The 112,947-nt window shown below is 67.0% G+C and carries 116 protein-coding genes, 3 tRNA genes, 2 pseudogenes and 1 riboswitch (2 of these 122 only partly in view); of the genes and pseudogenes, 63 read left to right on the forward strand and 58 right to left on the reverse strand.

Annotated features, from left to right (window positions below):
• The 5 genes from VMT65_RS12090 to VMT65_RS12110 form a co-directional block, all read left to right on the forward strand.
• A protein-coding gene (locus tag VMT65_RS12090; protein WP_326308202.1) for a fused (3R)-hydroxyacyl-ACP dehydratase subunits HadA/HadB crosses the window boundary here: on the forward strand, nt 1-616 show its 3' portion. The gene continues 401 nt to the left of window position 1, outside the view; only the last 616 of its 1,017 coding nucleotides appear in the window; its start codon lies off the left edge, out of view; the stop codon is at nt 614-616.
• Nucleotides 617-698: 82 nt separating this feature from the next.
• Complete coding sequence (locus VMT65_RS12095; protein WP_326308203.1) at nt 699-1,370, forward strand: CPBP family intramembrane glutamic endopeptidase; 672 nt, start codon at nt 699-701, stop codon at nt 1,368-1,370.
• A 64-nt stretch (nt 1,371-1,434) separates the two neighbouring features.
• The gene (locus tag VMT65_RS12100) at nt 1,435-2,307 is read left to right on the forward strand and encodes a DMT family transporter (RefSeq protein WP_326308204.1); all 873 of its coding nucleotides are present in this window, start codon (nt 1,435-1,437) and stop codon (nt 2,305-2,307) included.
• 113 nt (nt 2,308-2,420) lie between these two features.
• Nucleotides 2,421-2,493 (forward strand) — tRNA-Gly (locus tag VMT65_RS12105).
• Between the two features lie 17 nt (nt 2,494-2,510).
• A tRNA-Val gene (locus tag VMT65_RS12110) sits at nt 2,511-2,585 on the forward strand.
• A 53-nt stretch (nt 2,586-2,638) separates the two neighbouring features.
• Here the strand turns inward: VMT65_RS12110 and VMT65_RS12115 are convergent.
• Nucleotides 2,639-3,325, reverse strand: coding sequence for a hypothetical protein (locus tag VMT65_RS12115; protein ID WP_326308205.1), 687 nt, complete (start codon nt 3,323-3,325; stop codon nt 2,639-2,641).
• A gap of 1,613 nt (nt 3,326-4,938) precedes the next feature.
• Between VMT65_RS12115 and VMT65_RS12120 the strand changes: the two genes are divergently transcribed.
• Nucleotides 4,939-5,619: a hypothetical protein gene (locus VMT65_RS12120; protein WP_326308206.1), complete on the forward strand. Its 681-nt coding sequence runs from the start codon at nt 4,939-4,941 to the stop codon at nt 5,617-5,619.
• Between the two features lie 30 nt (nt 5,620-5,649).
• On the opposite strand, the gene VMT65_RS12125 is transcribed toward VMT65_RS12120, so the two are convergent.
• Entirely contained in the window at nt 5,650-6,525 is an 876-nt protein-coding gene (locus VMT65_RS12125) for a hypothetical protein (protein ID WP_326308207.1), read from the reverse strand.
• A 570-nt stretch (nt 6,526-7,095) separates the two neighbouring features.
• Between VMT65_RS12125 and VMT65_RS12130 the strand changes: the two genes are divergently transcribed.
• Complete coding sequence (locus tag VMT65_RS12130) at nt 7,096-7,263, forward strand: hypothetical protein (protein WP_326308208.1); 168 nt, start codon at nt 7,096-7,098, stop codon at nt 7,261-7,263.
• Between the two features lie 188 nt (nt 7,264-7,451).
• Here VMT65_RS12130 and VMT65_RS12135 read toward each other — a convergent pair whose 3' ends face one another.
• Genes VMT65_RS12135 through VMT65_RS12150 form a run of 4 tightly spaced genes read right to left on the reverse strand, consistent with a single transcriptional unit; the run spans nt 7,452 to nt 9,821 of the window.
• Entirely contained in the window at nt 7,452-7,931 is a 480-nt protein-coding gene (locus VMT65_RS12135; protein WP_326308209.1) for a hypothetical protein, read from the reverse strand.
• Nucleotides 7,928-8,770 (reverse strand): hypothetical protein, encoded by an 843-nt coding sequence (locus VMT65_RS12140; protein WP_326308210.1) that lies wholly within the window; start codon nt 8,768-8,770, stop codon nt 7,928-7,930. The genes VMT65_RS12135 and VMT65_RS12140 overlap by 4 nt, the downstream gene beginning before the upstream one ends.
• Before the next feature lie 9 nt (nt 8,771-8,779).
• Nucleotides 8,780-9,094, reverse strand: a complete 315-nt coding sequence (locus VMT65_RS12145; protein WP_326308211.1) for a hypothetical protein — start codon at nt 9,092-9,094, stop codon at nt 8,780-8,782.
• Between the two features lies 1 nt (nt 9,095).
• Nucleotides 9,096-9,821, reverse strand: coding sequence for a hypothetical protein (locus VMT65_RS12150; protein WP_326308212.1), 726 nt, complete (start codon nt 9,819-9,821; stop codon nt 9,096-9,098).
• Between the two features lie 386 nt (nt 9,822-10,207).
• Between VMT65_RS12150 and VMT65_RS12155 the strand changes: the two genes are divergently transcribed.
• Nucleotides 10,208-10,774, forward strand: a complete 567-nt coding sequence (locus tag VMT65_RS12155) for a hypothetical protein (RefSeq protein WP_326308214.1) — start codon at nt 10,208-10,210, stop codon at nt 10,772-10,774.
• A 204-nt stretch (nt 10,775-10,978) separates the two neighbouring features.
• Complete coding sequence (locus tag VMT65_RS12160; protein ID WP_326308215.1) at nt 10,979-11,242, forward strand: hypothetical protein; 264 nt, start codon at nt 10,979-10,981, stop codon at nt 11,240-11,242.
• A gap of 116 nt (nt 11,243-11,358) precedes the next feature.
• On the opposite strand, the gene VMT65_RS12165 is transcribed toward VMT65_RS12160, so the two are convergent.
• Nucleotides 11,359-15,009: a tetratricopeptide repeat protein gene (locus tag VMT65_RS12165; RefSeq protein WP_326308216.1), complete on the reverse strand. Its 3,651-nt coding sequence runs from the start codon at nt 15,007-15,009 to the stop codon at nt 11,359-11,361.
• A gap of 36 nt (nt 15,010-15,045) precedes the next feature.
• Here VMT65_RS12165 and VMT65_RS12170 point away from each other — a divergent pair, with 36 nt between their 5' ends.
• Nucleotides 15,046-15,987, forward strand: coding sequence for a hypothetical protein (locus VMT65_RS12170; RefSeq protein WP_326308217.1), 942 nt, complete (start codon nt 15,046-15,048; stop codon nt 15,985-15,987).
• Between the two features lie 450 nt (nt 15,988-16,437).
• On the opposite strand, the gene VMT65_RS12175 is transcribed toward VMT65_RS12170, so the two are convergent.
• The 19 genes from VMT65_RS12175 to VMT65_RS12265 all read right to left on the reverse strand — a co-directional run bounded on the left by VMT65_RS12175 (nt 16,438) and on the right by VMT65_RS12265 (nt 27,130).
• Entirely contained in the window at nt 16,438-17,118 is a 681-nt protein-coding gene (locus tag VMT65_RS12175) for a hypothetical protein (RefSeq protein ID WP_326308218.1), read from the reverse strand.
• On the reverse strand, nt 17,091-17,297 hold the full coding sequence (locus VMT65_RS12180; RefSeq protein ID WP_326308219.1) for a hypothetical protein: 207 nt from the start codon (nt 17,295-17,297) through the stop codon (nt 17,091-17,093). Before VMT65_RS12180 ends, VMT65_RS12175 begins: the two co-directional genes overlap by 28 nt.
• A complete protein-coding gene (locus tag VMT65_RS12185) occupies nt 17,297-17,692 on the reverse strand; it encodes a hypothetical protein (RefSeq protein WP_326308220.1) in 396 nt (131 codons plus the stop codon). The genes VMT65_RS12180 and VMT65_RS12185 overlap by 1 nt, the downstream gene beginning before the upstream one ends.
• Nucleotides 17,689-17,961: a hypothetical protein gene (locus tag VMT65_RS12190; protein ID WP_326308221.1), complete on the reverse strand. Its 273-nt coding sequence runs from the start codon at nt 17,959-17,961 to the stop codon at nt 17,689-17,691. The genes VMT65_RS12185 and VMT65_RS12190 overlap by 4 nt, the downstream gene beginning before the upstream one ends.
• Nucleotides 17,958-18,560, reverse strand: coding sequence for a hypothetical protein (locus tag VMT65_RS12195; RefSeq protein ID WP_326308222.1), 603 nt, complete (start codon nt 18,558-18,560; stop codon nt 17,958-17,960). Before VMT65_RS12195 ends, VMT65_RS12190 begins: the two co-directional genes overlap by 4 nt.
• Nucleotides 18,561-18,562: 2 nt before the next feature.
• On the reverse strand, nt 18,563-18,817 hold the full coding sequence (locus VMT65_RS12200; RefSeq protein ID WP_326308223.1) for a hypothetical protein: 255 nt from the start codon (nt 18,815-18,817) through the stop codon (nt 18,563-18,565).
• Between the two features lie 2 nt (nt 18,818-18,819).
• Nucleotides 18,820-19,287, reverse strand: a complete 468-nt coding sequence (locus tag VMT65_RS12205; RefSeq protein ID WP_326308224.1) for a single-stranded DNA-binding protein — start codon at nt 19,285-19,287, stop codon at nt 18,820-18,822.
• A gap of 193 nt (nt 19,288-19,480) precedes the next feature.
• The gene (locus VMT65_RS12210; RefSeq protein ID WP_326308225.1) at nt 19,481-20,377 is read right to left on the reverse strand and encodes a hypothetical protein; all 897 of its coding nucleotides are present in this window, start codon (nt 20,375-20,377) and stop codon (nt 19,481-19,483) included.
• 31 nt (nt 20,378-20,408) lie between these two features.
• A complete protein-coding gene (locus VMT65_RS12215; protein WP_326308226.1) occupies nt 20,409-20,843 on the reverse strand; it encodes a hypothetical protein in 435 nt (144 codons plus the stop codon).
• On the reverse strand, nt 20,840-21,778 hold the full coding sequence (locus VMT65_RS12220; protein ID WP_326308227.1) for a helix-turn-helix domain-containing protein: 939 nt from the start codon (nt 21,776-21,778) through the stop codon (nt 20,840-20,842). Before VMT65_RS12220 ends, VMT65_RS12215 begins: the two co-directional genes overlap by 4 nt.
• On the reverse strand, nt 21,775-21,951 hold the full coding sequence (locus VMT65_RS12225) for a hypothetical protein (RefSeq protein ID WP_326308228.1): 177 nt from the start codon (nt 21,949-21,951) through the stop codon (nt 21,775-21,777). Before VMT65_RS12225 ends, VMT65_RS12220 begins: the two co-directional genes overlap by 4 nt.
• Nucleotides 21,948-23,909 (reverse strand): hypothetical protein, encoded by a 1,962-nt coding sequence (locus VMT65_RS12230; RefSeq protein ID WP_326308229.1) that lies wholly within the window; start codon nt 23,907-23,909, stop codon nt 21,948-21,950. Before VMT65_RS12230 ends, VMT65_RS12225 begins: the two co-directional genes overlap by 4 nt.
• A 115-nt stretch (nt 23,910-24,024) precedes the next feature.
• A complete protein-coding gene (locus tag VMT65_RS12235; RefSeq protein WP_326308230.1) occupies nt 24,025-24,291 on the reverse strand; it encodes a hypothetical protein in 267 nt (88 codons plus the stop codon).
• A complete protein-coding gene (locus tag VMT65_RS12240) occupies nt 24,288-25,043 on the reverse strand; it encodes a hypothetical protein (protein WP_326308231.1) in 756 nt (251 codons plus the stop codon). Before VMT65_RS12240 ends, VMT65_RS12235 begins: the two co-directional genes overlap by 4 nt.
• Entirely contained in the window at nt 25,040-25,276 is a 237-nt protein-coding gene (locus tag VMT65_RS12245; RefSeq protein ID WP_326308232.1) for a hypothetical protein, read from the reverse strand. Before VMT65_RS12245 ends, VMT65_RS12240 begins: the two co-directional genes overlap by 4 nt.
• On the reverse strand, nt 25,273-25,431 hold the full coding sequence (locus VMT65_RS12250) for a hypothetical protein (protein ID WP_326308233.1): 159 nt from the start codon (nt 25,429-25,431) through the stop codon (nt 25,273-25,275). The genes VMT65_RS12245 and VMT65_RS12250 overlap by 4 nt, the downstream gene beginning before the upstream one ends.
• A 5-nt stretch (nt 25,432-25,436) precedes the next feature.
• Nucleotides 25,437-26,285 (reverse strand): hypothetical protein, encoded by an 849-nt coding sequence (locus VMT65_RS12255; RefSeq protein ID WP_326308234.1) that lies wholly within the window; start codon nt 26,283-26,285, stop codon nt 25,437-25,439.
• Nucleotides 26,286-26,297: 12 nt separating this feature from the next.
• Entirely contained in the window at nt 26,298-26,960 is a 663-nt protein-coding gene (locus tag VMT65_RS12260; RefSeq protein WP_326308235.1) for a hypothetical protein, read from the reverse strand.
• Nucleotides 26,957-27,130, reverse strand: coding sequence for a helix-turn-helix domain-containing protein (locus tag VMT65_RS12265; RefSeq protein ID WP_326308236.1), 174 nt, complete (start codon nt 27,128-27,130; stop codon nt 26,957-26,959). The genes VMT65_RS12260 and VMT65_RS12265 overlap by 4 nt, the downstream gene beginning before the upstream one ends.
• A gap of 244 nt (nt 27,131-27,374) precedes the next feature.
• Here VMT65_RS12265 and VMT65_RS12270 point away from each other — a divergent pair, with 244 nt between their 5' ends.
• Nucleotides 27,375-28,085, forward strand: coding sequence for a creatininase family protein (locus VMT65_RS12270; protein WP_326308237.1), 711 nt, complete (start codon nt 27,375-27,377; stop codon nt 28,083-28,085).
• On the opposite strand, the gene VMT65_RS12275 is transcribed toward VMT65_RS12270, so the two are convergent.
• Both VMT65_RS12275 and VMT65_RS12280 read right to left on the reverse strand, forming a co-directional pair.
• The gene (locus VMT65_RS12275; RefSeq protein WP_326308238.1) at nt 28,067-29,338 is read right to left on the reverse strand and encodes a hypothetical protein; all 1,272 of its coding nucleotides are present in this window, start codon (nt 29,336-29,338) and stop codon (nt 28,067-28,069) included. The two genes, VMT65_RS12270 and VMT65_RS12275, sit on opposite strands and share 19 nt — an antisense overlap.
• A gap of 74 nt (nt 29,339-29,412) precedes the next feature.
• The gene (locus VMT65_RS12280) at nt 29,413-30,708 is read right to left on the reverse strand and encodes a tyrosine-type recombinase/integrase (protein WP_326308239.1); all 1,296 of its coding nucleotides are present in this window, start codon (nt 30,706-30,708) and stop codon (nt 29,413-29,415) included.
• A 334-nt stretch (nt 30,709-31,042) separates the two neighbouring features.
• Here VMT65_RS12280 and VMT65_RS12285 point away from each other — a divergent pair, with 334 nt between their 5' ends.
• On the forward strand, nt 31,043-31,588 hold the full coding sequence (locus tag VMT65_RS12285) for a DUF3558 family protein (protein WP_326308240.1): 546 nt from the start codon (nt 31,043-31,045) through the stop codon (nt 31,586-31,588).
• A gap of 102 nt (nt 31,589-31,690) precedes the next feature.
• Here VMT65_RS12285 and VMT65_RS12290 read toward each other — a convergent pair whose 3' ends face one another.
• Nucleotides 31,691-32,125, reverse strand: coding sequence for a VOC family protein (locus VMT65_RS12290; RefSeq protein ID WP_326308241.1), 435 nt, complete (start codon nt 32,123-32,125; stop codon nt 31,691-31,693).
• A gap of 124 nt (nt 32,126-32,249) precedes the next feature.
• On the opposite strand from VMT65_RS12290, the gene VMT65_RS12295 reads away from it, so the two are divergent.
• The 3 genes from VMT65_RS12295 (at nt 32,250) to VMT65_RS12305 (ending at nt 35,119) form a co-directional block, all read left to right on the forward strand.
• Nucleotides 32,250-32,561 carry a hypothetical protein gene (locus tag VMT65_RS12295; protein WP_326308242.1) on the forward strand — a complete coding sequence of 104 codons (312 nt, stop codon included), beginning with the start codon at nt 32,250-32,252 and terminating at the stop codon, nt 32,559-32,561.
• A 166-nt stretch (nt 32,562-32,727) separates the two neighbouring features.
• Complete coding sequence (locus tag VMT65_RS12300) at nt 32,728-33,171, forward strand: effector-associated constant component EACC1 (protein WP_326308243.1); 444 nt, start codon at nt 32,728-32,730, stop codon at nt 33,169-33,171.
• Nucleotides 33,152-35,119 (forward strand): caspase, EACC1-associated type, encoded by a 1,968-nt coding sequence (locus tag VMT65_RS12305; RefSeq protein WP_326308244.1) that lies wholly within the window; start codon nt 33,152-33,154, stop codon nt 35,117-35,119. Before VMT65_RS12300 ends, VMT65_RS12305 begins: the two co-directional genes overlap by 20 nt.
• 8 nt (nt 35,120-35,127) lie before the next feature.
• Here the strand turns inward: VMT65_RS12305 and VMT65_RS12310 are convergent, their stop codons facing one another.
• A complete protein-coding gene (locus tag VMT65_RS12310; protein ID WP_326308245.1) occupies nt 35,128-35,688 on the reverse strand; it encodes a hypothetical protein in 561 nt (186 codons plus the stop codon).
• A gap of 55 nt (nt 35,689-35,743) precedes the next feature.
• On the opposite strand from VMT65_RS12310, the gene VMT65_RS12315 reads away from it, so the two are divergent.
• The 5 genes from VMT65_RS12315 to VMT65_RS12335 all read left to right on the forward strand — a co-directional run bounded on the left by VMT65_RS12315 (nt 35,744) and on the right by VMT65_RS12335 (nt 39,772).
• Nucleotides 35,744-35,932, forward strand: a complete 189-nt coding sequence (locus VMT65_RS12315; protein WP_326308246.1) for a hypothetical protein — start codon at nt 35,744-35,746, stop codon at nt 35,930-35,932.
• Between the two features lie 86 nt (nt 35,933-36,018).
• The gene (locus VMT65_RS12320) at nt 36,019-36,345 is read left to right on the forward strand and encodes a type VII secretion target (RefSeq protein WP_326308247.1); all 327 of its coding nucleotides are present in this window, start codon (nt 36,019-36,021) and stop codon (nt 36,343-36,345) included.
• Nucleotides 36,346-36,347: 2 nt separating this feature from the next.
• Nucleotides 36,348-38,693 (forward strand): TPR repeat region-containing protein, encoded by a 2,346-nt coding sequence (locus VMT65_RS12325; RefSeq protein ID WP_326308248.1) that lies wholly within the window; start codon nt 36,348-36,350, stop codon nt 38,691-38,693.
• Nucleotides 38,690-39,538 carry a hypothetical protein gene (locus VMT65_RS12330; RefSeq protein ID WP_326308249.1) on the forward strand — a complete coding sequence of 283 codons (849 nt, stop codon included), beginning with the start codon at nt 38,690-38,692 and terminating at the stop codon, nt 39,536-39,538. The genes VMT65_RS12325 and VMT65_RS12330 overlap by 4 nt, the downstream gene beginning before the upstream one ends.
• A 33-nt stretch (nt 39,539-39,571) precedes the next feature.
• Entirely contained in the window at nt 39,572-39,772 is a 201-nt protein-coding gene (locus VMT65_RS12335; RefSeq protein WP_326308250.1) for a hypothetical protein, read from the forward strand.
• Nucleotides 39,773-40,252: 480 nt separating this feature from the next.
• Here VMT65_RS12335 and VMT65_RS12340 read toward each other — a convergent pair whose 3' ends face one another.
• A complete protein-coding gene (locus tag VMT65_RS12340) occupies nt 40,253-40,606 on the reverse strand; it encodes a VOC family protein (RefSeq protein ID WP_326308251.1) in 354 nt (117 codons plus the stop codon).
• Nucleotides 40,607-40,707: 101 nt separating this feature from the next.
• Between VMT65_RS12340 and VMT65_RS38415 the strand changes: the two are divergent.
• Together VMT65_RS38415 and VMT65_RS12345 are read left to right on the forward strand one after the other, a co-directional pair.
• Nucleotides 40,708-40,905: pseudogene (locus VMT65_RS38415) on the forward strand (DUF1835 domain-containing protein); the annotation flags it as partial.
• 38 nt (nt 40,906-40,943) lie between these two features.
• Nucleotides 40,944-41,453: a DUF3658 domain-containing protein gene (locus VMT65_RS12345; RefSeq protein ID WP_326308252.1), complete on the forward strand. Its 510-nt coding sequence runs from the start codon at nt 40,944-40,946 to the stop codon at nt 41,451-41,453.
• Nucleotides 41,454-41,559: 106 nt separating this feature from the next.
• Here VMT65_RS12345 and VMT65_RS12350 read toward each other — a convergent pair whose 3' ends face one another.
• The gene (locus VMT65_RS12350) at nt 41,560-41,787 is read right to left on the reverse strand and encodes a hypothetical protein (RefSeq protein ID WP_326308254.1); all 228 of its coding nucleotides are present in this window, start codon (nt 41,785-41,787) and stop codon (nt 41,560-41,562) included.
• A gap of 707 nt (nt 41,788-42,494) precedes the next feature.
• On the opposite strand from VMT65_RS12350, the gene VMT65_RS12355 reads away from it, so the two are divergent.
• The 3 genes from VMT65_RS12355 to VMT65_RS12365 all read left to right on the forward strand — a co-directional run bounded on the left by VMT65_RS12355 (nt 42,495) and on the right by VMT65_RS12365 (nt 44,064).
• Entirely contained in the window at nt 42,495-43,400 is a 906-nt protein-coding gene (locus tag VMT65_RS12355) for a helix-turn-helix domain-containing protein (protein WP_326308255.1), read from the forward strand.
• Nucleotides 43,397-43,594, forward strand: a complete 198-nt coding sequence (locus tag VMT65_RS12360; protein WP_326308256.1) for a DUF397 domain-containing protein — start codon at nt 43,397-43,399, stop codon at nt 43,592-43,594. Before VMT65_RS12355 ends, VMT65_RS12360 begins: the two co-directional genes overlap by 4 nt.
• Before the next feature lie 83 nt (nt 43,595-43,677).
• Nucleotides 43,678-43,740, forward strand: a riboswitch (guanidine-III (ykkC-III) riboswitch).
• Between the two features lie 9 nt (nt 43,741-43,749).
• Nucleotides 43,750-44,064: a DMT family transporter gene (locus VMT65_RS12365; protein ID WP_326308258.1), complete on the forward strand. Its 315-nt coding sequence runs from the start codon at nt 43,750-43,752 to the stop codon at nt 44,062-44,064.
• A gap of 3 nt (nt 44,065-44,067) precedes the next feature.
• Here the strand turns inward: VMT65_RS12365 and VMT65_RS12370 are convergent, their stop codons facing one another.
• Nucleotides 44,068-44,724: a hypothetical protein gene (locus VMT65_RS12370; protein ID WP_326308259.1), complete on the reverse strand. Its 657-nt coding sequence runs from the start codon at nt 44,722-44,724 to the stop codon at nt 44,068-44,070.
• Between the two features lie 466 nt (nt 44,725-45,190).
• Between VMT65_RS12370 and VMT65_RS12375 the strand changes: the two genes are divergently transcribed.
• The 9 genes from VMT65_RS12375 to VMT65_RS12415 all read left to right on the forward strand — a co-directional run bounded on the left by VMT65_RS12375 (nt 45,191) and on the right by VMT65_RS12415 (nt 56,286).
• Nucleotides 45,191-46,471: a hypothetical protein gene (locus VMT65_RS12375; protein WP_326308260.1), complete on the forward strand. Its 1,281-nt coding sequence runs from the start codon at nt 45,191-45,193 to the stop codon at nt 46,469-46,471.
• A gap of 1,597 nt (nt 46,472-48,068) precedes the next feature.
• Nucleotides 48,069-48,824: a hypothetical protein gene (locus tag VMT65_RS12380; RefSeq protein WP_326308261.1), complete on the forward strand. Its 756-nt coding sequence runs from the start codon at nt 48,069-48,071 to the stop codon at nt 48,822-48,824.
• A gap of 4 nt (nt 48,825-48,828) precedes the next feature.
• Nucleotides 48,829-50,223 (forward strand): hypothetical protein, encoded by a 1,395-nt coding sequence (locus VMT65_RS12385; protein ID WP_326308262.1) that lies wholly within the window; start codon nt 48,829-48,831, stop codon nt 50,221-50,223.
• Nucleotides 50,224-50,501: 278 nt separating this feature from the next.
• A complete protein-coding gene (locus VMT65_RS12390) occupies nt 50,502-51,056 on the forward strand; it encodes a hypothetical protein (RefSeq protein WP_326308263.1) in 555 nt (184 codons plus the stop codon).
• 17 nt (nt 51,057-51,073) lie between these two features.
• Nucleotides 51,074-52,729 carry a cutinase family protein gene (locus VMT65_RS12395; protein ID WP_326308264.1) on the forward strand — a complete coding sequence of 552 codons (1,656 nt, stop codon included), beginning with the start codon at nt 51,074-51,076 and terminating at the stop codon, nt 52,727-52,729.
• Complete coding sequence (locus VMT65_RS12400) at nt 52,726-54,108, forward strand: hypothetical protein (RefSeq protein ID WP_326308265.1); 1,383 nt, start codon at nt 52,726-52,728, stop codon at nt 54,106-54,108. Before VMT65_RS12395 ends, VMT65_RS12400 begins: the two co-directional genes overlap by 4 nt.
• A 304-nt stretch (nt 54,109-54,412) precedes the next feature.
• Nucleotides 54,413-54,485, forward strand: a tRNA-Gly gene (locus VMT65_RS12405).
• A 130-nt stretch (nt 54,486-54,615) separates the two neighbouring features.
• Nucleotides 54,616-54,924: a hypothetical protein gene (locus VMT65_RS12410; RefSeq protein ID WP_326308266.1), complete on the forward strand. Its 309-nt coding sequence runs from the start codon at nt 54,616-54,618 to the stop codon at nt 54,922-54,924.
• Between the two features lie 237 nt (nt 54,925-55,161).
• The gene (locus tag VMT65_RS12415; protein WP_326308267.1) at nt 55,162-56,286 is read left to right on the forward strand and encodes a hypothetical protein; all 1,125 of its coding nucleotides are present in this window, start codon (nt 55,162-55,164) and stop codon (nt 56,284-56,286) included.
• 653 nt (nt 56,287-56,939) lie between these two features.
• On the opposite strand, the gene rox is transcribed toward VMT65_RS12415, so the two are convergent.
• Entirely contained in the window at nt 56,940-58,367 is a 1,428-nt protein-coding gene (rox, locus tag VMT65_RS12420; RefSeq protein ID WP_326309154.1) for a rifampin monooxygenase, read from the reverse strand.
• 166 nt (nt 58,368-58,533) lie between these two features.
• Entirely contained in the window at nt 58,534-59,529 is a 996-nt protein-coding gene (locus tag VMT65_RS12425; RefSeq protein WP_326308269.1) for a hypothetical protein, read from the reverse strand.
• Nucleotides 59,530-59,750: 221 nt separating this feature from the next.
• Here VMT65_RS12425 and VMT65_RS12430 point away from each other — a divergent pair, with 221 nt between their 5' ends.
• The gene (locus VMT65_RS12430; RefSeq protein ID WP_326308270.1) at nt 59,751-60,983 is read left to right on the forward strand and encodes an MFS transporter; all 1,233 of its coding nucleotides are present in this window, start codon (nt 59,751-59,753) and stop codon (nt 60,981-60,983) included.
• Nucleotides 60,984-60,991: 8 nt separating this feature from the next.
• Nucleotides 60,992-61,528 (forward strand): GNAT family N-acetyltransferase, encoded by a 537-nt coding sequence (locus VMT65_RS12435; protein ID WP_326308271.1) that lies wholly within the window; start codon nt 60,992-60,994, stop codon nt 61,526-61,528.
• A 15-nt stretch (nt 61,529-61,543) separates the two neighbouring features.
• On the opposite strand, the pseudogene VMT65_RS38420 reads toward VMT65_RS12435, so the two are convergent.
• A pseudogene (locus VMT65_RS38420) lies at nt 61,544-63,326 on the reverse strand (ABC-F family ATP-binding cassette domain-containing protein).
• Between the two features lie 142 nt (nt 63,327-63,468).
• The gene (locus VMT65_RS12455) at nt 63,469-66,510 is read right to left on the reverse strand and encodes an AfsR/SARP family transcriptional regulator (RefSeq protein WP_326308274.1); all 3,042 of its coding nucleotides are present in this window, start codon (nt 66,508-66,510) and stop codon (nt 63,469-63,471) included.
• Between the two features lie 117 nt (nt 66,511-66,627).
• On the opposite strand from VMT65_RS12455, the gene VMT65_RS12460 reads away from it, so the two are divergent.
• Nucleotides 66,628-66,915, forward strand: coding sequence for a hypothetical protein (locus VMT65_RS12460; RefSeq protein ID WP_326308275.1), 288 nt, complete (start codon nt 66,628-66,630; stop codon nt 66,913-66,915).
• Between the two features lie 115 nt (nt 66,916-67,030).
• Here VMT65_RS12460 and VMT65_RS12465 read toward each other — a convergent pair whose 3' ends face one another.
• Together VMT65_RS12465 and zapE are read right to left on the reverse strand one after the other, a co-directional pair.
• On the reverse strand, nt 67,031-67,837 hold the full coding sequence (locus tag VMT65_RS12465; protein WP_326308276.1) for a tyrosine-protein phosphatase: 807 nt from the start codon (nt 67,835-67,837) through the stop codon (nt 67,031-67,033).
• 100 nt (nt 67,838-67,937) lie between these two features.
• The gene (gene zapE / locus VMT65_RS12470; RefSeq protein ID WP_326308278.1) at nt 67,938-68,960 is read right to left on the reverse strand and encodes a cell division protein ZapE; all 1,023 of its coding nucleotides are present in this window, start codon (nt 68,958-68,960) and stop codon (nt 67,938-67,940) included.
• 35 nt (nt 68,961-68,995) lie between these two features.
• On the opposite strand from zapE, the gene VMT65_RS12475 reads away from it, so the two are divergent.
• From VMT65_RS12475 to msrB, 4 genes are all read left to right on the forward strand, one after another.
• Complete coding sequence (locus tag VMT65_RS12475) at nt 68,996-69,769, forward strand: pyrimidine reductase family protein (protein WP_326308279.1); 774 nt, start codon at nt 68,996-68,998, stop codon at nt 69,767-69,769.
• Between the two features lie 32 nt (nt 69,770-69,801).
• Nucleotides 69,802-71,364 (forward strand): alpha/beta hydrolase, encoded by a 1,563-nt coding sequence (locus VMT65_RS12480; protein WP_326308280.1) that lies wholly within the window; start codon nt 69,802-69,804, stop codon nt 71,362-71,364.
• A 142-nt stretch (nt 71,365-71,506) separates the two neighbouring features.
• A complete protein-coding gene (locus VMT65_RS12485; RefSeq protein ID WP_326308281.1) occupies nt 71,507-72,802 on the forward strand; it encodes a glycosyltransferase family 87 protein in 1,296 nt (431 codons plus the stop codon).
• 10 nt (nt 72,803-72,812) lie between these two features.
• Nucleotides 72,813-73,256 carry a peptide-methionine (R)-S-oxide reductase MsrB gene (gene msrB / locus VMT65_RS12490; RefSeq protein WP_326308282.1) on the forward strand — a complete coding sequence of 148 codons (444 nt, stop codon included), beginning with the start codon at nt 72,813-72,815 and terminating at the stop codon, nt 73,254-73,256.
• 135 nt (nt 73,257-73,391) lie between these two features.
• Here msrB and hemQ read toward each other — a convergent pair whose 3' ends face one another.
• Nucleotides 73,392-74,087, reverse strand: coding sequence for a hydrogen peroxide-dependent heme synthase (hemQ, locus tag VMT65_RS12495; RefSeq protein WP_326308283.1), 696 nt, complete (start codon nt 74,085-74,087; stop codon nt 73,392-73,394).
• A gap of 151 nt (nt 74,088-74,238) precedes the next feature.
• Here hemQ and VMT65_RS12500 point away from each other — a divergent pair, with 151 nt between their 5' ends.
• Nucleotides 74,239-75,189, forward strand: coding sequence for a serine/threonine dehydratase (locus tag VMT65_RS12500; RefSeq protein ID WP_326308285.1), 951 nt, complete (start codon nt 74,239-74,241; stop codon nt 75,187-75,189).
• 29 nt (nt 75,190-75,218) lie between these two features.
• Here the strand turns inward: VMT65_RS12500 and VMT65_RS12505 are convergent, their stop codons facing one another.
• Together VMT65_RS12505 and hemE are read right to left on the reverse strand one after the other, a co-directional pair.
• Nucleotides 75,219-76,565 carry a protoporphyrinogen oxidase gene (locus tag VMT65_RS12505; RefSeq protein WP_326308287.1) on the reverse strand — a complete coding sequence of 449 codons (1,347 nt, stop codon included), beginning with the start codon at nt 76,563-76,565 and terminating at the stop codon, nt 75,219-75,221.
• A 302-nt stretch (nt 76,566-76,867) separates the two neighbouring features.
• Nucleotides 76,868-77,935: a uroporphyrinogen decarboxylase gene (hemE, locus tag VMT65_RS12510; RefSeq protein WP_326308288.1), complete on the reverse strand. Its 1,068-nt coding sequence runs from the start codon at nt 77,933-77,935 to the stop codon at nt 76,868-76,870.
• Between the two features lie 74 nt (nt 77,936-78,009).
• Between hemE and VMT65_RS12515 the strand changes: the two genes are divergently transcribed.
• From VMT65_RS12515 to VMT65_RS12525, 3 genes are all read left to right on the forward strand, one after another.
• Nucleotides 78,010-78,636 carry a DUF3000 domain-containing protein gene (locus VMT65_RS12515; protein WP_326308289.1) on the forward strand — a complete coding sequence of 209 codons (627 nt, stop codon included), beginning with the start codon at nt 78,010-78,012 and terminating at the stop codon, nt 78,634-78,636.
• 203 nt (nt 78,637-78,839) lie between these two features.
• On the forward strand, nt 78,840-80,084 hold the full coding sequence (locus VMT65_RS12520) for a ribonuclease D (RefSeq protein WP_326309155.1): 1,245 nt from the start codon (nt 78,840-78,842) through the stop codon (nt 80,082-80,084).
• A 121-nt stretch (nt 80,085-80,205) separates the two neighbouring features.
• Entirely contained in the window at nt 80,206-80,685 is a 480-nt protein-coding gene (locus tag VMT65_RS12525) for a hypothetical protein (protein WP_326308290.1), read from the forward strand.
• Between the two features lie 38 nt (nt 80,686-80,723).
• On the opposite strand, the gene VMT65_RS12530 is transcribed toward VMT65_RS12525, so the two are convergent.
• A complete protein-coding gene (locus VMT65_RS12530; RefSeq protein ID WP_326308292.1) occupies nt 80,724-81,527 on the reverse strand; it encodes an enoyl-CoA hydratase in 804 nt (267 codons plus the stop codon).
• 115 nt (nt 81,528-81,642) lie between these two features.
• On the reverse strand, nt 81,643-83,586 hold the full coding sequence (gene dxs, locus VMT65_RS12535; protein ID WP_326308294.1) for a 1-deoxy-D-xylulose-5-phosphate synthase: 1,944 nt from the start codon (nt 83,584-83,586) through the stop codon (nt 81,643-81,645).
• 144 nt (nt 83,587-83,730) lie between these two features.
• Here dxs and glsA point away from each other — a divergent pair, with 144 nt between their 5' ends.
• Entirely contained in the window at nt 83,731-85,566 is a 1,836-nt protein-coding gene (glsA, locus tag VMT65_RS12540; protein ID WP_326308295.1) for a glutaminase A, read from the forward strand.
• An 8-nt stretch (nt 85,567-85,574) separates the two neighbouring features.
• Here glsA and VMT65_RS12545 read toward each other — a convergent pair whose 3' ends face one another.
• Nucleotides 85,575-87,074 carry a UbiD family decarboxylase gene (locus VMT65_RS12545; RefSeq protein WP_326308296.1) on the reverse strand — a complete coding sequence of 500 codons (1,500 nt, stop codon included), beginning with the start codon at nt 87,072-87,074 and terminating at the stop codon, nt 85,575-85,577.
• Between the two features lie 15 nt (nt 87,075-87,089).
• Nucleotides 87,090-87,656, reverse strand: a complete 567-nt coding sequence (locus VMT65_RS12550; RefSeq protein ID WP_326308297.1) for a UbiX family flavin prenyltransferase — start codon at nt 87,654-87,656, stop codon at nt 87,090-87,092.
• 64 nt (nt 87,657-87,720) lie between these two features.
• Here VMT65_RS12550 and VMT65_RS12555 point away from each other — a divergent pair, with 64 nt between their 5' ends.
• From VMT65_RS12555 to VMT65_RS12575, 5 genes are all read left to right on the forward strand, one after another.
• Entirely contained in the window at nt 87,721-88,647 is a 927-nt protein-coding gene (locus VMT65_RS12555; protein WP_326308298.1) for a LysR family transcriptional regulator, read from the forward strand.
• A 92-nt stretch (nt 88,648-88,739) separates the two neighbouring features.
• On the forward strand, nt 88,740-89,165 hold the full coding sequence (locus tag VMT65_RS12560) for a DUF1707 SHOCT-like domain-containing protein (RefSeq protein WP_326308299.1): 426 nt from the start codon (nt 88,740-88,742) through the stop codon (nt 89,163-89,165).
• A gap of 9 nt (nt 89,166-89,174) precedes the next feature.
• Complete coding sequence (locus tag VMT65_RS12565; protein WP_326308301.1) at nt 89,175-89,357, forward strand: hypothetical protein; 183 nt, start codon at nt 89,175-89,177, stop codon at nt 89,355-89,357.
• A 71-nt stretch (nt 89,358-89,428) separates the two neighbouring features.
• Complete coding sequence (locus VMT65_RS12570; RefSeq protein ID WP_326308302.1) at nt 89,429-90,484, forward strand: hypothetical protein; 1,056 nt, start codon at nt 89,429-89,431, stop codon at nt 90,482-90,484.
• Nucleotides 90,485-90,526: 42 nt separating this feature from the next.
• On the forward strand, nt 90,527-90,874 hold the full coding sequence (locus VMT65_RS12575; RefSeq protein WP_326308303.1) for a hypothetical protein: 348 nt from the start codon (nt 90,527-90,529) through the stop codon (nt 90,872-90,874).
• A gap of 1 nt (nt 90,875) precedes the next feature.
• Here the strand turns inward: VMT65_RS12575 and VMT65_RS12580 are convergent, their stop codons facing one another.
• Complete coding sequence (locus VMT65_RS12580; RefSeq protein ID WP_326308304.1) at nt 90,876-91,487, reverse strand: DedA family protein; 612 nt, start codon at nt 91,485-91,487, stop codon at nt 90,876-90,878.
• A 109-nt stretch (nt 91,488-91,596) separates the two neighbouring features.
• Here VMT65_RS12580 and VMT65_RS12585 point away from each other — a divergent pair, with 109 nt between their 5' ends.
• Genes VMT65_RS12585 through VMT65_RS12595 form a run of 3 tightly spaced genes read left to right on the forward strand, consistent with a single transcriptional unit; the run spans nt 91,597 to nt 94,125 of the window.
• Nucleotides 91,597-92,172: a TetR family transcriptional regulator gene (locus VMT65_RS12585; RefSeq protein ID WP_326308306.1), complete on the forward strand. Its 576-nt coding sequence runs from the start codon at nt 91,597-91,599 to the stop codon at nt 92,170-92,172.
• Nucleotides 92,169-93,383 (forward strand): NADH:flavin oxidoreductase, encoded by a 1,215-nt coding sequence (locus VMT65_RS12590; protein ID WP_326308307.1) that lies wholly within the window; start codon nt 92,169-92,171, stop codon nt 93,381-93,383. The genes VMT65_RS12585 and VMT65_RS12590 overlap by 4 nt, the downstream gene beginning before the upstream one ends.
• Nucleotides 93,384-93,390: 7 nt before the next feature.
• Nucleotides 93,391-94,125: an SDR family oxidoreductase gene (locus VMT65_RS12595; RefSeq protein WP_326308308.1), complete on the forward strand. Its 735-nt coding sequence runs from the start codon at nt 93,391-93,393 to the stop codon at nt 94,123-94,125.
• 11 nt (nt 94,126-94,136) lie between these two features.
• On the opposite strand, the gene VMT65_RS12600 is transcribed toward VMT65_RS12595, so the two are convergent.
• A complete protein-coding gene (locus tag VMT65_RS12600; RefSeq protein ID WP_326308310.1) occupies nt 94,137-95,348 on the reverse strand; it encodes a pyridoxal phosphate-dependent aminotransferase in 1,212 nt (403 codons plus the stop codon).
• A 93-nt stretch (nt 95,349-95,441) separates the two neighbouring features.
• On the opposite strand from VMT65_RS12600, the gene VMT65_RS12605 reads away from it, so the two are divergent.
• Together VMT65_RS12605 and VMT65_RS12610 are read left to right on the forward strand one after the other, a co-directional pair.
• Nucleotides 95,442-96,011: a winged helix-turn-helix transcriptional regulator gene (locus tag VMT65_RS12605; protein ID WP_326308311.1), complete on the forward strand. Its 570-nt coding sequence runs from the start codon at nt 95,442-95,444 to the stop codon at nt 96,009-96,011.
• Between the two features lie 78 nt (nt 96,012-96,089).
• Complete coding sequence (locus VMT65_RS12610; RefSeq protein ID WP_326308312.1) at nt 96,090-96,773, forward strand: SIMPL domain-containing protein; 684 nt, start codon at nt 96,090-96,092, stop codon at nt 96,771-96,773.
• Nucleotides 96,774-96,889: 116 nt separating this feature from the next.
• Here VMT65_RS12610 and VMT65_RS12615 read toward each other — a convergent pair whose 3' ends face one another.
• The 3 genes from VMT65_RS12615 to VMT65_RS12625 form a co-directional block, all read right to left on the reverse strand.
• Complete coding sequence (locus VMT65_RS12615; RefSeq protein ID WP_326308313.1) at nt 96,890-97,699, reverse strand: hypothetical protein; 810 nt, start codon at nt 97,697-97,699, stop codon at nt 96,890-96,892.
• Nucleotides 97,700-97,828: 129 nt separating this feature from the next.
• The gene (locus tag VMT65_RS12620) at nt 97,829-99,349 is read right to left on the reverse strand and encodes a class I SAM-dependent RNA methyltransferase (protein ID WP_442790244.1); all 1,521 of its coding nucleotides are present in this window, start codon (nt 99,347-99,349) and stop codon (nt 97,829-97,831) included.
• Nucleotides 99,343-101,334 (reverse strand): APC family permease, encoded by a 1,992-nt coding sequence (locus VMT65_RS12625; RefSeq protein WP_326308315.1) that lies wholly within the window; start codon nt 101,332-101,334, stop codon nt 99,343-99,345. The genes VMT65_RS12620 and VMT65_RS12625 overlap by 7 nt, the downstream gene beginning before the upstream one ends.
• 220 nt (nt 101,335-101,554) lie before the next feature.
• On the opposite strand from VMT65_RS12625, the gene VMT65_RS12630 reads away from it, so the two are divergent.
• A complete protein-coding gene (locus VMT65_RS12630; RefSeq protein WP_326308316.1) occupies nt 101,555-102,220 on the forward strand; it encodes a potassium channel family protein in 666 nt (221 codons plus the stop codon).
• 2 nt (nt 102,221-102,222) lie between these two features.
• Entirely contained in the window at nt 102,223-102,903 is a 681-nt protein-coding gene (locus VMT65_RS12635; protein ID WP_326308318.1) for a potassium channel family protein, read from the forward strand.
• 89 nt (nt 102,904-102,992) lie between these two features.
• Here VMT65_RS12635 and VMT65_RS12640 read toward each other — a convergent pair whose 3' ends face one another.
• The 3 genes from VMT65_RS12640 to VMT65_RS12650 form a co-directional block, all read right to left on the reverse strand.
• Nucleotides 102,993-103,574, reverse strand: a complete 582-nt coding sequence (locus VMT65_RS12640; protein ID WP_326309156.1) for a sigma-70 family RNA polymerase sigma factor — start codon at nt 103,572-103,574, stop codon at nt 102,993-102,995.
• A gap of 308 nt (nt 103,575-103,882) precedes the next feature.
• Nucleotides 103,883-104,479 carry a DUF3159 domain-containing protein gene (locus tag VMT65_RS12645; protein WP_326309157.1) on the reverse strand — a complete coding sequence of 199 codons (597 nt, stop codon included), beginning with the start codon at nt 104,477-104,479 and terminating at the stop codon, nt 103,883-103,885.
• 239 nt (nt 104,480-104,718) lie between these two features.
• Complete coding sequence (locus tag VMT65_RS12650; protein ID WP_326308319.1) at nt 104,719-105,111, reverse strand: OB-fold nucleic acid binding domain-containing protein; 393 nt, start codon at nt 105,109-105,111, stop codon at nt 104,719-104,721.
• A 314-nt stretch (nt 105,112-105,425) separates the two neighbouring features.
• Between VMT65_RS12650 and VMT65_RS12655 the strand changes: the two genes are divergently transcribed.
• Complete coding sequence (locus VMT65_RS12655; RefSeq protein WP_326308321.1) at nt 105,426-106,163, forward strand: alpha/beta fold hydrolase; 738 nt, start codon at nt 105,426-105,428, stop codon at nt 106,161-106,163.
• Nucleotides 106,164-106,284: 121 nt separating this feature from the next.
• Here the strand turns inward: VMT65_RS12655 and VMT65_RS12660 are convergent, their stop codons facing one another.
• Together VMT65_RS12660 and dut are read right to left on the reverse strand one after the other, a co-directional pair.
• Complete coding sequence (locus VMT65_RS12660; RefSeq protein WP_326309158.1) at nt 106,285-107,151, reverse strand: DUF3710 domain-containing protein; 867 nt, start codon at nt 107,149-107,151, stop codon at nt 106,285-106,287.
• A 5-nt stretch (nt 107,152-107,156) separates the two neighbouring features.
• Nucleotides 107,157-107,657 carry a dUTP diphosphatase gene (dut, locus tag VMT65_RS12665; protein ID WP_326308322.1) on the reverse strand — a complete coding sequence of 167 codons (501 nt, stop codon included), beginning with the start codon at nt 107,655-107,657 and terminating at the stop codon, nt 107,157-107,159.
• 79 nt (nt 107,658-107,736) lie between these two features.
• Between dut and VMT65_RS12670 the strand changes: the two genes are divergently transcribed.
• On the forward strand, nt 107,737-108,231 hold the full coding sequence (locus tag VMT65_RS12670) for a DUF3093 domain-containing protein (protein WP_326309159.1): 495 nt from the start codon (nt 107,737-107,739) through the stop codon (nt 108,229-108,231).
• Nucleotides 108,232-108,353: 122 nt separating this feature from the next.
• Here VMT65_RS12670 and VMT65_RS12675 read toward each other — a convergent pair whose 3' ends face one another.
• Complete coding sequence (locus VMT65_RS12675; RefSeq protein WP_120739486.1) at nt 108,354-108,656, reverse strand: DUF4193 domain-containing protein; 303 nt, start codon at nt 108,654-108,656, stop codon at nt 108,354-108,356.
• A gap of 474 nt (nt 108,657-109,130) precedes the next feature.
• On the opposite strand from VMT65_RS12675, the gene cei reads away from it, so the two are divergent.
• On the forward strand, nt 109,131-109,808 hold the full coding sequence (gene cei / locus VMT65_RS12680; protein ID WP_326308326.1) for an envelope integrity protein Cei: 678 nt from the start codon (nt 109,131-109,133) through the stop codon (nt 109,806-109,808).
• A 175-nt stretch (nt 109,809-109,983) separates the two neighbouring features.
• On the opposite strand, the gene VMT65_RS12685 is transcribed toward cei, so the two are convergent.
• Nucleotides 109,984-110,946, reverse strand: coding sequence for an inositol monophosphatase family protein (locus tag VMT65_RS12685; RefSeq protein WP_326308328.1), 963 nt, complete (start codon nt 110,944-110,946; stop codon nt 109,984-109,986).
• A gap of 109 nt (nt 110,947-111,055) precedes the next feature.
• Here VMT65_RS12685 and ppgK point away from each other — a divergent pair, with 109 nt between their 5' ends.
• Nucleotides 111,056-111,814: a polyphosphate--glucose phosphotransferase gene (gene ppgK, locus VMT65_RS12690; protein WP_326308330.1), complete on the forward strand. Its 759-nt coding sequence runs from the start codon at nt 111,056-111,058 to the stop codon at nt 111,812-111,814.
• A gap of 153 nt (nt 111,815-111,967) precedes the next feature.
• A protein-coding gene (locus VMT65_RS12695; protein WP_442790217.1) for an RNA polymerase sigma factor crosses the window boundary here: on the forward strand, nt 111,968-112,947 show its 5' portion. 463 nt of this gene lie beyond the right edge of the window; 980 of the gene's 1,443 nt are visible here — the first part of the coding sequence; the start codon lies at nt 111,968-111,970; the stop codon falls past the right edge of the window.

Genomic DNA, 112,947 nt, shown 5'->3' on the forward strand with positions numbered 1-112,947 from the left:
GCACGGGGAGGCGGTGCTGACGGGGACGACCAGTGTGATCGCGCGGTCCGAGCAGTCCGACGAGCACGCCGACGCGCACGGGCTGATCGGGGATCTGATGCATCGCGGCATGGACACCTTCATTCGGCGCGCCCCGCGGCGCACCGAGCTCATCGATTGGGCTCCGACAGTCGCCGCGTATCGCAGCAGCCACTCACGCGCGGCGGGCACGCTGGCCGCGGGCGATGAATTGCCCTGCCGCACCGTACTTCTCACGGTCGGCGATCTGGTCCGCTACGCCGGTGTCGCGGGCGACGCGAACCCGATCCACTGGCATGCCGGAGCGGCGCGCGCGGTCGGCCTGGAGCGCGGTGTGGTCGCGCACGGCATGTTGACCATGGCCTACGGCGCGGGCTTCGTCACCTCCTGGCTGGGCGACCCGGGTGCGCTCGAGCAGTACAGCGTCCGCATGAGCAACCCGGTCTACGTCACCGAAACCGGCCCTACCGCAATCGAATTCTCCGGCAAGGTGAAATCGGTCGACGAACGGGACGGCACCGCGACGGTCGCGATCAGCGCAACCCACGAGGGCCGCAAGATCTTCGGCCGCGCCACCGCGATCGTCCAACTGGCCTGATCCGAATTCGGCCGGAATCCCTTTCGGAAAAGCGGATTCCGGCCGAAGCCCGCACGAAGGTGTGAACGCTAGGGTGTAGCGCATGAGGATTCGGCCGAGTCGGCGGGCCTATTTGGCGGCGGAGTACGTGGCGTTGTTCTTCGGGGGGACGACGCTGTACAACGCGGTGATGCGGGGGAAGCCGCCGATTCCGGCGTTGCTGGTGCTCGCGTCGGGGGTGACGGTATATCTGCGGCGGGCGCGGGGATTCGATCGCGAGTCGTTGTGGCGGGCCGAGGCGTTTCCCGAGCAGGCGCGGTCGATGGCGGTGACGGCCGGGGTCAATGCGGTGGCGTTGACCGCGGCGACGGCGGTGGTGCACCGCAATGACCTGTTCGACCTGCCGCGCCGGAATCCGCTGATCTGGCTGGCGGTCATGGTGCTGTACCCCGTCTTGAGCGTCTACCCCCAGGAGTTGATCTTCCGGTCCTTCCTGTTCCACAGGTACAAGCCGGTTTTCGGTGAGGGCCCGGGCATGGTGGCGGCCAGCGCCGCGGCCTTCGGCTACGTGCACATCCTGTTCGGCAGCTGGTTCTCGGTGGCGGCCAGCGGTGTCGGCGGCTGGCTCTTCGCCGCGCGCTATCTGCGCACCCGCTCCCTGTTCACCGCCTCGGTCGAGCACGCCGCCTACGGAATGCTCATCTTCACCATTGGATTGGGCCGCTACTTCTACCACGGCGCGACCCCCGCCCGTCTCCCCCTCGACCCCGTCTAGGCCCGAACCGCCGATGCCCCACCTGCCGACCGACCGGACCGGGTGGGTCCGGCAGACTGGCCGGGTGGGAAATCTACCTATCGCAGCGGTGGTCTGCGCATTCGTCGGGGCCGTGCTGTTCGCCGTGTCGGCGGTGGCGCAGCAGCGGGCGGCGGCGGATGTGCCCGAGGGGGATGCGCTGCTGGCCAGGCTGATTCGGAATCCGCGGTGGCTGGCCGGGTTGATCGGCGACGCGGGCGGGTTCGGGTTTCAGGTGGCGGCGCTGGCGCTGGGGTCGGTGCTGGTGGTGCAGCCGATTCTGGTGACCGCCTTGGTGTTCGCGCTGCCGCTGGCGGCGCACTACAGCGGGCGGCGGGTCACCGGGACCATGTGGGCGCAGGCGGGGGCGCTGTCCATCGCGCTGGCGTGTTTCCTCGTGGTCGGCGCGCCGACCGAAGGGGTAACGGACGCGCCGTGGCATCACTGGATGTTGCCGCTCGGCCTGCTGATCGGCCTGATCGTGGCGGGCATCGCGGTCGCCACCACGGTGCGGGTGCCCACCCTGCAAGCCCTGCTGCTCGGCTCGGCGGCCGGACTCCTGTTCGGCATCTCCGCCGCGCTCACCGAGAGCGTGACCCAGCAGTTCGGCCGAAGCATCGCCAGCGCCTTCACCGGCTGGGAGCTCTACGTACTGGTCGCCTGCGGCATGCTCGGACTCTATGTGCAGCAGCGCGGCTACCAGGTCGGCCCGCTCTCGGCCTCGCTGCCCGCGTTCACCGTCGCCGAACCCCTCGGCGCGGCCTTCCTCGGCATGACGGTCCTCGAGGAGCGGCTGCGCAGCGGCCCGGTCGGCACCGCCTTCGTGGCGCTGTCGGTCATCGTCATGTGCGTTGCCGCCGTCCGTCTTTCCCGCGCCCAGGCCGCACCCGCGCTCGAGCCGCAACCGGTCACCGACTGATCTCGCCGCCACGCCCGAATCACCCGGTTTTCCAGGCGATTTGCATTTACCACCCACCCATAGGCTAATGTTCTCTCCCGCAAGCCAATCGGCCTTCCGGGCCGGGTGAGCGTGCGGATGTAGCGCAGCTGGTAGCGCATCACCTTGCCAAGGTGAGGGTCGCGGGTTCGAATCCCGTCATCCGCTCTCAGGGGGATTTACCTGCGCGATTAGCTCAGCGGGAGAGCGCTTCCCTGACACGGAAGAGGTCACTGGTTCAATCCCAGTATCGCGCACCAACGTTTGACCAGTTCAGGCCCGGTTTCCACCGGGCCTTTCTGCTGTCGTGAACTCAACGTGAACTGACCGGCGTGAACTCAATCTGAACTGAGTCCCCTCCCCCAGGTTCGCTCTCAGCGCTGAACTCCGCGCCGCAACCGCCGCAGTAGATCGGCGCTGTCTCGAACACGGTCTTGGAGACGCGGATCTTGCGACCGCAGTTGCATTCGACGGATAGACCGTTGTTGTTGGACTTGCGTCCACCGCGTCGGCCCGGTTCACTGCGACGGTAGGCCACCAACGCAAAGGTGAGCTCTTCTAGTTCGTCTCGGTACAGTTCGCGGGTCTGGTCCGGCACAGTGGTGAGTGACCATCCGATCTTGTCGTGATGCTCGAGGGTGAGCCCGAGTTCTTCGCCGAGGGCGCGGAATCGCTCGTTGTGCCAGCGGCCCTGGCGGCTGGTGTCCTTGATCCCGCGCGTTACTGCGACACCGTGGGCGGCTTCGTGGAGCAAGGTACCGAGCACCCCGACAGCGCCCCGTTGCAGTCCTTCGCCGCCGAGGAACAGTTCATGGAGCTCATACTCACCGCGCACCCACCGGTTCGGCGCGAAGTGCCCCAAGGTGAGGTCACTGCCGATCGAGCCGGAGCCCACGGTCAGCACCACCTCGGGCACGTCCGGGTGACGGGATCGGATGGCGGCCCAAGTAGATTCCACTGCGGAAACAAGCAGGCCGGTGATGGTGTCGGAGTCGGTCATGATCTCCAGGTCCTTCCGGGAGCTTTGACACGTACGTGTCAACCAGCGGCCCAATGGTTTTGACACGTACGTGTCAACGGGATGGGAGCCCTCGGAGAGCGTGGATTCCCTGGGCGCGCGCCGCGCTCTGCGAGGGGCAGGCCCCTGCGGCCTGCCCTCATCGCCTGCCCGTCGCGCCGCAGAGGCTCCCGGACAAGGACGAATTTCCGGTCACTGCACCGCAAGTGGAGCACGGACCGACGGCCGGAAAATCGTCCTTGTCTCGCGGAGGGGCGGCGCGGCTACCATGCGGCGCGCGCCCAGGGAATCCACAAACCTGCTCGGGCACACCAGACCAGGCCCATCACCGGACCCAAGACCGCCACCGGTCACACTCGGCCGGACCACACGTGCCGCCGCGTTCGCACCGGACGCCACCACACCGCCGTGCGCTACCACTCACCCAGCCGCCGGTTACCCGCCTCGTCACCCATCGCCACCTTGCACCGGACCTCACCGATTCTCACCCAACGTTACCTATCTCTCTCTTCTACTGAATTTTCTTGTTACTCACAGTTTCTCGCCTTCCCACCCTCTGACTCTTCTTCTGCTTCATGCTCAGAGGACAGCAAATACGCACTGATGGGTGTATTTGCTGTCCTCTGAGCATGAAGCACATCACCGCTGGTCTGAGGGTGGGAAGGCATGCGACTCGCGTGCACAACGCCGACCCTGAGCTACCGTCGTTCTCGCACCGTTTTCGACGAAGATCCGTGTTTTCCGTACGGTCGGACGCTGAGGGTACCGCTGTATGCCGGTGAATGACTTGTGTTGCGCCGCTGGCATATTGCGGTTCTGCTCGGCGTGTCGAAACTCGGGCGACGGCGCGACTTCTGCGCTAAGTTGGCTGTTCGGGCGCGCCTGATGTTCGGCGAGTGGGGTGGGGGCGCGATTTTAACGGTGCCGCCCCTCCGCGCCCAAGGACGAATTTCCCTGTGGCGGACGGTGATCAGCAGTCGGCCCGGTAATGGGAAATTCCTCCTTGGCCGGGAGCCTCTGCGGCACCGAGACGGGCGATGGTGCCGGGCAGGCGGGGCCTGCCCGTCTCGTTCACGCCCCCACCCCACCGTGCTCAGTTAGTCTGTGGCGCGGTTGGCATGCCAGCGGTGGGACCGTCCGTGCCAGGTTCGCGAGCCGGGTTGTCGCACACGGGGTTCTGAGTAGGCTCCCGAACAGCGTGATCACCGCAAGCGGTCGTTTCCGCTCCGAAGGATCGATCCGGCGGTGTACCGGTCGGATCGAGGTGTGAATACATGACCACGACACGCACACTCACGGCGCTGGTCGCTCTGCCGATCCTCACCGTCTCGGGGCAGGGTCTAGCGAGCGCCTCGGGACAGCCCGGACTCGCGGTGCCCGGAGACGGGCAACCAGGGCTCAGTACCGCGCCAGCCCCTCCCGCAGCCCCACCGAGCCTGGCGGACTACTTACCTGATCCGCCTGCCCCACCAGCACGTCCACGCCCACAACAGCAACACGCCCCACAGTCCGACACCCTGATTCAACAGCCGCCAGTTACAGAACCAGATGCCCCTGAAGGACCGCAACCGGTCGGGACATCACCCGAAACACCTGTGGACCCGCATACCCTGCGGGCCGGTGACACCACCGTTTCGGTTCCGGACTGGTTGGACACCAAGACTCGGGACAAGGTCCAGGCGTATCTGGATTACACGGAATGGCAGATTGCCGCCGGATACGACACCCTCGGGTTCAGCCGCGACGAATCCGATCGCCGCGCCGCCTCGACCCTGACCGGCGGCCTCGTGGCTGGAGTTGCGGGAGCAGAAATCGCCTCGGTGCCCGCCGCATTCGTCGGCTGCGGAATCGGGGCGATCGTCGGCGGACTCGCGGGCGGGGCTATCGGAGCGACTGCCTTCGGTGTCGGGATGCCCTTCGGCGCCGCGGCTGGTGCCGGGCTGGGATGCCTGGCCGGATCAGCGGTCGCCGCTGTCCCCATGATCGCGGTAGGCGCTACCGCTGGGGCCGTCTTGGGTGGCGCAACCGCCGGCGCTCTGGGCGGCGGCGTCGACGTTCCCAAACCTGCCGATCCTCCGCCGGTGATTGAGACCGCAGCCCCCGCTGCTCCGCAGCCATCGCCTGCCGATTCGATGCCCGTCGGTCAGCAGGTCGCCAGCGGCGTGGACGCTTTCGCTGCGGCTGTCCCCACGGTCGAGCCGATTATCACGTCCTTACGGGAGGCCATCGCGGCACTGCCCCCGCTGATTCCTATGCCGCCCAACGACTCCCACTGATTTTCTTCCTCGGAATTCAAAACCGATGCATCAAGCGGTGGGCTCTTGCTCGTCCGGAGTGGAATGCTGCGTAAGAAGGCCTTGATTGCTGCCGCCCCCAATGTTGCCCGCTCTGATTTCCGAGTTGTAGATCATGACGTCCGCCCTGGTCCTGGGCTTTTCGTCAGGCCGTGCCAGGAACGCTGCCAGTACACGCCCGACCGGGTACAAATGGGGGATCGTCAAGATCAGCAGAAGAAGCTGTACGACGCTGGTGACAACTCTGCTGAACTCGAACGGCGCTGCCGGTATGAGGACGCTGAGTAGGGCGTACGTCATCAAGGGTCGGACGTGGGATACGTCGTCGCGATCGACGTTCCGCCCCGCTGGGTTCAACTCAACGTCGCCAGCCTCGTTGTGACCGAAGAGTTTCGGTGCCGTCGACACCGGCCCGGCTACAAGGAAGCCAAAGCTGGCTGTCTGTCGGCGTTCAAGGTGCGCGACCACCCACCGTTTGTCGATCGGTGCCTGGTTCGGAAGGGGCGCATCTTCGATGCCATACTCCGGAGGCGGATCGCCAAGGATGTACGCATCCAGGATCTGGGAACGCTCAGGGAAGCTGAAGCGCAGGTATTCATTCTTCACGACCAGATGCCCGGCATTTTCAATGCTGCATGTGACCTCGTAGAGTTGGCCTTCCACTGGGCGGCCCTCGAACTCAACGGACACCTTCTGCACCAGGGTCTCTGGGACATCCGCCAACGTCGAACCGACACTCATACTGTAGGTCAAGCGCTTGACTTTCTTGCGATCGCGAATCTGATCGGCAACCTCCTTCAGAACAAAGCCGATGATCACCGCCACCACTGCGATGATCGTCCGAGACTGAGTGTCCGTCAGAACCCAACCATCCTGGGCAAGAAGCATGATTACCCTCCCCGTTTGCCCCGCAGCCTCCCCGAGCACTGCACCATGCCCGGGCCAGATCATCTGTACCCGATCTTCAGGCATCGCGCATGGATATGGGCCCCAGAGCGGCAGCGTCACATCGAATCTGACGATATCAATGGAGACATGCGGGCAAGCCTAGGAATCGGAGTGGTCCCCGAATCAGGTGCAGCAGTGGGTACGGTCAGGCCGGTTCTGCTCGGTGATCGGCTCGAAGCAGTCCAGGCACCTCACTGAGCCCTTGACTTCTCGGGTCGCCTAGACCAGGAACACGTGATTCATCCGTAACGGCGTGTCGCACACGGCGTTTCGGTACCATGCGGTCTTAAATGCGTGACATGCAACACATTAGTCGAAATTTTCGAAATGGGTTGAGCTGCCTTATTTCACTAGGTCAGAGTGAATTTTCGGGTAGGAAAACGCCAGTTCAACGAGCGAAATCCGGGCAGCGCTGGTGGGGACGTTACCCACGCTGTGTGGGTATTGTGGGTTACATATGTAGCCCAAATTTCTGGGTTCATTTGTGATGCGTGCAACTAGCTTGGCAGCATGAGCTTCGATGCTGTGGTGCGGACCGCTGAGCTTGCCGCGGCCTCCAGTCCCTTCGCTGTTGCCTCAGTCCTCAAGCTCAAGATCGCCCTGAAAGACACCGAGCCGAAAGACCGTGCCAAGATCATTCAGGCGTTGTTCGGTCGAGGAAAGGGCCGAGATGATTGAGAACCCCTCTCCCGCAACGGGGAGGGGTCTTTTCGTGTCTCTAGGCCATGTCGCCTGTGCCTGCTAACCGCTTCTCCAACTTGGCCACCCCATCAGAGTGGCCCATCCCCTGTAGAGGGCTTGCTCCGTCAGTTGGGCGAATATCTTGCCCTACAGCCCGGTTCTCGCGCGACTAGTTGATCGTCAGCTCAGCCCTTGACTTCTCGGGTCGCCTTGACCAGGAACTCGATGGCCTTGCGTGTCTGGTCGTTGTTCAGGTCAGTGTTGAACAACTCCATGGTGCCGACCCATCGGCCGTCCTGGACGCGGAACTTGCTGCCCGGGGCCATCCAGACCTTTTCATCGAAGCCGTTCTGCGGTTGGTATGCGGGATCGCTGGGTTCGTCAGTGCCGTCTTCAAGGGAACGCACCATGTCCAGGTGGCCGGCCATCCCGCCGTTCACATGGCTGGGGAAGCAACCGTTCGCACGGCTCACAGGCTTGTCGAAGTCCTTCTGATTCGGGTACTCGACGTCGATGGAAAGAACAGTTTTGTAGAAGTCGGCGAACTCGCCGCAGAGTTTCCCGCGATTGTACTGCGACGGGCCGGTGATGTCCTTTTCGGAGGACCCACAGCCCGCCAAAAAGACCAGCAGCGGGATCATCAGTACGGCGGCTCTGCGGCTCATTGGACCATTTTCCATTGGTAGGTGTCGTTGTTGTCGTCCTGGAATGAGAAATCTGTAAAAGTGAAGTTCCCGGCCGAATCCTTCGGCGGGCTCGGCCACTTATTTTCCGACCCAAACCCGATTTGCGCCTGAGTCGCCTTGACTATATTAATCTGGGATATCGTGGTGCCCGTCAAAGCGTTCATGATCGCACCCAGAACATCAACAATCGTACCGGCGGCCTCGACAGTGGCATCGACCCACGACTTGATCGGGTTCGCGTTAAGCTGCGCGGCCGAAAAATCCTTGACGATCTTTACTAGCTTGACAACAGCCTTTTGCAGGGCGTCGTAGAAATTAACGACGAGCTTGGTAATGGTCTGAAGCTCGTTCGCAATACCGTTAGCAAAGGCTACCATCGAGGTGAATGCTGGCGTTTGCTGACTGAGCCGCATGTTCTGGTAGTTGTCAGCCCCCCGCCCGGTCCAACTGCTTCTCAGATCCGCTTCATTCATGGCACCCTGACCGAGGGTTACATCGTTTGCGATATCCTTCCATTTCCCCATTATGTCGATCAATGTAACCGGAAGATTCATACCGGCAATGAACTGCTGTAGTCCCGGATCGTTGTTTTCCGGGTTTCCGTATATCGCCTTGTGGAGTGCATTGTAAATTTCGTCATGCTTGCTATTTAGCCATTCCACGTTGGGAATGGCTGCACCATTCGTGATACCGGACGCAACAGCAAGGACTTGTAACGCCCTGAAATCTCGGTCCACATCGGCGATGAGACCGTATACGTCTGTTTCCTTGTCTTGGATTATCCGAATGTAGTTGACGAGAGTCTGCCTGGTGTCCATGCGGGCGTCCTAGTAGAGGTTCTTGAATGCGTGGACGTTGTCCTGTTCTTCTTGTTCGTAGACGTTCTTTCCGGCCTTCAGGATCGCGGAAACAGTATCGCAGGCCACTATGCCTTCGCTCAGCCTGTCTACAGCATACTGCGGGACATCTTTATAGTTGTTGTAGAACTCGGTGAACAGGCCCATCTCATTTTCGAACAGATTCACGTCGTTCTGCGCGATAAGCCGGGCATTGAATAGATATGAGCCAGCCGCCGTCCATTTGACCTGCGCATTGCCCAAGTCGCCGAGAACGACCTCGACCCGGTCGTGCTTATCTGTCATGTCAGTACCCCCTACCTAGAAGTTCCAAAAGCTCGCGGCGATGCTGCCGTTTCATTTCAACCAGGTCTTCGTCAGAGTGGCGCGACCAGTCTCGCCGTGCCTGAAACTTCGGCTGCATCGCACGGATCTTATCGGCGCATGCGAGGATTTCAGCCTCCAAGGCATACGAATCTGCGCATCCCCACCACTGAGACCACACTCGGATCGAACGAATCATCTCTCGGTCACCGGATATCGTCATGACCGGCTCATCGTTCATCGTGGCCGGGCCTTGCACCCGGTAGTTCCCGAACCCGAACAGTTCGTCGCTCAGCTCGATGTAGCGGTCCCAAGTGTCCGTCTCGAGAAGCATGATCGTTCGCTGTCGGTCGGAGAGAAAGTGAGCGTGGGGGTAGATCAGCGGAAGCACCCCGCCGGCTGCTTCGCTCAGCCGGGCCTTCTGCCGAGCAACCCCGCCTTGATAAGCCTTGAGCAGTTCTCGCCCGACCTCATGCGCTGAGACCTGGTACTGCCAGTTGCTGGCGAACTGGAGTCGCGTCGGCAGCAGACCGTGATCGACCTCGATCGACACAAACGACGATGACGGCCCGGCGGACTTCTGCGCAGGGGTGGCGGGAGCGGCAATCCTCGGTGACGGTGGAGGCGTTCGCCGCGGTGGTGGCGTATACGCTGGATCGTCATCCCAGTCGTCGCCACCTCCCCCAAAGTTCGTGTAGCGGATCACCATTGCTGTGAACACCCCCTGAAAACCCAGACACCAACTCGCGATAACGTATCAGCAGGCCGCTGGGACCAGCAATTTTTCGGGCCGCCTCGTCGCGCTGGGGCTTCCGATCTTGGTGACATACCTCCGACGGAACCCCAACCGCAGGAGACGGCTAGGGGTTCTCTGTCAGCCATGCCCCGTCGACGAACCGTTGCGATGACCGCGTGAAGCCGCACCGCTGACCGCGTTGTTTGAACCGGTCCAACGCACGAACGCCTGACCGTGATCCATGAAGGCGACGAGCAGCACTGAGCGCAACGACCGAATCGTCCGCGCGGAGCGCTGTATCCTTGTGCCGCAACAAAAGTGAGCCTAACGCCTTATGGCGGATGCGGCATAGGGGGAACATGGTCAGTCAAATCATCACCATCGCAGGCGTCCTCGTGGGCGCGATCTCGTCCTATGTCGCCACCTATGTGCTGACCCGGCAACGGAATCGGTACGAACTCTCCACCCGCTGGGATAGCCGCAAGCTTGATGCCTATGAGGGCTACGTCGACAAGGTGCGCACGAATATCTCGGCAGCCTGGACCCTCTATCACGCGTACCGCGACGGGGCACACCCTGATTCTCGCCCGGAATCGGAACTGCGCGCGCTGCTCTCGGAAGCAGGCAGAGATCAGAGCCGTGCGTTTGAGCGAATCATGATGTTGGGAGGCGACGACGTCGTCGAGGCCGCCCATCAGCTCAATGCCGTAGTGGCAGAACTGGTCTGGCGAGCTCGCGGCGAAGTCGATGCACCGACCGATGAGTGGCGGCAGCACTATCGGGGCTCATTTCGTGCGATAAACGTCTTTCATGAAGCTGTTCGAGCGGACCTCGGAACCCGCGGTTCGGTTACCGGTGTGACTCACCCGGAGCGAGACATCCTGATGCCCCCGGCCGTCCGCGAAGACCCTAGCGACGAGTGCTGATCGAGGCACCGGCAGACGGGGGCAGCTAGTCGAGGTCAGCAGGTTCGGGTACGGGTTCGTCCGATTCTGCTCGGTGATGTACTCGAAGCAGTCCGGGCACATCATGCCGCCCGAACCTACGGGTCGTTCGCCGCAGATCTGGCACAGTTTCTGGTCATCGGACATACCGGTGATGATAAGCGACCGCTCGGCTATGTTTCGAACATGGGTTCGACAGGCGGCAAGTCGATGCCGAAGACTGAAGGCACGGAACCGGAGTTGGAGTATCCGAGTGCGACCGGCCATTATTACCGCACCGCGACCAGCCCGCCGAAGCCGGTCTGGGTGCGCCTGGATGCGATCCTGGTGCGCGATCCCGGCAGGCCCAAGCATGTCAACGGGGCTGGGGTGCACATGACTGGCGAGCGCCCCGGCGTCCTGTCTCATTGGGTCCCGACAGTCGACGGCGACTGGCTCGGTTGTAGATAGCGTTTGCATCTGACCGGTCGACCGTTGCTTTTTGGCTGACCTAATCCGAATGGGGTTCGAAGCTATCGTCGATAGAGTGCAGCCGACCTAGTCCAAAATCTTCGTGGATATCGTCGCTATTCCGGTGGATCAGGGCGTGATTCAAGCAGGACATCGAGGTAGCTACGGGTGGCGACGGTGTCGGGGTGGTCAGAGCCCAGGGCCCGCAGACGGTCGGTGAGTAGCTGTTCGTATTCGGTGATCGCTCCGGCGACATCCCCGCTTTCACCATGCCAGGCGGCGAGGTTGCTGCGGGTGGTGAGGGTGTCGGGGTGGTCGGGCCCCAGCACACGCAAGTGGTCGGTAAGCAGCTGTTGGAACTCGGTGATCGCTCCGGCGACATCCCCGCTTTCACCATGCCAGGAGGCGAGGTTGCTGCGGGTGACGAGGGTGTCGGGGTGGTCGGGCCCCAGCACACGCAGACGGTCGGTGAGCAACTGTTCGTATTCGGTGATCGCTCCGGCGACATCCCCGCTTCGGCCGCGCCAGGCGGCGAGGTTGCCGCGGATGACGAGGGTGTCGGGGTGGTCGGGCCCCAACACACGCAAGTGGTCGGTGAGCAACTGTTGGAACTCGGTGATCGCTCCGGCGACATCCCCGCTTCGACCACGCCAGGAAGCGAGGCTACCGCGGGTGGTGAGGGTGTCGGGGTGGTCGGGCCCCAGCACACGCAGACGGTCGGTGAGCAGCTGTTCGTATTCGGTGATCGCTCCGGCGACATCCCCGCTTCGGCCGCGCCAGGCGGCGAGGTTGCTGCGGGTGACGAGGGTGTCGGGGTGGTCGGGCCCCAGCACACGCAAGTGGTCGGTGAGCAGCTGTTGGAACTCGGTGATCGCTCCGGCGACATCCCCGCTTTCACCATGCCAGGAGGCGAGGTTGCTGCGGGTGGCGAGGGTGTCGGGGTGGTCGGGCCCCAGCACACGCAGACGGTCGGTGAGCAACTGTTCGAACTCGGTGATCGCTCCGGCGACATCCCCGCTTTCACCATGCCAGGAGGCGAGGTTGCTGCGGGAGGTGAGGGTGTCGGGGTGGTCGGGCCCCAGCACACGCAGACGGTCGGTGAGCAACTGTTCGAACTCCGCGATTGCCCCAGTGACGTCGCCGCTTTCACCGCGCCAGGAACCGAGGTTGTTGCGGGTGGCGAGGGTGTCGGGGTGGTCGGGCCCCAGCACACGCAGACGGTCGGTGAGCAACTGTTGGTATTCGGTGATCGCTCCGGCGACATCCCCGCTTCGGCCGCGCCAGGAGGCGAGGTTGTTGCGGGTGGCGAGAGTGTCGGGGTGGTCGGGCCCCAGCACACGCAGGTGGTCGGTGAGTAGCTGTTCGAATTCCGCGATTGCCCCAGTGACGTCGCCGCTTTCACCGCGCCAGGCGGCGAGGTTGTTGCGGGTGGCGAGAGTGTCGGGGTGGTCGGGCCCCAGCACACGCAGACGGTCGGTGAGCAACTGTTCGTATTCGGTGATTGCCCCAGTGACGTCGCCGTTCTCACCGCGCCAGGAGGCGAGGTTGTTGCGGGTCGCGAGGATGTAGGGGTGCTCGGGCCCCAGCACACGCAGACGGTCGGCGAGCAACTGTTCGAACTCGGTGATCGCTCCGGCGAGATCGCCGCTTTCACCACGCCAGGAAGCGAGGTTGCTGCGGGTGATGAAGGTGTCGGGGTGGTCGGGACCTAAAGTGCCGATGAACAACGGAAGCCAGGTTTCCCATCGATCACGGTTGTCGGCTGCATTGGCCGTATTCAGGGAGTTCAGGTGGAGAATTGCGCCTTCGGGGTCGCCGACGGCGAGATAGTGTCGCACCGCTGAGTCGCGTGCGTACTTCGTGACGGCATCGGTCTGGGTGCAGTTGATGGCGGCAAGGATGGCGTAGTGGGCATCGCGCGGGGCGATTCCATGCTCGCTGAGATGCCACTGGATTGACTGTTGGAAGTCAGTGTGCGCGAGTCCGAGTGACTCATTCGAGGTGCCGGGGTTGCCGCGGCTGATCAGTGCGCCGAGGTTGGCGATCAGATCGCGGATCCGTGATGCCGGTGTAGTGATGCCCAGGGCCGGTAATGCCACGTGGAGCAGACTCAGGGGAAACACCGGCCCTGATCCCGCCGCAGCAACAACCGCGAGAACAGCAGCGATAGCGTCGGCGGCGTCAGGGCCAGAGTCGTCGACCGCTTGGTGGATACGACGTTGGATCAACGTATCGAGCGCTATTTGGCCGATATCATCGTCGTCGAGTGTGCGAAGTTCGATCATCAGGCGAGCCAGCAGCCATCCACCGGCAGTGGTCTGGGTTCGGATGGAGCTCAGCCACTGCTGCCATTCCGGCCCGCCGTCTCGTGAACGGGCGATCGAATGTGCTTCGCGGACTGTGGCAATGATGTCGTGGTCGGTGGGAGCATCGATCCAATACACCTCCTGGTGCACGAGATCGGGGATGGTCTCAGCCTCAGTGCTGTGGCGGATTCCCACAATGGCTCGAACATGAGCGAGGTTGGCGCGGCGGGTCAGCTCACCGATCGCAGCGCAAATCTGGGCTTTCGCACCCTCCTCAGGCTGATCGAGTCCATCGATGATCAGGGTGATTTGCCCGAACAGTGGACGAACCAATGCCAACGGCAGCAGCACTACCAGCTCAATCTGGTCCGGCAGAATGTCCGGGTCGATGTAGCGGCTCGCGACCGTCTCGACCGCTTCGGCGTAACCATCCAAGCGTTTGTTGAATTGGGTTGCGAGTTCGTCGATAAAGGTTTCGATCGTGCTTGTCACGTCCAAAAACACTGCGGCGGTTACGAAGTCAGAGGTGAAGGGTGCTCTATCGAGCATGCTAGGGCGGATCAGCAACGACATCAGCGTCGATTTCCCGCAACCCGCCGGACCAACGACCGTCCGCAAGCGGTGAGTAGTGTCCGCGTAGATCTCCGCCGCACGCCTGTGCAGCGTCCGGCTGATCGCCGGGCCACCGGTGAGCTGATCGACGAACCCGGCCGAAGGGCGGCCATGCACGGCGTCCCTGACACGAGAAACGTTGGGAACCAACCATAAACCGGGATCACCTCCCGTCGCGGAGCTGCGCGCGATGGGCAACTGTCGCCGACAGGCATTGGCAATATGCGGGCGCAGATCACTCGGCCGCAGAAAGGTGCCTTGTTGCGGTAGTCCATGGGCGAAGGCATCAAGCATGGTCCGGGTGAAACAACCGCTGTAGGCCGCCCCGGCGCGCTCGGAGGCCACCAACAGCTCGATACGTCCGGATCGTGGATCGAGCGCATCCACCCAGTCCTCAGCGTTCCCGACACCAGCACCGGACTCGCACGCATCGATCAAAACGATCAACCCGTCCAACCGAGCAGGGATGAGCTGCTCGGTGATCCCGGTCCCGAGGTTGTAGGCAGTATCGGAATCCAGCCGCTGCTCTGGATCAGAGTCCTTGGCTAGCAAGTAGAACAACTTCGATTGCGTGCTCTTGCCATGCCCGATGAAGCTGATCAACAGTGTGGCCTGCTGTTGCGACGCCGTCGAGAACGCCTCGATAACTGCAGCTTTCAACTCACACACCGTCGGATCGAGCACCGGCCCGTCTACCGCGATCGCCGATTGCCATCCACCGAGCCGACAGAGATCACCATAAAGACGGGTGGCCAGTTCGTTCGTGAACCCCAGAGAGTTCTGTGCATCGCACTCAGATCCGACGACCAGCGCCAGTTTCCCGCCCATGATGAGAAAATACTCGCGCACGCAAGCCTTCTCAGCTGATCACAGGGGGACACACTCATGGCGGCCATCGTGTTGGTACACGGCATCAAACAATCGCAGTACTCTGCCGACCAACTCGAGCAGAAATGGCTCCCTGCCCTCGCCGGTGGAGTCCGCATCGCCGGTCACCCAAACCTTGCCGATCGACTCTGGCGCGGCAGCCGCCCTGGCGATCTTGAGACCCGAATGGCCTTCTACGGCAACCTGTACCTGGACCCGAACGCCCAAGGCACCACCCCTGGCAGCGACCTCGACGAGCAACAACAACAGCTGACTGATCAACTAGCGCTCGCCTGGCTGACCGCTGCCAGCGAACGAGCCGCCGATACCGGTGACCGCCGAGAAGCCACCAGGCAGATACTGGAACTAACCGAATCGATCGACGGCGCTCAAGGAGACCGCAAACTCCTGCGTTCCGCGGCCCAGGGCCTGGCCCGCTTGAAATGGTTCGCTCCCAAAGGTTTCAGTGTGGCCGAACGGTTCATCAACACCAGCCTCACGGAAGTGACCCGTTACCTCACCGACGAAACCATCCGCGAACAAGCCCAGCAGCAGATCCTCGCACTCATCGGTCCCGAAACCCGCATAGTGATCGCCCACTCGCTCGGCTCGGTCGTCGCCTACGAAGCTCTGCATCGCAGCACCCAAGCTCTGACCCTGGTCACACTCGGCTCACCGCTGGCGCTGCAAAACATCATCTACCCAAAACTGCGGCCCCAACCAACCACGGTGCCAGCCACACTCACCCACTGGTACAACATCGCCGCCCGCGACGACCTCGTCGCAACCTTCCAAGACTTCGACCGCTACTTCCTCCCAGCCGCCGGACAAACCCTCACACCAAACACGCGCATCATCGATAACGGCTCACAACCACACGACGCCACCCACTATCTGAGTAAAAGGAGCCTCGGAACCATCACCGCACAGTCGCTCGCCACCAGTCTCGCGACCGATTGAAACTACTCACTATCAAACAGGAACGTTCGGTCACTGACCGGGCGTGCACAAGCTTGGGCGCGTCACCTACAGCCTGCAATACGCCGACGGCCGCCCCGACCTGCACATGCGTGATCAACTGGTCCCGGCCTACGCGCTCCGTCCTCGGGGAACGGATGCCTCGAGGTGAGGGGCCTGGTAGAAAAGGGGCGGAGCCCGTGCCTGGCTGTAACAGGCACGGGCTCCGCTTGATCAGTATTCAGTTGTGTTCGAAGGGTTCAGCTGAACAGGGTCAGCTGGTTCCGGTGAGCTTTCCGATCGCAGTCCTCCCGATGGATCCTCGCCAGCCGCATCACCTTTGACCTTGGCATGCCGTAGTCGATGGCGATCGCGTCCCAGCTGCGACCGTGGTCGTACTGTTCCTGGAACTGTCGTCCGTACCGGAGTTCGGTCCGGCGGCTCATCGGTTTCTTAGCCTTGGCCATCGTCGATGTCCCAGTGGGGGTCGACGGGGCCGCGGATTCCGCAATCGAGGCATTCCTCGTTGAATGCATCGATCAACCGGCAGGTTTCGTGCGCACACTCCGTTGTGTGGCCGGTGTCCCGCTGGGATCCGCTGTGGTGGCGGGTGGCCCACCAGGTGTCATATGCCCCGCATTCGGTGCACATGACGATCCGGAACTTCGACGGATCCCATTGCGACGGAGGAACATCGACCATGGCCGCACCGCACAGGCAGTTCGGCACAGTCGCGTCCGGATCCATCGGATGGGGTTCGTAGGGTTCCCAGTGGCCGCATTCGGAGCAGTGCCACACCAGGATGATGTGATCCTGCCCGGTGAGGAGCAGCATGCCGACCAAGATGACCGCCATCGGCTCGCCGCAGCACATCATCGGAGTGACCCGATCGATGCGCGTCTGGGAATTCCAGTACCCCGGTAGCTCGCCGCCGCGGGCCATCCACTTGTCGAGATCCTCGAAGTTTCCGACGAACCGGTGCAGCAGCAGTGCCTGCTTGTTGATCAGCAATTCTGCGTCCCTGCGGCCGGAGATCTGCCAATGGCGTAGTTCGTCGAACTCAGTGATCAGCTCGCGGATCACTTGCAAGGTCAGGTTCGGGTCGATCACGGCGTCACCGCCGTGCGTGCCCATTCCCATTCCTTGGGCAGGAAGCCGCCTTGCGACAGCTCTCGATCCAGCTTCTCGACGTAGTCGGTGAGCTCGATCAGGATGCTGACCAGCCATCGCAGGTCGTGCACATCCCATACCGCGACCTCGTAGTACCGCTTGATGCACTGCCGGATCTCGGCCAGCGCCACGTTCGGGTCCATCACGCCCTCCCGGTGGCCGGCGGTTGCGAGCACAGGTCGTGCTGGGCTTGGAGCGCACCGAAATCCCATTGCAGGCACTGCACCTGATCGAGCAGTTCCTTGCAGTAGTCCTTCAGCTCGTCGCGCTCCTTGATCAGCTCGGCCACCCACACCCCGAATGCCTTCTCGTCCGCGACGGCCGGTTCGCCCTCGTCGACGGGAACACCGTTGCGGAGTGCTTCGGTGATGGCCTGCAACAGATCCGCGGTGCTGGGGCGGGCTAGCTCGGCCGTCACCGACCGGTACAGTCCGCCCAGGCTGTAGAGGAAGGTGAACCGGAACTTCGCGCCCGGTGCCATGGTGATCAGCAGCCGCCCGAGGCGGTCGGTCCGCTGGATCATCTGTGTGGTGTTCACCGCGCCACCTCCGCGTCTTCTGCGGTGGTGGTCAGGACTGTCCACGCTGACGGTCCTTCGCGTGTGGCACCGTTCTGCTCGGCGTTGAGCAGAGCCTGCCCGATCACTGCCAGCACAGTGTTGGCCTGATCGCCGGGGAGATCAGCGATCATGTAGTGGCTCGGGTCGCCGTGGATGTAGGCGATCCGCATGCTGCCGTCGTCGCGCATCGTGGCCGCGATCGCGCGGATCTCGGTCACACTGTGCGCCTTGTATTCCGCGTTCATCACGCCGCCTCCCCACTGGTCCGCGGGACGGTGACGTGGCCGGGTAGCGCATCGTGTTCGTCCCAGGGGTCGAAGTAGTGCACCCACCAGCGGTCGTTCTCAGTGGTCACCAGCGAGATACGCCCGCCGCAGACTCGGCAGTACACCGGCCCGAACTGGAGGGGTTCGTGGTCGTTGATGGAATGCGGTTCATGTGTCCACCAGAAGTCAGTTCCGTTGGACAACAGACTGATTCGGCCGCCGCAGTCGCGGCAGAACACGGGTTCGTCGTCCAACGCCCGCACGGTGCCGTCGGCGTTGACGATGACCGTATTGTCGACCTCGTTGTCGGTGACGCTGGGTTCGGGTCCCTCGACCTCGGTGATGATCGCGGTCAGCCGGTCCCGGAGGACATGCGCCTCGGCCATGGTGAGACAGGCCAGGACGCGATCGTAAGAATCGACGCTCCAGCGGATTTCGATCTTCCCGCGGGAATCGCCGACCGGCAGTGATTCGACGGTCGCATCAGGCATGTTGTGCCAGTGCGTATAGATCTCGCCACTGCCGCCTCGGCCGTACTCGCCGTTGGATGCGGCGGCGGCTCGGGTGCTGAGGTACGCCATGATCAGAACTCCATTTCGTCTTGGTTGTCAGGGATTTCGATGGCGTCGCCGATGGCGAGCGCGAACAGGTCCGCGACGTCCATGGCTTGCTGGACGGTCAGGTTCATCCCGAATTCGTGATCGATCTCTCCGAAGAGGTGGATCGTGAACTCGATCAGGCCGGTATCGGCCCGATAGCTGGTGCTGAACCCGAACCCCATTCCGTACTCAGCAGTGCCGTCATCGTGGCCGTAGTCGCCGTGGTCGGTGTTGCGCATGATCACGCCTCCTCCGCCTCGGGCTGGAATTCCGCGAACGGGTCATCACTGCCCCGCGGTGCGTTGTTCTTGGCTGTGGCCTGGCCGCCGCTGCGGGCACCGGTGAGGGTGCTGCGCTTGATCGGCTTGGCGACGGCGTATTTCAAAGACACCCCGATCTCATCGACGGCGAGCTCCAGCACAGTGCGCTTTTCGCCTTGGCGGTTCTCATAGCTGCGCTGGGAGAGCTTGCCGGTCACGATCACCCGCGATCCCCGCGAGAGGGATTGGGCGACGTTGTCAGCGGCATCGCGCCACAGTGCGCACCGAAGAAACAGTGCGGCACCGTCTTTCCACTGGTTCGCCTGGCGGTCGAACACACGCGGGGTCGATGCGACCGTGAAATTCGCGACCAACTGACCGTTGACTTCCCGAAGTTCGGGCGCGTCGGTCAAGTTGCCGATGATGGTCAAGGTGGTTTCACCGGACATTGTTCTCACTACTCCATAACTAGAATTGGTTGTGTCCGTTGATAATTGGCTGCCGAAGCGAGGCAACGGCATGTGTCGATGTTGTGAATCCGATTGGGTAACAGCCGGAATGGCTGTGCGGTGTCGGGTGTGGTGGGTTCCTCCTTCCTGGTGTTGTTGTTGAAAAACTCAGGGGTTCCGCTCAATTCGGTGCTCACGCCTCGGCCTCCATTTCAGCGATGAACTCCGCGGCGGCTTCCGCGTTGGCCTTCGGCTGGTGGCCCGGATTCGGCGTCTCGGCCTGCGCTTCGGCTGGGCCCGCGGTCGCAGTGCTGCCGTTCGCGGGCTGGGCTTGGGTCGGCTGTTGGGCCTGCTCGTTGAGCTGGCTGGCGTTCTGGATGGCGCGGGGCTTCGCGTGTCCGTTCGTTGTTGCGGCGGTGGCGGTTTCGCGAGGGATCAGAACTGCCAGACGCTCTTCGAGTTGTTCGATTCGTTTGGATAGTTCGTCGAACCGCTTGTCGGACTCGCGCTGCATCTCGCTGGTGTCCGCCGTCGCGGGTTTCGAGGCTTCCTCGGCTGCGGCGGCGCGTTGCTCGCGATGTTCGGCCACCCGGTTCTCGCTCTCGGCGGCGGCGAGGCGGGCCTGTACCGCCGCTTTACCAGTGATTGGCCGGAATATGTTGCGGGGCACCGGCGTTTCCCGATCCGCGTCGATTGCATCAAGGGTTTGGACGACTTGCCCGCGCTGTTCGGCGGTCAGGACGGTGTCGTGAATGGTGTGTTCGATCCCTGCCCGCAGCCCGCGCAGGTAGGCGGCAACGCCTGCCTGTTCCTCGGCGCTGGCACCGGCGTTCGCGCGGGCCTTGGCTGCTCGCGATTCACGCTGATAGTCCTCGACGCGCGCCTGATACCAGGCCCGGGTGGTCTCGATCTGGTGGGTGAGCAACTTTTGTGCGTCGCGGAACTCGCTCACGAACTGCTTGTATTCGGTGCGGGACAGCCGCACGGAGCCGTCGGCGCTGGCGCGCTGGATCCGCTGCCACATCTGTAAGAGCAAGGCCATGACCTGCGGCCAGTTTCGCGTGACTTCATCAACTTCGTTGCCGGGCATGAGAATTCACGTTCCTTTCGAGGTTTTGGGGTTAGGCCGTGGCTGGGGCGGAGCGCGCGCTGCGCCAGGCCCGCCAGAGGACTCGGGCAGGACGAGATTGCTCGAATACCTGCCGCGATGCGGCGCGGTAGGTGGCGGCCCCGAGGTCGCCGAGGTGGTGAGCCAGAGTGGCGGTGTCGGGGCGGGCGGCACTGACCCAGATCCCGTAGCCGATCCAGCCCGCCAACCACACAGTGAGCGGCACCGTGGCGGCGGCCGGGGCTCCGGAGGCATCGACCAGCCACATCGTCGGAACGGTCACGGCGACTGCGCCGATCGCGGCGCGGGCTCTGACGATCCAGCGGCCGACGCGGCGGATGCGGCTGGGTTGGGTAAGTGCGGACAGATCGATGCCGGAGGACTCCATGAGCGCGGTCAGCTCACCGTCCCAATCGATTCCCGGGCTTTTGCCGTCGTTGTTGGTCATGACAGGGCTCCTTCGTGCTCGTCGTGGTGGTTGGTGTTCAAGGTGCTCAACCAGTCGAAGTCCGACTCAGCGAGCTCCGAGGTGGCGGTGGTGTCCGCCGGATTGGCGATGACCGTGTCCGCGGTGCCGGTGGTGTCCAGGAGGTTGGACAAGTAGCGGCGGACAGTGCGTTTGCTGACCCTGAGTTCGGCGGCGATACGTCCATGGGTCCAGCCCCGACTGTGGAGTGCTCGGGCCCGTTCGCGGCGAACGTCAGGTTCGGTGTCCGCTCGTCTGGGCTCGGTGGCCAGCACCTCGGCGGGGCTGTCCACCTCTGCGGCTCCCCTATCCGCTTGCGGGACAGCGTGGTCGGCGTGTCCGGAGACCGTGGCCACCGCCGCGACAACCGGATCAGTCGGGATAGGTAGGGCCTCGATCTGCGTCGTGAGGGCAATCTCGCGGGTGGGCGTCGGATTCGGGTCGCGGATCAGTACTCGCGGCTGGTCGGCAACCTCGGTCGTGGCCTGCTCGGTCACTTGGACGGGGGTCAGCGACAGCAGCGCGAACCCGCACACCACCATCAACCCGTCAAGGGTCAGCGGCCCGACCTCGGCGGCGGGATGCCCATATCCCCAGGCCAGCAATACATCTCGCACGTGCGAGTAGGAGATGACCGCCGACCCGAACGCCACGGTTCCGGCTCCGCCAAAGCGGGCGATGGTCCAGCCGAGCCCGCGCCTCCAGCTCACTCGGGCGAGGACTTCGATGCTCAGCAGCAATCCGATCGGCCAGATCGCGGACCCGAATCGGGCGGCGATCACCAGCGCGAGCCCGCTGGGCATGTGCACGGTCGGCAAGTAAGTGTGGAGGACGTTGGTGGCCACCGAGGTCAGCGAGCCGAACCAGAATCCGGTCTGGGCGACCCTGTGCCCCAGTGGGCTGGTCGAGGTGTTCATCGTGTCCGCCCCCTGTCGGTGCGGTTGCCCGCGTGGTCGGCAGTGGTGTCCCCCTGGGTGTCCGGGATGTCCGCTGTCATGTCCGGGGCGGACAACCGGGTGCGGCCGAGGTCGCCGTGGTGGCCGCCGAGGGTGGCCACATAGGCGGTCATGGGGCGCAGGTAGTCGGTCATGCCGCTTCACCGCCCTCGGTGAAACCGAGATCGGCGCGGCGCGCCCGCCCGGAATCGAAGTCACGGACCTTCTGCAACGGCACCCGGGGCAGGGTGTTGACCGCCCACCGTTCCGGGCGCGGATCCGCAGGGAGCGGCACGATCTCGTCCAGGTCCACCGGGACCACATGGCCCCATTGGGCTTTCAGAGCATGCACCCAGACCACGTCACCGCGTTCGAATTCCGCGAGCCGGTTCGGGTCGATGAAGAAGGTTTCCCGGTTGCCCAAGGTGCCGTCCTCGCCGACATGTCCGTTCTTGGAATGGCGGGTGTTCTCGGTGACCGGGGTCGACCCGAACACCTCGCTGACCTTGCCCGCGCCTTCCTCGGCCATGAGCAGGGCACCGGAGGGACAGGCTTCGAGCAGGCGGCGGCGTTCGTCGGGAGTTTGTCCGAGCCCGAACTGGTTCTGGGCGGCGAAGAACGCGACCACGTCCATGCCCAAAAGGCGTTCGGCGATATCGATCTGGGAGATGCCGCCGGTCTTGTCGGCTACTGCCGACATCTCGTCAATGATCAAGATGATCTGCCGGTCGTGCTCACCGCACGCGAACTGCGAGATGAGCGTGTTCAAGGCGGCGACCTGAGCGCGGGCGTACTCGCCGCGAACTGTGCCGGGGACGGTGGCATAGATGACGTCGAAGGAGTCCAGGGGCCGACCGCCGTCGAAGCCCTCGCCGATCGCGGAGAAGATGTTGCGGAACTTGCCCGACACATCCCCGACCGCGGGCGGCTTGTTCTTCTCCAGGGCCTCGATCTCGGCCAGGATCGAATCGTCCTGCGCCCACCCGACTTTAGTCAGCCAGTCCACGCTCAGCCGGTCGAGGAATTCCTTCTTCGACCGCGGCGGCCCGCACGGAGCCTCGACCGCGAGCTTGGTGACTCGGATCCGGTTCTGCTTGAAGTGCTCGGCTCCGGCATCGGTGGATGCCACCGGGTTGATCATCGCTTCGAGCGTGGCGGACATGTCCTCGACGTCCATCGCCCACAGATCGAGACGATTGGTGATGGGCCACAACGCAATCCGCTTCGGATCCACTTTCAGCTTGGCGGCGATCTTCACCACCTGGCGGCCGGTCGCCAGCCCGGGTTTGCCGCCCTTGCAGTCGATAAAGATCAGCAGCGGTCGCTTTTCCCCGGTGCGGACGTAGCGGTGCCAGTACGCGGAATACAGGCCGGTCCCGAGTCGCACGAGCATGGTGGTCTTGCCCGCCTTCTGCGATTTGCCCAGCACCACCATGTGCCCGAGCCCATCGATCGGAAGCTCCAACCGCGAGGTACGCGTATCCGACAGTCGAGTGATGGTGCTCGGCTGGGTCGCGTCGGTGCGTTCGGATAGCGTCCCGAGCACGACGCGGGTTTTGAACCAGCCGGTGACCAGCGGTGCCCCGTAGCGGGCGGCGCGGCGTGCGGCGCGGGCCTTGCCCTGCTGCTGGCGGCGCTTCAAGCGGCGGGTCTTCCACGGCGACTCCACGCCCTCGGTATCTAGCCGTGCCAGGAACCGCGCCCGATACACCGCCGTCAGCGCCCACGCCACCGGCAGACACCCGGCGGTCATCGCCACCAGCGCGCCCGACCACGGCCCCGATGCCACGAGCACCCGAGTGCCCTGCCACCACAAACTCAGTGGCGCGAACCAGGAATTCGCGATCCACATCCCGCCGATCGGCAGGATCACCGCACCGGCCGCGTAGTTGCGGACCTGCCGGGCCTCCCACTTCAGCTTCGCTGCCAGCCGATTCATGGCGACCGCGAGCACCAGGAGAAATCCGAGCCCGAGCAAGAAGGTGCCCAATGTCGCGAAAACCTCACCGACGCTGCCGATATGGAGATGCCAGTCCGGTGCTCGCCACCCGTTGGGCAGGGCCGGGTTCTCGAACTGGCTGGGCGCGGTCGACGGCGCAGGAGCCGTGTTCACCAGAACCTGTGGCGGCACAGCGGGATCCGAGGTGAGTACCGGTACCGAGCTTGGGGCGGGTGGCAGGAGTTGGGCAGTGGTGCCGCAGTCTTGCGGTGTGATCAGTGGAGTGCAATCAGCCATGGTCGGTCGCTCCGTCCGGTGGCTCGGGCTCACTGATCAGGGCCTTCAACACGGCGGTCAGCCGGTCGGCCCGGAGCGACCACAGATCTGGTCGCGGTGCGGTTGGCCACAGTTCGATCCGTTCGGCGGCGATTCCCAATCGGGATGCCAACGCTCGGCGGTGGTGTTCGACCGCTTCGGCGTCGCTAGTGCCGCCGCGTCCGTCGACGATGATCAGCAGTGGATGGGGGTTGGTCGGTTCGGTTCCGTGCATGATCACGGCACCTCCTTTCGCGCCAAAGTGGCGTCCAGGTCATGGATTTCGAGATTCGGCACCCGTTCGATGCCTCGTTTGTGCGCGATCCGCTCGGCGGCAGCCTCGACTGCGCGGCGCAGGGTCTGGCCGCGTACGAAGTACAGGACTCCGGCCAGGTCGTGGCGGTCGGCGGCGTCGAGGGCGGCGATCATTGCGTGTTGGAGCCGTCCCGCGCCGCGTTTGCGGGTGAGCTCGACCTCGACCGCCCAGATCTTGTCCGGGTCGGTGAAGTCCTGGAACCAGGCGTCGTGCACGTGACCGATGGGTTGGCCGTTCTCCGAACGCAATCGGTGATAGAGCAGCCGCTCACTGGTCCACAGCTCCGGATCGGTCTCCATGCCCATCAATGCCAGCCGCAGCGAAGTCACCGCGGTCATGTGCGCCGCCAGCGAAGGCCGCGGCTCCCACGGCCCCGGATCGAAATCGGTGTACCCCCACGATGTTTCGCGCTCGGGAAACACCCACAGCGGGCCGCGTGCGGGCATGTCGGGTTCATCGAAGTACGGGGAAGACCGCCACGGGCCCGGCTCGCCGGTGTCCATGCGGGTCACCTGGAGTTGGCCGGACTGCTTGAGCCGGTGCACCATCGTGCGCGCGGCCCGCAGGCTGCGGCCGATCGCGGTCGGGACCAACGCCATCGTCATCGCGCGTTCCTGCGACACGAACTCGAGAAACCGGGTCTCGTGCGGCTGCTGGCGAAACTCCTTGCTGCTCACCGGGTCACCACCGCCTCACGTGGGCAGTCCGACGGCCACACCGCGACCTGGGTCCCCGGTGCGGGGCAGGCCACCACGGTCACCGGCAGAGCGGAGTGCCGCCCGAACAGCAGCACGCCCAGATACAGGCCCGCTGCGAAAACGAAGGCCAGCAGGATCAGTGCCGCCAGCGCTCCAGGCGGCATCGACACCGCACGCCGGTCCGACGATTCCATGAGGATGTAGTCGTTCATCGCCGACCACCCCACCGACGATTGCGCGAAGACGAATGGACCACGCCCGCCGCGCCCAGGATCATCAGCGCGACCAGCAACAGCATCGCCAGTTGCGGGGCAACCAGACCGACGACCAGCAGGATCACCGCAATGATCAAGGAAGTTCCGATCATGGGAATCACCGCGGCTCCGGGAAGTTCTCAACGCTGAAACCGCCCTTGGGCCGCTGCAACTTCGACACCGTCTTGCCACGCCGCCACAGATTCCAGGCCGCCACGATCAACCCGATCTGGTCGCGATCGCTAGTGCGGATCTTGTGGGTGTGCAGAAAGTCCAGCCGCTGCCGCAAGGCCAGAATCGGCGACCCGGCCGGAAGACCCACCAGGCTGTCCCACAACCGCAGAAACTCCGCCGCCGCGTCTTCGTCGATCTCGGTAAGCCGGATCAATGCCGCACATGCCACCGCGGGGCGACACTTCAGCCTCGACGCCACCGACGTGAACCGCTCCGCCAATGCCACCGTCTCCGGGTACACCGTCGCGAACTCGACGATCCGTGTGGTCGACACCGCGGTGGTGCTGCGATCGCCGAACAGGTTGCCCTCCAGCCACGGGATGTAGACCCGTAGTGCGGCGGCTACGAGGGTGGTGTTGTGGCCGGTGATCCCGGTGAGGGTGAGCTGATCAGCAGGGGTGCGCTTCGCCCCCTGATCCATCGTCAACTGAGCTGCGCGAGATATGCCGCGCACCACCAGCATCGGAAACTTCTGCCCCGCGGTATGCGAGATAGACGTCAACCGGTGGGCACCGTCGAGGACCTCCCCGTCGGGACCGAGGATGATCGGTTCACCATTGAAAACCCAACGGCCCGAGATCATGTCGTCGTAGTACTGCTGCACGCGAGCCTGCCGGATCGGCCGGTTATGCGTGTTGCGCTCCAGCATTCGACGCGCCATCGCCGCATCGATCTCGATAATCTCGCTGATCACACGGTCTCCGGGCTGGCTACCGGCATCGTCGGGGTTCACAAGGTACATGGGTCATCCCTCCTGGGAATCGGTTGTGGGAGTGGGCAGGCGGTCGATGACGGCCTGGATGGCGTCGCGCGCCTGGATGAGGTCGAACCGGTAGCGCTGCGCCAGCTGCTCGGCATTGCGATCGAAGCGGTCGTCGGCCGCCAACCGAGCGAGTGACTCAGCTCGCTTGAGCAGGTCGTAGCGCACCGCTTCGAATGCCTCGGCAATCGGACGACGGCGACGGGGCGACGGGGATCCGTTGCCCTGATCGGATCCGAAATCAGGCTGTTGGGGCGACGGCTTCTGCGATGGGATCTGTTCGGTGTCGGCTTCTTTCGCCGGATAGGTCTTGCCGTCTCCGCCGAAGACAGGACCACGTGTTGCATTTGCAACACCTGCTAGATCTCGCGACACTGTCGCGAAGTTCACGCCGGTCGCTGCCGCGATGGCCCGCGTGCTCAGGCCGATCTCGCGCATCGACGCGACGATCTCCCGCCGTTCCTCCCGCGGAAGCCGTACGCGGCATTCACCGAACTCCTGGGCGCAATACTCGTCCCAAGAGCTGTACCCGAGTGCCTCCCACACCCGATCTAGGTAAGCCTGCGCGATCAATTGCCAGAGAACCTCGGCACCAGCTTTGATCTGGTCAGTCAGCTCTCGCGCGGTACTTAACTCCATGACCATCACGCCGCACTCCCCGCGGTCGGGATCGGACGCGGCAGGCCCTCGACCTCATCGCGAAGGACACGAAGAGTGTTCGGACCGACCATGTAACCGGTCAGGCGGCCCTCCGAGATCCAGCGGCGCACGGTGTCCTTGTGGACCCGGAAGTACTCGGCCGCCTCTTCGAGTCGCATGTATTCGCCTTTGGCCCTTTGCTTTTGGCCTTCACGGCGCTTACCTGTACCTACCAACGCAATCGTTCCTTTCTCTGTTCGGCGGGGCTGAAACCCGTTGAGATACAGAGAAACTCACGAGATGCTGGGCGTAGCAGTGGTACAGCAGGCAGCAGGGGCGTACAGGGGGCGGCACCGTACGACCTCCGTACGACCCCGTCGGATTCATCCGATGTTCTGAGTGCAGCGCGGTATGTTGGTTCGCGTGGACCACCTGCTAACGGGCGCTACCTCAGCGGATGTACGAGCACAGAACCCCGCCGTGGCCGTCTTGCCAATCGGAAGTTTCGAGCAGCATGGCGATTACCACCCTCTTATTACCGATACCGCGATTGCCTGCGCAATCGCACAGAAGATCGCTGATGACCACAATGTGATGCTGCTGCCACCCGTCAGCTTCTCGTGCTCACACGAGCACGCAGGGTTCAGCGGTTCCGTCAGTATTCGAGCAACAACCCTGGCAGCCATCATCGGTGATATCAAGGAGTCTTTGAGCACGTCAGGGATCAAGAAACTAGTTCTTGTCAACGGCCACGGCGGCAACTACGTACTTCAGAACATCGTGCAGGAGGCGAACGTCACGGATCGGCAGATGACCCTCTTCCCTGGCCCCTTGGACTGGCATTCTGCGCGAACTTATTCCGGGATGAAGACCAACGCTCACGAGGATATGCACGCAGGTGAGCTCGAGACTTCCATCTTGCTTCACGTCGCTCCGGAACTGCTCCGATCGGGTTACGAGACGGCCGATTGGCGCGCCGATGATAGACAGTTCTTGCTTGTTAAGGGCATGACCGCGTACACGAAGAGCGGCGTTATCGGATTCCCTTCGTTGGGAACCAAGGAAAAAGGCAGGCTTGCCCTCGAATCACTTTCCCAGCGTTTCAAGAACCATCTTCAGGCACTAGCTGAATAGGGTCTCGGGAACTGCCGGATATTCGATAGCATGCCCCTTAGATCGCCAACGGCTTTCTCGCGACTTGTTGAAAGCTGCCGCGACAGGTCTCGTAGGACTCCCATGGAGCGTGCAGACGGCGCTAGCTGAGTTAGCTCGATCGCCTTCGCGCCCGCGAGGGTTGCTTGCTCGAAGTCGCCCACCCTCACACATACAGCGGCCAGGCGCGCCGCACACAACCCTTGGTCTCGGCGCTGAGACCCTGGCCAGTCGGCAAGCCCCGAGTTGTAGGTGTCGACTGCACGCTCCGGATTTCCGAGCAGTACCCAGCTTTGCGCAGCCTCCATCTCGACATACGAGGGGGTGCAGTACTTTGCGAGACGGCTCGGGTCGTCGGGGTCCGCGTCCAAGACCTGCGCCATCGCGGTGTCGAGAGCCCGTCGGCATTCATCCGCCTCGCCGAAGAGCGCGTGCGCATTCGCAAGTTGCCTTAGTGCCACGGCCCGAAGCTCTGGTGTGATGTCTTCCCACCGCCGCAAGGCTGCGTTCGCGAGACCCAGCCCCTGAGCCGCCCTTCCGGCCTCGGTCAAGATGTTGCTCTTGCGCATGAGGATGTAGGACATGAGATGGTTGTCGCCTAGTTCTTCGGCGTAGTCCATCGCCTGGTTAGTCCAGTACAGCGATGCCTGATGATCGCCGGAATCCTGGTACAGCCAGCCCGCGAACTCACAGAACCGTGCACTGACCTCCAACAGCGATACGCGCATTGCGCCGCGGGCTTTTCCGCACAGGTCCTCCACGAGGGTCAGCTGACTGCGCAGAGTGTCGAGAATGTAGCGCGGGCCTGCCAAGGCGTCCATTCGAACATGTTCGGTAAGCATTAGTTGGAGGTGCTCGACAAAGGCGGGATCAATCGGTTCCTGTGCGAGCGTGACGATTCCAGGTCGGACAACTGAAAGTTCCGGGATGAAAAGCTCGGACGCCCTCGCTTCGAGCGTCGCGTAGCCGAGTTCCTCTGCTGAAACGTCTCGATTTGCAAGCTTGCTCAGCACCGCGACCAGAACCTCGCAGCTGCGCTCGCTCGGCCGATGTACGCCCTTCTTGTAGCGAGCAATCGTGCTGCCATCAGCCGAGACTGGCGGGCCACCGTCGTTCTGGCTGTACTCGACCATTTTCCGCGCGATCAGCTTATTGGGCGTACCCTTCAGCTCGGTGCCCAGCAACTGATCTAGCGGTGTGTCGAACGAGTTCGGGAGTTGTCCGGCTGTACTCATCGATGCCTCCCCATGCCGGACAAGTACAACACGATCAGCCGACATGTTCTGGAGATTCCTTGCATCACTCCCCCTTAGATCTTCGGCCGTCTGCGCGGCGACGAACCGTTCGACCGTGAGCGACGGGGAGGCCGCGACTTCGCTCGATCATTGCTCATGCCCTCGATATCCCGCTCTGGCTCAACGAATTTCGAAAGAGCCACTGCGATCGCAGTGTCGCGGTCGTTAGCTGCATGCTGATACCGCATTGCGGCACCGGGTGTCGAATGGCCCAAGCGCTCCATCAGCTCTTTCAAGGTCGCACCGGTGAGAGCCGCCAGTACTGCGCCGGTATGGCGAAGGTCGTGCAAAGTAAGGTCGGCATGATCCGTGCTGTCTGGATCGTCGTCAGCCGCTTCTACCCATCGCCCAGCAGCGCGGCAAGCGTTGTACCAGTGGCGCGAAAAAGTCGATGGCGCAAGGTGTTCATTCTCGTCAGTCATCGACGGGAAGATGAGCGCATTCCGCCCGGGACCGACGTGATCACGGAGGTGATCCTCGACGGCGGGGATCAAGTGAGGTGGGATAGAAACGTCGCGACTGCCTGCATCGGACTTGGGTTCCTTGACCTTTCGGACCGCAACCCCACGCTCCTTGCTCTTGAGACGGACGACTCCCCGCCGAATGTAGATCCGCCGCCGCACCAGATCGATATCCCTGCGTCGCAACTCGGTTAGTTCGCCAAACCTCAGAGCGCACCAGGTAGCAAACAGAGCCATCAGCTTGAACCGCGGCGGCAAGGTCGTCACGATCACTTCAAGTTCAGCGAGGGTCGCGGGCCTAATCACCTTCGCCCTCGTCACGCTGCCAGCACCCTTGATCTTGCAGGGGTTTTGGTGAACGGGGACCTTCTTGTCCGCGAGCGCGGTGTTGAAGATCGTGGAGCACAGTCCGTACACCCGAGCACGAAGCGTCGGCGTCTCGGCATTCAGCTTGCCGTACCACACTCGGATGTCGTTCTCTTCGATTGATCCGATCGGGTAATCGCCAAGGACAGGCAGGATGTGAGCATCAAGCCAGTCCTGGTAGTCCTCCCGGGTGCGATCGGCCAAATCGCGCGTCTTGATCCACTGTTCGGCGTACTCCCTGAACGTCAGCTTGATGTTCTCCGCGACCACCATGTCGGGCGGCTGCCACGCCTTACGGATGATCTCCGAGTGAACGACCGAGAGCCACGAGCGTGCATCCTGCTGCGCGAGAAAGAGTGTCGGCGCTTTGTAGCGACGCCCGTCCGGCCCGTAGTACTGCGCACGGAAGAGCCCGCTGGGGAGCTTGTCGACGGAGCCGAACGTCCCTGGCGTCCTGTTCTTCCGCCCCTTCCCGCGGACCATGGCACCACCGCCTCTACTCGCGCGGTCCTCGAATCTCAGTTCAGATTGAGTTCATGACTGAGTTCACGATGGGTTCATGTGAACTCAGCCAGTACCCCTCTGTGATGAACTCACCATGAACTGAGAAAAGTGTATCGGTGCCTACCCATGCGCACTAGTGCAACGAGCTGAGTTCATGAAAGATACTGATAGAGACCCATTTTCGCTGCATAGCGGCCATGAGGCGAGATTACGCGATACTGGTTCAATCCCAGTATCGCGCACCAGATTTGGTGAAGGGCCCGGTTACCCACCGGGCCCTTCGCCTATCGGTGGAGTAGTTCAGGAGGGTGCCGTGCGGAAGCGCTTGGTCCGCATGATCGTCGCGGTGGCGGCGGTGGGTCTGGCCGCGGGTTGTTCGAGCGGTTCGGATTCGTCCTCCGGGACGTTGGATCCCTGCCGACAGATCGGGGACGACGCCGTTCGCGCGGCGGGCTTCGAGCCGTCGACCAAGCTGGTCAAGGATGATGTGCCCGGTTCCCCCGCGCACGAGTGCACCTTCACCGCCGCGGCCACCGGCATGCTGCGCATCGACCTGTACACCACGGGCAACACGTACGACCACCTGCTCACCGACGCGCAATCGCGCGCGGCGACCAATGGCCGCACCCCGCCCGAACTCTCGAAGATCAACGGCCGCGACACCTTCACCCACCCCGAGGAAATCATCGGCGAGGACAAGAGCATCCCCCTGGGCTGCTCGACCACCCTGCGCACCGCCACGGGCGCACTGAAGTTCACCGTCCTCCCCCACGCCGAGGACCTCTACCGCACCGACGACGCCTGCAAGGCCGTCACCAAGGCCGCCCAAGCCCTCGAACCCACCATCGGCACCCGCTGACGCACGTCGGCGTTTATCCCGATTCGCGAGACTCCCTCCGACATCGAGACTTTCAGAATCGGGAGCCGCGCACGAACGACCGTGGGTACGGGCTGGGCGGAATCAGTCCAGGCAGAACTCGTTGCCCTCGATGTCCTGCATGACCAGGCAGGACTCGTTGAAGCCGTCCGCGCGGAGCAGTTCCACCTTCTTCGCGCCGAGCTTCTCCAGTCGTGCGCATTCGGCCTCGAGGGCGGCCACGCGTTCGTCGCCGACAAGTCCGGTGCCCACTCGAACGTCGAGATGCACGCGGTTCTTCACCACTTTGCCCTCGGGCACGCGCTGGAAGAACAGTCGCGGCCCCACCCCGGTCGGGTCTATGCACGCGAAGGCGGATCCCTGCCGCTCGGGCGGCAGCGACCGATCGAATTCGTCCCAGCTCGCGAATCCCTTCGGGGGCGGCGGCACGACGTATCCCAGGACCTCGCACCAGAACCGCGCCACCCGCTCCGGCTCCGCACAGTCGAAGGTCACCTGCACCGTTCGCACCACACCCATGCCGACACCCTAATGCCCCTAATGCCCCGTATCTATTCGTTTTCGGCGGGGGTGTGATCGATTTCGGCTGGGGATCGGGCAAACTCGTTGGCGATAACCGAACACGAGCTTTGGGAGTGAACGTATGCGCAAGATGCTGACGTCCGGTGTGCTGGCCGCGAGCGCCGTGGGCGCTCTGCTGGTGCTGCCCGCCGGAAACGCCTTCGCCCTGTCCCCCGCCTGCCAGGCCGCCGGGGACATCCTCAACAGCTACGGCTCGCTGGGCCCGAGCGCGCAGCAGAAGCAGGACGCGGCGGACCGGCTGCACGCGATCGACGCCGACGGCCAGGAGAAGTGGGCCATCGACAACTACGCGAACGCGCTGGCCAACGGCGATGTGGCGGCGGTCGGTTCCGCGGCCCCGATCCTCAACGGCATCTGCCAGCAGGGCGGCTAGAACTTCCTGCTCCGCAGCACACTTCGGGCCGGGTCGGTGGTGACCCGGCCCGAAGTGTGTCAGCGCCGGGACGCTGAGAACGGGCCGGACGGCCAGCGGTGATCGATCACCTCGGCCGGGTTTGGGGCCTAGAATTTCGGCACAACCGTTGCTGGGGAGGGGTCGCGTGAGCGCCACGATCTTTATTTCGATCTCCGATGCCGAGGACGACGTCGCGGAGCTCGGGTCGCTGTTCAACGCCATCGTGGATGACGATGATTTGCGGAGTGTTCGCAAGCAGCTGGTCGGCGGGGAGGCGGTCGCGGGCACGCTGGGGGCCGAGGAGATCATCAAGTTGGTGGTGGAGTCCGCGCCATTGATGGCGGCGGTCACCGCGTGTGTGAATGCCTGGTTGTCCAGTCGCAGAACGAAATTCACATTGAAGATCGGGCAGAACGAGATCTCGGTGAACGGGAAGGTGTCCGAGGATCTGGTGCGGCAGGCGCTGGAGCAAGTGAAACCGGACCCACAGCCCGCGCCGCAATCACAGACCACGCCTGAAGCGCAGCCCGCGCCCGAAGCGCAGCTCGAGCCGAACGGGAACTCGGCGGATGCGGCTCCCCGACAGTGAGCGCTCCCGTGCGGTGCTGATCGGAACCTCCACCTACGCGGCGGATTCCGGTTTCCCCACGGTGCCTCAGGTGGCGGAGAATCTCGCGCGGCTGGCGCGGCTGCTGCGGGAGCGGACCGGGCTCACGCATATCGACGTGTTGAGCGATCCGCGCTCGTCGGAGGATTTCGCGCGCGTCCTCGAACCGGCGGTCGAGGCCGCGGAGGATCTGCTGCTGTTCTACTACGCGGGCCACGGGGTGACGGTCGGCCACGACAACACCGAGCTGGCGCTGACCCACAGTGCGTCTTCCCAACGGCGGCCGGGCTATTCGACGCTGCCCTACGCGGTCATTCGCGATGACATGCGCACCTCCCGCGCCGCGGTCAAGATCGTGATCCTCGACTGCTGCCACAGCGGCAAGGCCTTCGGCGGCCCCGTCCTCGCGGGCGAGGACGACAACGAGGCCCTACGCGAACTCGCCGAAATCGAGGGCGCGTACGTCCTCACCGCCGCCTCGAAATTCGCCGCCGTCCAAGGCCCCGACGGCTGCACTGCCTTCACCGGCACCCTGCTCCGCCTCCTCCACACCGGCGACCCCGACACCGGCGAATACCTCACCTTCGCCCGCTTGTTCCCCCTACTGGATTCGGCGTTGCGCCGCAACGGCTTTCCCCGCCCCCGCGCCACGGGCCGCAACACCGCGGCGGAACTGGCCCTCACCCGCAACGCGGCATGGCACCCGGCCCCCACCCCACCGCAACCCGCTCCACCGGAAATCACCGCGCCGCAACCCGTTCAGCCGGAACCCGCGAAATCGCAACCCAGCCAACCGCAAACCACGGCATCGCAATCCGCCCGACCACAATCTGTTCAGCCGTTCACCGCACGGTCCGTGGGCGTACCGGCCCCGCTACGGAAACTTCCCGTGCGGCCGACCACGCCGCAGCGTGCGGCGTCCGCCGACCCCGCGATCACTCTGCGACCGCGCTTGCTACACGACTTCCAGATGCCGGATCCGGTTCTCGCGCTGGCCTTCTCGCCCGACAGCGGACGACTGGCCGTCTCCTGCCGCGGAACCGCGGCGTACCTGGTCGATGTGCGGTCGGCGCCGCACCAGCGGTTGAGCGTCGAGCACGGCCATCGACTGGCCTATCACACCAATCTCATTCTCGACCGATACACCGATGCCGACAGCCAATTCACCGGCTGGGACATCGATTTCGCGCCCGATGGCGCCGCGTTCGCGACCGCCATCGGCCACGGCCCGGCCGTGGTGTGGGATGCCGAGACCGGTGCCGAGATCACGCGGCCATTCAATCGGGGCGCGGTCCGGGGAGTCCGGTTCAGTCCGGATGGTCGGCGACTGGCCACCCTCGATCGTGCCGCGGTGCTGGTGCACGAGGGTGAGCCGAGGGAACTCGTCTCCGGCGATACCGTGTCGCGAATGGCGTTCAGCCCGGATGGAACCGCGCTGGCCACCACCCACCGCGACGAGTCCGAGATACGGATCTGGAATGTGGCCGACGGCAGCCGGACCGCCACGATTTTGGCGCAAACCCCGTATTGGGTCGCATGGCATCCCCGTGCGGAACGGCTCGCCACCATCGCCATGGGCGGCCGCGTCGAGCTGTGGGATGTCCGTCATCCGTCGCTCACCGCCATACGCGTCTTCTTCCATACGGATCCCTTGGTCGACATGAACTCCATGACGAGGACCGGCCGCGCACGAGCGAATATGGAAACCGTGACGTTCAACCCCGACGGTCGCCTACTCGCCACCACCGCCCGCGACAAGACCGCCCGGATCTGGGACGCCGACACCGGCCGCTGCCTGTATATGATCCCCCACTTCGACATCGTCACCTGCGCCGCCTTCAGCCCCGACGGCCGCATGATCGCCACCGGCGGCCGCGACAAATCCGTCAAACTCTGCGAGCTCGACGCGAACGCACCCAGGAACGAATAGCGCGAATCTCAGGGCCCCATGGTCCAGAGGACCATGTCGTTCTGGAAGTTGTCGAGCATGGTGGTGAAGCCGATGCTGGCCTGCATGGGTTGGGTGTGCTGGAGCGGCATGAGGTAGAGAGGGGTGTTGTAGCTGAGGAGAAAACAGCTCGTGGCCCCGCAGCCGCCGGGCACCAGCGCATTCCCCGCGCCGCCGCTGGGTTGCCACACGGTCTGCGGTCGGCCGCTCACCACGGCTTCGGCGACCATGGGCGCCTTTCCGAAGGCGATGCCGGGGAATTCGAGGCTGTGCCCGAGACCGCTCACCAGTTGAATGAAGCCGCCGCTCTGGGGCGTGTAAACGTGGTCCCACCGCTGGTCGGCCGCAATGTACCCGTCCGCGTTGAGTTTGCACGGCAGCAGCTCCACCTCGACGTTCTCGCCGAGATCGGTGAGACAGCCGTCGTAGTACACGTTGTGCAGATATTGCCCAGCGGGACTCGGCCTGGCCTCGGTCGGCGCGGCCCCGAAGACCAATGCCGCGCAAAGCGTGGAGAGCAGCCCCACCATCACCGTCGATCTGTGTGTCACCGCGACAGCCTGCGCCGACGAAATTTCAATCGCCTTACATTCGTGGATCACCGGTGTGGTTCTGCCGCTCAACCGCTTCCGAGACGTCCCCCGATTCCTGCTGTGGACCAGACGGATTCGCACGCAGTTGAAGACCGCCGAGGGCTGCGCCGGTTACACCCTGGACGCCCAGCCGTTCGTGAAGACCTTCTGGACCTTGTCCGCCTGGTCCCACGCCCACGCCCGCATCAAGCGAATCTCCTGACCCGCTCTGGTATCGTTCGGTCCCGACTGATCTTGCTGTTGCGCGAAATGCGTTGCAGGTGAGGCGAATCTGAGCAGGGGGCCTGCATGGAGGTGTCGCCGCAGGAGCTGCGGGACGCGGCGAGCACGATCGACGGAATCGCCGACGCGGTAGGGAAACTCGCGACCTTCGCCGGGCCGTTCACGGCCTCGGGACTCTTGGGTTCCCTGGGTTCGGGCATGGCGGGCTCCGCCACCGCCGCTCAGCTCGATCGAATCGAGGCGGTGCGGTCCCAGGCGATGGGTGTGGTCGAGGGGCGGTATCGGGAGATCGCCGGGCTGCTGCACACCTCCGCCGACACCTACCACGGCACCGACGCGGACGCGGCCGCGCGGTTCGCGGCCTTGGGTGATCTCAATACCGGGGAGCGGTGAGCATGGCCGTTCCGAGCAAGACCACGGTGTTGAACTGGATCGTCGATCTCGGCTATCTCGCGCCGACGATCGAGTCGATCGCCAAGGGCATCAGGGACAACGCGTCGACGATGTACAAGACCATCGACGGCCTGAACTGGTCCGGGCGGGGCCGGATCGGCGCGGACGGGCGCGCCGAGCGGGAACGCCAGCAGATGGGTGTGCTCGCCGACGCCTTCGACGATCTCGCGACGGCGTGTCGGAATGGTCAGGCGCGGTTGGAGCCGATGGTCACCTCGGCGCGGCAGACAGTCGCCGTGCTGACCGGTGACGGCTACGCGGTGGCCGAGAACTGGTATGTCAGTGATAAATACAACTATCCGGCCGCGCTGGTGTTGGCGCGCGGGAATCAAGAGCAGACGGATCAGATCAACCAGCTGCAAACCGACCGGTCGAACGAGGCGGCGAATCAGACCGTCGCTCTGCAACGATTGGCGGCCGATATCGGGGTCGCCGATGACGAGGTCGCAACCACGATCAGCACGGCGCTGGCCACCATCGAACAGCTCTCCCCCGCTGCGGCGGGACTGAATCCCATACTCGCGCAACATGATCTGGCTTCCTGGAAGAGCGGCAAGACGACCCCCGATCAGCTCGAGCGCCTGCGCGTGGCGACCCGGCTCACCCCGGACCAGCTCCAGGATCTCCTCGACGGCAAGCCCGTCGACCTGCCGCAGGAGCGCTACGACTACCTGCGCGGCCTCATGCGCGGCCTGGACGGCATGAGCGTCTCCGACCTGGCGCGGCTCGGCGACAAGCTGCCGCCCGACCAGCAGGGCACGCTGCGGACCGGCGTGGTCGACGCCATGCAATTGATGTCCAACCCGCAGATCGAAACCGTCGGCGACGGCACGGTCGAGGATCGCGGCGGCATGATCCAACTGCCCACCCAGGTGCGAAACCTGTTGCGGGAGAACCCGGTCCGCCGCAGCGAGAAGTACGGTTCGAGCGAGTTCATCGGCAACTTCATCGACATCCCCCGCGAGGCCGACTTCGGCGTCTTCGTCGACCTCCTCGGCAAGGGCACCCCCGCCCTGGCCCAGGGCAGCGACCTCGACCGCGGCCTCCTCAAACAGGGCGCGGAAATCGCCGGTGCCAGCGCCGTCAACCTGGTCCCGGACCCCAAGCCGCACAGCGTCACCGACCTCGCCGACCGCATGCTCGACCGCGCGGGCGGCGACCGCCTGGCCGTCCACGACCTGCTGTACGGCAGCAATATGCAGTGCACGGTCACCGAGGGCGGGCACTACGACGCCGCTTCCCACGTCGGCGACATCATCGGCCGCGACTGGCACGGGCACGAGGACGGCGTCACCACGGTCATCCAGACCGCGGGCCAGTACAGCATGTCGACCGACCCGACGCTGAATCGGCAAGCGGGAGAGTCCGCGTGGGCACTGGCGAGCTATGCCAGCACCCACAGCCAGGAGCTGCTCCACCTCGATGGCGGAAGCCAGTCGATCGGAATGGTGAACGCGAATATGACCAAGGCGCTCGGGCAGACCTTGGCCACCTACATTCCGAGCATGGTCGGCGTCCCCGACGACATGTTCGGCACCCACGGCTTCGGGCCGATCGACCAGGCGAACGTCAAGAACATCTTCGCCGTCATCGACTCCAACAAGGACGCCGCCATCGACTTCAACCGCGCTGCGTACGTGACGGTCGCCCAGATGAACCAGACCTTCGGAGCCCAGGGCGGCACCAATTTCGCACTCGGTGAATGGGCCGGAAGAATCGACGCCGCCGCCCAGTCGGGGATGCAACTCGAACTCGACGGCAGGAAACTGGATCTGGCCGAACAACTCAAATACGAGCAGAGCCTGTTCGACTCGTTGAAGGATGTCGCCGCCTTCGGCGGCAAACACATCCCGCGACTGATCGGGAGCGCAACCGGCGAATCCCTTGCGATGCCACTGGGATTCAGCCTCAGCGACTTCACCGAGCTGGGTGTCAAGGTCGCCGCACCCGAGGTGAAGAACTGGCTGTTCGGCGCGGTGCCGGAGCTGGGGCCGAAGGCTGACCTGGACGGATACGGGAGTCAGGCAAAGCAGTTCTACAACATCCTCCAGGGCATGACATTGACGCCCGACCACCCCGACTATTCGAAGGATCCGAACATCGGCCGCTACTTCGACGGCAACGGAAACCTGATGTCATTCGAGCAGATCAAGCATCTCGACGGAAAGGACGGAGCGACCAGCCTCCCCGTATTCAAGGGGCAGATGAAGAACTTCATGCCGGGTCTCGTCGCCTACGATGACGGCTGGCGAGCTGCACACGATCCGGCAGAATGGCATCCACGATGATCAAGTCGACGAGCCGATGGCGAGCGCCCGCGGCTATTGCCTTGGGCCTCACGATGACTCTGACCGCTTGCAAGTCCGACGCACCCACATATCGAATCCCGGATTGGTTCGGGTTCAACTTCAGCTGGTCCGCCGAGCCCGGGGTTGGACTGACGACGGACGCTGCGGTCATCGCCCGCGCCTATCTGGAATCGGCCTTCATCTCCTACCGCACCGACCCGATCGGCAATCCGTGGCCGACGCCGAACAAGTTCTCCTACCCCGGATATGAGCGGGCATATCAGCCTTACGGCTCGGCCGAAATGCGCCTCGACGGCATGTCGATGCCTCAGGAGGAACCTGCCAACACTCGGGTGGTCGGAACCTTCTACGCACGCCTGCTCGAGCTCAAAACCGATGACGCCGCCCAAGGATCGCAGACGCCCTGGCATGCCGTGATGTGCGTCTGGGTCGACGGACTCGATCTGCAATCACCGCCCGACAAGGACCCTTTCGGTGGCCGTTACCACCCATTCGTCAATGTCGGCACTGGGGGAAGTCTCAACGGCACAGGTCGAACGGTGCGGCTGGCCATGCAGCAGCCGCCCAGCGGCCAACCGACACGTCTCTCCAAGGGCGAAGGCACGCAACGCTATCCGAGCACGGATGTGTTCGGCGATTGGAAAATCACCGACGCGAAGATGACGGATTCGGGCACGGATTCTCCCGGTGATCCGAATGTTTGCGCCGACCGCGCGGATAACCCCGTGCCCACCGCGCTACGCGCCCGAAATCCTCTGACACCGTCGGATACCCCCGCCCCCACGCTCGACCCCTACCCCGGCTGGCCCGCGAGCAAAACGTAAGCCTCCCAGCAAGTCACCGATTCGGAGCGCGCTATGAGCTGGTTGAACCTGCCCAAGGAAATCAGAGCCGCGCTGTCGAAACCCCTTGGCGCACCTGCCGACCCACCCGACCTCGGCGACCTGAGCGACCCCGATGATCCGCCCTTCACCCCGGTCCCGGGCTACACCAATGCGATCAGCTTCGAAGACTGGAAGCGTGAGCGCGAGTGGACGATTCTCGCTCCCCCGTGGTGATCCGCGGCGGCCTGGAGTTGATCATGGGCCTATTCCTGCACTATCCCACCGGAATTGACAGGAAACTGCCCTCCGGGAGCGATTTGTGCACGAATCGGCCCATTTAAAACGAATCCTCCCCTGTAACAACCGATTCCCGCCTAACGACAGTCCCTTGAAGGCTCCGGCGCGGTAGGGAGCGGAACATGCCTGACACCTCCGGATCATTGGCACGATCGGCGCGCCAGCGATGGTTACCGCTCCTACGACCCCTCGCCGGTGTCTTGACAGGGGTTGCGTTCCTCCTCGTCGGCATCGAGTGCGTCTCGGGCCAGTACCATCCCGACTCCGACGTCCGCATTCGTCCGATGTACCCGGTGGTGATCAAGCCCTTGCCGCAGGCATCCCCGCCGACTCCGGCTCCGGCCAGCGGCCCCGCCGCTCCGCCGAAAATGAGTCCGGCCGAAGTCCCGGCCGGGGCGGCCGATCGGCACACGACACTCATGTTCCCGCGATCTCGATGACGAAGATCGAGTTCCCGTCCGGATCGACGAACGGGGCCTTTCGGCCAGCCGCACCGTCCGGACCAACCAGCACGAACGGGCCGGGATGCAGTCCCCGCGAACCGATTTCGGCCACCGCGGTCTCCAGGTCCGGCACGGCGATGTTCACCAGCGCGTGTCCGGCTCGTTCGGGATCGACCACGATGTAGACGAATGCGGTGTCGGCGAGCTGCCACATCGCCTCGGTCCCCGGAGTGACCACGATATCGGCGGCCCGCCCGAACAGGCGGGAGTACCAGTCGTCGGCGGCCGCGAAATCGGTCACGGCCAGGCCGAAGAACAAGGAGTTCATGGCCATGACTTTAGGGATTGTCTCGGCGGGAATCGGGGGTGATCAGGAATTGGGGGTAAACCCGGAGGCGGGGTTCGGCTAACCGTGGGCACACTGGCTGAATGACCACATTGCACCTGGTTGGCGGCCCGTCTGCGGGTGAGGTGGTGCGCGCGGTGCTCGATGACAGCGACCGTGCCGCCGAATCCATCGAGTGGTTTCCCGACAATCTGAATTGCGGACCATTGGAGCCCGACGATTACGCCGCCCGCGTCCAATGGTGGAGTTGGTACGACGACATGGTCCGGACGGAATTCCCCGAGGTCGATCCCACCATGGTGGGTACGCTGCCGACCTCATGGCAGCCTTCTGGGGACGCGCCGAGCAGGCCGATCATCTGGTGGTCTGGTACGGCCGGGACAATGCCCAGGAGTCGGCGATGTTCCACGAGATCTGCCACAGGCTGCCCGACCGTCCTCTCGAGGTGGTCGAGGTTCCCAGCGCGGTCCCGTTCTATTCACCCGACGAGCTGGCCCACTACCTGACTCTCGCCCGCCCGATCACCGACGGCGAACGAACCCGGGTCCGCGACATCTGGCAACGACTCCGACAGGAGAACCAGACCTTCCGAGTCGTCGAGGATGGTAACCTGGTCTCCGCTCCCGCCGACCATTACGACAAGGCACTGCTCTACCACGTACCTCCCGACTGGACCCTCCTCGCCCGCGCCACAGCTCCGGTTATGGCCGAAATGAAAGTCGATGACGTAACCCTGAAATGGCGAATGAAGACCCTCATCGAGTGCGGAGCAGTCCTCGCCGACGGCAACCCCTGGCTATCCCGCCGAACGAAAGTCAAACGCCCATAACTCTTTCGTCGAGTGGCACATCCTGGAGGGAAATTCGGGCAAATCCCCTCCATGACGTACCACTCGGAAGGCTATTGGGCTCGAAGAGGACATCGCGCAGGGAATGTCAGAAGGCGAAGCGACGGGACTTGGTCGCCAGAGCGGCGCGGCCGCGAGGGGTGATGCGGTAGCGGCCGCGGGGCCGAGAGGGCGTGATGAGGCCGCGGGATTCCAGGTGGGAGAGGGCATTTCGAGTGCGCCAGGTGGTGAGTGGGGCGGCGCGGGCGATTTCGGGTGCGGTAAGGGTGCGGTCAGGGTGGAGGGTGGCCAGTACCGCGATTTCGGCCGGGGTCATGGGAATCACCTCGCTGGGGTGGCTGGGATGGCTGCGATCATGAGGATCGCGTCGGAACGGTGACTGGGGCCATGAGGATCACCTCGAGACGGCAGCCGAGGACATGGCGATCACCTGGAGGCGGTGACCGGGAGATGAGGATCAACTGGGGCGGCGGCTGTGGACATGGATGCCTCGGGGCGGCGGCCGAGTTCATGAAGATCACCTCGAGACGGCGGCCGAGGCCATGCGGTCCGCCTCGAGACGTCGGGCGAGGACATGAGGATCCACCTCGGGGCGGTGAGTGGGACGTGGGGATCGCCTCGGGGGCGGTGGGTGGGGTCATGGGGATGGCCTGGGTGGGGTGGCGCGGTGGCGGCCGGTGGGATGGGGTGGAGGGCAGGGGATTTCGAGGTGGCCGCCGGTGAATAGGGGGAGGCGGAGGGACTCTCGGGGCGGCTCGTGGCCGATACGGTAGGAGTCCCAGCAGGTTCGGGCGATGACGGCGGTGCAGAGCACGATGATGGACAGCAGCGCCCATGCGTCCCAGGGCATTTCAACCTCCCGCTTACGAATGCTGGATGCGAACTCGGGATGAGCTCCTGAGCATCAGTAGACGGCTGAGAACTCCAAAACGGGAACAGCAAGCTAAGGAAACGCCGATAATTAGCGCGATATCCAGTTTTGCCCTTCCACCACGGCGCTACCCAGATAGCGAGGCTAACGAAATGGCCGGATCATCGCTTCCCCGCAGGGCACTTGGCAGAACTCTTCGCAATTACCGAATCCGCGCCGGGAAGAAGCAATCCGACGCAGGACAGTGCATCGAAACATCTCCCCAAAGCGTCAGCAGAATGGAGGACGGACAGCCGATCAAGATCTCCACGCCCCAGATCAAACACTTGCTCGACTTCTATGGGATGCCCGAACCCAACGCAGAGCGCGACGAGGTACTGAGCCTCTGGGAGGAGGTGAGACGACATGACCAGATCGCGAAAGCGCAGGGTACGCCCAAAGGTTGGTGGCGGTCCTACAGCGATCAACTCGACGGACACTTCGACCACTATCTCAGCCTGGAAGCAGCGGCCAATCGACTGACGTCCCACCAACTCTCGTTGATACCCGGCCTCCTGCAAACGACCGAATACCGAAGAGCCTTGATCCGTGCCTCGGAGTTGGATCTGTCACCCGTCAACATCGAGCGCCGACTCGAATTCGCCGCCCGGCGACGAACGCGGCTGGACGAGGACGATTTTTGGTTGGATGCACTGTTGTCCGAAGCAGTGCTCAGGCATCGCCCCGGTGGCCCGGCAGTGATGGCAGAGCAACTGCGGTCGCTGGCTGAAACCAGTGAACGCCAGAGTGTTTCAGTTCGAGTGGTGCCATTCACCGTCGACACCAACAGCGGGTTACTGTTCCACTCCTTCACTCTGCTCGAATTTCCTCCCCTGGCAAGCAGATTGGTCGAGCCGCCGGTGGTCTACATCGAAGGCTACGAAGGAGCGCTATATCTCGAACAGGCGGAGTCGATTGCCCGCTTCCGCAGAGCGATCGCCAGTCTCGAGCGGGTAGCGTTGAGTGAAGATGCCAGCCGCGATCTGGTGTGGCGCATCGCGAAGGAGTACACAGCGTGAGCTTCGATCTTTCCAATGCCAAGTGGTTCAAGTCCTCCAAGTCCCCGAGTGCTTCGGAGTGCGTCGAGGTCGCTTTCGTAGGCGACAAGGCACGCATTGTCGGAGTGCGTGATTCCAAGGATCCGGGTGGTCCGGTGCTCGTGTTCTCGGGCGAGCAGTGGGATCGATTCCTTGGGAGTGGCGTTTGGGGGTGAGCCAGCCGGTGATCTCGGTGGGTGGAGGCCGAGATCACCATCGGGGAATTTGCCCTGGTCGCTGGGTGTTTGCCATCGTGTAGGTAGTCCCCGAGCGGGGGCCCGGACGAGGGAGCCGTACCCGGTGTGCGACAAGACGGCCTTCGGAGGTTGTCATGTCTTGGCTGGTACTGGTTGTGTCCGGGGTTTTCGAAGCGGTGTGGGCTACGGCGCTCGGGAAGTCCGAGGGGTTCACGCGGGTGGGGCCGACCGTGGTGTTCGGGGTGGCGCTCGTCGCGAGTATGGGCGGGTTGGCCTATGCCATGCGGGGGTTGCCGGTCGGGACCGCGTACGCGGTGTGGGTGGGGATCGGTGCGGTGTTGACCGTCGTCTACTCCATGGCCACGGGCGGGGCGGCCGTGAGCGCGGTCAAGCTGCTGCTGCTCGGCGGGATCGTGGCCTGCGTGATCGGGTTGAAGCTGGTCGGGTAGCGGCTATTTGGGGGCCTCGAGTTCGACGGTGTCGGCGGGGATGGACGGCACCGATTGAACGGTCTGGATTTTGGCGGCGGGGTCGGGGAGGAGGAGTCGCCAATCCTCGGAGACCCACAGGACGGTTTCGGCGGTCGCGGTGATGCTGGCGTCGGAGTAGGTCGAGTAGACGGTGAGGTCGGCGCGGTCGGGGGTGTAGTTGGTGATCTTGTAGGCGGTGATGTGGGGGGCGACCGTCGGGTTGGCGGGGGCGGTCAGGGAGATCTGGGCGCGGGCCAGCACCCACGAGTCCTTGGCCGGGCCGGGGATCAGGGAGATCGCCGCGATCTGCGGCCAGACGCCGTCGGGGGCCAGCGACAGTCGGGTGCTGTGGTTGATCGCCGCCAGGGCCGCGCCCTGCGGGGTGTGGGAGTAGCCCGCGGCGGTGGTGCCGAGTTTGCTGGGGCCGTCGTGCTCGCCGATCGGGAGTTGGACGCCCTGATAGTTCTCCCAGTGCACGTCCGAGGGGGCTCGCGCCGGGTCTACCTGCGTGGTCTTGGTCGCCGAGGCGCTGTGATCGCTGCCGCCGCAGGCCGCGAGAGTCAGGGCGCAGGCCGAGACGACCAGGGTCATTGCCACGGCGGCGAATGTTTGCACATGGTGTGCTGGCTTGGCGCGCATGGGGATTCCTTCGGGGGCACCGGGGTGCGGTCGAGAAGTGTTGCGGTGGCGCGGGATCGAGAATCGCGGTCGGGCGGGAACGAGTATTGCGCGGCGCGGGATCGAATGTCGCGCCGAGACCCGAGTATTGCGCCGAGGCGATATCGCGTATTGCGGTAGTGACGGGTATTGCGGGGCGCGGGGTCGAGTATTGCCCGGGTGGAGCCGATTGACCCTACGAGTCATAGTCGGTTGGGTTTAACAGTTGATAACTCCTGTCGCGGATCCGGTTGTGGGGACTGGCGATCCGGGTAAGATCTGGTCCGAAACATGATCATCGCAGGTGGTGGGGTTTCATGATGGATCATCGGAGCGCGGTTCCGGTGGGCCGCCTGTGTTGTGAGCCGGTGGTGTGGAATGCCATGGCAGCCGGGGGATTCGGGCTTCGCGCCCGGTGTTGTCCGTTCGGGGAATGGGAATTGGGGACATGAAGACTTCACGAACGTCGCTCCTGTTGTCGATGCTGCCCATCGCGCTGGTCGCGGGCCAAGGGGTGGCCGCCGCCGCCCCGGGTCAACCCGGATTGGCGGTACCCGGTGACGGGCAACCCGGCCTGAGCACCCCCAACCAGCCGCCCGCGAATTCCGCACCCAGCCCGGCGGATTGGATTCCCGACCCGCCCGTCGCTCCCCCGAACCGGCCGCGGCCCAAGCAGCAAACCACGCCGCAGCAGGACACCATCATTCAGCCGCAGTCGCCGAAGGTGACGCCGACGGAACCGGAGGCGACGCAGGATCAGCCTGCGGCGAATGCGCCCGAGGTGATGCCAGCTGACCCGCATCAATTGCGGCTGGGCAGCAATACTGTCGGGCTTCCTGATTGGGTCGACCTAAAGACACGCGATAAGGCCCAGGCCTACGTCGACATGGCCGAATGGCAATTGGCGGCCGCATACGACGGACTCGGCTTGCCCCGAGACGAATCCGACCGCAGAGCTGCTTCGACACTGGCTGGTGGTGTCCTCGGCGGCGTCACAGCCGCACCGGCGTTAGCCGCAATCGGGGTAGCTGGTGGATGCGCCACGGGCGCGGCGATGGGAGCGCTCGCAGGTGCTCTCATCGGCGGCGTCCCGACCGGCGGCGTAGGCGCCCCCGTCGGCGCAGTCGTGGGCGGCGTTGCTGGATGTGCTCTTGGCGCTGCGGCTCTCGGCGTGCCAGGCGTGCTGGTCGGCGCGACGGCAGGCACCATCTTCGGTGGCGCGTGGGGTGGCTTCGCGTCTCCTCAGAACAACCCTCAACCCCCAGCCTCGGTGCCGCCGCTGATCGATACCGCTGCGCAGGTGCCGCTTTCGAGTTCGGGAGTGCCCGGGGTGACGCCCGCGGTGCAGCCGGTGTCGGACTTCCTGAATCTGCCGGGGGTGCCCGCGCCGGTCGCGCAGGTGGCCGCGCCGGTGGTGCAGCAGGTTGCCACGGTGGTCGATCAGCAGGCGCAGGCCGTGGCTCCGGCGGTCGAGCAGGTGGCCGCCACGGTGGGGCAGCAGGTCGCGCCGGTGGTGGAGACGGCCGCGCCGGTGGTCGAGCAGGCCGTCACGACCGTGGGTCAGCAGGTGAGCGCCGCGGTCGGCCCGCAAGCCGCCCCGGTCGTCGACCAGGTGACGGAAGCCGTGAACACCCAGGTGGATTCGTTCCGCGCCGCAGTGGCCCAAATGCCCGCCCTCACCCCCGACGCCTTCATCGCCGCCCTCCAACCCGCCGCCCCGGGCGCCTGACCGGAACACCCCAGGTGCCGCCGTGACCACAAACGACAACACCTCCCCACCCCCATCCCCCGACTTCACCCGCCTCACCCCCACCCCACCCCGGGCCGAACCCGTCGGGACCAACACCGAACCCACCCCAGCCACAACCAAACCCATCAAGGCCAGCACGCGATCAATCCCGACTGCGGCCGAACCCGCCGAGGCCAACGCCACGTCGAGCCGGGACTCGGTCGAGTCCACCGGCGCTGTCGCCAGGTCCGAGGCGGGTTCGACCGCGGCCGAATCCGCAAGCGGTGGTCGATCAGGGTCGGCCGCCAGTGGATCCGCGGCCGTTGGGGGCGCATCGAATTCGGCTCGACTCACCGGCGACAGCGCCCGCGCCGGGTCCGGCAGCGCCCGGCTAACGGGTGACAACCCCCGACTCGGATTGGGCTCAGCCCGCCTCACCGGCGACATCAACTCACCCAAACCCGCCACGGTCCGCCTCACCGGCGACAACCCTCGCCCCGGATCAACCACCCGCCGCCTCACCGGCGAATCCGGCCTCCCCAAGCCCGGCGCAAGCCACCGCAGTGGCAACACCGCCCGGCCCGCAGGCACCACCCCACCGGCCGAACCCGCCCCGCCGCGCACCGAATCCGCCCGATCGCATTCCGAATCAGCCTCGGAGCAGGCCCAATCCACCACCCCTCGTCCCAAGCCAGCCTCGCCCCACGCCGAACCAGCCCCACCCCAGCCCGATTCAGCCGGGCCGCGCGCCGATTCAGCTTCGCCGCCCCCCGCGTCGACCCCGACGCCTTCCGGAACCGCTCTGACCAACACCGAAGGTTCCCCGACTGATTCCAAGTCGGCCTCGACTCACGCCGAAACGTCCTCGGCTCGTCCCGGGTCCACTTCCGCCCCTGCCGAATCGACCCCAACCCATTCCGAGCCGACCTCGACTCCTGCCGAAACTGCCTCAGCTCGTACCGAATCGACCTCGGCCAAGCGCAAGTCGGTCTCGGCTTCCGCCGAAGCGGCCCCGAACGCTCCAAAGTCGGCTTCTGGCCATGCCGACTCGACCCCGGCTCGTCCCGGGTCGGCTTCTGTCCATGCCGCGTCGGTCCCAAGTCATTTCGGGTCCAGTACGGTCCGCGCCGAATCAGGTCAGGGCGTTGCCGAAACCTCACCGGACCTTGCCTGGTCCCCGGCGGGCGGCGTCGAATCGTCTCAGGGCCGCGCTGGATCGTCCCCGGACCGCAGGGGGTCATCGGCGGACCGCGCCGCCACATCCCCCGACCACGCGGCATCCCCGGCGGACCGTGCCGGAACGTCCCCGGAGCGCACGGGGTTGTCGGCGGACCATTCCGGATCGGGCTCGGGCGGTACCGGAGCGGGCTCGGGGCAGTCCGTATTCGCTCGTGAGCGCTTTGGGGATGCGGCGGATCGGTTCGATGGTGGGAGGGGCGAGTCCGCGGCGGACAGGTTCGAAAACGGTGGGGCTGCGTGGGAATCGGGGGCGCGGCGGTTCGGGGCGGAAGGGGCGGGTTCGCGGGGTTGGCGGGAGGATCTCGATGTCGCCGGGGCGCGGCCGGGGGTCGGGCGTGGCGGGGGTGGGCGGCCGCCGATGCCTGCGCTCGCGCCGTCGGGGGTGGTGCCCGCGGCGGAGGTGGACAGCGGTGAGCCCGGGTGGGCTTCGTGGCTGAGTGAAGGGGGTGCGCCGGAGCCGAGTGGGTCGCGGCGGGAGGCCGGGGTCAGTCCTTATGACCTGATGGCCGAGGATCCGATGGCCGCGCTGGTGGTGGAGGCGCGGCGGCGGGCGGTGCAGACGCAGCGGCGGATACGGATTCGCCAGCGCGCCCTCGCGATTGCTGGAGTGTCGCTGACACTGGTGATCGTGGCGGTCGTGGCCTGGCTGGCGCTCTCGCCCGGGGATTCCGGCGCACCCCAGGCCATTCCGACCACCACCGCGAGCGCGTCCACCCCGGCGGCGAACCAGCCCGGACTCGTGGCCTGGTGCCAGGAGCGCAACACCCCCGAACGAGTCAGCGGAGCCAGCGCGGGCGACCTCGGCAGCGGCCCCGGCATCATCATGCGCCTCGAATACGCCTGGTACGTCCAGCGCGACGCCAACGCCGTGCGGGCCCTGCTCGCCCCCGACGCCCGCGTCGCCCCGGAACAGGCCACCCGCGACGCCATCGCCGCCACCCCGACCGGCACCCAGCACTGCGTGACCATCACCGGCGCGGACGCCGACCACTGGAACGTCACCGTCGACGAGAAACACCCCGACGGCTCCCAAACCTCCTGGCAACAGGTCATCACCACCGCCGTCCGCGACGGCCAACTCCGCATCACCGCCATCGTCGCCGGAAGCCGGTGACCCCATGGTCGACATCGACGACCGGCTCCGCCCCGCGCACCCCGGCCCACCCCACCCCGATTCGCCCCATGCGAACGCGGCCACACCCGGCGGCTCCCCAACACCCCACCGCGACTTCTGGTTCCGCCCGGACGAGTCCGCACAACACCCCAACCCGACATCCCCCCAACCGAACTCCCCCGCGCAGCAGCCTGGGTTCCCCTCGCACACCCAGGCCACGCCTCATCCGCCCGCGACACCCGAGCAGTCCGAGGCCACCCGCCGGGCCGCCACCGCGGCGTGGCAGGCCGCATTGGCGGCGCAGCGCCTCGCCCCTACCCCCACACCGATCACCCCCGCTGCCGCACAGGCCGATCCAGCGTCCCAATCCGATGCGGCGGCACGACAGGTCGACCCTGCGCCAGAGCAGACCTGTCCCGACGCGCGAACTGACACTTCCGCGGTGGAGCAGGCGGAGACGGCGGCGGGGCAGGTCGAGTCCGTTACGGGAGTGGAAGGTGGAGCGGGGCGGCGGGGTGAGGTGGTGGAGCGGTTGTTGGAGGCGGTGCGGGTGAGTGAGGGTGGGGGCGAAGGGGATTCGCGGGGTAGTGAGTTGTGGCAGCCTGCGCCCGCGGGGTCGCCTACGGATGCGGTGCCGTTGCGGGGTGGGCAGGGGCGGCTGGTGCGGGCGGCGGTGCCGTCGGTGCTGGTGCTCGGGGGGTCGGGGTCGTCGGGGGCCACGACCACGGCGTTGGGGTTGGCCGCGGCGGCGGCCGTGGACAGTGACGGGGAGATTTGGCCGGTTGTCGTCGACGCCACGCTCGGGGGCGGGGATGTGGCATTGCGGGGGTGCGATGCGGCCGCGCCGGTGAGCACGCTCCAGAAGTGGCTGGGGACGGCGTATCCGGGGCTCGCGTCGAGTGTGGGGGCCTGCTCGGGGCAGACTTCGACCGGGGTTCGGGTGCTGGCGCGGACACCGGATCCTTTGCCGCGCAGGGAATCTCTGGTCTCGGTCGCTCGACACCTCGAAACCGCCGGACTGCTGGGTGTTTTCGACGCCGGAGCACCCGTGACGAGCCGGTTGGCCGCACCCCTGCTGTCCGATCCCCGGGTCGGGCTGGTGATCACCGTGGCCGCGCGGCCCGACGCCATCAATCGGCTGCAGCCCGCGCTGGGGTGGCTGGACGAGAACTTCAGCGAATTCGTGGTCGGCGACGCGGTGATCGTGCTCACCGAGCAGGTGCCCGGGTCGGCGGCGGCCGTCGTGGATCACGTTCGGACACACCTGGGTTCATGGGTGCGGGCCGTGGTGCAGATTCCCTTCGACATACACCTCGCCAGCGGCGGTCCCATTTCGTGGCACCGACTCGCCGCCGAGACCCGGGACGCCTACCTCGCCCTGTTGGGGGCGTTGCGATGACGATCGAGCTATCGCGGCCGTACGGGGTGGATCCCGGCCAAGAGCATGCCGGGATGACGGGGAATGGACTCGTCGGCATCGCTGGGAGGGAACCTGGCGCGCGCGAGTTCGCGCCACACAGGCAGCCCGCACCCGGCATCTCGACAGGGCAACCCGCACCCGGCGTCTTGGCAGGGCAGCCCGCGCCTGGCATCTCGACGGGGCAGCCCGCGCCCGCCATGCAACCCGTGCCGATGTGGCATCGGGCCGTGCCGAATCGGCCCGCCAGACCGCCGCTCGTGTGGCTCGTCGGAGTGCACGGGGGCGCGGGGGTCAGCAGTCTGGCCGCCAGTTTGAGTTGGGCGGGCGATGCGGGGCAGCGGTGGCCCGCGCGGATCGGGCTCGGCGCGGATATGGATTCGCCGCTGGTCGTCCTGGTCGGACGCAGTCATCTGCGCGGGGTGAACGCCCTGCACCGGGCGCTGCTGGCGCATCAGGCGCAGGCCACGCCGGTGGGCAGCCAGGTGGTCGGGGTGCTCACGGTGGCGGATGCGGCTCGGCCACTGCCGATTCCGGTCGCGCAGCGGCGCGAGGAAATGGAGGGACTGGCCCTCGCCCTGGGCGCCCGCACCTGGCGACTCGGCTGGCTCGAGCAATGGCGGGCCCTGGAACCCTACGAAATGGCGGAATGGGATCCCGCCGCCGGACACACCCCGGTGGACGACGGCGATCCCACTCGCACTCCCCCGCAACCGGTTCGGCTCCTGGCCGAGCAGATCCTCACCGCGGCACGCATTGCCGGGGCGCGGATCACCGAACGCGCGCAGCACGGCGCGGAATCAGCCGATCCCTGATCTGAACGAGGTGCGACGTGCATCGAAACCCGCTGCCCGCCATAGGAGTCCGTAGCTCGGCGCTACTGACCGCCGTCGTCTGCGTCATCGCCATGGTCGCCGTCGGGGTGGCCCGGGGCGGACCGCCGGACACCACCGTGCCCATCGACAAATGCCCGGCCCTGTTCGCCCTCGGCATCCAGGGCACCGGCGAATCCTCCCCCGACGCCGCCGTCACCACCGACACCGGCATGCTGTCGGAGGTCTTCCGGCCCATGATGGCCGCCGCCAGCGATCCGGGGCTGGTGGATCGCGCCTACGTGCCGTACGAGGCGTCGTTCGGCGGGGCCACCTCGGCCAGCACCGTCACCTACTCCAAGTCCGTGGGCGACGGACTCGACCGGCTGCGGTCCATGGCCAAACAGGTCGTCGACCGGTGCCCCAGTTCGCGATTGGCGATCGCCGGGTACTCGCAGGGCGCGCACGTGGCCTCGCAGTTCGCGCAGGAGGTCGGCGCGGGCAAGGGCACGGTGCCGGCCGAGAAGATCGCGGCCGTCGCGCTTTTCGGTGACCCGAATCGCAATGCCAACGCGCCGCTGTTCCCCGGCAAGCCGGATCAGAAGCTGCCCACGGCCGCACCCGGCACCGACGGCAAGGCGGTCTCGGGGCTCGGGGATCCACCCGCCACCAAGACCGCGTCCGGGGCCGGAATCGCGCCCGACAGCGCCACTTTGGAGAATTTCGGGTCGCTGGTCGGGCGGGTCGCGGAATTCTGCACCGAGGGCGATCTGGCCTGCGATACGCCCGTCGGCGCGCCGCTGGTGCGGACCGTCGCCAATATCGCCGGGCAGGTGGAGCTTTCGGCCGGTGACCCGATCGGGTCGCTGAAGTCGATCGCGGAGGCGCTGGCCTACACCTCGATCAAGACCGTCACCTCGGTGGTGAACAACGACGTGTCGGGGACCTCGATCGCGGATCTGTCGTATCAGCCGCAGAAGTCGATCTCGCAGCGCATCGCCGACGCCTCGAATCCCAACACCCAGGTCGATATCCCGGGCGCGTTCCAGGCGCTGCTCAAGGTCGGGACCATTGCCATCAATTCGATCGTGGCCGTGGTGAAGGACATTCTGACGCCCGCCAACATCGCCGAGATCGCCACCGCCGGACTCGCCAATCCCATTGCCGGACTGGCGGTCTTCGGCGGGAAGCTGCTCGGCGCGGTCACCAACCTGGTGCCGCCGACCACGATCAGCAGGCTGGTCACCCAGTCGTTCTCGGCGGTCACCCAGAATATCACCGACAACAAGGATCTCCTCGACGTCACCACCTGGGTGCGGTACTGGGACACCGCGCAGAAGCACGACTACACCCACGCCCAGGGCGCGGGCTTCGGCGAGAGCCCGACCGACTGGGTCGGCCAGTGGTTCGCCGCCGTCGCCCACGACCTGTCCGGAGCCGCCCAATCCGGCAGCACACCCCTCGGTGGCAGCGACAAGCCCAGCGTCGGAATGGATTTCGCGGGCACCTCGACCGCACCCACCTCCACCCCACCCAACAACCAATTCCCCCTCGGCGGCACCGACCCCACCACCTCACCCACCCCGACGAGCGGCGCACCCCTGTTCGGCACCAGCTCACCCCCGACATCCGGCGCTCCCCTGATCCCCAACCTCAGCCCCCAGGCCACGCCATGAGCACCACCGAATCCGACTCGCGGACAACAGAACCCGTGACCCCCGCACCCGACGGCGCATACACCGGCACCTGGTCGGACTGGATCACCGGCACCCCGGCACGCCCCACGAATCCCGAAGAGTACGACGACTACTACGACGATTACTACGAGGACGGCGCATACCACCGAGCCCGCGAGAACTACGAGCCGATCGAATACGACGAAGACGACCTGGACGAAGACGACTACCCCGGCCCCGCTCGACACTCCCACTGGGACAACCGGCCCCACCCCGCCGGCCGCCACGCACACCAGCCCGACGACCCTCACTCGGCCGACGATGGGCCGCAACGCCATTCGATCGACAGCCGCAGCTCGGAGCCCGACCTGGACAACAGGTACGGGCCGGGCATTCGCCCCGATGATTCCGAGCCCCGACGTGACTCGGCCGATGACTACGAGTCCGGATCGGATTCCCAGTGGGGCGGTGGATACGAGTCTGACCAGCACACAGGGGATTCCGCGATTCGGAGTCAGTCGGCCGGTGGCAATGTAGCTGGCGAGGGGGAGGCCGTTCGGGCGGCGGGGATTCCGCCGCGCGGGCGGAGGTATCGGTCGCCGCGGGCGTTGAGTGCGTATGACGTGCTGCGGGAGCGGGCGTCGTTCGATCCGGCCGGACAGTCGAAGCGGGGGGATCGGCTCGATCCGCCGCCCGGGTATCCGACCGAGCGGCGGCCCCTCAAGCGGGCGCCCAAGCCCACCCCGGCGCGGGAGCGATTGGGGTTGTCGCTGGATCTCGGCGGGCGGCAGTGGGCGGTTCCGCTGCTCGGGTTGCTGGCGGTGCTGGCCGTGACCGCGGCCATCGCGGTGCAGATCGCCAAGGTCACGGGCGACAACACGCCCGCGAAACCGCATGTCGCCACCCCACAGGCCGCCGCACCGCAGACCCCGACCGCCACCGCCCCGCCCACCGCCTCCGGTTTCGCCCAACCGGCCGCCGGTCCCGCCGACCTGTGCCCCAATGAGACGAAGGGCGACACCGTGCGCGGCAACGGCCCCGGCAGCACCAAGTCCGGCCCGGATGTCATTCTCGCGCTACAGAATCGCTACTACGTCGACCGCTCCGGCAAGTCCGTCCGCGAAATGTTCGCCCCCGACGCCGCCGCACCCACCGTCGACCAAATCCAAGCCGGAATCGACTCCATCCCCGTAGGCACGACCTACTGCGTCCAAATCATGCCCGGCCCCTTCGACGGCCAACACGTCATGATCGTCACCGAACGCCACCCCGACACCACCACCCGCACCTGGTCCCCCCAACTGGTCATCACCACCAAACAAGGCGACGCCACCCTCATCTCCGCCATAGTCCCCCTCAACGAAGACACCCCCAAGTAGACACCCCACGAGCATGCAATCCAGCAGCCATCGGCCGAGTAACCCCCTGCTGAATTGCATGCTCGTCGACGCAATGACCGGGCTTCGGGCAACACCCGGCCTCTGACCCGTGCCTCGCCGCACCAGCAGCGCGGCGCGAGAGCCACCCGACCGCTTCTCGGTTCGTGCCTCGCTGCCACCGGCAGCGAGGCACGAGAGCTGCGAGAGTTGCCGAGAGTTGCCAGGCGTTTTGGTGAAGTGGGTGGGGGTGGGCTAATGTTCTCTCTCGCAGCCGGACGGGCCGAAAAGCCCCGAGGGACGCGATGCGGATGTAGCGCAGCTGGTAGCGCATCACCTTGCCAAGGTGAGGGTCGCGGGTTCGAATCCCGTCATCCGCTCAATACAACTTCTGGGCATCCCGATCGGTCGGATCAGCCCAAGCGATACGAACTTCGAGAGTCGTTCCAGCGCAGTAGATCTCGCGCACATCCCGGGCATGTCGCCCGCATTTCGCGGTACCTTTTTGTGGTGACCATGTTGCTCAGCGCCTTCCACGACACTGTGCTTTCCCAGATCGACGGAGGCGTACTCGCCCAGCTCGGTAATCCCACGCCGGAGACCCCGCCGGTCGCCGACAAGCTGCTCAAGCTCGTCCGCTACTTCACCTGGTTCGTTCTGCTGTCCGGTGTGCTGGGCATTACCTATGCGGGCGGTCGGTTCGCTTGGGAGAAATGGTCCGGCGGCGGGCTGGCCTCGCCGAAGATGGTCGCGGGCGCGATGATCGGCGGCATCATCGCCACCAGCGCGGGCACCATCATGAACGCCGTCATCGGCTGAGATGAACGCCGTCATCGGCTGAGCGACCCTTGCCAACCCGCGCCGGTCCGGCACCCGAATCCGGGCGGCGCGGACCAAACCCGCGCGCGTGACACGGGAAGTGTCGGTGGGCGCGGTTAGGCTCGTCGAACAGACTGGCGAAGACGGGTAGGGGCCGCCTTGACGACGAGCGATACACCCACGACGGCGACTCGGGAACCGAGGCGCGGGGCACCGGGCGAGGACCCGGGTGATGGGGTGGACTTCGGGCTGGAACAGGTCAATGAGGTGCTGGCCGGGATGGTCGGCGAGGTGGCCGCGGATCGGCCGCGGGATGCGGAGTTGATGACGTGCCGGCTCGGGCTCGATGGGGAGAGCCCGGAGACATTGATGCTGATGGGGGCGCGGTTCGGGGTGTCGCGGGATCGGGCGCGGCAGTTGTACACGCGGGCCGTGGGGACCATGCTGCGGCAGGTGCTGGCGACCGGGGAACCGGATCTCGGGGTTTTCGCCCAGCGGTATCCGGTCGGGTGGGGTGACGAGCGGCTCGTTCGGACGCTGCTCGCGGAAACCTATGCGACGGACGGGGATATCGCGGCGCAGGATTGGGCGTATCTCAAGCTGCGGCTCGCGGGGCACGATCTGCAGGACTCGAAACGGTTGGCGGGGTTCGTGTTTCAGCGGATCGCGGGGTGGCAGCAGAAGGGGCGCTGGCATCTGATGCCGAACGCGCAGCCGGAGGACGTGCCCGACGACGTCTGGAATCCGTGGCTGAAGCGAGTCGAATGGGGCACCGGCACACCCGCCGACCTGCCGACGCTACCGGCCGGTCGGCTCGACTACGACGATGACGGCCGCGGCCACATGTACTCCGAAAAGCTCGGCCGCGAAATAACTTTCGACACCGCCCTGCAGGCACGACTGTTCCGCCTCCTGGACGGCAGCGGCCGCGTGGAAACCTTCCGCGAGCTCCCGGCCGCCGTCACCTACGAGATCGACGGCATCGAACGCACCCACTACCCCACCGCCGCAGCCCGATTCACCGACGGCCGCACCGTCCTTCTCGACGTCCTACCCCCAACCCACACCGCCCTGCACGTCCACCGCACCCGCGCTCGCGCAGGGCGCGCCTACGCCCACGCGCACGGCTGGGGCTGGCTCACCTGGACCGGCAGCCGCCACGCCGTCGCGGATCTGATGACGCGCCCGGTCAATGCCCGCCTGGAGTCGACCCTCACGAACCGCCTCACCACCGCCCCCCTCACCTGGCCCGAATTCGACACCCTCCGAGCCGATCTCACCCCCCTCGACCTAGCCGCCCTCGTCCTTCGCCACAACTGGCGCTGGGACCGAGGCCCCTTCCGCCTCTCCACCGACACCTGACAGTCCCAAAAACCACCCGCCCGAATTCCGCCCGCCCCAACCACCGTCCCCTCCCCATCCCGACTCCTTTGCCGCCCACCACCACTCGGCCACATCGCCACGCGGTAGGCACAACCATGCAGGCGGACTCGCGCGGCGACCACAGTCACGCGGCCGAGCACAGACCAGCCACACGGCAAGCGCAGCGGTGCCACGCCCCGCCCACTAACGCGCGCGCCCACATCACCGCGCGGCGTATGGTCGCCCGCAACCGCCACTGGCTTTGCCCGCGGGCGGGGGCCGCTGCGTCACACGCACAACCACGCCGCCGGGCACAGCTCTATGCGGCGGATACGCGCGTGTGACGCAGCGCCCGGTTGCGGTGCGCTGACTCTCTGCGCGCGGCGGCCACCGGCACGGCCAAGCACAGCCGTAAGTGGCGGACCCGTCATACGGGCGGGCGTAGCCCTGCAACCCGATGCCGGGTGCAGCACATGAACCTTCGCCGAGGCGGCAGCCGCCCGCAGGGGCTGGCATAGCCATGCCGCGGGCACAGCAGTATGCGAGGCAACGAGATCAGGGAGCTCTCAGTGTGGGAGTTTGTCCGTTTCGCCACAGTGAGGGCTCCCTGATCTTGATTGCCCTGCATGCGGGACGCGGTGCGAGGGGGTGGGTTAGGGGGTGGGGGTGCCGAACCAGCGGGTTAGGGCGGGGGTGAGGGAGGGTTGGTCGGAGCCCAGCCAGGCGATGTGGCCGTCGGGGCGGAGCAGGAGGGCGGGGGTGTCTAGTTCCTCGCTGACATCGATGACGTGGTCGACTCGGTCGGACCAACCGGCGGTGGAGAGGGTGCCGGTTTGGTCGAGGAGGAGGCCTCGGCCCTCGTGCATGAGGTCGTAGAGGCGGCCCTTTTTCAAGGGGATGTCGCGTTGGCGGCGGCCCAGGGCGTCGGGGCCCGCGCCGAAGTCGTAGCGGGTGCTGATGGCTATGACCTTTTCGGTGAGGTGCTTTTTCACCTCGGGGAAGTTCATGAGTTCGGCGAGGAGGCGGCGGATGGATTGGGGGCCGGGGTTGGGGAGGGAGAGTTCGGTTTGGGCTCGGGTGTTGTTGAGGACGTCCTCGGCCCAAGGGCGGCGTTCGGCCTCGTAGGTGTCCAGGAGATCGGCGGGGGCCCAGCCGTTCACCGCGGCGGCCAGCTTCCAGCCGAGGTTGAAGGCGTCCTGGACGCCCAGGTTGAGGCCCTGGCCGCCGACCGGCGGGTGAATGTGGGCGGCGTCGCCCGCGAGGAAGACGCGGTCCACGCGGTAGTGGTCGGCCAGGCGGGTGGCGTCGCCGAAGCGGCTGAGCCAGCGGGGGGAATGCATGCCGAAGTCGGTGCCCGCGATGGCCTGGAACTGGCGGCGCAAGTCCTCGAGGGTCGGCGGGACGCGCGGGTCGTCGGCCAGGCCGTCGGCGGGAGCGCCCACGCGGAAGACGGTGCCGCCCAAGGGAACCGCGCCGAAACGGCGGTGAGTCTTGTGCAGCTCCATGACCGCGGCGATCACCTCCTCGCGCGGGGCGGTCAATTCCACCTCGCCGAGCAGGGTTTCGATGCGGCTCGGCTCGCCCGGGAAGTCGACGTCGATCGCCTTGCGGACCGTCGAGCGGCCGCCATCACAGCCGACGAGATAGCGCGAACGCAGCGTCGTGCCGTCGGCCAGCTCGACCGTGACCCCCTCCGCATCCTGGGTCAGACCGACCAGTTCGACGCCGCGCCGGAACTCGGTGCCCAGTTCGAGCGCGTGCTCGGTCAACAGGCGATCGGTGATCGGCTGCTGCAAACCCAGCACGAACGGGAAACTGGTGTCGAGGGTGATCGGCGTCTCCGTATAGATACCGGCGAAGAACCCATTGGTCGGGTGTTGCGTGCCGAGTTCCAAGAACCGCTCGGCAATGCCGCGCTGATCCAGGACCTCGATCGTGCGGGCGTGCATGCCCATCGCCTTCACGACCTTGGTCGGTTCGGCATCGCGCTCGATCACAAGCGTCTGCACGCCTTGTAGGCGCAATTCACCAGCCAGCATCAGACCGGTCGGCCCGGCACCAACAATGATCACATCGAACATGAACCCGCCCATCGTCGAAGTTGCCATCGGCCAGCCCATGCGAAAAAGCTATTTTCGCAGGTACTGACCTCCGGCCGACGATTGTGCGGCACAGAGGGGGCCTTGCCGCAAGCCCCCCGGTGCGTTATACGTTAAAGAGGGGAGGAAATTCGGAGTCTTCCGATCACTATTTCAGCACCAGTCCCGCGACGATGAACGTCACGATCACCAGTACCGCGAACCAGGTGATCAGCTGCCAGTGCAGGATGGCGGCGCGTTGGCTGGCCACGGTCAGACGCAGCGTGGCGTCCACGCGGTTGTGGTCGGCGATCTTGCGCTTGGTCTGGGCCAGATCGTCCGCCTGCTGTTGGGCCGCGATCTCGGCGCGCTCGAGTCGGTGAGTCATGCGCAGCAGCTGCTTGGTCTTGTCGCGAGTTGCCTTGCGGGCCAAGGCCAAAGCCGTGCGTTGATTCATCAGTTCCTGGCGTTGCCGTGCGATGACGGCCGCCTGTGTCCGGGTGTGACGCTCCCAGTCGGTCACAGTGGCCCATCCTCCCTGGTGCTCGTCGCGGCAGCCGAACGCTATCTGCTCGGTTACCCAGCCCGTCACGAATTCACGCAGTTCCCAGGCGGATTGACGCGCGGACACCACGCCGCCCGGCCCGGAGGCGAGCAGGCCGCCGACAATGCGGTAGTCGCAGCCGTCGGCCGCGAAATCGTCGATGCCGACCGCGGGGAGTTGCGCGGTCCAGAAGCCGGGCGGGCAAATCCAGAGCACTTCGCTACAACCGCTGGTCCGCAGCTCCGCGGTGAGCGCCCGGGCGCGGGCCAACTCCGGTGGGGCGCTGGAGACCTCGATGGCGCACACCCGATCACCCTTGCGCCACAGCACGTCCACGGTGTGCGCGCCGACCTCCGCGTTCACCTGCGCGTCCTCGGCCCCCGCGGCGAGCAGACGGCCGCGCAGCCAGTACTCGAGGCGTCGCACATCCCAGCCGCATTCCGGGCAGTCGGTCTCTCGACACTTCTCCCCCGCCGCGTGACCACGCGAATCCCGCGCCGCGCGACCACGCGAATCCGACTCGGTCGAATTCCGCACCGCCGCCCGCGGTTTCGAGTGCGGATCAGGTTCCGCCAAGGCCACCGCCCGCTCGCGCGGACCCTCGACTCGCCTCGTATTCACAAGATCACCCCAGCCACCACACTCGAAGCCCGGGCCGCTTCCGCCTCATCGGAAACCACCAGCCCGAGCCGTTACTTCCAGAGTGCAGCAGCGCGACCGCCAACCGGCAGGAAAGCGACCACATTCGTTACCCGATCGCGAGCCGCGTGTGATCAAGCGGCGGACGGTTCGTAACCGATGCCCGGGATGCCGGACCGCCTTGCCGCCGCTACTCTTTCGCCATGCTTGACCCGCAGTCCCAGAACCAGCCGTCCAGTGCGCTCGCCCCGGCACTGCGCACGGCGCGCGCCGCCAACTCGGTGGCGTTCGCGCTGCAGGGGTTCTTCCTGGCCGTCATCCTCACCGAACTGCCGCAGATGAAGGACCACTACGACCTGTCCGACGGGCTGATCGTGGCGATCGTGGCATTGATCTCGCTGCTCGCGGGCGTGGGCAGCATCACCGCCGAGCGGGTGGCGCTGCGCTGGTCGAGCCGGACCGCGTTGCGCGTCGGGTTGTTGCTGGTCGCGATCGCGGGCGTGGGGATCGCGTTCGCGCCGAACCGGATCTGCGCGTTCGTGGTGCTGGGTGTTTACGGGATCGCGGTGGGCATGGTGGACGCCGGAACCAATATGCAGGCGGTCTTCATTCAACATGGCTATGGCCGATTCGTTTTGGTGTCGTTCTATGCCGCCTGGAGTGCGGGATCGATCGCCGGGGCGCTGTTCGTGTCGGCGTTCGAGGCGCTGAAGGTGCCGCTGTGGGCCTCGGTCCTGACCGCCGCGGCCGTGGTGCTGGCCGGTTGCCTGGCGGCCGGGCCGCGACTGCTCGGCACCGATGAGGCGGAAGCCGGTCCGGCCGAACACGAACCGACCAGCTCGGTGCCGGTGCGCGTCTTCCTGCTCTTCGGCGTGGTGATCGCGCTGGCCTTCGCCATCGACCTCGCGGTCGGCAACTGGTCGGCGCTGTATCTGAAGGACGAACTGCTGTCCTCGTCCTCGACCGCCGCGCTGGCGCTGGCCGCCTATCAGGGCGCGTCGCTGGTCGGACGGCTCACCGGTGACCTGTGGGTGCGCCGGTTCGGCCCGCGCACGGTGGTGCGGGCGGCCGCGCTGGTCGGGTCGATCGGTCTGGTGATCGTGGTCGCCGCGCCCGGGCCCGTGGCCGCCATTCTCGGATTCCTGGTCGCGGGAATCGGATTGCCGGTGATCGCGCCGCTGTGCTTCAGCGAGGCCGGGCAGCTCACCAGCGGACGGGACCTCGACGCGCTCATCGCGCGGCTCAATCTGTTCAACTACGCGGGCACGCTGGTCGGCGGCGCGGTGGTCGGCGCGGTCGCCGACGCGGCCAATCTGCGGGCCGGATTCGCCATTCCGCTCGGGTTCGCGGTGGTGTTGATCGGGTTCGCGCGGATCTTCCACACCCGCAATGGCGCACGCACCGCGCCCGTCGAACCCGCCGCCGAGCCTGCTTGACTGGAACGGTGACCGACACCGTTGCCATCGACCGAGCCGTAGCCGACGACGCCGACGAACTCCACGACGTCGCGGCCATCACCTTCCCGCTGGCCTGCCCGCCCGGCTCGATACCCGAGGACGAGGCCGAGTTCATCGCGAAGGTGCTGTCGCCGGAACGGTTTCGCGAGTACCTCGCCGATCCGGACCGCGTGGTGCTCAAGGCCGTCGTCGGCGGGCAGATCGTGGGGTACGCGCTGCTCAATGCGATGGAACCCGCCGACCCGGACGTGGCGGCCGTGATCACGCGGCGGCCGGTGACCGAGCTCAGCAAGATGTACGTGCTGCCCGGACAGCACGGGAACGGCATCGCGGGGGCGCTCATGCGCGCCGCCCTCGACACCGCCCGCGCGGCCGGGAGCGTCGCCGTGTGGCTGGGCGTGAATCAGGAGAATGTTCGCGCCCAGCGCTTCTACGGCAAACACGGCTTCACGGTCGCCGGAACCAAGCGGTTCACCGTCGGAGCCCAGCTGCACCACGACTACGTGCTGCAGCACGAGTTCTGAGCCCCGGGCTACCGGTTATCGGGCGGCCGTGCTGCCGACCAACTCGAGGCGGCGACCGCTGAAGCGCTGCCGCATCCGTCGATCGTGGGTGACCAGGATGACCGCACCGGTGTACCCCGCCAGCGCCTGCTCCAAGTCCTCCACGAGGGCCGGGGACAGGTGATTGGTGGGCTCGTCGAGCAGCAGCAGATCCACCGGATCGGTCACCAGCCGGGCCAATTCGATCCGGCGGCGCTGCCCGTAGGACAGTTCGCGCAGCCGCAGCCGCAGGTCCTCCGGGCGGAAAAGGCCCAGCGACAGCAACTGATCGGCATGCTCGTCCGGGTGGCCCGGACGGCCGGAGGCGAAGGCGCGCAGGACCGTCAGGTCCGCGGGCCACGGGGACTCCTCCTGGCGCAGATGACCCACCCGGCCGCGGACCGTGACCGTGCCCGAGTCCGCGGCGAGCTCGCCCGCCAGCAGGCGCAGCAGCGTGGTCTTGCCGACGCCGTTCGGGCCGGTCACCAGGAGCCGGTCGGCTGGATCGAGGCGCAGGCCGTCCATGCGTAGACGGCCGATCACCTCGATGTCCGACAGCTCGGCGACCGCCTGCTCTGCGGCCGATCGGATTGCCTCCTCGGCTGGTGGCACTGCCTCGGCTGACGGCATTGCGTCGGCTGGTGGCACTGCCTCGGCTGACCGCATTGCCTCGGCCGATCTCCCGGTGGGGACTGCCGATCGCATTGTGTCGGCGGCGAATCCGCCGCGGGTCACCTCGGCGTTGAACCGGAGCGGGTCGGCCGGGGGGGGCGACCGGGTCCGCGGTCAGCCGCGCCACCCGCTCCTTCGCATTGCGAATGCGCGACTGCGCGCCGTGGCCGCGACTGCGGGTCCGGAACGGGCCCGCCGCGAAGACCGCCAACGGCAGTTTGCGCGGAATCGCTTCCAGGCGAGCCACATTCGACTCGGCCAGCCGTTCATTGCGCGTCAGTTCACTACGCCAGGTGCGGTATTCCAGCTCCCGGCGCTGCCGCTCGGCCGCCTTCGCCCGCAGGTATCCGGCATAGCCGTTGCCGTGGCGGGTGACCTTTCCCTCGTCCACCTCGAGCACCGTGGAAGTGATGCGCTCCAGGAAGACTCGGTCGTGAGTCACCGCCACCACGGTGCCGTCGTGGTCACGCAATCGGCGCTCGAGCCAGTCGACCGCACCGTCGTCGAGATCATTAGTGGGCTCGTCGAGCAGCAGCAGCTCCGGCGCGGAGGCCAGGGTGGCCGCCAGCGCCAACCGCCGCCGCTGCCCGCCGGACAGCGTGCCCAGCAGTCGATTCCGGTCCAGGCCGGGTAGCCCGAGACCGTGCAGCGCCGCATCGACGCGCGCGTCGGCCTGGTAGCCGCCGCGCGCCTCGAACCGGCTCACCAGCATGGTGTACCGGTCGAGGTGGCGGCCCAGCGGGCCGGTCAACTCTGCCAATTCGGTCTCGGCCGTGCGGATTCGGGCTTCCAGTTCCCGAATACCGCTCAGCGCCAGATCGATTGCGTCGGCGACGGTGGCGGTGGGCGGCAGCTCCAGGGTTTGCGCCAGATAACCGACGCCGCCCGGAGCCTGCACGATCAGCTCGCCATTGTCGGGCACATCGTGACCGGCCATCAGCCGCAACAGGGTCGACTTGCCCGCGCCGTTGTCGCCGATCACGCCGACCTTCTCGCCCGGGCGGATCGACAGGTTCACCGCGTCGAATACGACACGATCGGCATAGCGCTTGGTGACATCGGACAGGGTGAGCTGGGATGTGACAGCAGAAGATTGGAGGGTAAGCACAGTGATCTCCCATTTGTGGAGTGAGTGAAAGGGGACCGCCGCGGAGCTCAGCTCAACGCGGCGAGGCGATCACAAAAACAGGAAACCGATACCCATGAGGCTTGGAACAGTAATTCAACCCCGCCGCGACCGTCAACCCTATTTAACGGCCGCGGCCGGACCGGGGAGAGCACACCGTCGCGGACGTGGTCCTCGCCGTCGCGAGGAACAATTCGATCGTCGCCTCCCAATCGGGCGTCGGTTCCCCGGATTCCGACGCGAGACTCGCCAGGCGATCCATCCGCTCCCGCGCGGCGGGCCCGGCCAGGGGCAGATAGCGGTGGGGGTTCACGCCGATTCGGTGGGCGTGCGCGCCGACCGCGGCGTGCAGGCGGACGGCCGCGTCGAGGCCGCCGAGATCGGCGAGTGCGCAGGCGCCCGCGAACATGGCGCTGATCAGATCGGAGACATTCGGTTGTGCGCGAAAGGATTCGACGGCGCGCTCCAATAGCCGCAGGATCGCGCGGATTCGATCGGCGTCGGAGGCGGTGTGGCCGAGCAGACACCAGGCCGACAGCAGATCGGTGATGCCCGCACCCCACAGGTAGCCGCAGCGGCCGGCCATCTCGTGCGCCGCGCCGAGGGTGGCGAGGGCGGCCGCCTCGTCGCCGTCGCGGAACTTCAGCAGCCCCACGCCCAGTTGGGCGTTCACGCGCAGGTGCTCGGGGATGCCGGGGCGCGCGGCAGCGGCCAGGAAGCGAGCGTGGGCCGCCCGGAGCGCGGTGTGGTCGGCAATCTGGGCCAGCGCGTTGCACTTTCGCGAGTGCGCGAGGGCCAGCAGCACATCGTGCTCGGGGTCGGCGGGGTCGAGGAGGTCCAGCACCGCGTCCGCGTGGCGGAGGGCGGCCTCGTGGTCGCCGCCGTGCAGGGCGCAGATGGAGAGCCCGATCAGCGCCGTGGCCCGGTCGCGCGCCGGGGCGGCCGGGCAGGCGGCCAGCGCGGCCTCGGTCAGCGCCCGGCCTTCGGCGATCGTGCCGCCGGTCACCCACAGATACCCGAGCGCCCCGGCGGAGCGCAGGGCCGATTCGGGGTCGACGGCCAGATCGTGGGTGATTCCGGCACGGATATTGGCGAGTTCGGCCGACAGCGTGCGGGCGGCCTCCCCCGAGCGCGGGCCGGTCAACAGCGCGGCCTGCTCCACCGCGAGGGCACGCACCCAGCGGGCATGCGCGGCACGGGTGGCGGTCGGGTCGGGATCGATTCCGCGGCAATAGATTCGGATGGTCTCCAGCATCCGGTAGCGCGCGAACCCGGAGCCGGTGTCGGCGACCAGCACAGAGCGGTCGACCAATCCGGCCAGGCTCGCGAGCACGGCCGTGTCACCCGGCGAGACGGCAGCGGCGGCCTCCCAGGTGAATCCGTCCTCGAACGGCCACAGCCGCAACAGCAGCCGACGATCGGCGGCATCGAGCTGATCGACACTCCACGCGATGGCCGCCGACAGCGACGCGTGCGGGGACAGCGACCCGCGCGGAGTCGGCGCGAGAATGTCGATCCGGTCGCGCAGATGGACAGCGATGCCACCCAACCCGTGAACCCGCTCGCGGGCCGCAGCCAACTCGATCGCCAACGGCAACCCGTCCAGCGCCACACAAATCGCCTGCGCCGCAGCGAATTCGCCCGCATCGGGCTGCCAGCGCGGACGGTGCATACGCACCCGATCAATGAGCAGCTCGACGGCGGTACCGGACCCCTCGGTCGCTTCCAGCGGGAGCGGCGACAGCGGGACAAGGTACTCGCCCTCGATGGCGGTGGAGCGGCGACTGGTGACGAGGACGTGTATCGATTTCGCCGAATCCAGCAGCGGCAGGAGGAAATTCGGTAGCTCGTCGACCAGGTGTTCACAATTGTCCAGCACCAGCACGCCATCGCTGTCGGCCAAGGCACGGCGGACGGCCAGCGCGGGATCGTCTGCGGCGGAGGGCAATCCGATCGCGGCTGCGACGGTAGCGGCGATGGTGTCGGTGTGGTGCACGTCCGCCAGCCGAACCAACCAAGAATTCGGCTGCACGGCAGCGTATTCGACCGCCAAACGGGTCTTGCCGACCCCGGCGGGGCCCACCAGGGTGACCAGTCGATGCGCGGCCACCAAGATGTCCAGCTGCGCGAGCTCGCGCTGCCGACCGATCAGCCGGGTCCGGGGCGCGCCGACGCGAGAAGAACCGGACGGCCGGGTCGGTAGACGTCCGGTCGCCTCCCACGCGCTCCGGGAGATATCGTCGGCGAAACTACTCACTGCTGCTGTTGAGGTATCGACGCTGGCTTCCTCGGCGGATCTCACTGCGGCTGTCCGGGTCTCGGCGCTGGCTTCCCCACCCACTCGCTCTTGCGTCCGTATGGTCGGGCCGGGGGCGGGCGCGGGCGGCCGGTCGGTGGTCGGCGTCACGAGCAGGGCGGGATCGTGGGCGAGCATGCGCCGCTCCAGCTCACGTAGCGCTGGTCCGGGGTCGATGCCGAGCTCATCGGCCAGCAGCCGCCGGACCCGCCGTAGCTCGGCCAGGGCGTGTGCCTGCCGACCGCTGCGGTACAGCGCCAAAGCCAGCAGTTCCCAACGCCTTTCGCGATACGGCGTCTCGACCACCGCCCGGCTGGTGTCCGCCACGACGGGAGCGAGGTCGCCGCACGCCAGGCGGGCGGCCTGCAATTCGTCGAACGCCATGTCGCGCAGCTCGATCAGGCGGGCGCGCAGCGCCGTCACCCGCACGGCGTCGCCGAGTTCGGCCCACGGTTCGCCGCGCCACCAGCCCAGGGCCCGGGTCAGCAGGTCGACCGCCTCGCCCGGGCGACCCGCCGCCAACGCCCTCGTACCCTCGTCGACTCGCGCGGCGAACACCTCGTGATCGATCGACAACTCGTGCTCGGCGGCCCCGGCGAGCCGATATCCGCTCGGCGTGCGCTCGATCGCGGTATGTCCGGCCGGGCCCAGCGCCGCGCGCAGCCGGTGAATCACGACCCGCATCATGTTCTTGACGTTGTCGTCGAGTTCGGTGTCCCACACCAGCTCCGCCAGTACGGCATCCTCGACCGGCGCACCGGACCCGGTGGACAGGGCCGCCAGCGCCCGCCGCGGGGTGGGGCCGCCGAGCTCACACGCCACGCCGTCCACCTCGATCACCACCGGACCGAGGACACGACACAGGATCACGCCGCCACCCTAACCCGACCTGCGCGGACATCACCCCTGTAATGCGCCCGTAAGGCCCGCCCCGCACGATGATGTCGACCGACGTCGAGCAGGAGTCGACCCCGAGCAGGAGTGATGATGATCGCGCGGATCGCCGTATGGGAGCCGATGCCGGAGGATGACCGGGACTGGGTCATGGAGGCCGTCAGCGCCGTCGACGGGTTCGTGGCCGCTTACCACCTGAAGGACCCCGATACCGGCAATGGCCTGAGCATCTCGTTGTTCACCGATGACCTCGCCGCCGACACGGCCGGAGCGGCCGTCGCCGAACGGGCCCGCGCCATCGGCTGGTACGAAACACCCCGCCCAGCACCGGTTTCCGTTACCCACTACGAGGTCACCCGGACCGCGGCACCGGCGGTGTGATCGAACGCGGCACCGGCGGTGTGATCGAACGCGGCACCGGCGGTGTGATCGAATGGGAAACGCCGAGCCGCACTGGCGGCCCGGCGTTCTCAGGTGGGGTTGGCGAATCGCCTTGTCAGGCCAGCAGTTTCGCCTTGAGGGCGGTGATGTCGGCGTCGGTGAGCTTCAGGCCGTCGTGGACGTAGTTGTCGAAGCTGCCGTAGCTCTTGTTCACCTGGTCGAAGGCGGCGTCGAGGGCCGAAGCGGTGACGCCGTTCATCATGTCGCCGTCCTTGGCGCCGCGGTAGTAGTTGGACAGCAGGTAGTCGTAGTAGACCGTGTCCTTGTCCACGCCGAGGATGGTGAGCAGCACGGCCGCGGTCCAGCCGGTGCGGTCCTTGCCCGCGGTGCAGTGGAACAGCACGCCGCCGGGGTTGTCGGCGATGTCGCGCAGCACATTCGCGAAGCCCTCGTTCGCGCCGGGGGCGGTGATGAAGGCGCGGTAGAGGTCGGTGCCCGCGGACAGGGTGGAAGCCATTACCTGCGGCGGGGCCTGGCCGATGATGTCGTCGTGGTGCTCGGTCGCGCCCGCGGGGACCTTGTCGACACCCATGAACTGCTGCTCGTAGGAGGTGCGCAGGTCGTGCACGGACACCACGTTCAGCGCGGTGAGCTTGGCCAGGTCCTCGTCGGTGGCCTTGGAGAGGTCGCCGGTGCGGAACACCAGACCGGTGCGCACCGTGTGGCCGTCGATCGTGCGGTAGCCGCCCGCGTCCCGGGCATTGAGGACACCGGTCAGGCCGAGGGACCGGTTGTCGGTGTTGACCAGGACGCTGCTGGTGGCGGCGGGCGGGTCGGCGGCGAAGGCGGTCGCCACCGATCCGAGGCTGGCGGAGAGCGCGATGGTCACCACCGCGGCGGCTTGGACGGCACGGTTACGCAAGGTAGGTCTCCTTCCGAGGACGAAAACCGAAGTCGGCCCGGTTTTCGTTGACCCTCGAAATTTATTACCTGAGAGGACTTTAAGAACCGCCGGGTCGGATTTACGCCGGGGCGGGGGCCTCGAAGCGGGACAGGGCCAGCAGGCGGGAGATGGCGCGCAGGTACTTCTTGCGGTAGCCGCCGTCCAGCATTTCCTGGGTGAAGATCTGGTCCAGCTTCGCGCCCGACACCGTCACCGGGATGCCCGCGTCGTACAGGCGATCGGCCAGCACCACGATGCGCAACGCCACGGCCTGATCCTGCACCGGGTGCACACCCGAAATGAACACCGACGACACGTCATTGATGAGCGCGCCGTACCGCGACGGGTGCAGGGTGCTCAAATGCTTGGTCAGCTCGTCGAAGTCGTCGAGCGTGGAACCCGGTGTGGCGGCGGCCCTTTCGATCAGCACCTCCGGCGAGGTGGGCTCCGGCGCGGGCGGCAGGTCGCGGTGGCGGTAGTCGGGGCCGTCCACGCGCACCGCCTCGAACAGCGCACCCAGCTTCTTGATCTCGCGCAGGAAGTCCTGCGCGGCGAAACGGCCCTCGCCCAGCTGGCCCGGCAGGGTGTTGGAGGTGGCCACGATCGACACGCCGCGGTCGGTCAGCTCGGTGAGCAGCCGCGAGACCAGCATGGTGTCGCCCGGATCGTCGAGCTCGAATTCGTCGATGCACAGCACGCTGTTGCCCGAGAGCCGCTCGACGGCGTTGTTGAAGCCCAGCGCGCCAACCAGATTGGTGACCTCGCCGAACGTGCCGAACGACTTCGGGGTCGGCACGCTGTGGAAGATCGAGGCCAGCAGGTGGGTCTTGCCCACGCCGAACCCACCGTCGAGGTACAGGCCGATGCCGTGCACCGGCTTCTTCTTGCCGAACAGCGGCTTCTTGTCCGCGGCCTTGCGCAGCTTGGTCACGTTCTCCGCGAACTGCTCGGCCTTCTGCACGGCCGCGGCCTGGGAGGGCTCCTTCGGGTCCGGGATGTAGGAGCCGAAGCTCACCTCGTCGAAGGTGGGCGGCGGAACCATCTGGGCCACGAGCTGGTCGGCCGGAACCTCCGGGTGGCGATCGACGAGGCGTTGTTGCACTCGGTCAGCGTAAGGCCGTGGTGGGATGGGACCTTATGCCCCCTGTGCCCAATGCGATTCAGCTCACAGACCTCACCCGCGACGACCTGGTGGAGTTGTACGCCTACCCGGTCGAACCATCCGCGCCGTACCTGCGTGTCAACTTCGTCACCAGCATCGATGGGGCCGTCACCGTCGACGGGCGGTCCGGCGGACTGGGCACGCCCGCGGACAAGAAGATCTTCGCGCTGCTGCGCGATCTGGCCGACGTGGTGCTGGTCGGGGCCGGAACCGTGCGCGCGGAGAAATACGGTGCGGCGCACACCGATTCGGAACTACGCAAGCGCCTGCACGCCGAAGGGCTCGGCGGCGATCCGGACGGGACGCCGCCGCGCATCGCGGTCGTCTCCGCCCGCGCGGCACTGGATCCGGCGAGCAAGCTGTTCACCGACGAGGGCGCGCGGCCCATCATCCTCACCACCGCCGCCGCGTCCGACGACAACAAGAAGCGGCTCATCGACGCCGGCGCGGAAGTGATCGTGGCGGGCGAGAACCTGTGCACCGCGCAGAGCATTCGCGCCGGACTCGAGAGCCTGCGACTGCGGCGCGTGCTGTGCGAGGGCGGGCCGTCGCTGTTCGGCGAACTCATCGCCGACCGGGGCGTAGACGACCTCTGCCTGACCGTGTCACCGCAGCTGGTGGGCGGGTCGGCGGGCCGAATCGCGGTGTCCCCCTTGGCGCTGCCCACCCCCATGGTCCCCCGCCACCTGCTGCTCGACACCGACGGCACGATCTTGACCCGATGGGAACGCGCACACACCCGAGGCTGAAACCGGCCGCCGGACCTGGCAGGCTGTAGCGCATGCGCTGGACTCGGGCCGCTCTGCTGGCGTCGACACTGTCGGTATTGGTGACCACCGCCTGCGGGGCCGGGCCATCCGACCGGCCCGCCGTCGCCGTGGAACAGCCGCACCAGGGCGGGGTCGCACCCACCACCGCGCCCGCCGACACCGCCCCGCCCGCGCCCGAGGTGCCCAAGACCGACCTGTCCTGGAAGGACTGCACCGCACCGACGTTCAACCTGCTCTCGCTCGGCGCGCCGCCGCAGGGGCTGGTGCTCGAATGCGCCGAGTACCCGTCGCAGACGGATGTGGCCGGGAATGTGGCGGGCAACTTCAAGAACGCGGCCATGCGGGCGCGCTACGACCGCACGCCCAAGGACGCCGCGCCGCTGATCCTGACCTCCGGATCGGATCGGTCCTCGACGGCGACACTGGCCGGGCTGGCGGCCGGGAACGCGAGCGCGCTGCTGGCGGCGCGGCCGATCATCGCGGTGGATCGACGCGGCATCGGCAGCTCGCAGCCGGTGACGTGCATGACCGACCCGCAGCGCCGGGCGATCGCCGACCAGAACCAATTCACCCGGGGCGCAACCGATCCCGTGGACGCCATGAGCACCACCGGACGCGAGGCCACCGTGGCGTGCCTGGACTTCCTGGCACCCGCCCAGGCGACCTTCGACGCGCCGCACGCCGCCGACGACATCGAGCAGCTGCGCAAACAGTTGCAGGTGGACCACATCGCGCTGATGGGCACCGGCACCGGCGCGAACGTGGCGTTGAACTACGCGCGCAAGTACGGGCAGCACCTCGGACGGCTGGTGCTGGATTCGCCGCAGGCCGTGGGGCTGGACGCGAACGGTCGCGCCGAACAGCGCGTCAAGGGACAGGAGGCCGCGCTCACCGCGTTCGCGCAGCGCTGCTCCTCGCTGAACTGCTCGCTCGGGGCCGATCCGCGCAAGGCCATCATCGACCTGGTGAATCGCGCCGGGGCCGGACAATTCGGCGACCTGTCGGCCTCGGCGCTCGTCACCACGCTGAGCGGATTCCTGGGCGACTCACGCTCCCAGGGCAATCCGCAGATCACCGAATTCGCCGACGCGTTGAGCGCCCTCGCCCGCGGCGACCGCGGCCCCCTCACCCCCTTCCAGCTGCGCGCCGCCGCAGGCATCGCCAACGACGGCGAATTCGTCAACCGCTGCAGCGACAACCACGAGCCCTCCACCCCCGACAAGGCGAAGGAACTCGAATCCAGCTGGGCCACCCAATATCCGATCTTCGGCAAGGTGGCCGCCATCGACCTCATGGCCTGCTCCGCCTGGCCCGCCGCCTCCCCCATGGTCCTGCCCGACAAACTCAACCTCCCGGTCCTGGTCCTCGGCGGCAGCGCCGACCCCGTCGTAGGCCAAGACGGCCGCCCCACTGTCACCGGCGCGCTCGGCGCGGCAGGCGCCCGCACCTCCACGGTCGTCTGGCAAGGCTGGGGCCACCCCACCTTCGCCCACTCCGGCTGCGCCCAACAATCCCTCGCCGACTACCTCAAAGACGCCACCCTCCCCGCCGACGGCACCGCCTGCCCCGCCTGAGATTCGTCGAGTGGCACTTCTTGGAGGGGATTTGTCCGAATTCGCCTCCAGGGAGTGCCACTCGGTGATTCGAGTCCGTTGGGGGTGGGTTAGGGGCGGGTCGGCGCATGTGGGCGGCGGGGTTTCGGTGTAGTTTGCTCGAGTGTTCCTTCGACAGCTCGAGCCCCGGACCGCTCGTACCACCGGTGAAGTTCTGAACTTCGCGCTGTGGCCGGTCGCGATACTCACCGTGATTCATCGGGTGTTCATCAATGCTGTCAACTATCACGTGACCAATGACTTCACGCCGGTGTACAACGCGTCGCTCGCGTTCCTCAACCACCGGGCGGTGTACGACGCGAACTTCAACTCGACCGATCCGGCGTATCTGTATCCGCCGAGCGGGACGCTGTTGATCTCGCCGCTGGCGATCATCGATCCGGAGAAGTCGCGGTGGTGCTTCATCCTGGTCAACGCGCTCGCGCTGCTGCTGGCCTGGTATCTGCTGCTGAAGCTGTTCAACTTCACCATCAACTCGGTGGCCGCGCCCGCGCTGCTGCTGGGCATGTTCGTCTCCGAGACGGTCACCAATACGCTGGCCTTCACGAACATCAACGGCTGTCTGTTCCTGGCCATGATGGTGTTCATCCACCTGCTGCTCAAGCGCCAAGACCTGTGGGCCGGTGTGGCATTGGGATTGACGATCGCGGTCAAGGGGCCATTGCTGGTGCCGCTGCTGCTGATTCCGCTGGTGCGCGGGCAGTGGAAGGTGTTCATCACGGCCCTGGGTGTGCCGATCGCGCTGAACCTGATCGCGTGGCCGCTGATCGTGGACTACAAGCAGTTCTTCACCCACACGCTGCCGTATCTGATGGAAGCGCGCGACTACTTCAACAGCGCGATCGTCGGCAATGCCGGGTACTACGGTGTGGCCGAATGGCTGACCTGGATCATTCGCATCGTGATGGGCATCCTGGTCCTGATCTCGCTGTGGATCCTGTACCGGTACTACCGCGAGGACGAGGTGTTCTACATCTGCAACACCTCCGGCATCCTGATCACCGCGGTCATGCTGCTGGGCTCGCTGGGCCAGATGTACTACTCGATGTTCCTGTTCCCCATGCTGCTGACCGTCGTGCAACGCAATTCGCTGCTGCGCAACTGGCCCGCGTGGCTGGCGATCTTCGGATTCATGTCCTACGACAAGTGGCTCTCCGACCGCTGGCAGAGCATCGGACGCGATCTGGAGTACCTGCGCACCACCTTCGGCTGGGGTCTGCTGCTGATCGTCGTGTTCTGTGTGCTCGGGGATCGCTACCTGGCCGCCAAGCGCGAAGGGCGGCTCGAGGTCGGCAAGTCGCTGGATCCGGCCTGGATGCATCCGGAATGGGCCACCGAGCCCGCCGAGGCCGCCGACGCCACCCCCGCGCCCAGGACGAAGGCCGCCGCCTCGTACTAGCGTGGAGCCCATGAGTTCCGAAGCCGACAACTCGCTGCCTGCCCCGCGCATCCAGCTGACCCCGCAGGAATGGCGGACCAAGCTGACCCCGGACGAATACCGCGTCCTGCGCGAAGCGGGCACCGAGCGGGCGTTCACGGGCGAATACACCGACACCGAGACCGAGGGCGTCTACTCCTGCCGCGCCTGCGGGGCCGAATTGTTCCGCAGCACCGAGAAATTCCACTCGCACTGCGGCTGGCCGTCCTTCTTCGACCCGGCCAAATCGGACGCGGTCATCTTGAAGGAAGACAACTCCCTGGGCATGCGGCGCGTCGAGGTGCTGTGCGCGACCTGCCACAGCCACCTGGGGCACGTGTTCGAGGGCGAGGGTTACCCCACGCCCACGGACAAGCGCTACTGCATCAACTCCATCTCGCTGCGGCTACACCCCTCGGACAGCGCAGCCGACTGAGTCGCAGAAATACTATGGGGCAGGGTCGATTCCGCGCATGCCCCGAATTATGCGGGCAGATAGCTGGGAGGCATCCCGAGACCAATTCGGGCCCGGTCGCAGAGTGCGGCCGGGCCCGTGTCGTCGTGAATCGCCTTACGGCAGTGCCTTGATGAGGTTCTCCAGCTCCACGCGCGGGCCGGTGAAGAACGGAATCTCCTCGCGCACATGCCGACGCGCCTCGGTGGCACGCAGATCGCGCATGAGGTCGACGATGCGGTGCAGCTCGGGGGCCTCGAAGGCGAGGATCCACTCGTAGTCGCCCAGGGCGAAGGACGCCACGGTGTTGGCGCGCACGTCCGGGTAGTCGCGGGCGGCCTTGCCGTGGTCGGCCAGCATCTTGCGGCGCTCGTCATCGGGGAGCAGGTACCAGTCGTAGGAGCGCACGAACGGGTACACGCAGATGTAGTTGCCCGGGTCCTCACCGGCGAGGAAGGCCGGGATGTGGGACTTGTTGAACTCGGCCGGGCGGTGCAGGGCGGCCTGGCTCCACACCGGGTTGGAGATCTGACCCAGCTCGGTGACGCGGCGGAAATCGGCGTAGGCGGCCTGCAGATCCTCGATCTGCTCGGCGTGCCACCAGATCATGAAGTCGGCGTCGGCGCGCAGACCGGCGACGTCGTAGATGCCGCGGACCACCACGCCGCGCTCCTCCAGGGATTCGAAGAACGCCTTGGCCTCCTTGATCGCGGCCGCGCGATCCTCGCCGAGCACGCCGGGCTCCACCTGGAACACCGAGAACATGAGGTAGCGGATGGTGTCGTTGAGGGCCTTGTAGTCGAGTCGCGCCATGGCACCCATCGTGCCACTGCGCGACAACGCGCCCGAAATGGGGCGGGGCGGACATGGTGATTCAGGTCGCCGGAAACCCGATTCCGAGACCCCGGGGATTTCGATACGGTGGATCGGTTCCGGACCGGCGAGGCAAACGAAAGAAGCGCACGTGCACCCGACATACGCCGACGTGACCGCGGCCACCCAACGGATCTCCGGCTACACCCGGCGAGCGGTGCTGGCCCAGGCCGACGCCGATACCGTTCCGGTCGCCGGGGACGTGTGGTTCGCGCTCGAGCACATGCAGCACACCGGTACGTTCAAGGCGCGCGGCGCGGCCAATTTCGTCCTGGCGCAACGGGATCGGGGGCGGCTGCCGAAGGTCGGGCTCACCATCGCCTCCGGCGGCAATGCCGGGGTCGCCTGCGCCTGGGCCGCCCGACTGGTCGACTCCGCCGCCACCGTCTTCCTGCCCGACTCCGCGCCCGCCGTGAAGGTGGCTCGGCTGAAAGCTCTCGGCGCGCAGGTGCTCACCGGCGGCAAGGCCTACGCCGACGCGGCCGCCGAATGCGAGCGCTACGCCGCCACGACGGGCGCACTGCGCTCGCACGCCTACGACGACCCCTACATCGCGGCCGGGGCGGGCACGCTGATGGAGGAGATCGTGGCGCAGCTGCCCGAGCTTGACACCGTCGTGGTGGCGGTCGGCGGCGGTGGGCTGCTGACCGGAATCACGGTCTCCGCCAACCACCATGGCGTGCGCGTGGTCGCGGTCGAACCCGAGAACTGCCGCTCGTTCAACGCCGCGCTCGAAGCCGGGCAACCGGTCGACGTGGAGATCGACTCCGTCGCAGCCGATGCCCTCGGAGCCCGCCGCGTCACTCCGATGGCTTTGTCCGCCGCGGCCGAAGGCGACGTCCGCTCGGTCCTCGTCACCGACAAACAAATCATCGCCGCCCGCCAAACCCTCTGGGACTGCCGCAGACTCGCCGTCGAACACGCCGCCGCCACCGCCTTGGCGGCCCTCCTCTCCGGTGCCTACGTCCCCTCCCCCGACGAACGCGTGGCCGTCATCGTCTGCGGCGCGAACACCGACCCGAGCGACCTCGTCACCCGCTGACTGCCCGCCCTTGTTCAGGGTTGATCGAGTCAGGCGAGGTGGGCGGTGATCGTGGCGGCGGCCTTGGTGCCGGAGGCGGCGCAGGCGGGGACGCCTACGCCGTCGAGGTAGGCACCGGCGAGGGCCAGGCCGGGGAGATGGGCTGTGGCGGAACGTAGGTCGGCTATGCGGGTGGTGTGGCCGGGAGCGTATTGGGGGAGACCGCCGGGCCAGCGTTGGACCACCGCGCGCAGGGGGCGGATTTCGGTGTTGGTGACCGTGGTGAGGTCTTCGACGGCTGCGGTGATGAGGTCTTCGTCGGACCAGGACAGCGGGGTGGGGTCGCCGAAGCGGCCGAAGGAGGCGCGGACGAGGGCTACGTCGCGGGCGGCGAGGTGGGGCCATTTGCGGCTGGACAGGGTGAATGCCTTGGCGCGCAACGGTTCACCGGTGGCCACCAGGATGCCCGAGTTGTCGGGGAGGGCGGTGTCGGCGGGCAGCGCCAGGGCCACGACCGCCGAGGATGCCAGTTCGATGCCACCGGCGAGATCGGCGGCTTCGGGGGCCGTGTCGCGCAGGAGTTCCGCCGTCACCGGGGCGGGGGTCGCGAGGATCACCGCGTCGACGTCGCCGACCGGGTCCAGGTGCCAGCCGCTGGCGGTGCGGGTGAGTCGGGTTGCGGCGGTACCGGTTTCGGCCTTCACGTCGGCGGCGGTGCGCAGGGCCTCGAGCAGTACGCGGTAACCGTCGCGAATGCCGCCGAACACCGGCGTGGTGCTCGGCGGCGGCAGGGCCTCCGAGACCGCCTGTGTCAGGCTCTGCGCTCCCCGATCCAGCGCGGCGGCCAAGGTCGGTAGGGCCGCACGCACGCCGATCGAATCGGCAAGTCCCGCATACACTCCCCCGAGCAGCGGGTCCACGCTGCGGCGAACAACCTTCTCGCCGAAGCGATCCCGAACCAGCTCTCCGACCGACAGGTCGCCGCCCGGGACCCAGGTCAGCGGCCGGTTCGGCTCGTCCTCGATGAGGGCGAGCGTCGCCGTATCCACCAGTCCGGCAACCGATTCCGCCGCCGCCGGGATTCCCATCAAGGTCCGTTCGGGCAGCCGATGCCCGGCCCCTTCCGACCACACCAGCGGCCGTTTCCCCGCCGGGTGCACGAGTTGGTCCTCGATCCCCAATTCCCGCATCAACTCCGGAATCTCCGGCCGCCGCCCCACGAACGCCTCGGCCCCCAGATCGACCGGATCGCCCTCGATGTCGACCGTCCGCAGAATCCCCCCGACCCGGTCGCGCCGTTCGAGCAGCACGAGTTCCGCCGACTCCCCCAGCGCCCGCCGCAGCCGATACGCGGCCACCAGCCCGCTGATGCCACCACCGACAATCGCGACCCGCATCGCCAACTCCTCGTCACCTCGTCAACGCCGCGACCGCACCACTTCGCACTCGCGACCGCGACCCACACGTCGAGTCGCTCTCGAAGCCAACCTACTCCCGGTGCCACGGTCCGCCCGCGCCCGGTCTCCACCCGCCGAGTCCCGAACCTCCCGCGCCGAACCGGCCCTCACCTGGCCTTTCGACTGCCGCCCGGGGGCGCGGCGCGAGCGCGACGGTAATCACTCGCCGCGAAACGTGATTGATCCCGCGTCGCCTCGACGTGCCGACAGCGCGGCGAAATATATCTTCCGCCGGTGTCGACTCAGAGCGGCGCGGGCAGGCTGTGGATCAAAGCGACGGTGTCGGTGATGACGGTGGGGTCGGTATTGGGGAGGACGCCGTGGCCGAGATTGAAGATATGCCCCTTGGCGCCCAAGGTGATTGCCTCGTCCGCCTCGTGGGCGATGCGGCGCACCTCGGCTTCGATGGCCTTCGGTCCCGCGAAGAGAACGGCGGGATCGAGGTTGCCCTGCAAGGCTTTTCCGGGTCCGACGCGGCGGGCGGCCTCGTTCAACGGGATGCGCCAGTCGACGCCGACGATGTCCGCGCCCGCTTCACCCATGGCGCCCAACAGTTCTCCGGTGCCGACGCCGAAGTGGGCGCGCGGGATGCCCGCGGCGGCGATCTCGGTGAAGACCCGTTCCGAGTGCGGCATCACGTATTCGCGGTACTGGGCCTGGGTCAGCGCGCCCGCCCAGGAGTCGAAGAGCTGGACGGCGTCGACGCCCGCGCCGATCTGGGCCTGCAGGAACTCGATGGTGATGTCGGTGAGCACGCCCATGAGCTGATGCCAGATTTCGGGATCGGCGAGCATCATCGCCTTGGTGCGCTCGTGGTTCTTGCTGGGTCCGCCTTCGACCAGGTAGGACGCCAAAGTGAACGGGGCGCCGGCGAATCCGATCAAGGGGACTTCACCGAGCGCGTCCAGCAGCAGGCCGATGCCCGCGGTCACCGCGCCCACTTCCTCGGGGCGCAGGCGCGGAAGCTTGCGCACATCGTCCACGGTGCGGACCGGATTGGCGACGACCGGCCCCACGCCCGGCACGATATCCAGGTCGATGCCCGCGGCCTTGAGCGGAACGACGATGTCGGAGAACAGGATTGCCGCGTCCACATCGTGGCGGCGGATCGGCTGCATGGTGATCTCGCACACCAGCTCCGGATCGAAACACGATTCCAGCATGCCGATTCCGGCGCGCACCTCCCGATACTCCGGAAGGGACCGACCGGCCTGTCTCTGGAACCACACCGGACGCCGACGCGGAACCCCACCGGTGGCGGCGACGAGGTAGGGGGCATCGGTCAGCTGGCGGCGGGCGTGAGTGTTCATCACCGCCCATCGTAAAGGGGACCGGGCGGCGCGCCTCGCACCGCTGCGCACCCACAAGGTCTACGGTGCCTTTCGTGACACCGCTCGACTTCCGCGACGGCGCTGCCCCGACCCCGGAGCCCGAAGAACCAGCCCGGTTCCGCGCCGCGGTCGAGGCCATGGGAACCGCATCTGTGCACCCTCGAATCGAGCTGGCGCCGATCCGTCCGCCACAGCGCCTCGCCCCCTACTCGTACGCGCTCGGCGCGGAGGTCACGCGACCCGACACCAATGTGGTGCCCGTCGACTCCGACGGTGACGCCTTCGGCCGCCTCATCCTGCTGCACGATCCGGCCGGGCAGGAGGCCTGGCACGGGGTGTTCCGTCTGGTTGCCTACATCCAGGCCGACATCGACTCCGCGCTCGCCGCCGACCCGCTGCTGCCCGAGGTCGCCTGGAGTTGGCTGGTGGACGCGCTCGACTCGCGCACCTCCTTCACCGCCCTCGGCGGCACGGTCACCTCCACCAGCTCGGTGCGCTACGGCGATATCGCCGGACCGCCGCGCGCGCATCAGCTCGAACTGCGCGCCTCCTGGACCGTGTCCGACACCGTCATGCGCCCGCACGTGGAGGCCTTCTGCGAGGTGCTCGCCTACGCGGCCGGATTGCCGCCCGCGGGGGTAACCCGGCTGGACGTGCGCCGGGACGAGAGCCCGGAATAACTTGCCGACCAGAGCCCGGCCGCCGACCGCTCAAATCCCGCGCCCCTTGCCGGAAAATCGCCCCTCGCCTGCGAGAACGTCTGTACTGCAACGAAATCGACCGGCGCGACGTACGATTCCCAATGGCCCGACGCAGTGTCACGGCCGGTCGTTTCACCGACGTGACGCGGCTCGCCATTGCCCTACCCGTAAAGTTCAAGACCATGTCCGTACCAGATGAACCCGAAGCCACTGCCGCGGTACCGTTGCTCGCGCCAGTGGACGGTGTGCCGCCGGTATTGGACACCCCCGCCGAGGTGGCGGCCGCGGCCCGCGCGCTGGCCGCCGGCACCGGTCCGCTCGCGGTCGACGCCGAGCGCGCCTCCGGCTTCCGCTACTCCAATCGCGCGTATCTGATCCAGTTGCGTCGCGAGGGCGCGGGCAGCTTCCTCATCGACCCGATTCCCGTGGACGGGGACCTCGCGCCGCTCGCCGACGCGATCAACGGGCTGGAATGGGTGCTGCACTCCGCCGATCAGGATCTGCCCGGGCTGGCCGAACTCGGGCTGTACCCGGCCGAGCTGTTCGACACCGAGCTGGGCGGTCGCCTGGCCGGATACGAGCGCGTGGGGCTGGCCGCCATGGTCGAGAAGCTGCTCGGCCGCGAGCTCAAGAAGGGCCACGGCGCGGCCGACTGGTCCACCCGCCCGCTGCCCGACGACTGGCTCAACTACGCCGCCCTCGATGTCGAGTTACTCATCGAGCTCCGCGACGCGGTCGCCGCCGATCTGGCCGAGCAGGGCAAATCCGAGTGGGCCGCACAGGAATTCGAGCATGTCCGCACCGCCGAACCGTCGGGCCCCAAGGCCGACCGCTGGCGGCGCACCTCCGGCATTCACACCCTGCGCCGCACCCGCCAGCTCGCCATCGTCCGCGAACTATGGACCACCCGCGACCGCCTGGCCCGCCTGCGCGACGTGGCCCCCGCCCGCATCCTGCCCGACTCGGCGATCGTGGCCGCCGCCACCAACGAGCCCAAGTCCATCGCCCAGCTGCGCACCCTGCCGATCTTCGGCGGCCCCCGCCAGCGCCGCTACTCCCGCGAATGGCTCGGCGCCATCGAACGCGCCCGCGCCCTGCCCGACAACGAACTCCCCCCGCTCACCCAGCCCTTCGACGGCCCGCCCCCGGTCAACCGCTGGGAACGCCGCGACCCGGCCGCCGCCGCCCGCCTGCAACGCGCCCGCGCCGCCATGACCGACCTCTCCACCGAGGTCTCCATCCCGGTGGAAAACCTCCTCACCCCCGACCTGCTGCGCCGCATGTGCTGGGACGGCCTCCCCAAATCCGCCACCAACGGCGAGGCCCCCACCCTCATCGAGGACTACCTCGCCGCGGGCGGCGCCCGCCCCTGGCAACGCGAATTGGCCGTCCCCCGCCTGTCCGAAGCCCTCTACCCGAAGGCCTGACCCCAGCTTCTGTGCCCCCGCAAGTTGGGGCACACCACTTTTTTGAAGCGGGCTCATTTCACAGTGCGCGGACGTTAGATTCTGTCGACCCGAACCAAGGGGTCCGAACAGGAGTCCACACATGCCCACCACCCGCCACATCGCCTGGGCCGCAACGCTTGTCAGCGTCGCCGGAACCCTCACCGCCCTGTCCACGAGCCTCGCCAGCGCCGGCATCCACGGCATCGAAGTGGAGCAATGCGGCTCGGACGGCAGGACCTGCGTAACACCCACGACCATCGTTGTCGGACAAAGCTATTGGGTCCAAGCGCCCTACGACGGCGTCAGCATCAGCGGACCCACCAGCAGCTTCTACGACAACGGCGCCTGCATCGGCGGTGGCGGTTACTCCGTCACCTGGGTCCCGCTCACCGCGGGCACCCACACCCTGACCACCCGCACCAGTAGCGGCCTGTTCGGCCAGTCCACCACGACGGACACCTACACGGTGACCGTCGTCCCCGCACCCGCCGGAGCCCCGATCGCACAGCAGCCCCAACAGGGCGGCTGCGGTGGCGGCGGCAGCCTCGGAAACCTGCTCCCCGGCAGCTCAGGCTTCTGATCGCGGTGGGCGTCCCGCATTCCCGGGGACGCCCGCCATCAGTCCTGGAAGTGGGGTGGGCGGCGGTCGCGGCGGGCGCGGATGGCCTCGTCGAAGTTGTCGGTGGTGAGGCGGACGTAGAGCTGGGCCAGGCCCTCGTTCTGCATGTGGGATTCGAAGGAGCCGGCTTCCAGGCCGTTCCAGAGGAGGCGCTTGGTGAGTTCGACGCCCACTCGGGACCAGCGGATGATCTGGTCGGCGGTGTCGTAGGCGGATTCGAGGAGTTTGTCGGCGGGGACGACGCGGGAGACGATGCCGATGCGTTCGGCCTCGGCGGCGTCGACGTCGCGGCCGGTGAGCATGATCTCGAAGGCGCGGGTGGAGCCGATGGCGCGCGGGAGGGTGTAGCTGATGCCGAGTTCGGCGGAGGTGAGGCCGTTGTTGATGCCCGCGGCGCGGAAATAGGCGGCCTCCGAGGCGATTCGGATATCGGTGCCCATGGCCAGGCAGAAGCCGCCGCCGATGGCCGCGCCGTTGATGGCGCTGATCACCGGCTGATGCATGCGCTTGATGGTGAGCATGACATTGTCGAGCAGCGTCATGGAGCGGCGCGCGATGCTGGTGCGCGTCAAGCCCTCCACCCCCGGCACCTTCCCGGCGTGCTGAAGATCCGCGCCCGAGCAGAATCCGTGCCCGGCCCCGGTGAGCACCACCACCCGCACCTCGTTGTCGGCCGCCACCTCCTCGAGGGTCTCGCGCAGCGGCACCATGACGTCGAACGCCATGGCGTTCATCCGTTCCGGCCGGTTCAAGGTGACCAGCGCGATCTGGGGACGCGGCTTCTCGACGAGCACAAACGACATCCGAACTCCTGCTCCGAAAACTGTAACCTGTTTCAGAATCTACGCGAGGGGTCCGGGTACGCATAGAAGAACGGACCCGCGATCCGGAGATCGCGGGTCCGTCGGTATCGAGCCGTTATTCGGCGGCCGGAAGCAGAGCGTCCTGGATATCGGAGCCCGAGGTGTCGGCGGCGCCGAGCCAGACGTGGACGCGCTGGGCGACCTCGCCGGGGGTGAGGCCGAGCTCCTGGTGGATCTTGGCGCGCGCGGCGTGATCCAGGAACTGTTGCGGCACACCGAGATCGCGGGTCGGCACGTCGACGCCCGAGCTGCGGAGTCGGGCGGAGACGGTGGACCCGATGCCGCCGTGCAGGCCGCTGTCCTCGAGCGTGACCACCAGGCGATGGTTCCCGGCCATCTTCACCACCGCGTCCGACACCGGGAGCACCCAGCGCGGATCGACCACGGTCACCGAAACCCCTTCGGCCTCCAGCAGATCCGCGACCTTCAACGCGAGCTCGGCGAACGGCCCGACCGCGATCAGCAGGACATCGGCGTGCACCGAATAGGACGCGTCCTTGGTGGCGGGCAGGCGCAGCACATCCACGCCCTCGAAGCGCTCCACCGCCGGAATCTCCTCGATGGCAGCGCCCTTCGGGAACCGGATGGCAGTGGGCCCGTCGCTCACGTGCAGGGCCTCGTCCAATTCCTCACGCAGCGTGGCCGCGTCCCGCGGGGCGGCGACCCGCATGCCCGGGACGATGCCCAGCACCGACAGATCCCACATGCCGTTGTGCGACGCGCCGTCGTCGCCGGTGATGCCCGCGCGATCCAGCACCAGCGTGACCGGCAGCTTGAGCAGCGCGACATCCATGAGCAGCTGATCGAAGGCCCGATTCAGGAACGTCGAGTAGATGGCGACCACCGGGTGCAGCCCGCCCAGCGCCATACCGGCCGCCGAGGTCATGGCGTGCTGTTCGGCGATGCCGACGTCGAACATGCGGTCCGGGAAGCGATTTCCGAACGGGGTCAGACCGGTCGGCCCCGGCATGGCGGCGGTGATCGCCACGATGTCGTCGCGCCGCTCGGCCTGCGCGATGAGCTCCTTGGAGAACACCGAGGTCCAGCTCGGCGCGGACGAACCACCCAGCGGCTCACCGGTTTCCGGGTCGATCTGATTGATGGCGTGCATCTGATCGGCCACGTGATCCTCGGCCGGTTTGTACCCGCGACCCTTCTGCGTCACCGCGTGCACGATGACCGGACCGCCGAAGTCCTTGGCGCGCCGCAGCGCCGCCTCCAACTGCACCGGATCGTGGCCGTCGACCGGGCCCACGTATTTCAGCCCGAGATCGCTGAACAGCTCCTGCGGCGCGACCGCGTCCTTGATGCCGGTCTTGATGGCGTGCAGCATCGAATACGCCGAATCCCCCACGCGCGGAATGCTCTGCACGATCCGCTTGGTGGCGTCGAGCGCGTGCTCGTAGGCGGGCTGGGTGCGCAAACCGGCCAGCCGCTCGGCGAGCCCGCCGATGGTCGGCGCGTACGAGCGCCCATTGTCGTTGACCACCACGATGACCGAGCGATCCTGCCCCGCGGCGATATTGTTCAACGCCTCCCAGCACATGCCGCCGGTCAGCGCGCCGTCACCGACGACCGCGACCACGTGCCGCTTCTGCCGGGTCAGCCCGAATGCCTTGGCCAGCCCGTCGGCATAGGACAGCGACGCCGAGGCGTGCGAGGACTCCACCCAGTCGTGGGCGCTCTCGGCCCGGCACGGATAACCCGACAGGCCGCCCTCCTTGCGCAGCGTGTCGAACCCGTCCTTGCGGCCGGTGAGGATCTTGTGCACGTAAGCCTGATGCCCGGTATCGAAGATGATCGGGTCGGCAGGCGAGTCGAAGACCCGGTGCAACGCGATGGTCAGCTCCACGACCCCGAGGTTCGGCCCCAGGTGCCCGCCGGTAACGGCGACCTTCCGCACCAGGAACTCGCGAATCTCCTCCGCCAGCTCGTGTAGCTCCGGTACCGACAGCCGACGCAGATCCTCGGGCGTGTCGACCCGGGAAAGCACTCCCACGGCTATTGCTCCCTCCGGATGTCTCCTGTGATTGCAACAGTCTACGGAGGCGTTTTCGGCCCCCGACGCCAGGAACATTCGTCACCTGCGACATCCCCGGCGGATGTGAAGCTCAACACACGTTACGCCGGTTACAGTGGCTCGGTGGTCCCCTCCGGCGGCGTCGTGGCCCGCATCGTCGACGAAGTCTACGAGTTGTGCCGGGCCGACACGTCGGGAACGCTCGCCGACTACATTCCCGAACTCGCGGCGGTGCAACCCGATTCGTTCGGCATCTGCCTGGCTACCGCGGACGGGCGGGTGTACGGGAGCGGAGATCTGGACACCGCCTTCACGATTCAATCGATCTCCAAACCGTTCACCTACGCGCTGGCCCTGGCCGATCGGGGGCCCGCGGCGGTGGCGGAACGGATCGACGTGGAGCCGTCCGGGGAGCCGTTCAACGAAATCAGTCTGGACCCCAAGACGCAGCGGCCGCGCAATCCGATGATCAACGCCGGGGCGATCGCGGCGGCCTCGTTGGTAAAGGGCACCGATGCGGCCGACCGGTTCGCCCGAATTCGGCGGAGCTACAGCCGATTCGCCGGGCGTGAGCTGAGCCTGAACGAGGCGGTCTACGCCTCCGAGGCGCGCACCGGGTATCGCAATCGGGCCATCGGGTTGCTGCTGCGTGGCGCGGGCATCATCGACATCGATCCGGACGAGGCGGTGGACCGCTACTTCCGGCAGTGCTCGATCGACGTCACCTGCCGCGATCTGGCGATGATGGCCGCGACCCTGGCCAACAATGGCGTGAATCCGCTGACCCGCGAACGCGCGCTGACCCGGCCGCTGGTCGAACAGGTGCTCTCGGTCATGACCACCTGCGGCATGTACGACTCGGCGGGCGACTGGGTGACCACCGTCGGGCTGCCCGCGAAAAGCGGTGTGGGCGGCGGGATCCTGGCCGTGCTGCCCGGACAGATCGGCATCGCCGTGTACTCGCCGCGCCTGGATCCGCACGGCAGCAGCGTGCGCGGCGTCAAGGCCTGCCGCGAACTCTCCGACCGCCTGGGCCTGCACTTCCTGCACGTGACCCGCGCCGCCCACACCGCGATCCGCGCCGCCTACTCCGTCGCCGAGGCCCCCTCACGCCTGCGCCGCGACACCGACGAACTCGCGGTCCTGCACGAATACGGCGACCGCGCCCGCATCTTCGAACTCCACGGCGACCTGCTCTTCGCCGGTGCCGAATCGACCGTCCGCACCGTCGAGGAGACGGCGGGGATGCTGGAGGCGCTGGTGCTGGATCTGCGCGAGGTCGGGGACGTGAGTCCGATCGCGATCCGGATGCTCAACGATCTCGAGGCGGAGTTGGCCGCGGCGGGTTGCCGGGTGGCCCTGGTCGATCCGGACGCCAAGCTCGGCCACCAGTTCTCGAGCCTGGTCCCCGACGATCCGCGCGGCCGCGTCTTCATCGACCGCGACTCCGCCACCGAATGGTGCGAACAACTCATCCTCGACCGGCACCGCCCACCCGGCCAGGAATGCCCCGCCGCCCTCACCATCGACGAACACCCGGCCCTGGCCGAGATGCCCGACGACGAACGCGCCCGCCTGGCAAAGGAATTCGAGACCCGCACGATCGCCCGCGGCGAACTCATCGTCCCCCGCGACAGCCCCCGCTGCGGCCTGTTCCTCATCCTCGACGGCCGCGTCCGCTTCACCTTCACCGACCGCGACAACCGTCGCCACCGCCTGATCACCCTCACCCCGGGCATGTCCTTCGGCGAAACCTCCATGCTCGCCGACCTGCCCTACGCCAACGACGTCTACGCCGAAACCACGGTCCGCCTGGCCGTCCTGCCCCCGGTGAAATTCGACGAGCTCACCAGCCAGGCCCCCGAAATCAAACTCGCCCTCCTGGAGCGCCTGGCTGCCGCCGCCTACACCCAGGCCGATGCCGCCATCCGCGCGGTCGCGGCGCACGGCGGCATCTGACCCGAGCCTCAGTTGTAGCCGTAGTCCCGCCACCGCTCGAGGACCCGCCGCTGGATGTCGGCGGGCCAGCCGTTTTCGAAGCTGCCCTTCACCGGGCGCTGCGATTCGTCGAACAGGTCGGCCAGCAGGCAGTTGTAGATGACCTTGCCCGCGCGGTAAGAGTGCTGCTCCACCTCGGAGAGGTAGACCGAGAGCGCGGCGGTCAGTTCGGCGGGGAAGTGGACTTCGCCGTGTTCGGGGTGCGCGCGGGTGGCGAAGGCCCACACGATCTCGTTCACATTCGTGATATCGATGTCGTCCTCGACCAGCAGCACCTTGGGGACGCCGAATCCGGCCTTGCCCGCGAAGACGATCTCGCCGACCTGCCGCGCGAACTCTCCGGAGGAGACCGGAAGCTTGTCGTGCCAATCGGAATCGGCGGCGACGATCAGCCAGTGCAGCGCCGATTCGTAGGAGAACCAGGTCGAGGCGATGGGGAGTCCGGCCTCGCGCAACTGGTACAGGATTTCGGCGGCGTGCATGGTGCCGGTGGCGGTGTGGTCCTCCTCGACCGGCGGCCCGGCGGCGACCACGGGCAGGATCGCGCCGTCGCGGTAGGTGATCGCGGAGACGTGGAAGACCGGCTTTTCCGAGGCCTCGACCGCGTTGTAGCCGGGGTACTCGTTCATCGGGCCCTCCATCACCGTCTCGTCGAAGGCGATGTGGCCCTCGATGACGATCTCGGCGGTGGCGGGCACCAGCAGGTCCACGGTTTCGGCGGGCACCACCTCGATGCCCTCCCCGAAAAGCGCGCCCAGGAAATGGGATTCGTCCGCGCCTTCCGGCAAGGGCATCGCGCCGACGAATGGCAGACCCGGCTCGACGCCCAGGGCGAGCGCGATCGGCATGGGCTTGCCCTGTTCGGCCCACTTCGCGCGGATGATGCCCAGGTGCTGCGGCCCGGGAATGAGGCAGGCCAAGGTATTCCGGCTCGCGATCATCATGCGGTTGATCGACCAGTTGGTCCAGGAGCCGTCGGGGGTCTTGGCGATGTTCATGCCGTAGGTCTGGATGTAGCGGCCGCCGTCATTGCCGTGAATGAGCGGGGTCGGGAAGGCCAGCAGGTCGATATCGTCGCCACGCACGATGTTCTGCTTACAGGGCGCGGTCTCGGCCGGGACCTGCACCGGGGGAATGCCGGGCTTGCGGCGGGCTTCGACGATCGCCTCGATGATGTCCTGCCCGGGCGCATCCGCGGACAGGCCGAGCGCCAAGGCGATGCGCGCCAGCGGATGCGCGGAGCCCGAGAGTCCGCCCGGCGCGCCCAGCACGCGAAAACCGCTGCCCCGGTAGTCGGTGATATTGGTGAACAGCGGGGCCGGGGCCCGCAGGTCGTAGGAGCGGCGAATGATCGCGCCGATCTCCAGATTCCAGTCGACCTCGGTGTCGATTCGCTGGATCTCGCCGATCTCGGCGAGGGCGTCGATGAACTCGCGCAGGCTCTTCACATGGGCCACAGGTTCTTTCACTTTCCTTCGGTCGGTCTACTCGCCCCAGCGGGGCAGTTCGGGCACCTCGATGCCCAGCAGGTCCAGGGCGCGCCCGGCGGTGTGGTCGACGATGTCCGACGCTGATTCCGGGTTCAGGTAGAAGGCGGGCACCGGCGGCATGACGATGCCGCCCATCTCGGTGACCGCGGTCATGGCGCGCAAATGCGCCAGGGTGAGCGGGGTTTCGCGGACCATGAGCACCAGTCGGCGGCGCTCCTTGAGGGTCACGTCGGCGGCGCGGGTGAGCAGGTTGTCGTTGTTGGCGTACGCGACCGCCGACAGGGTGCGGATCGAGCAGGGGGCCACGATCATTCCCGCGGTCCGGAACGACCCCGAGGCGATGGCCGCGCCGATATCGGCGGGCCGGTAGGTCACATCCGCCATCGCCGCCAGATCCGCGGCGCTCAGCTCGGTTTCGTAGGCGCGGGTCTGCTGCCCGGCCGGGGTCACCACCAGATGCGTCTGCACCCCGGCCTTGCGGGCCAGTTCCAACACCCGCATCCCGTAGGCGATTCCGGTCGCCCCGCTGATCCCGACCACCAAACGCCGCACATCACTCACGGATTCAGCATCGAATATCCGCCGGATGGCCATCAACGGCGAAATCCGGGAAGATCGATAAGCAATGCTGATCGAAGACCCTGCTCGCGCGACTCGCGTCGACCCCACCGAATTGGAAGCCTTCGTGGTGCTGGCCGAGGAGCTGCACTTCGGGCGCACCGCGGCCCGTCTGGGTTTGTCGCAACCCCGGGTGAGCCAGTTGATCCGGAGCCTGGAGCGGCGCATCGGCCGGCGGCTGGTCGAGCGCACCAGTCGCCGGGTCGCGCTCAATCCGCTGGGTGAACACCTGCTGGCGCGGGTCCGGCCCGCCTTCGCCGACCTGCAGCGCGCGCTGACCGAAACCCGCACCGCCGCACGGGGATTGCGCGTCGGATTCCTCGGGCCGTACGGGTCCACCCTGGACGAGGCGCTGACCGTGTTCCGGGCCCGGCACCGGGAATGTCCGGTCACCCGCATTCAGATCGCGTGGACCGATATCTACGGGCCGCTGCGGCGCGGCGAGGTGGACGTGCAGGTCTGCCTGGCCCCGGTCGAACAACCGGATCTGACGGTGGGTCCGGAGCTGGCGGTGTTCCCGCGGCTGGTGGCCATCGCGCGCAGCCATCCGTGGTCGACGCGGGACAGCCTCGACCTCGAAGACCTGGCCGACCTGCGGGTGATCGGGCCGCACCCGGACGTGAGCCCCGAATTCGCGCGCAGCTTCTGGCCGCCCGCCACCACGCCCTCCGGTCGTCCGATTCCGCGGGCCGCGCCCGCCCGCACCGAACCCGAGATGCTCTCGGCCGTCGCCCACAACAACGCGGTCTTCGCGACCACCACCGCCATGCCCAGCTACTTCACCCATCCGGAGGTGGCGTTCGTGCCGCTGACGGGTCTGCCCGCGGCCCGGGCGCTGCTGGTCTGGCGGTCCGACAACGATCATCCGCGAGTGGCCGAATTCGCCGCGCTGGCCGCCGAACACCGCGCGGCACAGCTACGTCAGCGGACGTAGCGCGGATTACGTCCGCGTGTGCAGGCGCGCCGCCGAAAACGCGCCTACGCTGGCGGACAACGAGATTCCTTCCCTCCCATGAGGCGGATGTCATGACCGATTTCGATCCCGCGGTCTACGGACCGCCCGATGTCCGCGTCGGCACCGCGGAACGCGAGCAGGCCGCCGCGGCGCTGGGCGAGCACTTCGCGGCGGGCCGCCTCGACGTCACCGAATACGACGATCGGGTGGGGCGGGCGTACGCCGCCAAGACCGCGGGCGAATTGGCGGCGCTGTTCGGGGACCTACCCCGGCCCCAACCGCCCGCACCGCAGGTCCTCGCCCCGACCCCGGTCCCGGCACCGCGGCGGCCGCTGCCGTACGCGCCGATCGGGGTGGCGGCGTTCCTGGTCTTCGGCATCACCTTCGCGGTGGCGACCCACTTCTTCCCGTTCTTCCTGTTCCCGGTGCTGTTCTTCGCCTTCGTCCGCGGTCGGCGCGGGTTCGGGCCGCGCGGGCCCCGCTACTACCGGATGTAGGGTGGATTCGTGGGTGTCATCGGCGAACTGTTCCCCGGCAAGAAGCTGGAAGACGACGGCAGCGAGAGCGGCGACGGGCAGACGCACCGGCCGCGGCTGGCCATCGATCTGGATGCCGGTGTGATCAAGCTGTCCCCCTCCCCCGCCACCCCGCCCGACCCGGATTCGGAAACTCCCGTCTCGCAGGGCTAGAGCGCACCCGCTAGGGTGGGCCGCGACAGGCCGAGGATTGTCGGCGGGGCCGGGTGCGAGGGCGAAAACACGTGACGGACAACCATGATCAGTGGTCGAATCCCTACGGCTCCGCGAATCCCGGTGTAGCGGGCGGATATCCGCCGCAGGCTCCGTATCAGCGGCCCGCATACCCCGGGCAGGCATGGGGACAGCCAGAACCGGTCCAGCAGGGCTGGGGGCAGCCGGATCCGGGTCAGCCGGGCTGGGGACAGCCCGCGTATCCGCCGATCGACCCGAATCAGCCGCAGGGTTATCAGCAGCCGGGTTATCAGCCGACGCAGCAGTTCTACCCCGGGCAGGTCGACCCGAATTTTCCTGGGCAGCAACCGGTTCCGGGTTACGGCCAGCCGCCCGCGCCGCGCGGACCGAATCGGACATGGTTGATTCTCGGTGCCGTGGCGGCGGTGATCGTGCTGGTCGGCGGTGGCATCGCGGCCTACGCACTCACTCGCGACGATTCCGGTGGAACCTCCGCCGCGCCCACCACGACCGCGGGCGCGGCCCCGACCAGCAAGGGCGGCAGCCCCTCCACGAGCCCCTCGGGTTCCGGCTCACCGAAGCCCGGTTCCCGCACAGTGGTCGCCCCCGTCCTGGGCATCAGTTACGACGTGCCCGCCGGGTGGACCATTTCCGCGCCGACCCAGACCTCCGCACAGTCCGGGGCCGACGGCGCGCTCATCGGATACGCCAGGTCCAGTGAAGGCAACGACTACTGCCCCGGCTCGGCCTTCCGCTCCCTGGCCTTCGTCGCCCAGGTCAGCGACACCGATCTCGCGGCCGCCGCGACGAAGACGGCGAAAATCGCGATCGAAGGCGGCTACGACGACCCGACCGGCGGCAAGCCCGGCGCGCCGACCGCGGTGACCACCGCCAGCGGCATCACCGGGCAGCAGGTCGAGGCGTCGGGTCCGTGGAAGCCGAGTCAGCCCGGCTGCACCACCAACGGGTACTCCGTCTACACCTTCGCCTTCGCCGGTCCCCGCCATGCCACCCTGGTCATGACCATCCTCGCCGACCGCGGCACCACCGGTGAGCTCCCCGCCGACCAGGCCAAGCAGATGATCGCCAGCCTGCGTACCTCCTGAGGCGGCCAATCCCGTGCCGCGGCAGCTCAATAGAATGATCGAATGCCGCTCGTCGAGGTGACCTACAAACCGGAGCTACCCGAGACCGTGCTGCGCGAGCTCGGGGAATGGCTGCCGCACCTGGTGTCCACGGCGGTCGAATGTCCGGAGGAGCCCTACGACGGCGACCTGCAACCCGGTGACGTGGAGATTCGCTTCCGTCCGCTCGGGGAGTTCGATCGCTCCGGCATGGATCTGGTGATCGAGGTGCGGTCGAAGTACTTCGCGTCGCGGGCCGAGAACCGGCAGGAGCGCTGCGATCGACTGCTCGCCGACATCGAGAAGTTCGTGGACGCGAATATCGGTGTCTACCTGACGCTTCCGGTGGCGGCCTGGGCGCAGAGCGAGTAGCTCACTGCTGCCCGGCACTGCGGTGGCGGTGCCATTTCCAGTAGATCAGCGCGAGCACCGCCACGATCGGGACGATGATCATCAGATCGGAGTCGATGCGCTTCAGGATGGCCGTGAAGGACTGGCCGACCAGATATCCGGCGAGCACCAGCACCGATCCCCAGATGATCGCGCCCGCCGCACTGGCCACCACGAAGCGGCCGTACGACATGGGCGACATTCCGACCAACTGCGGCAGCATGGTCCGGAAGAACGTGCTGAACCGACCCACCAGAATCGCCCAGCCGCCGTGGCGCTGCAGGAAATCTCCTGCGCGCGTGAGGTTGTCGCGATAGCGATTGAAGATCGCCCACTGCAGCATTCGGGACCCGTACGCGCGCCCGAGCCAATACCCGATGCTCGCCCCGATGACCGCCGACACGATCACCAGCACCAGCGTGGTGGCGATCCCCAAATGCCCTTGGCTCGCGGCGGCACCCGCGAGAATGGCGGCGGTATCCCCCGGGACCAGCAGCCCGAACACCATGGCCTCCTCGGCGATGACCAGCAGCGCCACCACCACATAGGTCCAGATCGCCGGAAAGCTCAGTACCCGCTGCACGACCTCGTCCATGCGCTGACGCTAACCGGCCACGCCCGCTCGAAGGGGTAGACACACTCCATCTACCACCGTTTTCAATCAATGATTGAAATGGTGTTTGAAACGTGTTTCACTGCTGGGCATGGTTGAGAAGGTGGCGGCCGGGACGCGCGAGCGGTTGCTCGCGGCGGCCGAGAGGCTGCTGTTGACCGAGCCTTATGACGAGGTGTCCGTGCGGGCGGTGTGCGCGGCGGCCGGGGCCAATCCGGCCGCGGTGCACTATCACTTCGGGTCGAAGGAGGCGCTCGTCGGTGCGCTGATCGAGGATCGGCTGGGTCCGTTGTGGGCCGAAGGGCTCGCGGGAGCCACGGGTGGGCGAGATTCGGTGCCCGCTGTGGTGGACACCATTCTCGCGCCCTTCTTGGAGCTGGCCTCGGACCCGTTGGGGCGCTTGCATCTTCGACTGCTGGCCCGCTTCGTGCTCGGACGCCACCTCACCTCGTGGCGCGGGCCCTGGTTCCGCATGGACTCCTGGGCCAAACTGCTGCCCGAACTCGCCCCGGCCGAGGCCAAGCGGCGCTGGATGCTCGCCTTCGACCTGATCATCATGCGGTTCGGCACCCCCGAGATCGAGGAGCACGGGATGCCCGGACCGGCACTGACGGCCCTGCGGGATTTCGTGGTGGCCGGACTCACCGCACCTGGAGAACAACGATGAACGACATCTTCGCACCCGCCAGACTTGGCCCGATCACATTGCGCAACAGGGTGATCAAGGCCGCCACCTTCGAAGGCCGCACCCCGGACGCACTGGTCACCCCCGAGTTGATCGACTTCCATCGCGAGGTCGCGGCGGGCGGCGTCGGCATGACCACGGTGGCCTACTGCGCGGTCGCGCCGGGCGGGCGCACCGACCGGCACCAGATCTGGATGCGCCCGGAAGCCGTTGCGGGACTGCGGGAATTGACCGACGCGGTACACGCCGAGGGCGCGGCGGCCAGCGCGCAGATCGGGCACGCGGGGCCGGTGGCCAATGCCGCCTCCAATCGCGCGCCCGCGCTCGCGCCCAGCAGGCTGTTCAGCCCCTTGAGCATGCAGGCCATGCATGTTCCTGACGACGCCGAGATCCGGGAACTCATTGCGGCACATGCGAAGGCCGCGCTGCTGGCCGAGCAGTCCGGCTTCGACGCGGTGGAAATCCACTTCGGCCACAACTATCTGGTGAGCTCGTTCCTGAGCCCCCTACTCAACCGGCGGCGTGACCGCTGGGGTGGCTCACTGTCCGACCGCGCCCGCCTCGCCCGCGAAATCGCCCGCGCGGTAAGGGAAGCCGTGGGCGACCGTCTCGCGGTGACCGCCAAGCTGAACATGGAGGACGGCCGCCGCGGCGGACTCACCGTCCCCGAGAGCGTGCAGGTCGCCGCCTGGCTCGAAGCGGACGGCGCACTCGATGCCCTCGAATTGACCGCGGGCAGTTCCCTTCTCAACCCCATGCTGCTCTTCCACGGCGAGGCACCCCGCGCCGAATTCGCCAAGGTCCTCCCCACCCCCGCCCGCCTGGGCTTCCACGCCGTCGGCCGCGCCTTCCTGAAGGAATACCCCTACCAGGAGGCCTTCCTCCTCGACCGCGCCCGCCAGTTCCGCCGCGAGCTATCGATGCCCCTGATCCTGCTCGGCGGCATCACCAACCTCGACACCATGACCCTGGCCCGCGCCGAGGGCTTCGACTTCGTAGCCATGGGCCGAGCCCTCCTCCGCGAACCAAACCTCTTGCGCCACATCCAATCCAACCCCACCACCCACTCGGCCTGCATCCACTGCAACAAATGCATGCCCACCATCTACACCCGAACCCGCTGCGTCTACCGCCCCGACCCCACCCCCATCGACCTCGACGGCAACCTCGTCGGCACCCCCACGGAGAAGTGAGAAGCACGTGAGCGGAAGACTCGACGGGCGCGTCGCCCTGATCAGTGGGGCGGCATCCGGCATGGGTGCCTCGCACGCGAGAGCCTTTGTGGCCGAAGGAGCCTCGGTCCTCATCGGCGATATCGCGGACGAGGCGGGAGCCAAGCTCGCGGCCGAACTCGGTGACGCCGCCGCCTTCATCCATCTCGACGTCACCAGCCTCGCCGACTGGCAGGCGGCCGTGGACGCCGCCGTCGACCGTTTCGGGAAGCTCGACGTGCTGGTCAACAATGCGGGGATCCTGGACGGTGGCCCGCTCGGCACCTACACCGAAGAGCAGTGGGAGCGAACGCTTTCCATCAACCTCACCGGCCCGTTCCTCGGCCTCACCGCCGCCCGCGACGCCCTGGTGGCCGCGCGCCCGTCGTCGGTGATCAACATCTCCTCCGCGGCGGGCCTGCAGGGCGTCCCCGGCCTACACGCCTACACCGCCTCGAAATTCGGCGTCCGCGGCCTCACCAAATCCGCCGCCCTGGAACTGGCCCCACACGGCGTCCGCGTGAATTCCGTTCACCCCGGCGGCATCCTGACCCCCATGATCGGCGCGCCCGAGGGCACCACCGTCGACCGCGCCGCGAACACCCTCACCCGCTGCGGCCTACCCGAGGAGGTCACCCCGCTCGTAGTCTTCCTCGCCAGCCACGAATCCACCTACTGCACCGGCGGCGAATACGTGGTCGACGGCGGCATGACAGCGGGCTGACCGCCGAGCGCCTACTGCTTGTAGGTGGCCAGGAAGCGGCCGATGCGTTCGATGATGGCTTCGAGTTCGTCGGCGTGGGGCAGGGTCACGATGCGGAAGTGGTCGGGGCGGGGCCAGTTGAAGCCGGTGCCCTGGACGATGTGGATCTTCTCGCGCAGGAGCAGATCCAGCACGAATTGTTCGTCGTCGTGGATCTTGTACATGTCCAGGTCGATGCGCGGGAACACATACAGCGAGCCCTTCGGCTTCACGCACGAGACGCCCGGGATGGCATTGAGGGTCTCCCACGCGCGGTCGCGCTGCTCGCGCAGGCGGCCGCCGGGCAGGGTGAGGTCGTAGATGCTCTGGTAGCCGCCCAGGGCGGCCTGAATCGCCTGCTGCGCGGGGACATTCGCGCACAGCCGCAGCCCGGCCAGCATGGTCAGGCCCTCGAGATAGTTCTCGGCGTGCTCGGTCGGGCCCGAGACCACCATCCAGCCACCGCGGAAGCCGGCGGCCCGATACGACTTGGAGAGCCCGGAGAAGGTGAGGCACAACAGATCCGGGGCCAGCGAGGCGGTCGCGGTGTGGGTCAGGCCGTCGTAGAGGATCTTGTCGTAGATCTCGTCGGAGAACACCACCAGGTTGTGGCGGCGCGCGATCTCGAGCATCTCCTTCAGCACGTCGGGGGTGTAGACCGCGCCGGTGGGGTTGTTCGGGTTGATGATGACCAGCGCGCGGGTGCGGTCGGTGATCTTGGACTCGATATCGGCCAGATCCGGCATCCAGTCCGCGCCCTCGTCACACAGGTAGTGCACCGGGCGGCCGCCATTGAGCGCGGTGGAGGCGGTCCAGAGCGGGAAATCCGGTGCGGGAACGAGGACTTCGTCGCCGTTCTCCAGCAGCGCCGTCATGGCCATCATGATGAGTTCGGAGACGCCGTTGCCGAGGAAGACCTCCTCGACGTCGACCTCGGTGAGGCCGAGGGTCTGGTAGTACTGCACCACCGCGCGCCGCGCCGAGAGCAGCCCCTTCGAGGTCGAGTAGCCGCTCGAGGCGGGCAGATTGCGCACCATGTCCTGCAGCAGTTCCGCGGGAGCCTCGAAGCCGAAGGGCAGCGGGTTGCCGGTATTGAGCTTCACCACGTGATGCCCCTCCGCCTCCAGCCGCGCGGCGTGCTCGGCGATCGGCCCGCGAATCTCATAGGACACGCCCGCCAGCTTGCTCGACTGCTTCACCTGCATCAACGACCCCTTCTCGGTGTGGTTGCCGCACACTCTACTTGGAATTTCCAAGTTTGCACTTTGTTTTTCCAAGTTCTTGGTTACAGTGGGGTCGTGCCACGCCGAAGCTACGACCACTACTGCACCGTCAGCCGCGCCCTCGACATCGTCGGCGACCGGTGGAGCCTGCTGGTGGTCCGCGAATTGTGTTCGGGCCCGCGCCGATACAGCGATCTGTTCGCCGACCTGCCGGGCATCAGCACCGACGTGCTGGCCGCGCGGCTCAAGGATCTGGAACGTGACGGGATTCTCACCAAGCGCCGCGTCGGGCCGCGCGCGGGGACGGCGCTCTACGAACTCACCGATTCCGGCGCGGCACTGCGCCCGGTGCTGGACTCGCTGTCCGTTTGGGGCAGTACACAACTCGGCGAGCGCCGCGCCACCGACGCCGTGCGCGCGCACTGGTTCGCGCTGCCCCTCGGGCACGCCGTCGCCGCACGGATGTCCAGCGGCACCGCCACGGTTCACATCGGGGACACGGTCTTTCACTACGTGATCACCGAATCCGGCCTCACCCACCACGACGGTCCGGCCGAGCAGCCCGACCTGGTGCTCCGGCTCGATCTGGCCGAGGCCACCGAGATCGCCGCCGGCACCCGCGCGCTCCCCGACCCGGTGGGCTGACCGCGCGGCACGGGCCGAGGGTCGCCGGGCGTCGGTAGCATCGGCTGGGTTGTGCCCATCCGATCCAGGAGGAAGTCCGTGACCAGCGAGAACGCCATCGGCACGATCACGATGATCGGATCCGGTAGTGCCAGTGCCACACCCGACATCATGCGGGTGAACATCTCGGTGGAGACGCGGGCCGACACGGTGGCGGCGGCCTACGCGCGGGCCGGACAGCGGGCCGACGCGGTCATCGGGGCGCTGCGGGCGGACGGGGTGGCGGGGCGCGACATCAATACCAGCGGGCTCACCGTGCGCGCGGACACCGTCTGGACCGACGGGAATCGCGAACAGTTGGTCGGCTACATCGCCGGAACCTCGTTGACGGTCACCCTGCGCGATATCGCCGCGGACAATGGCGAGGCCAAATCCGACGAGACCGGCCCCGCCGCCATCATCGCCCACGCGGTCGACGCCGGTGGCGACGATGTGCGACTCGGCGGCCTCACCCTCGCGGTCGCCGACGAGGAGGCGCTCATGGTCCGCGCCCGCGACGCGGCCTGGGATCACGCCCTCGGCAAGGCCGAACAGTACGTCTACCGCGCAAGCCGCACCCTCGGCCCGGTGGTGGAGATCACCGAGAACATCTCCGGCCCCGCCCCCCAACCCCGAATCGCCTTCGCCGCCAACAAGTCCGGCGGCTACGCCGAATCCATCCCGGTCGAACTCGGCGAAAGCGAACTCTCCACCACCATCCGAGTCACCTGGCAACTCACCTGAGCCGCAGGCCGTAATTCCGGCGCGCTCAGCCACCGTCATTCCGGCGCGCTTTTGGCCGGAATCCACCAGGGGCGGTGTGGATCCCGGCCACAAGCATGCCGGGATGACGGGGTCGCTCAGAGGTCGACGCGGGCCAGGAGGGCGGTGGCGCGGACCTGGGTGAGTTGGATGCGGAAGCGGGTGGCGTCGGGGCGGGTGCGGTGGGGGTGGGGGTCGGAGACGACCATGGTGCGCAGGTCGTGGAGCAGGCGGGTGCCTTCGGTGATGGTGAGGCGGCCGGTGTCGACGAGGTGGCGAACATTGGCGGTGGGGTCGAGGTCGCCGGTGCCGGCGGCGTAGGCGGTGATGTGCTGCAGGGCCGCGCGCAGGCGCTTCTCGCAGGGCTGGAAGCGCTCGCGCTCATAGTGTTTGATCGCCTGGCGCAGGTCGGCCAGGGCCGCCTGTTGGCCGCGCACCTCCAGCTCGGTCGCCAACAGGTCCAGCTGCTCTTCTAGTCGAATCGGCAGGTAGGCGGTGGGTTTCAGGCGGCAGCGCACCCCACCATCCGGGCCGATGGCCCCCGCCCGGTCGATCTTCATCTGATACCCGTCCACCAGCAGCGCCTTGCGCAGGCCCGGCATCCAGCCCGGAAGATGCTTGCGCGCCAACGACTCCCCCTGCAGGAATCGCGCCACCGTCACCTCGACCAGATTCAGCAGCGCGCGATCGGCCTCGGCGTTCCCGCCCAGCGCCGCCTGCCGCGCCCCGAACACCGGCGTCACCAACCGCCCCCAATAGCTGTCGGCGTTCACCCACAGCTCGCCCCGATACTCCGGCCGCTTGAGATCCACCCCCAACAGCAGCGCCTCGACCGAGTGAAACCTCGACTGATCCCCGTAGATCAGCTCGACCACCGACGCCAACGTCGGATCCGACAACGTAGTCACGACCATCCATCTTGGCCCACCGCCAACCCCCTGTCCCCCAACCCATCCCACAGAACAAGATCAGGGAGCTTTCAACGCGGGAAATCGGACAGAATTCCTCGCCGAGAGCTCCCTGATCCGGTGACCGCGTCAGCGCTCCAGGGCCGCGATGCACTCCACGTGATGGGTACCGGGGAAGGCGTCGAAGACGCGCAGCTCCACCGGACGGTAGCTCGCCGCGCGGTACAGGCCGATGTCGCGGGCGAATGCCGCTGGGTCGCAACCGATGTGGATGATCCGGCGCGGGGTGCGCTCGCCAAGGGCGTTGATCATGTCCTTGCCCGCGCCCGCGCGCGGCGGATCCAGCACCACGACATCCGGTGCGACACTCGGCTGTTCGACGATCCAGCGCTCGACCCGCTCCGCCCGCAAATCCACCCACGGCAGATCCCGCAGTGCCGCACGGCCTTCGGTCACCGCGCTGCGCGCGAACTCGACCCCGTGCACCGCCCCGCCATCCCCGACCTGCTCGGCCACCCGGGCGGCGAACACACCCACACCGCAGTACAAATCCCAGGCCAGCGCCCCGGGCGCGGCCTCGGCCCACTCCGCGACCACATCCGAATAGCATTGCGCCGCACCGTAATGCGGCTGCCAGAACCCGGTGGCCGACAACTCCCACCGCCGCCCCGCCACATACTGCACCGCCCGCCCGGTCCCCTCGACCACGCGCTCCTCGCGCACCCCGTGGGCAGCCGCGCGCCGCGCGGCGGTACTGCGCCGATCACCCCCACGCCCACCGGAATCGCGTCCACGCTCCCGCCCAGCACCGCGGCCACGCTGACCTCGTCCCCGGTGACCGACGTCCTCGGCCGCAGCGGGCGCGACCTCGACGATATGCCGCATCCCGTCACCGTCAACGGCCACAACAAGATCGGCCCCGGGCGTCCACATCCGCTCCGCGATCCCATCCATGGCCCCCGCCATCGGCTGCGGGCACCGCAAATCCGCGACCACCTCGGTACTCCGATACCGATGCACCCCGGCCCGCCCGTCGGCATCCACCGCCAACCGCACCCGACTCCGCCACCCGGCGGTATACCCCGCCGCCGAAACCCGGCTCCCCACCGCCACTTCGGCCGCCTCGGCACCGGGCCGGGCGATCAAGCTGCTCGCCAGATGCGTGGCCACGCCGCCGATTCGCCCCGGCGCTGAGCCCGCGGGCATGGCGTCATCGCGCCCGGCGGGGTGTGAGTTCTGTTGGGCCACCACACTGCTCGGGAGGCCGAGCGGGACCGGGATCGGTTCGACGGTGAAGTCGGGTTCCCAGTCGGCGAGGCGGCGGAGTTGGTCGGCGACGACCTGGCGCTTCAGTTCGCGTTGGGCTTCGGGGGTGGCGAAGGTGAAGTCGCAGCAGCCCGCGCCGCCGGGGCCGGAGACCGGGCAGGTCGCCGGGACGCGGTCCGGGGAGGGCTCGAGGATCTCGAGGGCTTCGGCGCGGCAGAAGGAGCCGCCGCGGTCCTCGGTCACCCGGGCGCGGACGAGTTCGCCGGGCAGGCCGTGGCGGACGAACAGCACGCGGCCCTCGTGGCGGGCCACACAGAAGCCGCCGTGGCCGGGCGGGCCGAGGCGGACCTCGAGGATCTGGCCGTACCAGTCGGAGCTCACGATTCGTCACCGAAGCCGCGCCGGACGTAGCCGGGGGCATTGACGACGCGGGCCGCGCGGGCCTTTCCGGCGGAGGAGGACAGCTGCCACGGGACGCTGGTCACCATGACGCCGGGCTCGAACAGCAGGCGGCCCTTGAGCCGCAGCGCACTCTGGTTGTGCAGCAACTGCTCCCACCAGTGGCCGACCACGTATTCGGGGATGAACACGGTCACCACGTCACGCGGCGAGTCCTTGCGCACCCGCTTGACGTAATCCACCACCGGCTTGGTGATCTCGCGATACGGCGATTCGATCACCTTGAGCGGCACCGCGATATCGCTGGTCTCCCACTGGCGCACCAGCGCACGCGTGTCGGGCTCGTCCACGTTCACCGTGATCGCCTCGAGCGTGTCGGGGCGGGTGGCGCGCGCGTAGGCCAGCGCGCGCTTGGTGGGCATGTGCAGCTTGGACACCAGCACGATCGAATGCGTGCGACTGGGCAGTACACCGTCCCAATCGGTCTCGTCGAGTTCCCGCGACACCGTGTCGTAGTGGCGGCGAATGAGTTTCATCAACCCGAAGATGGCCGTCATGGTGACGATCGCGATCCACGCGCCCGCCAGGAACTTGGTCACCAGCACGATGCCGAGCACGGTCGCGGTCATGGTGAGGCCGATGGCGTTGATCACCCGCGAGCGCTTCATGCGCGCCCGATGCGACGGATCGGTCTCGGTGCGCAGCAGGCGCGTCCAATGCCGCAGCATGCCGGTCTGGCTCAGCACGAACGACACGAACACGCCGACGATGTAGAGCTGGATCAGGCGCGTCACCTCCGCGCCGAACAGCACCACGAACGCGATGGCCGCACCGGCCAGGAACAGGATGCCGTTGCTGAACGCCAGCCGATCACCGCGCGTGTGCAGCTGCCGCGGCAGGAAACGATCCTGCGCCAGAATCGAACCCAGCACCGGGAACCCGTTGAACGCGGTATTGGCCGCCAGCACCAGAATCAGCGCGGTCACGATGGTGATGAAGTAGAAGCCCGGCTGGAAGCCGGAGAACACCGCGCCCGCCAACTGCGCGACGAGGGTCTTCTGCTCGTATCCCGCGGGCGCGCCGATCAAATCGGAGGTGTCGTGCGCGTACACGATGCCGACCTTCTGCGTGAGCACGATCATGCCCATGAACAGGGTGATGGCGATCGCACCGAGCAGCAGCAGCGTGGTCGCGGCATTGCGGGACTTGGGTTTGCGGAACGCGGGCACACCATTGCTGATGGCCTCCACACCGGTCAGCGCCGCGCAGCCGGAGGAGAACGCGCGCGCGATCAGGAACACGAACGCCAGCCCGGCCAGATGGTTCTCCTCGGCCTTGAGCCCGAACCCGTAGGACTCCGCGTGCACCGACTGCCCCAGCACGCCGATCCGGGTGAACCCCCAGATCAGCATGATGAACATGCCGATCATGAACGCGTAGGTGGGAATCGCGAAGGCCGTACCGGATTCGCGCACACCACGCAGGTTGATGGCAGTGAGGATCACAATCGCCGACACCGCGAACAACACCTTGTGCGTTGCGACGAACGGCACAGCCGAGCCGATGTTCGAGGCCGCCGACGAAATCGACACCGCCACCGTGAGCACATAGTCCACCAGCAGCGCGCTGCCGACGGTCAATCCCGCGGTGGGCCCGAGGTTCTTGGTCGCCACCTCGTAATCGCCGCCGCCGGACGGATAGGCGTGCACGTTCTGCCGGTAACTGGCCACCACCACCGCCATTACCAGCGCGACCGCCAGGCCGATCCAGGGCGCGTAGGCGTAGGCCGTCAGCCCGGACACCGACAGCACCAGGAAGATCTCCTCCGGCGCGTAAGCCACCGATGACAGGGCGTCCGAGGCGAATACCGGGAGCGCGATTCGCTTGGGCAGCAGCGTGTGCCCGAGCGAATCACTGCGGAAAGGGCGGCCGACCAGCATGCGCTTGGCGGCCGTCGTCAACTTCGACACTCCAGGCAGCATAAGGCAGTGCGCGACCCCCCGCGTCCACCACGCGACCGAGAGGGCGAGCGGTCGTAGGGTGGCGGAGGAGGGACGTGAGCTTTTTCCGATTCGGTTTGAACTCCTTCCGGAGGGGGAAAATGCCCGCAGTGAAACTCGAGCGGTACGGTTGCGACCCGAACAAAGCAACCAGACCGCACAAAAGGTTTTCGGGAATGGGGTTCGAACGGTGTATGTGGTGATCATGGGCTGTGGGCGGGTGGGATCCTCGCTCGCTCGGGCCCTTGTCCGCATCGGCCACGAGGTCGCGGTGATCGATCAGAACTCGAGCGCCTTCCTGCGGCTGGGCCGCGATTTTCCGGGCCTGTGCATCACCGGCGTCGGCTTCGATCGAGATGTGTTGACCCGCGCCGGAATCGAGCGCGCCGGGGCCTTCGCCGCGGTGTCCTCCGGCGACAACTCCAACATCATCTCCGCCCGCGTGGCCCGCGAGACCTTCGGCGTCGAGCGCGTGGTGGCCCGCATCTACGACGCCAAACGCGCCGCCGTCTACGAGCGCCTGGGCATCCCGACCATCGCCACCGTGCCGTGGACCACCGATCGCTTCCTGCGCACGCTGGTCGCCGATCAGTCCACCACCACCTGGCGCGACCCCACCGGCACCGTCGCGGTCACCGAGGTCGTGCTGCACGAGGACTGGTACGGGCGCACCGTGGCTTCGCTCGAGGACGCCATCGGCGCGCGGGTGGCGTTCATCATCCGCTTCGGACAGGGCTTGCTGCCCAATGGCAAGTCCATGCTGCAGGCCGATGACCTGGTCTACATCTCGGCGACATCCGGGACCGTCGGTGAAGCGGTGGCCCTGGCCGCCAATGCCCCCGCGAGCGAGGACTGATCATGAAAGTAGCCATCGCCGGGGCCGGCGCCGTCGGACGCTCCATCGCCCAGGAACTCTTGCGCGGCGGCCACCAGGTCATGCTGCTGGAACGCCGCCTCGACCACATCGACCCCACCAGCGCGCCCGCCGCCGTCTGGACCCACGCCGACGCCTGCGAGCTCGAGACGCTCGAAGAGGCCGGGCTGGAAACCTACGACGTGGTCATCGCCGCCACCGGCGACGACAAGGTGAACCTGGTGTTCAGCCTGCTCGCCAAGACCGAATTCGGGGTCGGGCGAGTCGTGGCCCGCGTGAACGATCCGCGCAACGAGTGGCTGTTCGATTCGTCGTGGGGTGTCGATGTGGCGGTGTCCACACCGCGGCTGCTGGCCTCGCTGGTCGAGGAGGCCGTCTCGGTCGGCGACCTGGTGCGGCTCATGACGCTGCGGCAGGGTCAGGCCAACCTGGTCGAGATCACCCTGCCGACCGATACCCCGTTGGCGGGCAAGGCCGTTCGCACGCTCGCGCTGCCGCGCGATGCCGCCCTGGTGACGATCCTGCGGGGCGGCCGCGTCATCGTGCCGCAGGCCGACGACCCGCTCGAAGGCGAGGACGAGCTGCTGTTCGTGGCCTCCGTCGAGGCCGAGGACGATCTACGGAAGGCGCTCGGCGTCAACGGCTTCGGCAAGGCCGTCGAATAGCTTCGAATGAAACGACTGTGGGCCGGGCGCACTCCCCAGTGCCCGGCCCACTTCTCGTCCAGCTCCGCATCGAGCGATCCCCCGACCGATCAGGACGCCGCCCGCAGTTCGGCCCGCAGCCGATTCAGCGCGCGGTGCTGCATGACCCGCACCACGCCCGGGCTGGTGCCGATGGCCTCGGCGGTCTGCGCCGCCGTCCACCCCAGCACGATGCGCATGACCAGCACCTCGCGGTGGGTCGAGGACAGCACCTGCATGAGATCCCGTGCCGCGCGCCGGGTTTCCATGGCCAGTGCCCGCTCCTCGGGGCCCGCCTCGTTGTTCGGCGCGTCCGGGAACTCCGCCACCGGGTAGGCCGGGTGCAGCTGCGCCCGCCGGAAGGCATCGGCGACCTTGTTGGCCGAGATGCCGTAGACGAAGGCCAGGAACGACTTGCCCTGGTCCCGGTAGCGGGGAATCGCCTGGACGGTCGCCAGGCAGATCTCCTGCGCCACATCGTCCGCGGTCACGTGCAGGTGACCCGCGCCGCTCATGCGCGCCGCACAGTAGCGGCGGACGAGCGGATAGACGATCTTGAGAATTTCGGAGACCGCGTCCCGGTCACCGGCCGCGGCCGGACCGATCAACTTCTCCAGTTCCGCTGCGGCGCGCCGGGACTCCGACGTCGCCACACTGCTCGTGCTCTTGCTTCCCCGCCCCGCCGGGTGCCGGCGCGAGGCCTGAGTCTGCACCGCGGTCCCGAGCCCCTCGCCCCGTTCCTGCGCTGCCACTGCCTTGCCGTCGGTAACCAACTCCACGATCCTTTCTCCGTAGGTTCTGAGAAAGATCGTGCTCGCGGCGGGGTCCCGGAAATAGGTACCCCAGGGGTGGGTTGGTCACCCCCTTACGGCCCCCAATGGCCCCGAAGGTGTTGCGCCCTGGGGTTTTACCGCGATAAGTGCCCGAATGCGGACAAGTTGGTCGACAGACCGAGAGGTATTCAGGCGGCAGGCTCGGTGGATTTCGCCGCCTGCGACGGCAGATGACCCGCCTTGCGGACCGCCCAGAAGGTCACCAGCGCGGCCACCGCGGTCAACGGCCACCCCATGCCGATACGCGCCACGGCCAGCAGACCCGTGCTGTTGGAGTCGTAGAGGTGGTTCTGCACCAGATACCGCGCCACGAACACCAGCGCCCACACCGCGGTCGCGATGTCGTAGAGCCGCATCGCGCGCCGGTCGGACCGCCAGCCCGTGCCGTGGCCGTTGAGCGCACCCCAGATCACGCCCGCCAACGGCCAGCGCACCACCAGGGACATGAGGAACGCGCCGCCGTAGATCAGGCTCGCGTAGATGCCGAACAGGAAGAAGCCCTTGGCCTCACCCATGCGGTAGGCGATGAACGCGCACACGCCCACGCCCAGGAAACCCGAGATGGCGGGCTGGATCGGACCGCGACGTGCCAAGCGCCACACCAGAATCGCGGCGGCCACACCCAGCGACGCCCAGATCGCGGCGGTCAGCCCGCGCAGCGAATTCACCGGCACGAACACCAGCACCGGCAGCGAGGAGTAGATCAGGCCGCTGATGCCGCCCATCTGCTCGAGCAGCGTCTGCTCGGGCTCCTCGTCCGCCTCGGGGTCCCCATCCGCCTCGAGGTTCAGGGCGGCGCGCTCGGCGTCGACGAGGGCCTGGGTGTCCTCGTCCAGCAGCGCGCGATCCAGGCGCAGGGGCGGCTGGTCACCGGTGACGGCGTCGAGTTGAACCGTCGGTGGGTCGAAAGTCTCGGCCGGTCCGCGGCTCTCGTCGCTGCTGCTGTCGGTATTCGGCATGAGTGTCAGGAGTTCCCGCGCAATTCGTAGTAGGGGTTGAAGATCACCTTGCCGCCGTCGCGTTCACCGACGCGGCCGCGGACCAGGATACGACGCCCCGGCTCGATTCCCGGAATGCGACGCCGGCCGATGAACACCAGCGCCACACTGTCGGTCCCGTCGAAGAACTCCGCCTCGACCTCCGCGCCCGCGGATCGGGGACACGCCTCGACGCTGCGCAATCTGCCGAGCATGGTGACTTCCTCACCGCGTCGACACTCCGATGCCCGACACGCGCCCGACGCCTCCGACGTCTCGGCGAGTTCCTCGGCATCCAAACGATCAAGGTCCTCGGTCAGGCGACGGCTGAGCCGTCGAAAATAGCCTGACGGGGTGTCCTTCCCACCCGCGGATGGCATTTCGCACGCTCTCCTGTAGAGCTCGACGGCGTGGGTCTCACGTCGTTCGTTCCTTCCACGACGCCCAGATGGTTTGCCACCCGGCCGCCCATGGCCGTACAGGGCCACTGTAGATGCACCGGCCTGCACCCGCCACGCGTGCCCGTCAACCCCGGACACGGTGCTTACATCCCACCAGCCATACCCATTACCCACCGGTACCCAAACCCGCCCCCGCTCGCGGCGGGGTCGTGGCGTTCGTCCGCCCGCTCGCGGCGCGGTGACCGCCGGGCCGCCCTGGCCAGGGCCACGGCCGCCCCGGCTACGCTCGGCCGGTGCCCGATTCTCCACGTCCGGCGGTGGCCCCCGCGAGTCCCGCGATAGTCCTGGCCCTGCCCGGGACCGGCTCCGACGCCCATTTCGCCCGCCGCGCCTTCGGATCCGCCTGTGCCGCACGGGATCTGCCGTTCCTGGCGGTCGACCCGGATCCGCGCCGGGTGATCGACAGCTACCGCGACGCGCTCGACGCCGCGGCCCGGTCCGGCCCGATCCTCGTGGCGGGCATCTCGCTGGGCGCGGCCGTTGCCCTCGATTGGGCCGCCGCTCACCCCGATGCGGTTTGCGGTGTGGTTGCCGCACTCCCCGCGTGGACCGGTGCCGACACCACCGGCTGCCCCGCCGCCGCGAGCGCCGCCGCCACCGCCGCCCAACTTCGCGCGGACGGCCTCGAGACCGTCCTGTCCCGTATGCGGGCGTCCAGCCCGGCGTGGCTCGCCGAGGCCCTGACCCACTCCTGGACCGCCCAGTGGCCGGATCTCCCCTCGGCACTCGAGGAAGCCGCCGCCTACGCCTGGCCCGAGCCCGAACTCCTTGCCCGGGTGAGCGCCCCGGTCGAAATCATCGGCGCGATCGACGATCCCGTGCACCCGTTCGCGGTCGCCGAACACTGGACCACCCTCATCCCCCACGCCACCCTGCACACCATCACCCTCGACGAATTGGGCGCGGACCCGGCCATCCTCGGCACCCACGGCCTCAACGCCCTACTCCCCCGCCGAGTCTCGACCCCCTGACCCGAATCCCGGCCGCGCCGCCGCCACTCGCGTCCGAGCGGCTCGACGCAGTTCCAGGCGAAACGGGGCACCGCCAGATCGGCGGTGCCCCGTTATCGTCTTGTCCTACAGCATTATCCGGTCAGTTCAGGCCGAGTTGCTGCATGGCCGAGCCCTCGGCTCCACGGCGGGGCTCTTGGGGTGGTTGTTCGGGTTGGAAGGCGGGGCCGCCTTGCATGGCGGCCATTTGGGCCTGCATGGCCTGCTGCTGGGCGGCCACCTGCTGTTGGTGGGCGGCGGCTAGCTGGTCGGCGAGTTCCTGGGGTAGGACGACCGGGAGGGGCTCGCGGACCGGGAGGGGCTCGTCGCCGCGGCGGACCACGGTTTCGCTGAGGACCGCGCGGGCGGCGGCCACCAGGGGCGAGTTGTCGTCGGCCGCGCCGGTCGGGCCGGCGGCCACCAGGCGGACCATCCAGCGGTAGCCGTCGACGCCGATGAAGCGCAGATCCGCGCCCTGGGTGACGGCGTGCAGCTCACGACCCCACGGGCCCTGCACGACCGAGACGGTCGCGCCGTCCTTGCGCAGCGTCTCGGCGAGATCGGCTGCCACGGAACGCCATTGGCCGGAGGTCTTGGGCGCGGCGTAGGCCGCCACCGTGATTCGGCCGTGCTGGGTGGCGAGGTGGACGGCCTGCGGGGTGCCGTCGGGGGTCATCTCGACCTGGAGCTGTCCGCCCGGCGGGACCGGCACGATGACCGAGCCCAGATCCAGCCGCTGGTCGGCAATGGCCTCGAGCCGGTCGGCGACGTCCTCGTAGTCGTAGGGACCCGATTTCGGGTCGGCGGCGACCGTCACCGGCGCGAAGTTGGCGGTGTCGAATTCGCCCGTGCCCACGCCGGATTCGTCGTACTCGTCGTCGTATTCGTCGTATTCGTCGTACTCGGTGTACTCGTCGTCGTACTGCGGCGCGTCAGCTCTGTCGCCGCCCTTTTTCTTGCGTCCGAACACCATCGTCATGCCTCCTTGCCGGTCGCCTGACCCGACCCACCGGACCCGGTGGACAGGCTGGCATGCCCACCGCTGGACCCGTATCCTCCTGCGCCGCGCGCGGTCTCGTCGAGCGTGTCGACCTCCACGAAGTCCACCAATTCGACCTTCTGCACCAGCAGCTGCGCAATCCGGTCACCCCGCCGGAGCTCGATGGCCGCGCGCGGATCGTGATTGATCAGGCACACCTTGATCTCACCGCGGTAGCCCGCGTCGACCGTGCCGGGGGTATTGACGACCGAAAGACCCGCCTTGGCCGCCAGACCCGACCGCGGATGGATCAGACCCACGGTGCCGAGGGGAAGCGCCACCGCGATGCCGGTGCCGACGAGCACACGCTCGCCCGGTTCGATGATGACGTCCTCGGTGGTGCACAGGTCCACGCCCGCGTCGCCCTCGTGGGCACGCGTCGGTACGGGGATGCCGGGATCGAGCCGCAGCAGGGGAATAGGTGGAATACCGGTCACGTAGGCCGAGCCTACGCGTTCGGGTCCGCACTCATTGACCTAGTCTGATGTCGTGTCCGACCAGCAGCCCCAGGTGTCCATGGAATCCAAGCCGCAGACCCCCGTCCGCTACCGCGAGCGCCTCTGGGTGCCGTGGTGGTGGGTGCCCGTCGCGTTGGTCGTGACCGGGCTGCTGGCCGCCGAAATCCACATGGGCGCACCGGGAATCCGGGCCTGGCTGCCGTACGTGCTGCTGTTCCCGGTCGCGGCCTGGGTGCTGGTGTGGTTCTCGCGCCACACGGTGGAGGTCGCCGCCGACGCCGACGGCGTGCCGGAGCTGCGCACCGATCGCGCCCACCTGCCCGCGACCTTCGTCAAGCGCGCGGCCCCGGTGCCGACCAGTGCGAAGAGCGCGGCGTTGGGTCGACAGCTCGACCCCGCCGCCTTCGTCCAGCATCGGGCCTGGATCGGGCCCATGGTGTTGCTCGTCCTCGACGATCCGGATGATCCGACGCCGTACTGGCTGGTCAGCACGCGCTATCCAGAGAAAATCATCGCGGCGCTCGGCCTGAAGAACGCGGCCGAGCAAGACTGACGGGACCGGCCACTGCAACTGACCGGTTCCTGCGATCGATTGATCGGACCGATTCCTGACCGCGCTCGGCGGACCGAGCGCGGGCCGGCGGAATCTTCTGAATCCCCTACGTGGACGGTGCCTTACGCGGCGCAGTCCATGCAGATCAGCTGACCGCCGGCTTCGCTGGCCAGTCGGCTGCGGTGGTGCACCAGGAAGCAGCTCGAACAGGTGAACTCGTCGGCCTGCTTCGGGATGACCCGAACCGAGAGCACCTCCTCGGAAAGGTCCGCGCCGGGAAGCTCGAACGATTCCGCGGTATCGGATTCGTCGATATCCACGACGGCGGACGCGGCTTCGTTGCGGCGAGCCTTCAGCTCCTCCAGCGAGTCCTCCGACACATCGTCGGATTCACTGCGCCGCGGTGCGTCATAGTCGGTTGCCATGTCGTCTTCCCCTCGTCCTTACTCCGTATATCCCGGACCGGCACCCACCTGACCGGCCCCTTTCGGGTCCGGATCGGGAGGAGATGCCGCCCCGCCCGTGGTGTACGTCACGCGTACACCGGTCACAGATCCGAGCCGGACAGTCCTTCATCCGCAGCGGATCGCGCTCGGTCAACGCAGGACATGCCCTTGTTGTTCCCGAAATCGAACCCCAGTTTCACCTGGGTTGTACGATCTGGGCCGCCAGACAATAGCGGACCCCGGGACAAAAGTCGCAATCAAAAGCCGTGCGAGTTGAAAATGAGGGTCAATCGTCACCTACGAGGGAACACTCCGAGATCTTCCTCGCCGGGTTCGAGACCTGACGGGGACCTTCCCCACCCGCATACCCCCGGAACCGCGATCGCCACACCCGATGCCCGACTTGCCGACGCCCTGCACGCGTCGACCTCCGCGTTTTCGTAGAGTGTGGGCGTGGTTTCACTGATCACCCAAGGTAACTCGACCGATCCGCAGGGGCGGCCGTTCATTCGGCGGCGCTGGGAACCGTGGGCGGCCATGGTGGGAGTCATCGCTCTGATCTGCGTCGGCGTGTGGTTCAAGGCGCTGACGACGACCGAGAGTGACCAGGGCGCCATGGCCTGCAACTCCCCCAGCCCCGCCTCGAGCACGTCCGCGGCCAAGCCCGCGCCACTCGGGGAGCGGGTGTCGAACTCGCGGTTACGGGATGTGGAGCCCGCGGCGCTGGCCTCCGCCAAGGTGCGCGTGTTCAACGCCAACAATCAGCGCGGTCAGGCCGCGCACGTGGCCTCCGAGCTGGGCGATCTCGGTTTCGCCAGCGCGCCGGACGTGCAGATCGGCAATGACCCGGTCTATGTGAACGGCGATCTGGAGTGCACCGGGCAGATTCGCTTCGGCGTCAAGGGACGTCCGGCGGCGGCCTCGGTGCAGCTGGTCATGCCGTGCGCCGAGCTGATCGAGGATCAGCGCCAGGACGACACCGTGGATCTGGTGCTGGGCACGCTGTTCCGTGACATCCGGCCCGGAACGGATGCCGAAGAGGTGCTGAAGTCGCTGAAGAACCCGACGCCGGGCACCGCGCCCGCCATCGACCCCAAACTGTTGGAAGCGGCACGGCACGCGAAGTGTTGAGAATCTCTTTCGCGACGGCTCGGCTCTGATTCGCCGCGGCGTCGCGAAACCCGTAGCGGCGCAACGCTATCTATGAATCGGGATGACAGAATCGCCGCGGCCCCTCGGTCGCGGCGATTCCTTTTGCTTGCTTCGTCCGGTTCGTCCTGTATATCCGGAGCTGTTCAGACCCCTGTCAGGGAACCGGGATAGGGGTGGTGACATCCAGACGCTTGAACAGACCGAACAGTTCGTCAGCAATGCCGGGTGCCACGGCCGCCACCAAATCGCCTGCCGCGCCCGGCGAGTCGGGAGCGGGCGGCAGGATCAGGCGCGCGCCCGCCTCGGTCGCCACGAGTGCGCCCGCCGCCCAGTCCCACAGGTTCAGGCCGTGCTCGTAGTAGGCGTCGGTGCGCCCCTCGGCGACCGCGCACAAATCCAGTGCCGCCGAACCGAACCGGCGAATATCGCGAATGTGCGGCAGCACCTGCGCCACCAGCTCGCCCTGCCGGGTGCGGCGCGGCGTCGCGTAGGCGAAGCCGGTGGCGACCAGCGCCATGGACAGCGCCTCGACCGCGTTGGCGCGCAAGGGAATCGGGGTGCCGCCGGGGGACGTGCCGTCCGGGCTCGACTCGGCGCGATGCGCGCCCAGGCCCAGTCCGGCGCTGAAGGTGACCGCGTGCGCGACGTCGGCGACCGCGCCGGCTACCGGCCGGCCACCGCGCACCGCGGCCACCGACACCGAATAGGACGGGATGCCGTAGAGGAAGTTGACCGTCCCGTCGATGGGATCGACGATCCAGTGCACGAGATCGGGATCGTCGATCAGGCTGCCGCCGTCCTCCTCCCCCACCACGCGGTCGCCGGGGCGCAGTTCGGCCACCAGCTTGCGAACCAACTGCTCGGTCTCGGTGTCGACAATGGTCACCGGATCGGTCGGCGTGCTCTTGGCCTGCACGGCGTCCGCGGCGTGCGCGCCGGACCCGAAGACCTCGGGGCGGCGCGCCCGCACATGGGCGGCGGCGGTCTCGGCGAGATACACCGCGACGCGGCGGAGTTCGGCTATGTCCGTGCGAAGTTCGGCTATGTCCGAAGTGTCGGGCTTCGGGGTGGCGGTGGGGGCGGTGGAAGTGAAATTCGATTCCGGCACGACCTCCATCGCAGCACAGATCCGGCAGCGCGCGCATTAGGCTTGTCGTGCACGACACAGCTCACGGGCCGGGACCTGCGGTTTGCCCGGCAAATCACTGGAGAACGAGGAGTGGTCCATGTCCGATCCCGGGCACGCGTTCGGCATCGATATCGGTGGCAGCGGTGTGAAGGGTGCCGAGGTCGATCTCGCGACCGGTGAACTGTGCTACGAGCGCATCAAGATCGCCACCCCGCATCCCGCCACGCCGAACGCGGTCGCGGAATCGGTGTCGAAATTGGTCGCGCAGTCCGGCTGGGAGGGCCCGGTCGGCATCACCATGCCGAGCGTGGTGCTGCGCGGTCAGATCCGCACCGCCGCCAATATCGACCCCACCTGGGTGGGCATCGACGCCCGGCATCTGTTCTCGGTGGCGCTGGGCGGGCGCGAGGTGACCGTCCTCAACGACGCCGACGCGGCGGGCATGGCCGAGGACCGGTACGGCGCGGCAAAGGATCTCACCGGATTGGTAATGCTGCTCACCTTCGGCACCGGTATCGGATCGGCGGTGATGTACAACGGCGTCCTCATGCCCAACAGCGAGCTCGGGCACATGGAGGTCGACGGTCGCGAGGCCGAGCACCGAGCCGCGGCGTCGGTCAAGGATCGGGTCGGCATGACCTATCCGGAGTGGGCCAAGGAGGTGTCCAAGGTGCTGGTCACGCTGGAAAACCTGTTCTGGCCGAACGTCTTCGTGGCGGGCGGCGGCATCAGTCGCGACTACCAGGAATGGATTCCCTTGCTCACCAACAGAACCCCCGTGGTGCCCGCCGCGCTGCGCAATACCGCGGGCATCGTCGGAGCCGCCATGGCGGTGTCGGCCGGTATCGCGCCATAAGTAAGCTGGTTCGATCGTTACAATGGAACACATGCCCGGCGGTAGGCCGGAAACCGACACCGGCACGAGAGCCGGTTTACCCCCCGACAGAACCGCTCCGCCGGAACTCAACTCTGGCGTGACGCCGCACGAGACCGTCACGAAAGGGCGTACGTGGTAGCCACGAATACCCGAGAGACCGCCGAATCGGCCGACGCCGCCGACTCAGCAGACACCACCGCAGCACGGCCGGTCAAGAAGGCTGCCGCCAAGAAGGCTGCCCCGGCCAAGAAGGCCGCGGCGAAGAAGACCGCGGCCAAGAAGACCGCGGCGAAGAAGGCGACCAAGGCCACCGCCAAGAAGACGGCGGCCAAGAAGGCCTCGCCGAAGAAGGCCGCCGAGCCCGGCATCGAAGGCGCCGAGGGCGATGAGGTCCTCGACGACGAGTCGCTGGAACTCGACGACCTCGATGACCTGGAAGTCGACGAGGACGACCTCGGCGACGACGAGGAAATCGTCGACGAGGTCGACGACGAGGAAGAGGCGGACGGCGAGGCCGTTCCCGCCGCCGCCGCGGGCGAGGAGGCCGAAGAGGCCGACGAACCCTCGGAGAAGGACAAGGCCTCCGGCGACTTCGTCTGGGACGAAGAGGAATCCGAGGCGCTGCGCCAGGCCCGCAAGGACGCCGAGCTCACCGCCTCGGCCGACTCGGTCCGCGCGTACCTGAAGCAGATCGGCAAGGTCGCGCTGCTCAACGCCGAGGAGGAGGTCGAGCTCGCCAAGCGCATCGAGGCCGGGCTCTACGCCACCGAGAAGCTGCGCGAGTTCGCCGAGAAGGGCGAGAAGCTGCCCGTGCAGTCGCGCCGCGACCTGCAGTGGATCATGCGCGACGGCAATCGCGCCAAGAACCACCTGCTGGAAGCCAACCTGCGACTGGTCGTTTCGCTCGCCAAGCGCTACACCGGCCGCGGCATGGCGTTCCTGGACCTCATCCAGGAAGGCAACCTCGGTCTGATCCGCGCGGTCGAGAAGTTCGACTACACCAAGGGTTACAAGTTCTCGACCTACGCGACGTGGTGGATCCGCCAGGCCATCACCCGCGCCATGGCCGACCAGGCCCGCACCATCCGCATCCCCGTGCACATGGTCGAGGT

This window comes from Nocardia sp. CDC153, assembly GCF_035818515.1.
Lineage (GTDB): Bacteria > Actinomycetota > Actinomycetes > Mycobacteriales > Mycobacteriaceae > Nocardia.

Bases quoted from the DNA above. Each gene is read 5' to 3' on its own strand.
- VMT65_RS12295 (WP_326308242.1), top strand. From the start codon at position 32,250: ATGCGCAAGATGCTGACGTCCGGTGTGCTGGCCGCGAGCGCCGTGGGC.
- ppgK (WP_326308330.1), top strand. From the start codon at position 111,056: ATGTCCGATCCCGGGCACGCGTTCGGCATCGATATCGGTGGCAGCGGT.
- VMT65_RS12645 (WP_326309157.1), bottom strand. From the start codon at position 104,479: ATGGGCGGCATCAGCGGCCTGATCTACTCCTCGCTGCCGGTGCTGGTG.
- VMT65_RS12635 (WP_326308318.1), top strand. From the start codon at position 102,223: ATGAAAGTAGCCATCGCCGGGGCCGGCGCCGTCGGACGCTCCATCGCC.
- VMT65_RS12140 (WP_326308210.1), bottom strand. From the start codon at position 8,770: ATGGACACCAGGCAGACTCTCGTCAACTACATTCGGATAATCCAAGAC.
- VMT65_RS12175 (WP_326308218.1), bottom strand. From the start codon at position 17,118: ATGGGCACGCACGGCGGTGACGCCGTGATCGACCCGAACCTGACCTTG.
- VMT65_RS12560 (WP_326308299.1), top strand. From the start codon at position 88,740: ATGACCGATTTCGATCCCGCGGTCTACGGACCGCCCGATGTCCGCGTC.
- VMT65_RS12170 (WP_326308217.1), top strand. From the start codon at position 15,046: ATGGCGGCCATCGTGTTGGTACACGGCATCAAACAATCGCAGTACTCT.
- VMT65_RS12400 (WP_326308265.1), top strand. From the start codon at position 52,726: ATGAGCACCACCGAATCCGACTCGCGGACAACAGAACCCGTGACCCCC.
- VMT65_RS12195 (WP_326308222.1), bottom strand. From the start codon at position 18,560: ATGGCGTACCTCAGCACCCGAGCCGCCGCCGCATCCAACGGCGAGTAC.
- msrB (WP_326308282.1), top strand. From the start codon at position 72,813: ATGAGTTCCGAAGCCGACAACTCGCTGCCTGCCCCGCGCATCCAGCTG.
- VMT65_RS12325 (WP_326308248.1), top strand. From the start codon at position 36,348: ATGGCCGTTCCGAGCAAGACCACGGTGTTGAACTGGATCGTCGATCTC.
- VMT65_RS12505 (WP_326308287.1), bottom strand. From the start codon at position 76,565: ATGCGGGTCGCGATTGTCGGTGGTGGCATCAGCGGGCTGGTGGCCGCG.
- VMT65_RS12205 (WP_326308224.1), bottom strand. From the start codon at position 19,287: ATGTCCGGTGAAACCACCTTGACCATCATCGGCAACTTGACCGACGCG.
- VMT65_RS12125 (WP_326308207.1), bottom strand. From the start codon at position 6,525: ATGCTTCTTGCCCAGGATGGTTGGGTTCTGACGGACACTCAGTCTCGG.
- VMT65_RS12600 (WP_326308310.1), bottom strand. From the start codon at position 95,348: ATGCAGGTGAAGCAGTCGAGCAAGCTGGCGGGCGTGTCCTATGAGATT.
- VMT65_RS12460 (WP_326308275.1), top strand. From the start codon at position 66,628: ATGATCGCGCGGATCGCCGTATGGGAGCCGATGCCGGAGGATGACCGG.
- VMT65_RS12275 (WP_326308238.1), bottom strand. From the start codon at position 29,338: ATGAGTACAGCCGGACAACTCCCGAACTCGTTCGACACACCGCTAGAT.
- hemQ (WP_326308283.1), bottom strand. From the start codon at position 74,087: ATGGCGCGACTCGACTACAAGGCCCTCAACGACACCATCCGCTACCTC.
- VMT65_RS12215 (WP_326308226.1), bottom strand. From the start codon at position 20,843: ATGACCAACAACGACGGCAAAAGCCCGGGAATCGATTGGGACGGTGAG.
- VMT65_RS12590 (WP_326308307.1), top strand. From the start codon at position 92,169: ATGAACGACATCTTCGCACCCGCCAGACTTGGCCCGATCACATTGCGC.
- VMT65_RS12375 (WP_326308260.1), top strand. From the start codon at position 45,191: ATGAAGACTTCACGAACGTCGCTCCTGTTGTCGATGCTGCCCATCGCG.
- VMT65_RS12280 (WP_326308239.1), bottom strand. From the start codon at position 30,708: ATGGTCCGCGGGAAGGGGCGGAAGAACAGGACGCCAGGGACGTTCGGC.
- VMT65_RS12385 (WP_326308262.1), top strand. From the start codon at position 48,829: ATGGTCGACATCGACGACCGGCTCCGCCCCGCGCACCCCGGCCCACCC.
- VMT65_RS12350 (WP_326308254.1), bottom strand. From the start codon at position 41,787: ATGACCCCGGCCGAAATCGCGGTACTGGCCACCCTCCACCCTGACCGC.
- VMT65_RS12480 (WP_326308280.1), top strand. From the start codon at position 69,802: ATGCGCTGGACTCGGGCCGCTCTGCTGGCGTCGACACTGTCGGTATTG.
- VMT65_RS12370 (WP_326308259.1), bottom strand. From the start codon at position 44,724: ATGCGCGCCAAGCCAGCACACCATGTGCAAACATTCGCCGCCGTGGCA.
- VMT65_RS12200 (WP_326308223.1), bottom strand. From the start codon at position 18,817: ATGCGCAACACCGACCACGGCGACTACGGCCACGATGACGGCACTGCT.
- VMT65_RS12225 (WP_326308228.1), bottom strand. From the start codon at position 21,951: ATGACCGACTACCTGCGCCCCATGACCGCCTATGTGGCCACCCTCGGC.
- VMT65_RS12155 (WP_326308214.1), top strand. From the start codon at position 10,208: ATGGTCAGTCAAATCATCACCATCGCAGGCGTCCTCGTGGGCGCGATC.
- VMT65_RS12210 (WP_326308225.1), bottom strand. From the start codon at position 20,377: ATGCCCGGCAACGAAGTTGATGAAGTCACGCGAAACTGGCCGCAGGTC.
- VMT65_RS12555 (WP_326308298.1), top strand. From the start codon at position 87,721: ATGCTGATCGAAGACCCTGCTCGCGCGACTCGCGTCGACCCCACCGAA.
- VMT65_RS12220 (WP_326308227.1), bottom strand. From the start codon at position 21,778: ATGAACACCTCGACCAGCCCACTGGGGCACAGGGTCGCCCAGACCGGA.
- VMT65_RS12130 (WP_326308208.1), top strand. From the start codon at position 7,096: ATGAGCTTCGATGCTGTGGTGCGGACCGCTGAGCTTGCCGCGGCCTCC.
- VMT65_RS12340 (WP_326308251.1), bottom strand. From the start codon at position 40,606: ATGAACTCCTTGTTCTTCGGCCTGGCCGTGACCGATTTCGCGGCCGCC.
- hemE (WP_326308288.1), bottom strand. From the start codon at position 77,935: ATGAACACTCACGCCCGCCGCCAGCTGACCGATGCCCCCTACCTCGTC.
- VMT65_RS12530 (WP_326308292.1), bottom strand. From the start codon at position 81,527: ATGTCGTTTGTGCTCGTCGAGAAGCCGCGTCCCCAGATCGCGCTGGTC.
- VMT65_RS12475 (WP_326308279.1), top strand. From the start codon at position 68,996: ATGCCCCCTGTGCCCAATGCGATTCAGCTCACAGACCTCACCCGCGAC.
- VMT65_RS12160 (WP_326308215.1), top strand. From the start codon at position 10,979: ATGGGTTCGACAGGCGGCAAGTCGATGCCGAAGACTGAAGGCACGGAA.
- VMT65_RS12265 (WP_326308236.1), bottom strand. From the start codon at position 27,130: ATGCGACTCGAAGAGGCGGCCGAGTACTTCCGGGTCCACAAGGACACC.
- VMT65_RS12345 (WP_326308252.1), top strand. From the start codon at position 40,944: ATGGCAGCCTTCTGGGGACGCGCCGAGCAGGCCGATCATCTGGTGGTC.
- VMT65_RS12115 (WP_326308205.1), bottom strand. From the start codon at position 3,325: ATGACCGACTCCGACACCATCACCGGCCTGCTTGTTTCCGCAGTGGAA.
- VMT65_RS12135 (WP_326308209.1), bottom strand. From the start codon at position 7,931: ATGAGCCGCAGAGCCGCCGTACTGATGATCCCGCTGCTGGTCTTTTTG.
- VMT65_RS12150 (WP_326308212.1), bottom strand. From the start codon at position 9,821: ATGGTGATCCGCTACACGAACTTTGGGGGAGGTGGCGACGACTGGGAT.
- VMT65_RS12250 (WP_326308233.1), bottom strand. From the start codon at position 25,431: ATGATCGGAACTTCCTTGATCATTGCGGTGATCCTGCTGGTCGTCGGT.
- rox (WP_326309154.1), bottom strand. From the start codon at position 58,367: ATGTTCGATGTGATCATTGTTGGTGCCGGGCCGACCGGTCTGATGCTG.
- VMT65_RS12330 (WP_326308249.1), top strand. From the start codon at position 38,690: ATGATCAAGTCGACGAGCCGATGGCGAGCGCCCGCGGCTATTGCCTTG.
- VMT65_RS12580 (WP_326308304.1), bottom strand. From the start codon at position 91,487: ATGGACGAGGTCGTGCAGCGGGTACTGAGCTTTCCGGCGATCTGGACC.
- VMT65_RS12290 (WP_326308241.1), bottom strand. From the start codon at position 32,125: ATGGGTGTGGTGCGAACGGTGCAGGTGACCTTCGACTGTGCGGAGCCG.
- VMT65_RS12095 (WP_326308203.1), top strand. From the start codon at position 699: ATGAGGATTCGGCCGAGTCGGCGGGCCTATTTGGCGGCGGAGTACGTG.
- VMT65_RS12670 (WP_326309159.1), top strand. From the start codon at position 107,737: ATGGAATCCAAGCCGCAGACCCCCGTCCGCTACCGCGAGCGCCTCTGG.
- VMT65_RS12675 (WP_120739486.1), bottom strand. From the start codon at position 108,656: ATGGCAACCGACTATGACGCACCGCGGCGCAGTGAATCCGACGATGTG.
- VMT65_RS12180 (WP_326308219.1), bottom strand. From the start codon at position 17,297: ATGGACCCGAACGTGGCGCTGGCCGAGATCCGGCAGTGCATCAAGCGG.
- VMT65_RS12245 (WP_326308232.1), bottom strand. From the start codon at position 25,276: ATGAACGACTACATCCTCATGGAATCGTCGGACCGGCGTGCGGTGTCG.
- VMT65_RS12650 (WP_326308319.1), bottom strand. From the start codon at position 105,111: ATGCCATCCGCGGGTGGGAAGGACACCCCGTCAGGCTATTTTCGACGG.
- VMT65_RS12575 (WP_326308303.1), top strand. From the start codon at position 90,527: ATGCCGCTCGTCGAGGTGACCTACAAACCGGAGCTACCCGAGACCGTG.
- VMT65_RS12685 (WP_326308328.1), bottom strand. From the start codon at position 110,946: ATGGAGGTCGTGCCGGAATCGAATTTCACTTCCACCGCCCCCACCGCC.
- VMT65_RS12335 (WP_326308250.1), top strand. From the start codon at position 39,572: ATGAGCTGGTTGAACCTGCCCAAGGAAATCAGAGCCGCGCTGTCGAAA.
- VMT65_RS12525 (WP_326308290.1), top strand. From the start codon at position 80,206: ATGCCCACCACCCGCCACATCGCCTGGGCCGCAACGCTTGTCAGCGTC.
- VMT65_RS12380 (WP_326308261.1), top strand. From the start codon at position 48,069: ATGCCTGCGCTCGCGCCGTCGGGGGTGGTGCCCGCGGCGGAGGTGGAC.
- VMT65_RS12585 (WP_326308306.1), top strand. From the start codon at position 91,597: ATGGTTGAGAAGGTGGCGGCCGGGACGCGCGAGCGGTTGCTCGCGGCG.
- VMT65_RS12355 (WP_326308255.1), top strand. From the start codon at position 42,495: ATGGCCGGATCATCGCTTCCCCGCAGGGCACTTGGCAGAACTCTTCGC.
- VMT65_RS12305 (WP_326308244.1), top strand. From the start codon at position 33,152: ATGCGGCTCCCCGACAGTGAGCGCTCCCGTGCGGTGCTGATCGGAACC.
- VMT65_RS12520 (WP_326309155.1), top strand. From the start codon at position 78,840: ATGTCCGTACCAGATGAACCCGAAGCCACTGCCGCGGTACCGTTGCTC.
- VMT65_RS12145 (WP_326308211.1), bottom strand. From the start codon at position 9,094: ATGACAGATAAGCACGACCGGGTCGAGGTCGTTCTCGGCGACTTGGGC.
- VMT65_RS12430 (WP_326308270.1), top strand. From the start codon at position 59,751: ATGCTTGACCCGCAGTCCCAGAACCAGCCGTCCAGTGCGCTCGCCCCG.
- VMT65_RS12320 (WP_326308247.1), top strand. From the start codon at position 36,019: ATGGAGGTGTCGCCGCAGGAGCTGCGGGACGCGGCGAGCACGATCGAC.
- VMT65_RS12365 (WP_326308258.1), top strand. From the start codon at position 43,750: ATGTCTTGGCTGGTACTGGTTGTGTCCGGGGTTTTCGAAGCGGTGTGG.